General features: G+C 59.0%; 102 protein-coding genes, 1 tRNA gene, 6 pseudogenes and 1 riboswitch (2 of these 110 cut by a window edge). Of the genes and pseudogenes, 64 read left to right on the top strand and 45 right to left on the bottom strand.

The window, feature by feature from the left end; all coding sequences use genetic code 11:
- The 3 genes and pseudogenes from NANH_RS27020 to NANH_RS29475 form a co-directional block, all read left to right on the top strand.
- Positions 1-514 carry the 3' portion of a TetR/AcrR family transcriptional regulator gene (locus NANH_RS27020; protein ID WP_081710525.1) on the top strand. 137 nt of this gene lie to the left of the window's left edge, so the window shows 514 of its 651 coding nt (coding positions 138-651); its start codon lies beyond the left edge, outside the window; its stop codon occupies positions 512-514.
- Positions 515-695: 181 nt separating this feature from the next.
- Positions 696-973 (top strand): annotated as a pseudogene (locus NANH_RS29480) (transposase); the annotation flags it as partial.
- Positions 974-1,449: 476 nt separating this feature from the next.
- Positions 1,450-2,190 carry a cyclase family protein gene (locus NANH_RS29475; protein ID WP_074920675.1) on the top strand — a complete coding sequence of 247 codons (741 nt, stop codon included), beginning with the start codon at positions 1,450-1,452 and terminating at the stop codon, positions 2,188-2,190.
- A gap of 376 nt (positions 2,191-2,566) precedes the next feature.
- On the opposite strand, the gene pdxR is transcribed toward NANH_RS29475, so the two are convergent.
- Entirely contained in the window at positions 2,567-4,051 is a 1,485-nt protein-coding gene (pdxR, locus tag NANH_RS0122880) for a MocR-like pyridoxine biosynthesis transcription factor PdxR (protein ID WP_027264126.1), read from the bottom strand.
- A 158-nt stretch (positions 4,052-4,209) separates the two neighbouring features.
- Between pdxR and NANH_RS0122875 the strand changes: the two genes are divergently transcribed.
- From NANH_RS0122875 to pta, 10 genes are all read left to right on the top strand, one after another.
- Positions 4,210-5,217 (top strand): TRAP transporter substrate-binding protein, encoded by a 1,008-nt coding sequence (locus NANH_RS0122875; RefSeq protein WP_027264125.1) that lies wholly within the window; start codon positions 4,210-4,212, stop codon positions 5,215-5,217.
- Positions 5,218-5,278: 61 nt separating this feature from the next.
- Positions 5,279-5,809, top strand: a complete 531-nt coding sequence (locus tag NANH_RS0122870; protein WP_027264124.1) for a TRAP transporter small permease — start codon at positions 5,279-5,281, stop codon at positions 5,807-5,809.
- Between the two features lie 20 nt (positions 5,810-5,829).
- A complete protein-coding gene (locus tag NANH_RS0122865; protein WP_027264123.1) occupies positions 5,830-7,170 on the top strand; it encodes a TRAP transporter large permease in 1,341 nt (446 codons plus the stop codon).
- 21 nt (positions 7,171-7,191) lie between these two features.
- Positions 7,192-7,701 carry a universal stress protein gene (locus NANH_RS0122860; RefSeq protein WP_027264122.1) on the top strand — a complete coding sequence of 170 codons (510 nt, stop codon included), beginning with the start codon at positions 7,192-7,194 and terminating at the stop codon, positions 7,699-7,701.
- A 20-nt stretch (positions 7,702-7,721) separates the two neighbouring features.
- The gene (locus tag NANH_RS0122855) at positions 7,722-8,108 is read left to right on the top strand and encodes a nuclear transport factor 2 family protein (protein ID WP_027264121.1); all 387 of its coding nucleotides are present in this window, start codon (positions 7,722-7,724) and stop codon (positions 8,106-8,108) included.
- A 27-nt stretch (positions 8,109-8,135) separates the two neighbouring features.
- Positions 8,136-9,536, top strand: a complete 1,401-nt coding sequence (locus NANH_RS0122850) for an NAD(P)/FAD-dependent oxidoreductase (protein WP_027264120.1) — start codon at positions 8,136-8,138, stop codon at positions 9,534-9,536.
- 24 nt (positions 9,537-9,560) lie between these two features.
- Positions 9,561-11,342, top strand: a complete 1,782-nt coding sequence (xsc, locus tag NANH_RS0122845; protein ID WP_027264119.1) for a sulfoacetaldehyde acetyltransferase — start codon at positions 9,561-9,563, stop codon at positions 11,340-11,342.
- Between the two features lie 136 nt (positions 11,343-11,478).
- Positions 11,479-12,519 carry a YeiH family protein gene (locus NANH_RS0122840; protein WP_027264118.1) on the top strand — a complete coding sequence of 347 codons (1,041 nt, stop codon included), beginning with the start codon at positions 11,479-11,481 and terminating at the stop codon, positions 12,517-12,519.
- Between the two features lie 15 nt (positions 12,520-12,534).
- Positions 12,535-12,900 (top strand): cupin domain-containing protein, encoded by a 366-nt coding sequence (locus NANH_RS0122835; protein WP_027264117.1) that lies wholly within the window; start codon positions 12,535-12,537, stop codon positions 12,898-12,900.
- 47 nt (positions 12,901-12,947) lie between these two features.
- Positions 12,948-13,940, top strand: a complete 993-nt coding sequence (gene pta, locus NANH_RS0122830; protein WP_027264116.1) for a phosphate acetyltransferase — start codon at positions 12,948-12,950, stop codon at positions 13,938-13,940.
- Positions 13,941-14,060: 120 nt separating this feature from the next.
- On the opposite strand, the pseudogene NANH_RS27015 reads toward pta, so the two are convergent.
- Together NANH_RS27015 and NANH_RS29915 are read right to left on the bottom strand one after the other, a co-directional pair.
- Positions 14,061-14,614: pseudogene (locus tag NANH_RS27015) on the bottom strand (IS5 family transposase); the annotation flags it as partial.
- Positions 14,615-14,700: 86 nt separating this feature from the next.
- Positions 14,701-15,027, bottom strand: a pseudogene (locus NANH_RS29915) (IS481 family transposase); the annotation flags it as partial.
- A 105-nt stretch (positions 15,028-15,132) separates the two neighbouring features.
- Here NANH_RS29915 and NANH_RS28755 point away from each other — a divergent pair.
- The 7 genes from NANH_RS28755 (at position 15,133) to NANH_RS27010 (ending at position 20,949) form a co-directional block, all read left to right on the top strand.
- Positions 15,133-15,561: a hypothetical protein gene (locus NANH_RS28755; protein WP_139236508.1), complete on the top strand. Its 429-nt coding sequence runs from the start codon at positions 15,133-15,135 to the stop codon at positions 15,559-15,561.
- Between the two features lie 85 nt (positions 15,562-15,646).
- Positions 15,647-15,871, top strand: a complete 225-nt coding sequence (locus tag NANH_RS28190) for a hypothetical protein (protein WP_074920673.1) — start codon at positions 15,647-15,649, stop codon at positions 15,869-15,871.
- Positions 15,871-17,328 (top strand): TolC family protein, encoded by a 1,458-nt coding sequence (locus NANH_RS0122815; RefSeq protein WP_027264114.1) that lies wholly within the window; start codon positions 15,871-15,873, stop codon positions 17,326-17,328. The genes NANH_RS28190 and NANH_RS0122815 overlap by 1 nt, the downstream gene beginning before the upstream one ends.
- Before the next feature lie 13 nt (positions 17,329-17,341).
- Complete coding sequence (locus tag NANH_RS0122810; protein WP_027264113.1) at positions 17,342-18,700, top strand: multicopper oxidase family protein; 1,359 nt, start codon at positions 17,342-17,344, stop codon at positions 18,698-18,700.
- Between the two features lie 7 nt (positions 18,701-18,707).
- Complete coding sequence (locus tag NANH_RS29730; RefSeq protein ID WP_302847311.1) at positions 18,708-19,235, top strand: cupredoxin domain-containing protein; 528 nt, start codon at positions 18,708-18,710, stop codon at positions 19,233-19,235.
- A gap of 14 nt (positions 19,236-19,249) precedes the next feature.
- The gene (locus tag NANH_RS29725; protein WP_027264111.1) at positions 19,250-19,534 is read left to right on the top strand and encodes a copper-binding protein; all 285 of its coding nucleotides are present in this window, start codon (positions 19,250-19,252) and stop codon (positions 19,532-19,534) included.
- A 170-nt stretch (positions 19,535-19,704) separates the two neighbouring features.
- Positions 19,705-20,949, top strand: coding sequence for an ABC transporter ATP-binding protein (locus NANH_RS27010; protein WP_051372567.1), 1,245 nt, complete (start codon positions 19,705-19,707; stop codon positions 20,947-20,949).
- Between the two features lie 387 nt (positions 20,950-21,336).
- Here the strand turns inward: NANH_RS27010 and NANH_RS0122790 are convergent, their stop codons facing one another.
- Both NANH_RS0122790 and NANH_RS0122785 read right to left on the bottom strand, forming a co-directional pair.
- Positions 21,337-22,266: a sugar kinase gene (locus NANH_RS0122790; RefSeq protein ID WP_051372566.1), complete on the bottom strand. Its 930-nt coding sequence runs from the start codon at positions 22,264-22,266 to the stop codon at positions 21,337-21,339.
- A gap of 398 nt (positions 22,267-22,664) precedes the next feature.
- A complete protein-coding gene (locus NANH_RS0122785; protein ID WP_027264109.1) occupies positions 22,665-23,438 on the bottom strand; it encodes a DeoR/GlpR family DNA-binding transcription regulator in 774 nt (257 codons plus the stop codon).
- A 225-nt stretch (positions 23,439-23,663) separates the two neighbouring features.
- Between NANH_RS0122785 and glpD the strand changes: the two genes are divergently transcribed.
- The 7 genes from glpD (at position 23,664) to NANH_RS0122750 (ending at position 31,305) form a co-directional block, all read left to right on the top strand.
- Complete coding sequence (gene glpD, locus NANH_RS27005; protein ID WP_036050257.1) at positions 23,664-25,286, top strand: glycerol-3-phosphate dehydrogenase; 1,623 nt, start codon at positions 23,664-23,666, stop codon at positions 25,284-25,286.
- Positions 25,283-26,371 (top strand): ABC transporter ATP-binding protein, encoded by a 1,089-nt coding sequence (locus NANH_RS0122775; RefSeq protein ID WP_027264108.1) that lies wholly within the window; start codon positions 25,283-25,285, stop codon positions 26,369-26,371. The genes glpD and NANH_RS0122775 overlap by 4 nt, the downstream gene beginning before the upstream one ends.
- Positions 26,371-27,459 carry an ABC transporter ATP-binding protein gene (locus tag NANH_RS0122770; protein WP_027264107.1) on the top strand — a complete coding sequence of 363 codons (1,089 nt, stop codon included), beginning with the start codon at positions 26,371-26,373 and terminating at the stop codon, positions 27,457-27,459. Before NANH_RS0122775 ends, NANH_RS0122770 begins: the two co-directional genes overlap by 1 nt.
- Positions 27,456-28,328, top strand: coding sequence for a carbohydrate ABC transporter permease (locus NANH_RS0122765; protein ID WP_027264106.1), 873 nt, complete (start codon positions 27,456-27,458; stop codon positions 28,326-28,328). Before NANH_RS0122770 ends, NANH_RS0122765 begins: the two co-directional genes overlap by 4 nt.
- Positions 28,328-29,221 (top strand): carbohydrate ABC transporter permease, encoded by an 894-nt coding sequence (locus tag NANH_RS0122760; protein WP_027264105.1) that lies wholly within the window; start codon positions 28,328-28,330, stop codon positions 29,219-29,221. The genes NANH_RS0122765 and NANH_RS0122760 overlap by 1 nt, the downstream gene beginning before the upstream one ends.
- 15 nt (positions 29,222-29,236) lie before the next feature.
- Positions 29,237-29,509, top strand: a complete 273-nt coding sequence (locus NANH_RS0122755) for a DUF2160 domain-containing protein (protein WP_027264104.1) — start codon at positions 29,237-29,239, stop codon at positions 29,507-29,509.
- Positions 29,510-29,583: 74 nt separating this feature from the next.
- Positions 29,584-31,305: an ABC transporter substrate-binding protein gene (locus NANH_RS0122750; RefSeq protein ID WP_027264103.1), complete on the top strand. Its 1,722-nt coding sequence runs from the start codon at positions 29,584-29,586 to the stop codon at positions 31,303-31,305.
- A gap of 537 nt (positions 31,306-31,842) precedes the next feature.
- On the opposite strand, the gene NANH_RS0122745 is transcribed toward NANH_RS0122750, so the two are convergent.
- The 16 genes from NANH_RS0122745 to NANH_RS0122670 all read right to left on the bottom strand — a co-directional run bounded on the left by NANH_RS0122745 (position 31,843) and on the right by NANH_RS0122670 (position 55,095).
- Positions 31,843-33,630, bottom strand: a complete 1,788-nt coding sequence (locus NANH_RS0122745) for a sodium:solute symporter family protein (protein ID WP_027260894.1) — start codon at positions 33,628-33,630, stop codon at positions 31,843-31,845.
- 7 nt (positions 33,631-33,637) lie between these two features.
- Positions 33,638-33,922, bottom strand: a complete 285-nt coding sequence (locus NANH_RS0122740) for a DUF4212 domain-containing protein (RefSeq protein ID WP_027260895.1) — start codon at positions 33,920-33,922, stop codon at positions 33,638-33,640.
- 73 nt (positions 33,923-33,995) lie between these two features.
- Positions 33,996-34,664 carry an adenylate kinase gene (locus NANH_RS0122735; RefSeq protein WP_027264102.1) on the bottom strand — a complete coding sequence of 223 codons (669 nt, stop codon included), beginning with the start codon at positions 34,662-34,664 and terminating at the stop codon, positions 33,996-33,998.
- 58 nt (positions 34,665-34,722) lie between these two features.
- Positions 34,723-35,166, bottom strand: a complete 444-nt coding sequence (locus tag NANH_RS0122730) for a hypothetical protein (protein WP_027264101.1) — start codon at positions 35,164-35,166, stop codon at positions 34,723-34,725.
- 88 nt (positions 35,167-35,254) lie between these two features.
- On the bottom strand, positions 35,255-35,464 hold the full coding sequence (locus NANH_RS0122725; RefSeq protein ID WP_027264100.1) for a dodecin family protein: 210 nt from the start codon (positions 35,462-35,464) through the stop codon (positions 35,255-35,257).
- 83 nt (positions 35,465-35,547) lie between these two features.
- Positions 35,548-37,290, bottom strand: a complete 1,743-nt coding sequence (gene lpdA / locus NANH_RS0122720) for a dihydrolipoyl dehydrogenase (protein WP_027264099.1) — start codon at positions 37,288-37,290, stop codon at positions 35,548-35,550.
- A 13-nt stretch (positions 37,291-37,303) separates the two neighbouring features.
- Complete coding sequence (locus tag NANH_RS0122715) at positions 37,304-38,554, bottom strand: 2-oxo acid dehydrogenase subunit E2 (protein ID WP_027264098.1); 1,251 nt, start codon at positions 38,552-38,554, stop codon at positions 37,304-37,306.
- Between the two features lie 26 nt (positions 38,555-38,580).
- Positions 38,581-41,235: a pyruvate dehydrogenase (acetyl-transferring), homodimeric type gene (gene aceE, locus NANH_RS0122710; protein ID WP_027264097.1), complete on the bottom strand. Its 2,655-nt coding sequence runs from the start codon at positions 41,233-41,235 to the stop codon at positions 38,581-38,583.
- Positions 41,236-41,268: 33 nt separating this feature from the next.
- Entirely contained in the window at positions 41,269-41,991 is a 723-nt protein-coding gene (gene phbB / locus NANH_RS0122705; RefSeq protein WP_027263278.1) for an acetoacetyl-CoA reductase, read from the bottom strand.
- A gap of 49 nt (positions 41,992-42,040) precedes the next feature.
- Positions 42,041-43,807 (bottom strand): PHA/PHB synthase family protein, encoded by a 1,767-nt coding sequence (locus NANH_RS27000; RefSeq protein WP_081710523.1) that lies wholly within the window; start codon positions 43,805-43,807, stop codon positions 42,041-42,043.
- 91 nt (positions 43,808-43,898) lie between these two features.
- Positions 43,899-45,083 (bottom strand): acetyl-CoA C-acyltransferase family protein, encoded by a 1,185-nt coding sequence (locus NANH_RS0122695; RefSeq protein ID WP_027264096.1) that lies wholly within the window; start codon positions 45,081-45,083, stop codon positions 43,899-43,901.
- 29 nt (positions 45,084-45,112) lie between these two features.
- A complete protein-coding gene (locus NANH_RS0122690) occupies positions 45,113-47,008 on the bottom strand; it encodes a propionyl-CoA synthetase (RefSeq protein WP_027264095.1) in 1,896 nt (631 codons plus the stop codon).
- A gap of 57 nt (positions 47,009-47,065) precedes the next feature.
- Positions 47,066-49,369: an NADP-dependent malic enzyme gene (locus NANH_RS0122685; RefSeq protein WP_027264094.1), complete on the bottom strand. Its 2,304-nt coding sequence runs from the start codon at positions 49,367-49,369 to the stop codon at positions 47,066-47,068.
- Positions 49,366-51,510, bottom strand: coding sequence for a methylmalonyl-CoA mutase (gene scpA / locus NANH_RS0122680; RefSeq protein ID WP_027264093.1), 2,145 nt, complete (start codon positions 51,508-51,510; stop codon positions 49,366-49,368). The genes NANH_RS0122685 and scpA overlap by 4 nt, the downstream gene beginning before the upstream one ends.
- A 40-nt stretch (positions 51,511-51,550) precedes the next feature.
- Entirely contained in the window at positions 51,551-53,551 is a 2,001-nt protein-coding gene (locus NANH_RS0122675; protein ID WP_027264092.1) for an acetyl-CoA carboxylase biotin carboxylase subunit, read from the bottom strand.
- Between the two features lie 11 nt (positions 53,552-53,562).
- The gene (locus NANH_RS0122670; protein ID WP_027264091.1) at positions 53,563-55,095 is read right to left on the bottom strand and encodes an acyl-CoA carboxylase subunit beta; all 1,533 of its coding nucleotides are present in this window, start codon (positions 55,093-55,095) and stop codon (positions 53,563-53,565) included.
- A 293-nt stretch (positions 55,096-55,388) separates the two neighbouring features.
- On the opposite strand from NANH_RS0122670, the gene NANH_RS0122665 reads away from it, so the two are divergent.
- The 8 genes from NANH_RS0122665 (at position 55,389) to NANH_RS26990 (ending at position 65,518) form a co-directional block, all read left to right on the top strand.
- Positions 55,389-56,807: a helix-turn-helix domain-containing protein gene (locus NANH_RS0122665; RefSeq protein WP_027264090.1), complete on the top strand. Its 1,419-nt coding sequence runs from the start codon at positions 55,389-55,391 to the stop codon at positions 56,805-56,807.
- Between the two features lie 669 nt (positions 56,808-57,476).
- Positions 57,477-58,976 carry an ABC transporter substrate-binding protein gene (locus NANH_RS0122660; protein ID WP_027264089.1) on the top strand — a complete coding sequence of 500 codons (1,500 nt, stop codon included), beginning with the start codon at positions 57,477-57,479 and terminating at the stop codon, positions 58,974-58,976.
- 72 nt (positions 58,977-59,048) lie between these two features.
- Positions 59,049-59,987: an ABC transporter permease gene (locus NANH_RS0122655; RefSeq protein WP_027264088.1), complete on the top strand. Its 939-nt coding sequence runs from the start codon at positions 59,049-59,051 to the stop codon at positions 59,985-59,987.
- A complete protein-coding gene (locus NANH_RS0122650) occupies positions 59,984-60,787 on the top strand; it encodes an ABC transporter permease (protein WP_027264087.1) in 804 nt (267 codons plus the stop codon). Before NANH_RS0122655 ends, NANH_RS0122650 begins: the two co-directional genes overlap by 4 nt.
- Positions 60,784-62,388, top strand: a complete 1,605-nt coding sequence (locus NANH_RS26995) for a dipeptide ABC transporter ATP-binding protein (RefSeq protein WP_036050252.1) — start codon at positions 60,784-60,786, stop codon at positions 62,386-62,388. The genes NANH_RS0122650 and NANH_RS26995 overlap by 4 nt, the downstream gene beginning before the upstream one ends.
- A complete protein-coding gene (locus tag NANH_RS0122640; RefSeq protein ID WP_027264086.1) occupies positions 62,385-63,317 on the top strand; it encodes a MurR/RpiR family transcriptional regulator in 933 nt (310 codons plus the stop codon). Before NANH_RS26995 ends, NANH_RS0122640 begins: the two co-directional genes overlap by 4 nt.
- Complete coding sequence (locus tag NANH_RS0122635; protein WP_027264085.1) at positions 63,314-64,408, top strand: P1 family peptidase; 1,095 nt, start codon at positions 63,314-63,316, stop codon at positions 64,406-64,408. The genes NANH_RS0122640 and NANH_RS0122635 overlap by 4 nt, the downstream gene beginning before the upstream one ends.
- A gap of 15 nt (positions 64,409-64,423) precedes the next feature.
- Complete coding sequence (locus tag NANH_RS26990) at positions 64,424-65,518, top strand: C45 family autoproteolytic acyltransferase/hydolase (RefSeq protein WP_051372564.1); 1,095 nt, start codon at positions 64,424-64,426, stop codon at positions 65,516-65,518.
- Between the two features lie 86 nt (positions 65,519-65,604).
- Here NANH_RS26990 and NANH_RS0122625 read toward each other — a convergent pair whose 3' ends face one another.
- A complete protein-coding gene (locus tag NANH_RS0122625; protein WP_027264084.1) occupies positions 65,605-65,829 on the bottom strand; it encodes a hypothetical protein in 225 nt (74 codons plus the stop codon).
- Between the two features lie 545 nt (positions 65,830-66,374).
- A riboswitch (TPP riboswitch) is annotated at positions 66,375-66,463 on the top strand.
- A 43-nt stretch (positions 66,464-66,506) separates the two neighbouring features.
- Between NANH_RS0122625 and thiM the strand changes: the two genes are divergently transcribed.
- From thiM to NANH_RS0122590, 7 genes are read left to right on the top strand one after another with little or no spacing between them, the layout of a single operon-like run.
- Positions 66,507-67,280 carry a hydroxyethylthiazole kinase gene (gene thiM, locus NANH_RS0122620; RefSeq protein WP_027264083.1) on the top strand — a complete coding sequence of 258 codons (774 nt, stop codon included), beginning with the start codon at positions 66,507-66,509 and terminating at the stop codon, positions 67,278-67,280.
- On the top strand, positions 67,280-67,915 hold the full coding sequence (gene thiE, locus NANH_RS0122615) for a thiamine phosphate synthase (protein ID WP_027264082.1): 636 nt from the start codon (positions 67,280-67,282) through the stop codon (positions 67,913-67,915). The genes thiM and thiE overlap by 1 nt, the downstream gene beginning before the upstream one ends.
- Positions 67,912-68,730 (top strand): bifunctional hydroxymethylpyrimidine kinase/phosphomethylpyrimidine kinase, encoded by an 819-nt coding sequence (thiD, locus tag NANH_RS0122610; RefSeq protein ID WP_027264081.1) that lies wholly within the window; start codon positions 67,912-67,914, stop codon positions 68,728-68,730. The genes thiE and thiD overlap by 4 nt, the downstream gene beginning before the upstream one ends.
- Positions 68,727-69,665, top strand: coding sequence for an ABC transporter substrate-binding protein (locus tag NANH_RS0122605; RefSeq protein WP_027264080.1), 939 nt, complete (start codon positions 68,727-68,729; stop codon positions 69,663-69,665). Before thiD ends, NANH_RS0122605 begins: the two co-directional genes overlap by 4 nt.
- Positions 69,662-70,348 (top strand): thiaminase II, encoded by a 687-nt coding sequence (gene tenA / locus NANH_RS0122600; RefSeq protein ID WP_027264079.1) that lies wholly within the window; start codon positions 69,662-69,664, stop codon positions 70,346-70,348. Before NANH_RS0122605 ends, tenA begins: the two co-directional genes overlap by 4 nt.
- Positions 70,345-71,070: an ABC transporter ATP-binding protein gene (locus NANH_RS0122595; protein WP_027264078.1), complete on the top strand. Its 726-nt coding sequence runs from the start codon at positions 70,345-70,347 to the stop codon at positions 71,068-71,070. The genes tenA and NANH_RS0122595 overlap by 4 nt, the downstream gene beginning before the upstream one ends.
- Positions 71,067-71,798, top strand: a complete 732-nt coding sequence (locus tag NANH_RS0122590) for an ABC transporter permease (RefSeq protein WP_027264077.1) — start codon at positions 71,067-71,069, stop codon at positions 71,796-71,798. The genes NANH_RS0122595 and NANH_RS0122590 overlap by 4 nt, the downstream gene beginning before the upstream one ends.
- Before the next feature lie 769 nt (positions 71,799-72,567).
- Here the strand turns inward: NANH_RS0122590 and NANH_RS0122585 are convergent.
- Positions 72,568-73,377: a DeoR/GlpR family DNA-binding transcription regulator gene (locus NANH_RS0122585; RefSeq protein ID WP_027264076.1), complete on the bottom strand. Its 810-nt coding sequence runs from the start codon at positions 73,375-73,377 to the stop codon at positions 72,568-72,570.
- Between the two features lie 211 nt (positions 73,378-73,588).
- Here NANH_RS0122585 and NANH_RS0122580 point away from each other — a divergent pair, with 211 nt between their 5' ends.
- The 5 genes from NANH_RS0122580 (at position 73,589) to NANH_RS0122560 (ending at position 81,067) form a co-directional block, all read left to right on the top strand.
- Complete coding sequence (locus NANH_RS0122580; RefSeq protein WP_169730254.1) at positions 73,589-74,530, top strand: ABC transporter substrate-binding protein; 942 nt, start codon at positions 73,589-73,591, stop codon at positions 74,528-74,530.
- 140 nt (positions 74,531-74,670) lie between these two features.
- On the top strand, positions 74,671-75,693 hold the full coding sequence (locus NANH_RS0122575; protein ID WP_027264074.1) for a quaternary amine ABC transporter ATP-binding protein: 1,023 nt from the start codon (positions 74,671-74,673) through the stop codon (positions 75,691-75,693).
- Positions 75,690-77,741 (top strand): ABC transporter permease, encoded by a 2,052-nt coding sequence (locus tag NANH_RS0122570; protein WP_051372563.1) that lies wholly within the window; start codon positions 75,690-75,692, stop codon positions 77,739-77,741. The genes NANH_RS0122575 and NANH_RS0122570 overlap by 4 nt, the downstream gene beginning before the upstream one ends.
- Positions 77,738-78,619: a phosphotransferase gene (locus tag NANH_RS0122565; RefSeq protein WP_027264072.1), complete on the top strand. Its 882-nt coding sequence runs from the start codon at positions 77,738-77,740 to the stop codon at positions 78,617-78,619. Before NANH_RS0122570 ends, NANH_RS0122565 begins: the two co-directional genes overlap by 4 nt.
- Positions 78,620-78,628: 9 nt before the next feature.
- Positions 78,629-81,067 (top strand): GcvT family protein, encoded by a 2,439-nt coding sequence (locus NANH_RS0122560; protein ID WP_027264071.1) that lies wholly within the window; start codon positions 78,629-78,631, stop codon positions 81,065-81,067.
- Between the two features lie 7 nt (positions 81,068-81,074).
- Here NANH_RS0122560 and NANH_RS0122555 read toward each other — a convergent pair whose 3' ends face one another.
- The gene (locus NANH_RS0122555) at positions 81,075-82,001 is read right to left on the bottom strand and encodes a hydrogen peroxide-inducible genes activator (RefSeq protein WP_027264070.1); all 927 of its coding nucleotides are present in this window, start codon (positions 81,999-82,001) and stop codon (positions 81,075-81,077) included.
- Positions 82,002-82,233: 232 nt separating this feature from the next.
- Between NANH_RS0122555 and katG the strand changes: the two genes are divergently transcribed.
- A complete protein-coding gene (katG, locus tag NANH_RS0122550; protein WP_027264069.1) occupies positions 82,234-84,450 on the top strand; it encodes a catalase/peroxidase HPI in 2,217 nt (738 codons plus the stop codon).
- Positions 84,451-84,718: 268 nt separating this feature from the next.
- Here katG and NANH_RS28750 read toward each other — a convergent pair whose 3' ends face one another.
- From NANH_RS28750 to NANH_RS29120, 3 genes are all read right to left on the bottom strand, one after another.
- Positions 84,719-84,874, bottom strand: coding sequence for a hypothetical protein (locus NANH_RS28750; RefSeq protein ID WP_154665590.1), 156 nt, complete (start codon positions 84,872-84,874; stop codon positions 84,719-84,721).
- Between the two features lie 349 nt (positions 84,875-85,223).
- Positions 85,224-85,493, bottom strand: a complete 270-nt coding sequence (locus tag NANH_RS29005; protein ID WP_169730244.1) for a hypothetical protein — start codon at positions 85,491-85,493, stop codon at positions 85,224-85,226.
- A gap of 50 nt (positions 85,494-85,543) precedes the next feature.
- Entirely contained in the window at positions 85,544-85,729 is a 186-nt protein-coding gene (locus NANH_RS29120) for a hypothetical protein (RefSeq protein ID WP_027264068.1), read from the bottom strand.
- 370 nt (positions 85,730-86,099) lie between these two features.
- Here NANH_RS29120 and NANH_RS0122530 point away from each other — a divergent pair, with 370 nt between their 5' ends.
- From NANH_RS0122530 to NANH_RS29870, 5 genes and pseudogenes are all read left to right on the top strand, one after another.
- Positions 86,100-86,540, top strand: a complete 441-nt coding sequence (locus NANH_RS0122530) for an Hsp20/alpha crystallin family protein (RefSeq protein WP_027264067.1) — start codon at positions 86,100-86,102, stop codon at positions 86,538-86,540.
- Between the two features lie 27 nt (positions 86,541-86,567).
- Entirely contained in the window at positions 86,568-86,969 is a 402-nt protein-coding gene (locus NANH_RS0122525; RefSeq protein WP_027264066.1) for an Hsp20/alpha crystallin family protein, read from the top strand.
- Positions 86,970-87,006: 37 nt separating this feature from the next.
- Positions 87,007-87,492 carry an Hsp20/alpha crystallin family protein gene (locus NANH_RS0122520; protein ID WP_027264065.1) on the top strand — a complete coding sequence of 162 codons (486 nt, stop codon included), beginning with the start codon at positions 87,007-87,009 and terminating at the stop codon, positions 87,490-87,492.
- Between the two features lie 54 nt (positions 87,493-87,546).
- Entirely contained in the window at positions 87,547-87,777 is a 231-nt protein-coding gene (locus tag NANH_RS29115; RefSeq protein WP_027264064.1) for a hypothetical protein, read from the top strand.
- Between the two features lie 18 nt (positions 87,778-87,795).
- A pseudogene (locus NANH_RS29870) lies at positions 87,796-87,939 on the top strand (transposase); the annotation flags it as partial.
- A 246-nt stretch (positions 87,940-88,185) separates the two neighbouring features.
- Here NANH_RS29870 and NANH_RS0122510 read toward each other — a convergent pair.
- Genes NANH_RS0122510 through NANH_RS0122480 form a run of 7 tightly spaced genes read right to left on the bottom strand, consistent with a single transcriptional unit; the run spans position 88,186 to position 95,343 of the window.
- Positions 88,186-89,703 carry an ABC transporter substrate-binding protein gene (locus NANH_RS0122510; RefSeq protein WP_139236385.1) on the bottom strand — a complete coding sequence of 506 codons (1,518 nt, stop codon included), beginning with the start codon at positions 89,701-89,703 and terminating at the stop codon, positions 88,186-88,188.
- Positions 89,697-90,743 (bottom strand): ABC transporter ATP-binding protein, encoded by a 1,047-nt coding sequence (locus NANH_RS26980; RefSeq protein WP_081710521.1) that lies wholly within the window; start codon positions 90,741-90,743, stop codon positions 89,697-89,699. The genes NANH_RS0122510 and NANH_RS26980 overlap by 7 nt, the downstream gene beginning before the upstream one ends.
- Complete coding sequence (locus tag NANH_RS0122500; RefSeq protein ID WP_036050249.1) at positions 90,740-91,738, bottom strand: ABC transporter ATP-binding protein; 999 nt, start codon at positions 91,736-91,738, stop codon at positions 90,740-90,742. Before NANH_RS0122500 ends, NANH_RS26980 begins: the two co-directional genes overlap by 4 nt.
- On the bottom strand, positions 91,735-92,580 hold the full coding sequence (locus NANH_RS0122495) for an ABC transporter permease (protein ID WP_051372561.1): 846 nt from the start codon (positions 92,578-92,580) through the stop codon (positions 91,735-91,737). The genes NANH_RS0122500 and NANH_RS0122495 overlap by 4 nt, the downstream gene beginning before the upstream one ends.
- Entirely contained in the window at positions 92,577-93,515 is a 939-nt protein-coding gene (locus NANH_RS0122490) for an ABC transporter permease (protein ID WP_027264060.1), read from the bottom strand. Before NANH_RS0122490 ends, NANH_RS0122495 begins: the two co-directional genes overlap by 4 nt.
- Positions 93,512-94,444: a proline iminopeptidase-family hydrolase gene (locus NANH_RS0122485; RefSeq protein WP_051372663.1), complete on the bottom strand. Its 933-nt coding sequence runs from the start codon at positions 94,442-94,444 to the stop codon at positions 93,512-93,514. Before NANH_RS0122485 ends, NANH_RS0122490 begins: the two co-directional genes overlap by 4 nt.
- Before the next feature lie 8 nt (positions 94,445-94,452).
- Complete coding sequence (locus NANH_RS0122480) at positions 94,453-95,343, bottom strand: proline iminopeptidase-family hydrolase (protein WP_027264058.1); 891 nt, start codon at positions 95,341-95,343, stop codon at positions 94,453-94,455.
- Between the two features lie 135 nt (positions 95,344-95,478).
- Between NANH_RS0122480 and NANH_RS0122475 the strand changes: the two genes are divergently transcribed.
- The 3 genes from NANH_RS0122475 (at position 95,479) to NANH_RS0122465 (ending at position 98,367) form a co-directional block, all read left to right on the top strand.
- Entirely contained in the window at positions 95,479-96,246 is a 768-nt protein-coding gene (locus NANH_RS0122475) for a helix-turn-helix transcriptional regulator (RefSeq protein ID WP_027264057.1), read from the top strand.
- 586 nt (positions 96,247-96,832) lie between these two features.
- Entirely contained in the window at positions 96,833-97,078 is a 246-nt protein-coding gene (locus tag NANH_RS0122470) for a helix-turn-helix domain-containing protein (RefSeq protein ID WP_027264056.1), read from the top strand.
- Positions 97,078-98,367 (top strand): type II toxin-antitoxin system HipA family toxin, encoded by a 1,290-nt coding sequence (locus tag NANH_RS0122465; RefSeq protein WP_027264055.1) that lies wholly within the window; start codon positions 97,078-97,080, stop codon positions 98,365-98,367. The genes NANH_RS0122470 and NANH_RS0122465 overlap by 1 nt, the downstream gene beginning before the upstream one ends.
- A 328-nt stretch (positions 98,368-98,695) precedes the next feature.
- Here NANH_RS0122465 and NANH_RS0122460 read toward each other — a convergent pair whose 3' ends face one another.
- The 3 genes from NANH_RS0122460 to NANH_RS0122450 are packed head-to-tail and all read right to left on the bottom strand — an operon-like array spanning position 98,696 to position 101,383.
- Positions 98,696-100,198 carry a tripartite tricarboxylate transporter permease gene (locus NANH_RS0122460; RefSeq protein WP_027264054.1) on the bottom strand — a complete coding sequence of 501 codons (1,503 nt, stop codon included), beginning with the start codon at positions 100,196-100,198 and terminating at the stop codon, positions 98,696-98,698.
- A gap of 3 nt (positions 100,199-100,201) precedes the next feature.
- On the bottom strand, positions 100,202-100,648 hold the full coding sequence (locus NANH_RS0122455) for a tripartite tricarboxylate transporter TctB family protein (protein ID WP_027264053.1): 447 nt from the start codon (positions 100,646-100,648) through the stop codon (positions 100,202-100,204).
- A 27-nt stretch (positions 100,649-100,675) separates the two neighbouring features.
- Positions 100,676-101,383: an SDR family NAD(P)-dependent oxidoreductase gene (locus NANH_RS0122450; protein WP_027264052.1), complete on the bottom strand. Its 708-nt coding sequence runs from the start codon at positions 101,381-101,383 to the stop codon at positions 100,676-100,678.
- A 181-nt stretch (positions 101,384-101,564) separates the two neighbouring features.
- Here NANH_RS0122450 and NANH_RS0122445 point away from each other — a divergent pair, with 181 nt between their 5' ends.
- Positions 101,565-102,299 (top strand): FAD-binding protein, encoded by a 735-nt coding sequence (locus NANH_RS0122445; RefSeq protein ID WP_161631384.1) that lies wholly within the window; start codon positions 101,565-101,567, stop codon positions 102,297-102,299.
- Positions 102,296-103,249 (top strand): tripartite tricarboxylate transporter substrate binding protein, encoded by a 954-nt coding sequence (locus NANH_RS26975; RefSeq protein WP_051372560.1) that lies wholly within the window; start codon positions 102,296-102,298, stop codon positions 103,247-103,249. The genes NANH_RS0122445 and NANH_RS26975 overlap by 4 nt, the downstream gene beginning before the upstream one ends.
- Positions 103,250-103,523: 274 nt before the next feature.
- On the opposite strand, the gene NANH_RS26970 is transcribed toward NANH_RS26975, so the two are convergent.
- Both NANH_RS26970 and NANH_RS26965 read right to left on the bottom strand, forming a co-directional pair.
- Positions 103,524-104,456, bottom strand: coding sequence for an isocitrate lyase/PEP mutase family protein (locus NANH_RS26970; protein WP_036050244.1), 933 nt, complete (start codon positions 104,454-104,456; stop codon positions 103,524-103,526).
- Positions 104,453-105,130 carry a GntR family transcriptional regulator gene (locus NANH_RS26965; RefSeq protein WP_051372559.1) on the bottom strand — a complete coding sequence of 226 codons (678 nt, stop codon included), beginning with the start codon at positions 105,128-105,130 and terminating at the stop codon, positions 104,453-104,455. The genes NANH_RS26970 and NANH_RS26965 overlap by 4 nt, the downstream gene beginning before the upstream one ends.
- A 136-nt stretch (positions 105,131-105,266) precedes the next feature.
- On the opposite strand from NANH_RS26965, the gene acnA reads away from it, so the two are divergent.
- From acnA to NANH_RS0122410, 4 genes are read left to right on the top strand one after another with little or no spacing between them, the layout of a single operon-like run.
- Complete coding sequence (acnA, locus tag NANH_RS26960; protein ID WP_081710517.1) at positions 105,267-107,990, top strand: aconitate hydratase AcnA; 2,724 nt, start codon at positions 105,267-105,269, stop codon at positions 107,988-107,990.
- Positions 107,987-108,391 carry a nuclear transport factor 2 family protein gene (locus tag NANH_RS0122420; protein ID WP_027264050.1) on the top strand — a complete coding sequence of 135 codons (405 nt, stop codon included), beginning with the start codon at positions 107,987-107,989 and terminating at the stop codon, positions 108,389-108,391. Before acnA ends, NANH_RS0122420 begins: the two co-directional genes overlap by 4 nt.
- On the top strand, positions 108,388-109,752 hold the full coding sequence (locus tag NANH_RS0122415) for a dihydroorotase (protein WP_027264049.1): 1,365 nt from the start codon (positions 108,388-108,390) through the stop codon (positions 109,750-109,752). Before NANH_RS0122420 ends, NANH_RS0122415 begins: the two co-directional genes overlap by 4 nt.
- A 21-nt stretch (positions 109,753-109,773) precedes the next feature.
- The gene (locus NANH_RS0122410; protein WP_027264048.1) at positions 109,774-110,484 is read left to right on the top strand and encodes an isochorismatase family protein; all 711 of its coding nucleotides are present in this window, start codon (positions 109,774-109,776) and stop codon (positions 110,482-110,484) included.
- A 79-nt stretch (positions 110,485-110,563) separates the two neighbouring features.
- On the opposite strand, the gene NANH_RS0122405 is transcribed toward NANH_RS0122410, so the two are convergent.
- From NANH_RS0122405 to NANH_RS0122385, 4 genes are all read right to left on the bottom strand, one after another.
- Positions 110,564-111,472 (bottom strand): EamA family transporter, encoded by a 909-nt coding sequence (locus NANH_RS0122405; protein ID WP_027264047.1) that lies wholly within the window; start codon positions 111,470-111,472, stop codon positions 110,564-110,566.
- A 190-nt stretch (positions 111,473-111,662) separates the two neighbouring features.
- Complete coding sequence (locus NANH_RS0122395) at positions 111,663-112,301, bottom strand: DsbA family oxidoreductase (RefSeq protein WP_027264046.1); 639 nt, start codon at positions 112,299-112,301, stop codon at positions 111,663-111,665.
- Positions 112,301-112,924, bottom strand: a complete 624-nt coding sequence (wrbA, locus tag NANH_RS0122390; RefSeq protein ID WP_027264045.1) for an NAD(P)H:quinone oxidoreductase — start codon at positions 112,922-112,924, stop codon at positions 112,301-112,303. The genes NANH_RS0122395 and wrbA overlap by 1 nt, the downstream gene beginning before the upstream one ends.
- Positions 112,925-113,030: 106 nt before the next feature.
- A complete protein-coding gene (locus NANH_RS0122385; RefSeq protein WP_245601499.1) occupies positions 113,031-114,086 on the bottom strand; it encodes a LysR family transcriptional regulator in 1,056 nt (351 codons plus the stop codon).
- A 61-nt stretch (positions 114,087-114,147) separates the two neighbouring features.
- Between NANH_RS0122385 and NANH_RS26955 the strand changes: the two genes are divergently transcribed.
- Positions 114,148-114,768: a tyrosine-type recombinase/integrase gene (locus NANH_RS26955; protein WP_161631383.1), complete on the top strand. Its 621-nt coding sequence runs from the start codon at positions 114,148-114,150 to the stop codon at positions 114,766-114,768.
- Positions 114,769-114,999: 231 nt separating this feature from the next.
- Here NANH_RS26955 and NANH_RS0122375 read toward each other — a convergent pair.
- Positions 115,000-115,073: transfer RNA gene (locus tag NANH_RS0122375), tRNA-Cys, on the bottom strand.
- Between the two features lie 93 nt (positions 115,074-115,166).
- Positions 115,167-115,286 (bottom strand): annotated as a pseudogene (locus NANH_RS29465) (IS481 family transposase); the annotation flags it as partial.
- On the opposite strand from NANH_RS29465, the pseudogene NANH_RS29460 reads away from it, so the two are divergent.
- Positions 115,245-115,343 (top strand): annotated as a pseudogene (locus NANH_RS29460) (hypothetical protein); its annotated part runs 42 nt beyond the window's last position; the annotation flags it as partial. The pseudogenes NANH_RS29465 and NANH_RS29460 sit on opposite strands and share 42 nt — an antisense overlap.

The following is a 115,343-nucleotide window of genomic DNA, read 5'->3' as shown; positions in this document are numbered from 1 at the left end:
GCAGGAGCGTGCCGAGGTTTCGCGCGGGGCATTGATGCACCAATTCGCGACCAAAGAGGATTTGATGGCGGACACTCTGTCGCGCCTTCTTGCTCCAACGCGGACGGGCAAAAGCCAAAACGCGGCGCGCCGCAACACAGTTGCGCGCGGCGTTTCAATGGAAAACGATCTTCTAAGCTTGTGGTCCAAGGTAGTGGACCGGCCTGAGGGTCGGGCCATGGTCGAGATACTGGTGACAGCGCGGACGGACAAGAAGTTGCGCGACAAGGTCGAGCCGGTTCTCAAGAAATACAATGATGACATCAATCAAGACATTCTTCGTGTCTATCAATCGACCAATGGCACTGACGAAGATGTGGTTGAACTCTGGGCGATCTGTCGGGTATTTTTGCGCAGTTTGCACCTTCAGGAGCGGTTTACATCCGATCCCGAAGCCGCACAGAAGATGATAAGCCGCTTCGCGAAACTGGTTGCGCCTCATATGCGGCGTCGCCAGCCTGAACCTGATCAGTGATTCAGCCTGACTGTTGGCTGTATGACCCCATTGTTTGATGGTGCGACCCTTTCTCGGGCCTGGAAGGACGCACTATGGGACAGGTTCGTCATGGTTGTGCCACGACCACGCACGCCGTCAGGGCTGCAATACGGAAATCTACTGCCCGGCAGGGCATCGCGCAGCAGTGTCCCGAGAGGGTGGCCGTGCCAAGGGCGGCATGAACATCAGACTGCACGCGGTCACAGACATCTGCGGACCTCCGATCCGTTTCGTCATCACCGCAGGTCACCTGAGCGATCATACCGGCGCTGCTGCCTTGATCAACGGCCAGCCAAAGGCCGAGCGGCTCCTCGCTGACAGAGGAAATGACGTGGATTTGCTCCGAGAGACCCTTACGGACGAGGGCACAAAGCCCTGCATTCCCGGGCGCAAGTTGCGCAAGACGCCGGTAAATACGACAGGCGCCGCGGCGAACGGCACCTCTTTCGGGTCTTCTCTGAATCCGGCGTCGGTGTCGTTCCAGCTGTTGGCCACCCGCCCAAGCGGCATCAGTGCGTGCAGGCCAAACGGTTACGCAGATGAGAGAGACGTTCTTGAAGGTCTGCACCATTTTTTCTCGCGCCCTTTTCTTGCGGCGGGCTTATCTGGCAACCGATATTCTGGGCGGCGGCCAGTCCCCGTCCAGAGCGGCGTTCTCGGGCCAGTACAGCCGCATGACCATGTTGATCGGAGCATCGGGCGCAGGGGGGGCAGTTGGCCTTCGGCGATCACTGATTTCACGTCGTCGGAGAGGTCGGTGGCGGGAAAGGGCGTGTCCGGCGCATCACCGGCACTGACACTACGTCAGTGAAGGTCTGCGGGGCGGGCTGGAGATGTGTGGTGCCGTGATATCGCCAAAGATCTGCGCGCCCGCTGGCGGCGGGATCCAAAAATGCCAGCACGGGAAATGGTATTTGGGAGCGAAGGCACATGAGAAATCTCGAAAAGCTTGCGGCTGGCACCGCTTTGGGTGCTGTAAAATCTTCGATCTGACCCATACGTTGGCCCCGGATTTCCCCGTGATTATCCTGCCGCAGAAATTTGGGAAATGTGCCCGCTTTCGCATGGACGAGATCAGCTCACATGATCATCGCGGCCTTGCGTGTGAGTGGCACAACATCACTCTGTCAGAGCAAACCGGCACACATTTCGATGCGCCGTCGCACTGGATTTCCCGGCGCGATCTGCCCAATGGGTCGGTCGATGAAATTCCCGTTGAGGGCTTTGTCGGCCCGGTCGTGGTTATTGATTGCTCGGCGGGCGCGGCAACGAATGGTGATTTTGCATTCACGCCAAATTTTATCAAACTCCGGGAAACTGTGAATGGAGGAATTCCAGCGGGCGTCTGGGTCTTGATGCGGACTGCTTGGTCCGAACGCTCTGGTTCCGAGTGCTTCGACATGAGAGAAGACGGGCCAGATTCATCTGGCCCCACGCCAGAGGGGATCCGGTTCTTGACCGACGAGGGCGATATTCGTGGTTTTGGCACCGAGACAGCCGGGACGGATGCAGGGCAGGGGCGCAGTATGTTCCTCCATACCCCGCGCACACTTTCTGCATGGTGCCGGCAAGTACGGTCTTCAGTGTCTGGCCAACCTCGATCAACTCCCACCCGCTGGAACAGTCCTTGTCGCACCGTCCCCAAAAATCAATAACGGAACCGGCAGCGCGCTTAGATTTGTAAGTGCAGTCGCGACCCCGGGTTGTAGCGGCATGCTCGTGCCGCGAGGTCTTGCCCATCTCACGATGCGGAGTGGATTTCGCAATCTGCGCGACATATGCGGTTCGCAACCGCTGGATTTCGAGATCTATGCGTCAGGTCACCGGCGTTGGTCGGATGTTGCCAAGGCGCAGGCCGTGGCGAATACACTGGAGCCCGCGCGACGGTCGACGTCGTGGCGGAGCGGTCTCCGTTGCGTTCCTCTTGCCGCAGTTCGCCAGCATAGGTCCTGCGGCGCAGCCCTGGTCTGCACGGCAGTGGATGCGCCGTTTGGAGCCACCCACTGGCGTGCAATCAACAGCCACCGTTTTTCAACCGGAGGCGGATTCATCCAGAATTCTATCATAAATCAGACGAACTCCTGTCTCGATCTGCTCAATTGGAATCGATGAATAGCCGAGTCTGAAATATTCTGTCGGCACATTGCCACCACCAAAAAAGGGAGCGCCCGGCTCGATAACCACTCCGTCGTCAATAAGCTTGGTGGCGAGGTTTTCCGTATCGATGCCTGCTGGGGCCTTGACCCAAAGGCTGCTGCCACCGAATTGGGCGGCACCTGCAATCTCGAGGTTTGTCTTTCCAAGAGCGTCAACCATCACTTTGCGGCGCCGCGCAAATTGACGGCGCATGTCGCGAATGAGCAAGTCATAGTGCCCCTGCGCCAGAAAGTATGCCGCTGTTCGTTGAAGATGCCCCGGTGGATTACGCAAGATCATTGAGCGAAGTTCTTTGGCTTCGGCGATCACGTGCGCTGGTCCGACTAGATATCCCAGCCGGAGTCCAGGAAACAGCGCTTTGGAGAAACTGCCCGCGTATAGGACACGTTGGTTGGTATCTGTTGCCTTCAAGGCCGGACTTGGTGGCTCGAGGAAACTCATTTCGAATTCGTAATCGTCCTCAATGATAACCATGTCGCGGGCTTGAGCCTGCTCAAGAAGCTGCGTGCGACGCATGCGAGACATCGTTGCCCCGGTCGGCGCATGGTGACTCGGTGTCACGAAAACAGCCTGAGTTTCTTCCGGTATTTTCTCGGGTGGCAATCCCTGGTCGTCTACATCCACCATCGAGACTTGCGCACCGCACCAGCGCAGCGCCTGCAAGGTGTCCGGATAACCCGGGTTTTCACAGACCGCTTTTAGGGGCGCGCGGGTTAAGAGTTCGACAGCCAGCCAGATTGCGTTTTGGGCACCAACCGTTATCAGTATTTGTTCTGGGCGTGCCGCTATTCCTCGACGCGGCAGCATCCGGGACAGAACATAATTGACAAGCAGGGGGTCATCGGTGGCGTCGTTGCTTGCCATGGCATCGAAGTCGCGGGTCCCCATCGCTTGACGCGCGCATCCCCGCCAAGCCGTATGGTTGAAGATAGTTGCGTCCATCTCGCCGAAAACAAAGGGATAAGGCAAGCTGCGCCAGTTCTTGGGCTTAACAATTCGCCGACGGTCCTGGAGAGATTCCGAGACGACATTTCTCCAGGCTTCGCTGTTTTCACTGGGTTTGCCGACGCCATCGGCAGACAGGCGCGGAACGGCATCGGTATGGGCGACCAAATATCCGCTTCGGCTCTGCGTCTCAAGATAACCCTGGTCCACCAGCTCTTGATAGGCCAGCGACACAGTCATTCGTGCGACGCCGAGATGTTCGGCCAGCTTGCGGGAAGATGGCATCAAGGCACCGGGCAAAGCCTGCGCCGATAAGATCGACGCCACAACGATTTCTCTTATTTGCGACTGCAGCGGCCGCCCCGAGGTGCGGTCGAGAAAGAAAATTTCTGGGGCGATGCGAACTTTGGGCATTATTCGGATTGTGTTGTCCGATCTGGTCTAAGTCAATAATAGATCTGGCCCTAACGCTACGTTAACGAATCCACCTATCGAGCAGTCAGCTTGGGGGCGGACGAGGAGAATTCCCCACAGGCAGTGCGCTCAAGCGCAGGCAACAATTGGAGGACTTCATGACAATCTTTTCACGGTTCAACGCCGTCACAACAGCCGCTGCGGCATCGGTATTGCTCAGCATGTGTGCGGCCCAGGCTGACAGTTTCAATATCGCGGTCGGCGACGGTGCCGGTGGCACTCAGGAGGCATTGGGCAAGGCGTTCATCGCAGCGCTTGAGGAAACCACGGATCACACGGCATCCTTGTTTTTGAACGGACAACTCGGCGACGAGCAGGCAACTGTGAACGATCTGTCCATTGGTACTCTGGATTTTTCGATTCTGGCCATCAACAATATCACGCCATTTTCGCCGTCCGTTGGCACCCTGACGCTGCCTTACGTGATCCTGAGCCTTGAAGACGCCATTACCGTAACACAGGGTCCGATCGGTCAGGAGATGGTCGAAAATACTGTGCGTGACGCTGGCGTGCGGATCATCGGCTGGGCCTATTCCGGCTTTCGCGTCCTCACCAACTCTGCCCGTCCGGTCAAAACCGTAGCTGATCTTGAGGGCCTGGTGATCCGGGTTCCACCGAACGAAATCATGATCGCCACTTACAAGGCTTGGGGTGTCAACCCGACGCCGATGGCGTGGTCGGAAACCTTTACAGGTCTGCAGCAGAAAGTCGTGGACGGTCAGGACAACCCTTATATCACCGTATATGCGATGAAGTTCGACGAAGTTCAGACATACATCACAAACCTGCGCTATCTGTTCTCGATCGAACCGCTGGTTGTCTCTGAAGCGGTTTTCCAGGGCCTTTCGTCTGAAGATCAGGCGGCCGTCCTGGCGGCTGGCAAATCTGCGACCGATTTCTCGGTACAATTTCTGCGCAACGAGGAAGAGACCATCAAGGCAGAGTTGGTTTCACGCGGGATGGAGATCTCCGATCCAGCAGATAATGAAGCCGAATTCATCAAGCTGGCGACCGAAGCTGTTTGGCCTCAGTTTTACGAGCCCATCGGCGGTGTCGAAAAGCTGAACGATGTGCTGACCGCGCTGGGTCGCGATCCTGTCAACTGAAACACGACAGAACAGAAGCGCGCGTTCCGCGCGCTTTACCAACCTGGGAGGAGGCACTGGAATGACAAGTTTTTGGAACGCCCTGAACAATATCGAAAGCTATATCTGTCGCGCTTTGCTCGTGATGTTTGTGGCGCTTCTATTTACGCAGATCATCTCACGCGAAGTCTTTGATCACTCGTTCTCATGGATAGAAGAACTCTCTGTCTACATGTTTGTGTGGTTCGTTTTCTTCGGGGCCAGCTACGCGGCCAAGATGAGTGCCCACAATCGGGTAACCTTCCAATTCGGCATGCTGCCGCGCGGGTGGATAAAATGGATTGAAGGGTTTGCCGATCTCTTCTGGATATTTTTCAACATCTATTTTGTCTACCTCGCCTACGACTTTGTCTTCAACAAGATGAACAAGTTTTGGAAGTCTCAGACCCTCGGGATCGAGATGAAATGGATCTACATGGTGCTGCCGATTGCCTTCACGTTAATGACGATCCGCATTCTTCAGGTGAACTACCTCAAGCTGGTCAAAGACGTTGATGTGCGTGATCCAGACAAGATCGACCTTGATGACTTCAAATCCGACAAAGATGCCTGAGCGCGCTGGGGAACACTTCCATGGAAAATGAAATCGTAACAATCCTGTTCGGCAGCTTTCTGGGCCTATTGGTTCTGGGCGCACCGATCACCGTGGCGTTGGGGGTCTCATCGCTAATCTCATTCCTGTACCTGGGCGACAATCCGATCAAGTTCGTCCAGATCGCGTTTACGTCCGTCGGATCCTTTCCGCTGATGGCATTGCCTGCATTCATTCTTGCCGGGGCGCTCATGGAAGCGGCAGGCATTTCAAAACGCCTGATCAATGTCGCGGAAAGCATGGCGGGGCCATTTACAGGCGGACTTTCTGCCGCGACCGTGATGGGCTGTCTGTTCTTTGGCGCGATTTCCGGCTCGGGTCCGGCGACGACCGCAGCTGTCGGTATGTTGATGATACCGGCAATGATCAAGCGCGGCTATGACCGTGGCTATGCGTCGGCTGTCACGGCATCCGCCGGTGGTCTGGGCATCGTTATTCCACCTTCGATTCCGATGGTGATATTTGGTATCGCGGCTTTGGGCATGATGGCCCCGGCTGAGGCAGTCGAGAAATATGGCACATTTCAGACTGTCTCGATTTCCAAGCTGTTTATTGCAGGCTTCATCCCGGCCTTCGTCATTGCGGGCAGCTTGCTGATCATGAATTGGATCATGTGCAAAAGGCATGGCTACACCGGCAATTCCGATGGTTGGTCCGCTCGCAATATCCTATGCGAACTCTACCGTGGGTTTTGGTCGCTCATGGCACCGGTCGTCATTTTGGGCGGTATTTACTCGGGCTTCTTTACGCCCACAGAAGCAGCGATCGTCGCCATATTCTATACGCTTTTTGTGGGGATTTTCATCTACCGCGAACTGAACTTTGAAACGATGAACCGTGCCCTTGAAACCACAACATGGCTATCGGGGCGGGTGCTGTTGATCCTGTTTACCGCCACCGTTTTCGGCCGGCTGCTGGTGGAGAACCAGATCCCTGCAATCATTGCGGATGGAATGCTGTCGCTGACTGATAGCATCTATGTCATCTGGGCGCTGATTATCTTCTTCCTGCTGTTTGTCGGCATGTTCATGGAAACGCTGGCGGCGATCCTGATCCTGGTGCCGGTCATGCTACCGGTGGCATACAACATGGGGATCGACCCAGTTCACTTCGGTGTGGTCATGATCTGCACACTGGGAATCGGTTTCCAGACCCCGCCGCTGGGAGAGAACCTGTTCATCGCGTCTGGCATCTCGAACATCTCGATCGAGAACATCTCCGTCCGCGCTCTACCGTTTGCTGCAATCAACACCACGGCCATCTTCATCATCGCGTTCTTTCCCGAGCTGTCGCTCTGGCTTCCGCGGATGTTCGGCTACTGATCCAACAGAAGGGATGGTTTCATGAAACCGACAATCCGCAATATTCTATTTGCAACAGACCTGTCGCAGAACTCTACCTATGCGCTCAGACATGCTGCAAGCCTGGCCCAGGTCACCGGAGCCGAGATCCACGTTCTGCATGTGAGCGAACCTTTGTCTGATGACGCGCGGGTGGCTCTTGAGATGTTCGTGCTGAACGAGGAATCGCGCAAACAGGCCACCGAACGTCGCGGAGAAATGGTCCACAAATTGCTGGCTGAACGTCAGGAACGGTTCTGGGGATCCTTAACCGGGAACGACGCGAAAATTCGCGACCAGGTCACATCCATCGAAATCATCGAGGGCTACCCAGCAGAGGCAATCCTGCGGCGAGCACGTGAGCTGGACTGCGATCTGATCGTTCTGGGCGCACACGACCACGGCTTTACTCACACGTTCCTCGGCACAGTGGCAAAACGGGTGCTCCGGCGTGCCGACATCCCGACACTCATCGTTCCCTACAAGGACGACGGTTACAACACCGACAAATAGCTCAGATAAGGAGACACTACATGTCTAAGACTCTAACTCCACAAGATCTTGCAGACACCTTTGACGCGTTCAACCGTCACGACGTTGATGCGGTCATGACCCACTTTGCAGACGATTGCGTTTTTTATGCGGTCGGCGGTGACCACGCATATGGTGCCAAGATCGAAGGTGCCGAAGCAATTGCCAAAGCGTTTTCCGGCGTTTGGGCGGGTATGAAAGACGCGCATTGGGATCACCATAGTCACTTTGTGCATGGGGATCGCGCGGTTTCGGAATGGACGTTCTCCGGCACCGGAGCAGACGGAATGCGTATCGAGGCGCAGGGCGCTGACCTGTTCACTCTGCGCGATGGCAAGATCATCGTAAAGCAGGCGCTGCGCAAATCCCGGCCGCCATTCAAAGCATAGTTTTCACCCGGTTTACGGAGCATTTCGATGCCTGATTCAAAACGACCCCGCCACTGGCCCAAGGCCAGCTACGACCCGCGCTATGATCCGATCATAGACGCGGGCCCCGGTCACAACCGGGATTTTGCGCCAACTTACTGGATTGGGACTGCAGGCGCTCCGCCAGAAGATGACGGTCCTGTGTCCGGTGACATGGACGTGGATGTTGTGGTGATTGGATCGGGCTATACCGGTCTGTCGACGGCCATCCATCTGGCCAAAGAGCATGGGATCAAGGCGACCGTTCTGGAGGCCAACACGGTCGCGTGGGGCTGCTCTACGCGCAACGGCGGGCAGGCGCAGATCTCTTCCGGCCGCCTCAAGCGATCGCAGTGGATCCAACGCTGGGGCGTCGATGTCGCCAAGAAGATGCACGCCGAAGTGGCCGAGGCGTTTGAGCTTTTCAACGACCTGATCGCTTCCGATGACATTGATTGCGATCCGCAAACCGGTGGGCATTATTATCTGGCGCACCGCGAAAGGGTGATGCCGAAGCTTGAAAAAGAAAGCGCATTGCTGAACGAGGTGTTCGGCTATGGCTCTCGGATTATCGGACGCGAAGAACTGCACGAAAACCACGTCCGCGATCAAGAGGCATTCGGTGCGATGTGGGAGCCGGATGGCACCTGCATTCATGCGGCGAAGCTGGCGTTCAGCTATGTGCGCCTGGCGCGTAAACTGGGTGCAAAAATCCATACAGCCAGCCCCGTCATGGGCTGGAAGATCAAGGACGGTGTGCATCACCTCACAACACCCGGCGGCACTGTGCGCGCGCGTGCGGTGGCTTTGGCGACAGCGGGCTATACCCCTCCGGGATTGAACGAAAAGACCAAGCACCGGCTGATGCCGATCCTGTCGAACTCGATCGTGACACGTCCGTTGACCGAAGAGGAGAAGGCCGCGTGTGGGTTTCAGGTGAAATCACCGCTGACCGATACGCGCACGCTGCGGCACTATTACCGCTTTCTGCCCGACGACAGGGTTCAAATCGGGAGCCGGAGTGCGATCACCGGGCCAGATGCCGAAAACCCGAAGCACCTGGCGCTTCTGCAAAAGGGGCTCTACCGCAAGTTCCCTGCGCTGACCGGCATTGACCTTGATTATTCCTGGTGGGGATGGGTGGATGTCAGTCATGACATGATGCCGCGCATCTTCCAGCCGGACAAGAAACAAACGATCTTCTACGCCTTGGGCTATGGCGGCAACGGCGTGATGTATTCCGCCCAGGCCGGCAAGCGTCTGGCGCAGTTGGTCGCCGGCGAGGGAAAGGAACTCGACCTCCCCATCTTTACCTCGCCGCTTCCAAGCCACGGCGTCCTGACGCCCTTCCGCCGGTTGGGTCAACGGATGATGTATCCCTACTACTACCTTCGCGACGAAATTCTCTGACACTCTAACGATAGGAAAAACACCATGAAAATGACGACAGAAGAGGCCTTTGTCAAAGTTCTGCAGATGCACGGTATCGACAATGCCTTTGGCATTATCGGGTCCGCGATGATGCCGATTTCCGATCTGTTCCCGGCTGCGGGGATCAAGTTCTGGGACTGTGCACACGAAACATCCGGTGGGATGATCGCGGATGGCTACACCCGCGCGTCCGGCAAGATGTCGATGGCAATCGCTCAAAACGGCCCCGGCATCACGAACTTCGTGACTCCGATCAAAACCGCCTATTGGAACCACACGCCGATGTTGCTGGTGACGCCTCAGGCGGCCAACAAAACCATCGGTCAGGGCGGGTTCCAGGAGATCGAACAGATGAAACTGTTCGAGGACATGGTCTGCTATCAGGAAGAAGTGCGTGATCCTTCGCGCATGGTCGAGGTCCTGAACCGGGTGATTGAAAAAGCATGGCGCGGGTCCGCCCCGGCCCAGATCAACATCCCGCGCGATTACTGGACCCAGGTCATCGATATCGAGCTGCCCCAGATCATCCGCCTGGAACGTCCGGCCGGTGGCGCGAAGGCTGTTGCCGATGCCGCAAAACTGTTGTCCCAGGCCGAATTTCCCGTAATCCTGAACGGTGCCGGTGTGATCCTGGCCGGTGCCATCGATGCCAGCGCCAAGCTGGCCGAGGCGCTGGATGCGCCGGTGGCCTGTGGCTATCAGCACAATGACGCCTTTCCGGGCAGCCACCCTCTGGCCGTAGGCCCGCTGGGCTATAACGGCAGTAAGGCGGCGATGGAGCTGATCCAGAAGGCCGACGTGGTGTTGGCTCTCGGCAACCGCCTGAACCCGTTTTCGACCTTGCCTGGCTATGGCATCAACTATTGGCCGCAGAATGCCAAGATCATTCAGGTCGACATCAATTCCGATCGGATCGGTCTGACCAAAAAGGTTGATGTGGCTATTCAGGGTGATGCAAAACTGGTTGCCACGCAGTTGTTGGAACAACTGGCTGACGGTGCAGGCGACAAGGGCCGCAAGGAGCGCAAAGAGCTGATCGCCCTGACCAAATCGCGTTGGGCACAGGAACTCAGCTCGATGGATCACGAGGATGACAACGACGAGGGCATCACCTGGAACGAGCGCGCGCGTAACCGCCAGCCCGACCGCATGTCGCCCCGCCAGGCCTGGCGTGCGATCATGTCGGCGCTGCCCAAGGACGCCATCATCTCGTCCGATATCGGCAACAACTGCGCCATCGGCAATGCCTATCCGTCGTTTGAAGCGGGCCGCAAATATCTGGCACCGGGCCTGTTTGGCCCCTGTGGTTATGGTCTGCCCGCGATTCTGGGGGCCAAGATCGGCTGCCCTGATGTGCCGGTTGTCGGTTTTGCCGGCGACGGTGCCTTCGGGATCTCGATGAACGAGATGACCGCCTGTGGCCGCGGCGACTGGCCGGCGATCACCATGATCATCTTCCGCAATTATCAGTGGGGTGCGGAAAAGCGCAACACGACCCTGTGGTATGATGACAACTTTGTCGGCACCGAACTGAACCTGGACGTGAACTATGCCAAGATCGCCGAGGGCTGTGGCCTGAAAGGCGTTCAGGCCACGTCGATGGAACAGCTGACCGACGTGCTGAACACGGCCGTCAAGGAGCAGATGGAAGATGGTGTGACCACATTCATCGAAGTCGTGCTGAACCAGGAACTGGGAGAACCCTTCCGTCGCGACGCGATGAAGAAGCCGGTTCAGGTTGCCGGCATCAGCAAGGACGACATGCGTCCGCAGCAGGTCGACTGATACAGACCGCATCCGGGGCGGCAGCACCGCCGCCCCGGACTGAATTTCCCTTTGACGGACCCGTCTACCGCGATGTCGGCGAACGGGGCTGTCTCGCTTTGCCGTGCTGCACGGCCCGTGACTCGAGGTTTTCACAATGTCGACTGCACTCGCTGCCAATGAAAGCTATGTTGCCAGGACGCAAAAGTTCCTGTTCAACAACGGCTATGGATTTCTGGTTTCGGTCATTGTCGCCGTGGCCGCGCAATTCCTGTCCGACCACTACGGCGCGCCGGCGCTGCTGATGGCGTTGCTGCTGGGCATTGCCTTTCACTTTCTGGCGGAAGAGGGGCGTTGTGTTTCCGGCATCGCGTTTACCTCTCGCATCGTGCTGCGCATCGGCGTCGCCCTGCTGGGCGCGCGGATCAGCGTCGAGTTGCTGGTCGGTCTCGGCCCCAAGCTGATCGGCCTGACCATTGCGGGTGTCATCCTGACCATCCTGTTCGGCCTGCTGGGCGCGAAATTGCTGGGCCGAGGCTGGCGCTTTGCGCTGCTGACCGGCGGTTCGGTCGCGATCTGTGGCGCCTCTGCCGCCATGGCCATCGCCGCGGTACTGCCAAAGAACGAGCATTCCGAGCGCAACCTGATCTTTACCGTCCTCAGCGTCACAGTCCTTAGCACACTGGCGATGATCATCTATCCGGTGATCACCCAGACCATGCAATTGGATGATCTGCAAACCGGCGTTTTCCTGGGTGGCACCATCCACGATGTGGCGCAGGTGGTCGGTGCCGGGTTCTCAGTAAGCGATGAGACAGGCGAGACCGCAACACTGGTCAAACTGATCCGCGTGACGATGTTGGCTCCCGTCGTTTTGGTCTTCGCCCTGGTTATTCGTACTTATGCCGAGAACGACGAGGCGGTCGGCGGAAAACGTCCCCCGCTCATGCCGTTCTTTGTGATCATGTTTTTGCTTCTGGCCGCAATCAATTCAGCCGGATTGATCCCCACAGTGATGCAGACATTTCTGTCGGATGTCTCGAAATGGTCCTTGCTGATTTCCATCGCAGCGGTGGGCATGAAAACCTCGCTCAAGACCATCGTGGATGTCGGCGGTCAGGCAATCATACTGATTGTCGCTGAAACCGTATTCATCGCCGGGTTCATTCTGTTCGGCATCACTTATTTCGCCAATTGAAACATGGAGGGGCTCATGACCAAACCTGTTGTTGATTTCGCTGACACCGTCACATCTGCACACCGCCGTCTTGCTGACCTGCCCGACCGAGTTGTGCAAGGCGATCCGCATCACACGACCGAACTGCGGTTCACAAGTGCCGACGGGGCTTTGATAGCCGGAACATGGACCAGCACCCCGGGCAAATGGCGCGCGTTTGCGAACCGCGATGAATTCTGCGTCCTGCTCAGCGGGCATGTCAAACTGATCTCGGAAGACGGTACAGAACAAGAATTTCGGAAGGGTGACAGTTTTTTGATTCCAAACGGCTTTCACGGCTTCTGGCACGTTCTTGAGACGACGACCAAGCATTTTGTAATCAGGGACTACAGTGCCATCTAAAGTCATTTCTCAAGACCGGAATACCCCTCACTCAACGGAGCACGACAATGAAGCCTCTGGAAATTATTCTGGCAAATGCTGCCCGCTCGGATCGCAAGATCGTACTAAGCGAAGGTGAAGATCCGCGTGTGGTCGCCGCCGCGATAGAAGCAGCCAAACAAAACGTCGCGCGCATCGTTCTGGTTGGCAACCGAGAAACCGTCGCAAGGGAGCTTGCACTTTCGGGGGGACAGAACCTTGACCGGATCGAAGTGCATGATCCCAAAGAAACGCTGCACCATTCCGAAATGAGCGCCGCTTATCATGAACTGCGCAAACACAAGGGGGTCACACTCGAAGCTGCGTCTGCAGCCATTCTGAACCCGCATGTCTATGCCGCTCTTCTCGTCAAACTTGGGTATGCGGATGGCACGCTGGGCGGAGCCACGACCACAACTGCCGAAATCGTCCGCAATGCGATACAGGTGATCGGCACTGCCGCGGATGCCAAAATGGTGTCGAGCTTTTTCTTGATGCTGCTCTGCAAGGACCATCACGAGAAGAAGGGGGCACTCGTCTTTTCGGATGCGGGTCTGGTCATTGATCCAAGCGCGTCAGAGATGGCTGAAATCGCCCATGCATCGGCCGCCTCTCTGGTTCAACTGACGGGTGAAACGCCCAAAGTGGCGATGTTGTCCTTTTCAACACGCGGTAGCGCTGCGGGCGACAAGGTGTCGAAGGTTGTCGAAGCAACCGCAATACTGCGCAAGATGGCACCTGACATGATTGTCGACGGAGAGTTGCAATTTGATGCGGCCTTTGTGCCGGACGTGGCGACAGCCAAGGCGCCGGGCTCCACAGTTGGCGGAAGTGCGAATGTTTTCATCTTTCCAAACTTGGATACAGGCAACGTCGCCTACAAAATCGCCCAGAGAATTGGCGGGGCCGTCGCGATCGGTCCGATCCTGCAGGGTCTTGCCCAGCCTGCAAATGATCTGTCCAGAGGATGCACTGCGGAAGACATTCTTCACATGATTGCAGTGACGGCCGCGCAGTGCTGATTTTGGCGCGCCGGTTTGCGAACGTGCGGCCCACACGTTCAGCACGCAGGCCACACCATGCCCATTGTGCGCATGGTGTGGGAGGGTGTCGGGGGCGTCAAGATTAGGCCAAATGCGCTCTTAACCATGCGAGTAGCCATGGAATCCGCTCGAACTTGGATGCGCAGTTCGGTCATTTGTTGAAAATCCACGCTTTGATCCCCCCGCCATGAGGCGCTGCCCCAGCAGTTTCATGCAGCGCATCTTCGTCTCGACCCTGCTTTGTCGGTGGTACCCGCTCCAGTTTCGCCAGTGCGCGCGACCAAGGTATTTCGTAGATCGCAGAGCCTCGTTTCTGGCCATCTCACCTGCAGTAATGGCTTTGAACGGGTTGGCATTTTGCGGGCGGGATAACGGCATTCGCACCCCGGTGGGCAATTGCATCGTGGCACTTGCGTATGTCACAGGCACCGTCAGCGGTGACGGTGCGATCTCTTTGCCGGCTGGGGTCTGGCGGGGCAGATCGGCGAGAACCGGCGCGTCGCCAGTGTGGTCCCCCCTGATCTCAAAGGCCCGAACCTCCAGTGTGCGCTCGTCGGTCCCGAGATGGATTTTGCGCCAAACGCGTCGTTTGGGACCGCCATGCTTGCCTGCGGTCCACTCGTCTTCACCCCGGCTTTTATCCCTGTGCTGTCCGCTGCCCGACAGGGCCTTCATTGCCAGGCATGTATGGATTACAGGATCGCTGTAGGCCGTGCTTGCCGGATCCCGGATCATCTCTGGGTCCAGAGCTATAACCATGTCTCTGAAGGCACCGATCTAGCGCTGACCGTGTCAGGTGTGGAAGCGATGGCTGAAGGGCGTAGGGGCAATCATCCGGTGGCAGCAGCGTATGCTGTCGAACTGCAACGATAATCGTCTCATCTGATTCACTGAGAACGGTTGCTCGCGGCTCCTCCGGCCCGGTCTGCCGGTCCTCGACCGTCTTGGAGTTGATCCCGATCCCTTTGCTCAGAGCCGCGATCATAGCTCGCCCCTTTCGAACGATTCGCCTTGCAAATCGCCTGCCGGGTATCCGTGCGAGATGCCCATGACGAACTTGTTCCATAGTGCGTTCTTCCATTCCAACGAAAGGATCGCGCCATCAAGCGGGGATAAGCTTTTGCGAAAGATATGTGACTGTATGCCGCCAGGTCACACAAAAGTTTACTAAGTGGTGGTCCAAGCACTTGACCAGTATCAAAAGGGCGGGCACAAACCAGCTGTGGGAAAAGGTGCCTTCATAAAGCAACTAATGCAAACCGCCATATTGGTGGTGACCGTTTGTATGGTTGTAATTTCATTGGCGTCAGAAGTACGCGCCTCCATGGGCCATCACGATGGCAATTCAGGCGACATTGCCAACGGTGTCTCGGTTCAACACGAGGTGACAGGCGAGTTGACTGATTGTGAAACGCCTGACCGGGACGATGCCGCCCAAAATGGTGGCTTGAACTGTTGCTCGGCCATCTGTTCGTCGGTCTTTCTTGGTGATTCAATTGAGAAGGCTGGCTTTGCTCAACGGGACGAACATTTTGAGCTACCGTTGAAAGCAGTGACTTCTCGCGAAGTGCACGGGTTTTTGCGACCCCCAAGTATCTGAGACATAGGGCAGAAATGTCCTGAAGATTGATGTTGTCGGCGCTGTGGTGCTGGCATCTCTGTTATAGCTACTCAGGTAAATACCCATGAAAATTCCAGTTTTGCTGGGGGCATCCGTCCTCGCACTTGGTGCGTGCTCGCCCGAGCCGACACCGCTTCCCGATATCAGCGCGCAACAAACGGTTGCCATCCCTTCGATCACTTCCGCCAATGTCGGCTATCAGCCTCCGTTTGCAGGTTTTCAGAACCATTCACCGACCGGGCCCGTGTCGTGGCGTGGCGTGAATGACGCTCAGTCGGAGGCAAATTGATGGCGAAGATGAAATGGCCGGTGCTGCTGGTCACACCACTTGTGCTGGCGGCCTGTACACCGCAGGTGCCGACGAAATACACCGACGCCAAGGCCGGGTTTCTGGATGTGTCCACCCAGACGAGTGGCGCGATAGGTAAGCGAACGGCTTTCGCACAGACACGGGCAGAAAATGACGCGCTGACCAAAGAGGTGCGCGGCATGGTCCAAGGCAAGACGATCTCGGTGGACACCGCTGTGCAGGTGGCCTTGCTGAACAACAAGGGGCTGCAGGCGTCCTACGCGAATGTTGGGTTGTCGGCAGCGGAGGTCTGGCAACAGTCAACGCCACAGAACCCGGTCGTTTCTCTGGGGATCTATGGCGTCGGGGCGCCCGAATTGGGATTGTATCGTACGCTTGAGACGATGATTGCGTTCAACCTGCTGGATGTGAAGACTCGTAAACAGCGGATCGCTGTTGCCGACGCACAATTTCAGCAAGCTCAGTTGAATGCTGTAAGCGACACCCTGTCTCTGGCCAATCAGACCCGGCAGGCGTGGATCAATGCCGTGGGCGCTTTCGAAACCCTTGGGTATTTACGAAAGGCCAGCGAGGCCGCAGGTGCGGGTGCCGAACTGGCCGAGCAACTGGGCAAGACCGGGGCGCTGAACAAGGCAGGTCAGGCGCGCGAGTTTGCCTTTGGCGCAGAGTTGGCGGGACAGGTTGCCAAGGCAAAACTGGAGGCGACTGTGGCCAAAGAAAAGCTGACCCGGCTGATGGGCCTCTGGGGCACTGACACTAACTATTTTGTGCCTGATGCTTTGCCAAGCCTTCCGAAATCGTTGCGGCGGGTGTCTTCGATCGAGGCGACGGCACTATCCAACCGGGTAGATCTGAAGGTTGCCAAGACCGGACTGGAGGCGCAGGCCCGAGCATTCGGCCTGACCGATCAGACCCGGCTGGTGACGGATCTGGAACTGATCGCGGGGTTCGAAGCAGAGCGTGAGCGCGAAGATGGCAACACGGATACCAGCACCCGGCCACAGATCGAGCTGGAGTTCGCTATTCCAATCTTTGACACCGGTCAGGCCCGGATGCGCAAGGCTGAACTGGCCTATATGCAGGCCGCAAACACATTGGCGGAAAAGGCCGTGAATGTGCGGTCCGAGGCCCGCAGCGCAGAGGTCTCCTATCATTCCTCCTATCAGATTGCCCGCCACTATCGGGACGTGGTCGTGCCGCTGCGCACAACGATCGAGGAGGAGGGGCTGCTGAGTTATAACGGCATGATCACCAACACTTTCGAATTGCTGACGGATGTCCGCGAGAAGCTGGCCAGTTCTCTGGAAGCGGCAAATGCGAAACGCGACTTCTGGTTGGCGCAGGCAAACATGACCGCCGCGATCTATGGCGGCGGGTCAGGAGCCATGGGCGGTGATGAACGCATGGCGATTGCCGCCGGCGGCGCCGGACATTGAAAGGGCTAGGACAATGATGAACAGACGTCAAATGCTGGGGGCTGGAGCCGCAGGTGCGGCATTGGTTTCCTCCAAGGCCTGGGGGCAGACCACCAACATGGGACTGCCCGAAGCGGCGATCATGGATACTGCTGCCACACAAGTGTCGCCGCGCCCCAATAGTGGGCCGGATTACACTCCGGTGGTCACGCTCAATGGCTGGACCCTGCCGCACCGCATGAACAACGGGGTCAAGGAATTCCATCTGGTTGCCGAACCGGTCGAGCGCGAACTGGCCGAGGGGATGATCGCGCATCTCTGGGGCTATAACGGTCAGTCCATTGGCCCAACCATCGAAGCGGTGGAAGGCGACAGAGTGCGGATTTTTGTCACCAACAAGCTGCCGGAACACACCACTGTCCACTGGCATGGCATGATCCTGCCATCGGGGATGGACGGTGTAGGTGGCCTGAGCCATCCCGGCATCCCACCCGGCAAAACCTATGTTTATGAATTCGATCTGATCAAATCCGGGACTTTCATGTACCACCCGCACGCCGATGAAATGGTGCAGATGGCGATGGGGATGATGGGCATGTTCATCGTGCATCCCAAAGATCCCGCCTTCATGCCGGTGGATCGCGATTTCCTGATCATGCTGAACGCGTTTGACATCGATCCGGGCACTTATGTGCCGCGCATCATGACCATGACCGACTTCAACCTGTGGACATGGAACGGTCGGATCTTTCCGGACATCGACCCGCTGGTGGTCAACCAGGGCGATCGGGTGCGGGTGCGGGTTGGCAACCTGACGATGACAAATCACCCGATCCACATGCATGGCTATGATTTCAAGGTCACGTGTACGGATGGGGGCTGGGTGCCACCCGAGGCGCAATGGCCCGAGGTGTCGGTCGACATCCCTGTCGGCGGAATGCGGGCCTATGAATTCGATGCCGAGCATCTGGGGGACTGGGCGATTCACTGCCACAAATCGCATCACACGATGAATGCGATGGGCCATGACGTGCCCACCTTTATCGGTGTCGACAAACGCAAACTGACCAAACAGATCCGTGAATTGCAGCCCGAATATATGCCGATGGGCACCGCCGGAATGGCTGATATGGGCGTGATGGAGATGCCTCTGCCTGACAACACGGTGCCGATGATGTCCGGCTGGGGGCCCTATGGTCCGATCGAAATGGGCGGCATGTTCTCGGTGGTGAAGGTTCGCGAGGGCATTGACCCCGATGATTACTCTGACCCCGGCTGGTACAAAAACCCACCGGGAACGCAGGCCTATGAATGGACCGGAGAACTGCCCGAATTCGCGCAGGTTCACGACGCCAAAACCCGGATCACACCTAAGACCACCTCAAGAGGCTGACGGCCTCTTGAGTAAAACCCAAACCCGAAACCAACAAACAGGAAAAACCATGACTAAACTTCTCCTCACGACCACGTTGATGCTGGGACTGGCCGCGCCGGCTTTTGCAGGCGGCACCCATGCCAGCGAGCAGGGAAATGAAATGCCTATCGGCCGCCCCAGTAATGACCATCCCGTAGACCGGACAATTGAAATCTCGATGATGGAAACCGACGACGGAGAAATGCTGTTTGAACCCAGACGACTGGATTTCGAACCCGATGAAACCGTCAAGTTGGTCATCACCAACAAAGGCGAACTCGATCATGAATTCGTGATGGACACCTATGAGGAGAATGCAGAGCACAAGGCGATGATGGCCAAGTTCGATATGGAACACGATGAACCCAACTCGGCTCGCCTTGCACCCGGTCAAACCGCCGAAATCGTCTGGACCTTCTCCAACGAGGGGCGGTTCGAGTTCGCCTGCCTGATAGCGGGTCATTACGAAGCTGGCATGCACGGTGCTCTCGATGTCGGAAAACAAGGCTCATAAGGATCTGATCAGATATGAAACTCTTGGAAATCAGTGCCGCGACGGCAGCGATCCTGGCTGCAACGCTTTCGATGGCAATGGCTGGAACCTTCACCAAGGGCACAGTCAAAAAAGTCGATGACAAAGTTGGAAAGGTCACCATCATTCACGAGGAACTCGTCGATCTGGAAATGCCTGCAATGACCATGGTGTTCCGGGTTGCAGACGATGCGATGCTTGAAAACTTGTCCGCAGGGCAAGATATCGAGTTCGTCGCCGACCGGGTGAATGGCAAGCTGACGGTTGTCGAGTTGAAGTAAGCCGAGACATGGGGTCGCGCGAAGCGGCCCCATACTCCTATGGCGACCTAGCAGTTCGAAAAAAGCAGAAATCAGGCCTGCGATGTGGCTGTATGGTGCGTTGCCGTCGCAGTTTCGTGCCGTTTGGTCGGTGTGCCTCCCGTCTTTCAAACCTCGAGCAGAGTTGAAAAATGTCTTGGTATCACAATTTCGCCCATAAAGCCTCGGGCTTTCTGAGCTTCGGATTGGATGACCCGCTGCCGGGTTGGGCGCATCCCCTCCTGCACCTGATTCTTGTGCTTGCTCCAGTGCTGTTAGGCCTGACCCTTCTGTATTTGTCGATCCGGGCCGCTTTCTCGTATCGGCGGCATACTCGCGCGTTCCCTTCGGCCAAGACCACCGAAATAAGTCGGCCCTGGCTGGGTCAAAACCTCTTCAGGCTGGTTCTGACCACTTCGAAGAAACAGCAATTTTGGCTTTTCGTCCTTAGTTTGATCACCATGCCAATCCTGTATCTGGCATTGGAACTGCCAAAGCAGATCGTCAACAATGCGTTGACCTCAGAACAATCGCTCGTGACCGTTTACGGGTTCGAACTGTCCCAGACATCTTTCTTGCTGTGGTTAAGCGGTCTCTATTTGTTAGTTATATTGCTCCTTGGGCTGAACAAATATTGCCTGAATGTTTACAAGGGACGAGTTACCGAACGTTTTCTGAGACGCCTGCGGCTTTTGATCTATCGGCAGTGGAGAATGGATCGTTCCCCGAACCGCCCCAGTGAAATTATTCCAATTCTTGGACAAGAGGTCGAGCCCATTGGTGGCTATGCCGCCGACGTTTTGACCGTTCTGATCGTGCAGGGCGGCACCCTCGCGACGATCTTGTTGTTTATGTTCGTTCAGGATCCGATCCTGGGTGCGGCCGCATTGACGGTGTTGCCAATTCAATTGCTGCTATTGCCAAGGTTGCAAAGATATCTGAATCGGTTGAGCCGGAATCGCATCCGCGAAATGCGAAGCCTTGGCCGTATTGTGGGCAACCAGTTTCGCGGAGATGTCAAATCGTTGGCGGATATCAGAGACGTCTCTCAAAGTCTGAAACAGCTTGAACTGATCCGGCACCGGATCCATAGATTGAAATTCTTCATCAAGGCTCTGAACAACTTCCTGACTTCACTGACACCGTTCCTGTTCTACTCTCTTGGTGGGTATTTCGTGATCGAAGATCGGATATCCTTAGGGGCCCTGATCGCGGTTCTGGCCGCACACAAGGATTTTTCGGGACCGGTCAAGGAGTTGTTCCGTTACTATCAACAACTGGAAGATACCCGGATTCGCTATCTGGAGATTTGTCGGTTTTTCGACGAGGACAGCATGTGTTGCATCCCGTCACGCAAACCGCGCGCCCGTTGCGGTCCCGGTGAGTGTGGAAGCTAAAACAGAGATGCCGGGTCAGAAATTGCGTCTCAAACCGGTACAATAGCACCCTTGGTGCCAATCTCCTGTATCCCACCTGATCTGTCCCCCGAAACGTCCCTCGTTCTAATGTAGATTTTGGCTAGTTAAGTATATAGGTCCCCAAACGAACATAGGGGCGGGCCGTAGCCGAACCTATCTCAAACATGTCCCCTATCGGTGATTGTAGAACAATCGCCCACCGGTCAAAGGGTAGGCCGGGTTCTGCTTGAGGCGCTGACAGGGGCGTTCATAAAGTCCCGCCTGCCAGGGATCGAGAACACGGACCAGGGTAGCTCGGTTACATTGTTTGCCTAAACGGGTCGGCTGCGGCGGTCAGCCCGTCGCATCATCGGTGGGTGAAAAGGGTCACATCGCGTCAGAGGGGATGATCGCGCCCCGGTGCTGTACCACCTTTGCGGCAAGGTCGTGGCCCATACGCATGGCCATTTGCGGATCCTGCCCCTGGATGATCCCGACAAGGTATCCGGCGTTGAAACTGTCACCCGCAGAAGTGCTGTCAACGACCCGCACACTGTCTATTGGACCTGTCAGCGTCGCACCGTCAGTCAGCGAAAGCGGCCCCGCCGCCCCGCGTTTCAATGCGCCGGAGCGGACGCCGGTGTCTTGCAGGCGGGCCACAACCGCTTCCTCGTCCACGTCACCGTAAATGCGGATTTCATCATCCACCGAAGGCAAGGCGATATCGGCTCGCGCCCACATGGCTGTATTGATCTCGCGCGCGGCCTGAACGCTTTCCCACAATGCAGGCCGGTGGTTGCTGTCATAGGCAAATGTGCCCCCCGAGGCGCGGAATCGGTCGATCTGTTTGATCACCCGCTGACGCATTTCGGTTGGCAGGATCGCCATGGTAATCCCAGACAAGACCACCAAATCAAACTCAGAAAGCGTCGCAAGCGGAACGGCGCAAGGTTCGGTGAACAGCGTGCGTGCCGCCGAGGCTGACCGCCAATAGGTAAAGCTGCGCTCGCCCTCATCGTCGGTGTCGATGGCATACAGACCTGGGACGCGATTGCTGCGCCGCTCGACATGATCGGTCCCCAGATCGTGAGAGCGCATGGCTGCCAGAATCCGTTCCGAATAGGGATCGGTCCCCAGTGCCGTCACATAAGAGACGCGGACCTCGCACTGTTTCAGCAGGCGCGCCATATAGACGGCAGAATTATAGGTGTCTCCGGCAACGCCGACGGTGCTGTGCCCGTCCGGACCCGTCGCCAGCTCGATCATCACCTCGCCGATACAGGCGATCTTTTGCAACGGTCTTGCGGGTCTGCTCATTCAGAGAACTCCATTGGGGTCGTGGCTTGGGTCCGTGCAGCCGTCATACCTGCCCGCAGTTCCAGCCGGGCGGTTTTGGGTGATATAGGCCATCCGTCGGCGGACTTAAACGTGGATGTGGTTGCGGTCTGGTCCAAAGCGAAAAATGCGCAGAGCGCGCAATCTCGGCGCACATTTCATGTCTCTCCCGGCGCAACCGGCCGAGTGCGAAGTTTCTGCCCATGGTCCAATAGGCGGGGGGCTGGCCGGTTTCGGACTCTGCGCCATTGTCGGGCGCGGATTTGCGTGGGTGACGTAACATACACCCTTGATTGAGTGCACCAAAATCGACAGGAGCCCTTGGGCGGTACAGGTTTCAAATGGGCGCTCAGACGCCGGTTCCTTCCGCGTCACTCCATTCAGGGCGCTTGCTCTGAGACGGCAATAATATTGGTCTTCCAGCCCCGGCACGCAGCTAAAAGCCTCTCAGGCGGAGGTGCGTCGGTGAAAAAACTGTCGATTTCCGCCAGCGAGGCGATCCGTGCAGGGGCATTGCGTTTGAACTTGGATAGATCCGCAACCAGGAACGTCTTGCGGGCCTGCGCAATGATGGCTTGGCTGACGCCGACCTCTTGAATGTCAAAGTCGAGCAAATCGCCGTCGGTGTCCATTGCAGAACAGCCAATCACAGCGATGTCGAATTTGAACTGGCGGATGGTCGATACGGTCGGGGTTCCGATCAGGCCGCCATCAAGCCTGCGAAGCGTGCCGCCGGTCAGGATGATCTGGCAGTCCGGGTTGGCGGCAAGGATATGGGCGACGTTCATATTATTGGTGACCACCATAAGATCGTGGTGATGCAGCAGTTCCCGCGCCACGGCTTCGGTGCTGGTGCCGATGTTCAGGAAAACCGAACTGCCTTCTGGGATCTGTGCAGCACAGGCGCGGGCGATTTCCGTCTTGGCGGCCTGGTTCAGGTTGCGACGTTCTTCGTACAATATGTTTGTGGTGCCCGATGGCAGGATTGCCCCGCCGTGAACGCGTTCCAGCCTGCCGGCCTCGGCAAGATCCGTCAGATCGCGCCGGATGGTCTGAAGCGTCACGCCAAACTGCGCGGCAAGGCCTTCGACCGTGACCTTTCCCTGTCTGCGTGCGGCTTCAAGAATTTCCGGATGACGAAAGGTTTGCGACATATTTGATCCCCTTGGCCGGTATTAGGGCGCAGCGCACTTCAAAACGCAAGTCTGTCTTTTCGTTTGTGCGCGAATTGAAAATTTCATGACAGATAGCTCAAGATTACGGGCAATAAATGTATATATGCCGATAAAACGAACGAAAACGAAAATTTGTCTTGAAGAGGCCCGGACTGCAATCTATGCCTACGACTCGCAGGATCATTACGTGACTGGGAGGGTCATTTGCCGGACGCGACCGCTAGCGCAGAGACATTTGACGTGTTTGTCATTGGGGGCGGCATCAATGGATGCGGCATCGCCCGCGATGCCTCTGGGCGTGGGCTTAAGGTGGCGCTGGCCGAGATGAACGACCTGGCTTCAGCCACATCGTCGGCGTCAACCAAGCTATTTCACGGCGGGCTGCGTTATCTGGAATATCTCGAGATCAATCTTGTCCGCCATGCGCTCGCCGAGCGCGAGACATTGCTGCGCGCGATGCCGCATATCAGCTGGCCGATGCGGTTTGTCTTGCCGTACAGCCCTGACATGCGGTTCGAGGGCGAGACCTCGGTATCGCGCATTCTGAGTTTTGCCATGCCGTGGATGAAAGGCCGTCGTCCGGCCTGGATGATCCGGTTCGGCTTGTTTCTGTACGATCATCTTGGCGGGCGGGAAATCCTGCCGCCCACGAAGACCGTCGATCTGGCCGGCACGCCCGAAGGGGCCCCGCTGGAAGACCGGTTCAAGAAAGCCTATGAATACTCCGACTGCTGGATCGAAGATTCCCGGCTGGTTGTGCTGAATGCCCGTGATGCCAAGGCTCGCGGTGCCAGGATCATGGTCCGCACAAAGGTCGAGGCGGCCGTTCGCGCTGGGGATCACTGGCAGATCACATTGCGCGACGCGGACAGCGGCGAAAGCCATGTTTTGAAAGCGCGCATGCTGGTCAACGCAGGCGGACCCTGGGTCGGCGACATCATTCACCAGAGGGTCAACGTCAAGTCCAATGAGGGTGTACGCCTCGTACGTGGAAGCCATATCGTGACCCGGCGGCTCTATGATCACGACAAGTGCTATTTCTTTCAGGGCACGGACGGGCGGATCATCTTCGCCATTCCCTATGAGACCGATTTCACACTGATCGGCACCACCGACGCCGAACATCACGACCCAAACGTCAAGCCCGTGTGTACGCCGGAAGAGCAGCGTTATCTGGTGGACTTCGCGAACGGTTATTTCAAGGACAAGATCGGCGTGGACGATATCGTATGGACCTATTCCGGCGTGCGACCGCTTTATGACGACGGGGCCAGCAGCGCCACGGCGGCGACGCGCGATTATACACTGAAGGTAGATGACACCGACGGCGCACCGATCCTGAATATCTTTGGCGGCAAGATCACCACGTATCGCAAGCTGGCCGAGGATGCGATGGACAAGATCGTGACGTTCTTTCCCGGCACATCGGGACACTGGACCGCCGGGGCGCCGCTGCCGGGTGGCGACTTTGAAGTGTCCGGAGTCGAGACGTTGATCGCGCAGCTTATGAGCAACTATGAATTCCTCGACACGTTTTGGGCGCGGCGTTTGGTGCGCGCCTACGGAACGGAATGCTGGGACGTTCTGGACGGGGCGGTTACCGAAGCGGATCTGGGCGAGGCGTTCGGCGCCACCCTCACCGAGCGCGAAGTGATCTGGTTGATGACACGCGAATTTGCCCGCACCGCCGAGGATGTTGTTTGGCGGCGCAACAAACTGGGCCTGCGGTTAAGCCGCGGGGAAATAGCAAGACTTGAAGACTGGATGCGGACGCATTTGCAAGCGACCGCCGCCGAAGCGGCACAACGACAGGGATCCAACTCATGACTTTGCTTCTGAAAGGCGTTTCCAAGGCGGTCGGTGGTCAGATCCATATTCATCCGACCGATCTGGAATTGCAGAACGGCACCATGAACGTGTTGCTTGGGCCGACGCTATCGGGCAAGACCTCTCTGATGCGCCTGATGGCGGGCCTTGACGTGCCCAACACAGGCCAGATTTTCTGGCACGGTGAGGATGTGACAGGTCAGCGCGTGCAGGACCGCAAGGTTGCGATGGTCTACCAGCAGTTCATCAATTACCCGTCGATGACCGTCTATGACAACATCGCTTCGCCAATGAAACTGGTCGGCAAATCAAAAGCGGAAATCGACACGGCCGTGCGTGAAACCGCCGATCTGATGAAGCTGACGCCGATGCTGGATCGCAAACCGCTTGAACTGTCGGGCGGCCAGCAACAGCGCTGCGCACTGGCGCGGGCGCTGGTAAAGAACGCCGGATTGGTTTTGCTGGACGAGCCGCTGGCGAACCTAGACTATAAACTGCGCGAGGAACTGCGGGCGGAAATTCCGAAGATCTTCGAGAAATCCGGCTCGATCTTTGTCTATGCAACGACCGAACCCGAAGAGGCCCTGTTGTTGGGCGGCAACACCGCGACATTGTGGGAGGGCAGGGTGACGCAGTTCGGGCAGACCCCTTCGGTTTACCGCCGTCCGGTCGACGCCACCACGGCGCGGGTGTTCTCTGATCCGCCGATGAATTTCCTGACTGTCACCAAGGACGGTACAAGAATGACCTTTGGCGACGGTCGGTCGGCTCCGGTGCCCGATGCGCTGATCCAGCACGCCAATGGCATTTACACCGCCGGTTTCCGCCCCAACCACCTGGAGCTTGCGCCCAAGAGTGCCAGTTCGATTGCCTTCAGGACGAAGCTGAATGTCACCGAGATTACCGGCTCGGAGACCTTCGTGCACCTCGATCATCAGGGCCAGAGATGGGTCGGGCTGATCCACGGCGTTCACAGTCTGCAACTGGGCCAGCCGCTCGAGGTTCACCTTGATCCGGCGCATGTCTACTTTTTTGGTAAAGACGGTAAACTCGTCGCTGCAGCCCCTTATGCGGAGGCCTCCTGATGGCCAAGATCACGCTTGATAACTTGGCACATTCCTATCTGCCAAACCCGAAATCCGAGGAAGATTTCGCCCTCAAGGAGTTGAACCACGACTGGGCCGATGGCGAGGCATATGCCTTGCTGGGGGCGTCCGGCTGCGGCAAGTCAACCCTTTTGAATATTATCTCCGGCCTGCTGCACCCGTCACAGGGACGCATTCTGTTCAACGATGTCGACGTGACCCAGGACCCTACCGCCGAGCGCAACATCGCGCAGGTCTTTCAGTTTCCGGTGGTTTACGACACCATGACCGTGCGCGACAATCTTGCGTTTCCGCTGCGCAATCGCGGGGCTGATCCGGTCTATATCGCGCAACGCGTCGCCCAGATCGCGACGATGATCGGAATGGAGGCGGACCTGGACCGCAAGGCGCGTGGCCTGACTGCGGACGCCAAGCAGAAGATCTCGCTGGGCCGCGGCATGGTGCGCGAAGACGTCAACGCGCTGCTGTTTGACGAGCCGTTGACCGTCATCGACCCCCATATGAAATGGGAATTGCGCACGCAGCTGAAATCGCTGCATCAGGAATTCGGTCACACCATGATCTATGTGACCCATGATCAGACCGAGGCGTTGACCTTTGCCGATAAGGTCGTCGTCATGTATGATGGTCGCGTCGTGCAGATCGGTACGCCGCAGGAACTGTTCGAGCGCCCGGCCCATACTTTTGTGGGGTTCTTCATCGGCTCACCGGGGATGAACCTGTTTCACGCAGAGATCGATGGCACCACTGCGAATATCCACGGCAGTCAGGTGGCGTTGGGGGCTGGCTATGGCCGGATCAAGGGAAAGGTGCAGATCGGCGTGCGCCCGGAATTCGTGCGCCTGTCTACGGATGGCACCGGGATGCCGGCCAGGATCACCCGCATCGAGGATGTCGGTCGTCACAAGATCATCCGACTGGATGTCGCCGGCCAGGAGATCAGCGCGATTACCGATGAAGACGCGCATGTTTCAACCGGCGTGAACCATATCATTTTCGACACCAAGGGTATCAACGTCTATGCCGACGACTGGCGCGTGGCCGCTGAAGGGGAGGGCGCATTATGAACAAGACCGTGAACCAGAAAGCTTGGTTCCTTGTGCTGCCGGTGCTGGTGCTTGTCGCCTTTTCGGCGGTTATTCCGCTGATGACCGTGGTGAATTATTCGGTGCAGGACACCTTTGGTAACAATGTATTTTTCTGGGCCGGGCTGGAATGGTTCAAGGACATGCTCGACTCACAACGGATGTGGAATGCGCTGTGGCGGCAACTGGCGTTCTCGACGATCATCCTGGCGATCGAGATTCCGCTTGGCATCTTTGTTGCGCTCAATATGCCGAAAAAGGGCTTCTGGGCCTCGTTCTGTCTGGTGTTGATGTCGCTCCCGCTGCTGGTGCCGTGGAACGTTGTCGGTACGATCTGGCAAATCTTTGGCCGCGTCGACATCGGATTGTTAGGCTACACCCTCGCCAAGCTGGGCATCTCGTACAACTATACCCAGGACTTTTTTGCAGCCTGGGGCACCGTTATCGTGATGGATGTCTGGCACTGGACGTCGCTGGTCGCGCTGCTGGCCTATGCTGGGCTGCAATCGATTCCGGATGCGTATTATCAGGCGGCCAAGATCGACCAGGCCAGTCGCTGGAAGGTGTTCCGCTTTATTGAATTGCCCAAGATGGCGGGCGTGCTGATGATCGCGATCCTGCTGCGGTTCATGGACAGCTTCATGATCTATACAGAGCCGTTTGTCGTAACCGGCGGGGGGCCGGGAAATGCGACGACTTTCCTTTCGATCGACCTTGTCAAAATGGCGCTAGGGCAGTTTGATCTGGGGCCCGCCGCAGCTTTTTCACTGATGTACTTTTTGGTTATCCTGCTGATTTCATGGGTCTTCTACACCGTAATGACCAATCTCGACAAAAGGGACGGGGTGTAATGGCCGACGCAAATACCCAAACTCCTGGCACGGTAGGCCTTGCCGAAAATACTGCCGCCCCCAAGGTCGCAACGAACCGGCAACCAAAGTTTCGGATCAACGGTTCGGCTGTGGTCATGGGGCTTTATCTGCTGTTCCTGCTGTTGCCGATTTATTGGCTGGTGAACATGAGCCTGAAGACCAACTCGGAAATCCTTGGCGCATTCTCGCTTTGGCCCCGTGACATTACGCTGGCCAACTATGCCAAGATCCTGACCGATCCAAGCTGGTACATGGGCTATGTGAATTCGCTGACCTACGTGGTGATGAACACCGTCATCTCGCTCAGCGTCGCGCTGCCCGCAGCCTATGCCTTCAGCCGTTATACGTTCATGGGCGACAAGCATCTTTTCTTCTGGCTGCTGACCAACCGTATGGCGCCGCCTGCTGTCTTCGCGCTGCCGTTCTTTCAGCTTTATTCCTCGGTAGGGCTGTTCGATACCCATATCGCTGTGGCTTTGGCGCATTGCCTGTTCAACGTGCCGCTGGCGGTGTGGATCCTCGAGGGGTTCATGCGCGGTGTCCCCAAGGAAATCGACGAAACCGCGTATCTCGATGGGTATTCGTTTCCCCGCTTCTTCATCCGTATCTTCATCCCGCTGATCGCCAGCGGCATCGGCGTGGTGGCCTTTTTCACCTTTATGTTCTCGTGGGTGGAATTGCTGCTGTCGCGGACCCTGACCACGGTAGACGCCAAACCCATTGCCGCGATCATGACCCGGACCCAGGGGGCTGCGGGCATCGATTGGGGCGTGCTGGCCGCAGCCGGTGTGCTGACGCTGGTTCCGGGGGCCCTGGTGATTTATTTCGTACGCAATTACATCGCCAAGGGCTTTGCCCTGGGCCGCGTTTAGGAAAGGACAGACCCTATGGAATGGATGGCCTGGACACTGCCCACCGCACTGTTTTTTGGTGTGATCGCTGCGCTGCTGATCACCTTCACGGTACTTGCAATCAAATTCCCCGAGACCCCCCGCATGGGCGTCCTTCGGATCGAAACGACACGGGGTGATCGCTTGTTCATCACGTTGTTGGGCTCGGCCTTTATCAATCTGATCTGGCTGGGTCTCGAGATCGGGCCGCAGCCCTATGCGCTGCTGGCCTGTCTCGTCTATGCCGCAGCGGTATTCCGCTGGGTCTAGACCAAAACGAGTGTGCTCGGGGATGGTCCCGGGCAGCAAACAAAAACGGTTCAACAAATCCAGGGAGGATGATCATGAACTTGACCCTTAGATCGACAACCGCAATGGGTGCCATGCTGGCACTGTTTGCGGCACCGGCCTTTGCCGGAATGGACGAGGCAAAGGCGTTCCTTGACAGTGAGATCGATGGCGTTTCCGTGCTGGACCGCGCCGGGCAGGAAGCCGAGATGCAGTGGTTCATCGATGCTGCCGCACCAATGGCGGGCATGGAGATCAAGGTGGTTTCCGAAACCATCACGACGCACGAATACGAAAGCCAGGTGCTTGCTCCTGCCTTTACTGCGATCACCGGCATCAAGGTCACGCATGATTTGATCGGCGAAGGTGACGTTGTCGAGAAACTGCAAACGCAAATGCAGTCGGGCGAGAACATCTATGACGGCTATGTCAACGATTCCGACCTGATCGGCACTCACTGGCGTTATCAGCAGGTCCGCAATCTGACGGACTGGATGGAAGGCGAAGGCGCGGACGTTACCTCGCCCACGCTGGATCTGGCTGACTTCATCGGCACCCAGTTCACAACCGCCCCCGATGGCAAACTCTATCAGTTGCCCGATCAGCAATTCGCGAACCTTTACTGGTTCCGTTATGACTGGTTCAACGATGAGAAGAACAAGTCCGACTTCAAAGAAGCCTTTGGTTATGATCTTGGCGTTCCGGTCAACTGGGCGGCCTATGAAGACATCGCCGAGTTCTTTACCGGTCGCGACCTGAGCCACATGGGCGTTGATGGCGACGTCTTTGGCAACATGGACTATGGCAAGAAAGACCCGAGCCTTGGCTGGCGGTACACCGACGCGTGGATGTCGATGGCTGGAATGGGAGACGTGGGCGAGCCGAACGGCCTGCCGGTCGATGAATGGGGCATCCGGGTGAACGAAAATTCTCAGCCTGTCGGGTCCTGTGTTGCGCGTGGCGGTGCCACGAATGACGCGGCCGCAGTCTATGCCGTCACCAAGGCGATCGAATGGCTGAAAAAGTATTCGCCGCCAGCCGCTGCCGGCATGACCTTTGGCGAAGCGGGTCCGATCCCGGCGCAAGGCAACGTCGCCCAGCAGATGTTCTGGTACACCGCCTTTACCGCAGCGACGGTTCTGCCTGACCTGCCGGTGATGAACGAGGACGGTACACCCAAATGGCGCATGGCTCCCTCGCCACATGGTGTCTACTGGAAAGATGGTCAGAAGATCGGCTATCAGGACGTCGGGTCATGGACCCTGATGAAATCCACGCCTGTTGACCGGGCCAAAGCGGCCTGGCTCTATGCGCAGTTTGTTACATCCAAAACCGTGGATTTGAAGAAGGCTGACGTTGGCCTGACATTCATTCGTGAATCGACGATCAACTCGGACCACTTCTCGGCGCGCGCCAACAAGCTTGGCGGTCTGATCGAATTCTACCGCTCGCCGGCCCGTACGGCCTGGTCGCCAACCGGCACCAACGTTCCAGACTATCCGAAACTGGCGCAGCTGTGGTGGCAGAACATTGGCGATGCCATGTCCGGTGCAAAAACGCCCCAGGAAGCCCTGGATGCGCTTTGTGAAGCACAGGAAAAGGTGATGGAGCGGATCGAGCGTGCGGGTATTCAAGGCGATATCGGCCCGAAGATGAACGAGCCGCAGGATCCCGAATACTGGTATGCGCAGCCCGGTTCTCCGGTTGCCAAACTTGACAACGAAGACGAAGAACCCAAAACCGTCAGCTATGACGAGCTGATCAAATCCTGGCAATAAGTCTCTGCCAGTTGGCCGGGGGGCAGATTGCACCCCGGCCCTTTTACCGGTTGTCTTGCAGCCTTCCTGTCAGCTTCCGCCGTATCGACCTCTGATCTATGTGCGCGCATTGTGATCCTGGGGCAAAAGCAGATCTCTGTCACGCGATCCGATTGACCTACAGCCGGAAGCATCGGCAACGCAAATTCGTCAAGGTCGTCATACCGGTGCCCGGGCTGCGGATGTCTTTTTTGATGGCATAGATTTCAACGAACCGTCGCCGTCGAAGTTTTCCTTGAGCTTACAGCGCGCGGGTGCCCAGCAATGCGCAACAATGATTGGACCGCCGCCCTTTTGGATCAAAGAGTGGATATTAAAGCGTTTCGACTTTAAATCGTGTCATCGGGTATCACCTATCGCGTTGAAATCTTTGATTTCAGGCAGTGATAGGTGATACAGGTTTAAGTCGAAATACCCTAGTTGTGGCCCCGCCGGCATAGAGATGGCGGGGCCGGGGATGCGGGCGGAACCGGGGGGAGCCGCCCGCATCGTTCGATATCAGTGGTCGGCGGCTGCGGCCCCGGCGCCACGCGGCACCCGGACGCTTTCGACCAGCTCGATGATATCCTCGGGCAGAGGCTTGGTCATGCCGGTCACGACATAGGCCACTGCAAAGTTGATTGCCGCACCGACCGCGCCGAACGATGTCGACTGAATCGTACCCAGCAACGGATCTGCATCGGTAAAGCTGTTGGTGCCTGCCACGAAGAACCACCCCTTGTGCAGGAAGATGTAGATCAGCGTCGTGACCAGACCTGCCAGCATGCCCGCGACCGCACCGGTGTTGTTCACCTTCTTGGAGAAGATGCCCATCATCAGAGCCGGGAAGATCGACGCTGCCGCCAGACCGAAGGCCAGCGCCACGGTCTGCGCCGCAAAGCCCGGAGGGTTGAGACCCAGGTAGGTTGCGACAACGATCGCGATCGCCATGGCGACACGTGCAGACATCAATTCGCCTTTTTCCGAGATGTCCGGAGCGAACCGCCCCTTGATCAGGTCGTGGCTGACAGCGGAAGAGATGGCCAGCAACAGCCCCGCCGCGGTGGACAGCGCCGCTGCAAGACCACCCGCAGCCACCAGACCGATGACCCAGCTGGGCAGGTTGGCGATTTCGGGGTTGGCCAGAACCAGGATGTCGCGGTTGAAGTTGGTCAGCTCGTTGCCTTCCCAGCCCTTCTCGGCGGCCTTGGCCTGCATGCTTTCGGCCTTGTCGTTATAGTACTGGATCTTGCCGTCGCCATTTTTGTCTTCCCAGCCCAACAGACCGGTTTTCTGCCATGTGGCCATCCAGTCATAGCGAGGATCGCTGTTGATCTGCTCGACCGAAACCGCTTCGGCATCGGTGCCATTTGGCCAGAACATGTCGGTGATGTTCAGACGCGCCATGGCACCGACCGCAGGGGCGGTCAGGTACAGCAGGGCGATGAACACCAGCGCCCAGCCCGCGGACCAGCGTGCATCCGCAACCCGCGGCACGGTGAAAAAGCGCATGATGACATGCGGCAGACCGGCGGTGCCGATCATCAGCGACAGCGTGAACAGCACCATGTTGATGGTGTCGCTGTGGTGGGTGGTGTATTCATTGAACCCCAGTTCCGCCACGATCGCATCCAGTTTCATCAGCAGCGGCTCGCCCGAGGCAACATGATCGCCGAACAGGCCCAGGGCCGGAACGGGGTTACCGGTCAGTTGCAGGCTGATGAACGCGGCCGGGATCGTATAGGCCAGGATCAGCACGCAGTATTGCGCCACCTGGGTATAGGTCACCCCCTTCATGCCACCGAACACCGCATAGGCGAAGACGACGCACGCGCCGATCAGCAGGCCCGAGGTATTGCTGATTTCAAGGAACCGTCCAAAGGCCACGCCGACGCCGGTCATCTGGCCGATCACGTATGTGGTCGAGGCCACGATCAGACAAATCACGGCCACCAGACGGGCTGTCGGCGAATAGAACCGGTCGCCGATGAATTCCGACACGGTGAATTTGCCGAATTTCCGCAGATAGGGGGCCAGCAGAAGGGCGAGCAGAACATAGCCGCCTGTCCAGCCCATCAGGTAGGTCGAGTTGTCATAGCCAGTAAAGGCAATGAGACCCGCCATCGAGATAAAGCTGGCCGCCGACATCCAGTCAGCCGCGGTGGCCATGCCGTTGGTAACCGGGTGAACGCCGCGGCCGGCGGCGTAGAATTCCGATGTGGACCCGGCCCGGGCCCAGATTGCGATGCCGATGTACAGCGCAAAACTCGCGCCGACAAACAGCAGGTTGATTGTAAACTGATCCATGTCCTGTTTACTCCTCTTCGACGCCGAATTGCGCGTCGAGCTTGTTCATCCGCCACGCGTAGTTGAAGATCAGCGCCAGGAACACGAGGATCGAGCCTTGCTGGGCGAACCAGAAGCCAAGATCGGTGCCGCCGACGCGGATGCCCGACAACATCGGGCGCAGCAGAATGCCGAACCCGAACGAGACCAGCGCCCAAATTACGAGGCTGATCAGAATTATGCGCACATTCGCTGCCCAATAGCCCTTGTCGGACTCGGCAGTGTCTGAGGCGCTAGTGGTTTGGTCCGCCATGGCGGTTCCTCCTTCTTCCTCCGGAAAATGACGGGCATCGCTGAATTGAGACGACGCCCGGTCTTGTCTTGAATCAGGCCGTGGCCTGTTTCACGATCGCGCCCAATTCAGCGGCAATCGCGTCGATGTCACCCATCGCATCGATGGATTTCAGCACGCCTTTGGACGTGTAATAGGCGATCAGGGGGGCGGTCTGTTCGTGATAGGCCACCAGACGGCTTGCGACGGTTTCCGCATTATCGTCCGCGCGGCGCTTCATCCCGGTGCCGCCGCATTTGTCGCAGGTTTCAGCGATTTTAGGGGCCTTGAACGTGTCGTGATAACCCTCGCCGCAATCGCCGCAGGTAAAGCGGCCGGAAATGCGGGTGACCATCGCGGCGTCATCGACCTCGAGGCTGATGGCCGCGTTGATACCCTGGCCGGATTCTGCCAGCAGCGCATCCAGCGCCTGAGCCTGAACCGTGGTGCGGGGAAAGCCGTCGAGGATGACGCCCCTGGCGCAGTCAGGCTCGGCCAGACGGTCGCGCAGGATGTTGATCACGATGTCGTCGCTGACCAGTTCACCGGCTTCCATCACCGCCTTGGCCGCCTTGCCAGCCTCGGTGCCCGCGGCAACCGCCGCACGCAGAAGATCCCCGGTAGACAGTTGCACGAGACCGAATTCTCCCTCCAGCATCCGCGCCTGCGTCCCCTTGCCAGCCCCAGGAGGACCAAGCAAAATCAGCACAGCAGGTTTGGTCATATCGTTCACTCCTTCAGCATATTCAGAAAAGCGACCACATCGGTAGCGGTGTTTGTCCTCACCCCTTGAGTTCCTCTATCGTCTTATCCACTTCCGATTTGATCGCGTCGTAGGCCTGGTTGTTTGCATCCCTTGCGGCTTCGGACAGATCGGCCATGATTTCGAGGGCGCGGGTTACGGCCTGTTGGTAGGATGCGGCGATATCTTCGGGCGAGCCAGACGTCTGGTGGTCTGCAGCCACCGAAGTCACGTCACGGAAAATCCGCATCTGTTTTTCCATCAGATCTCGATAGGACACGGCCACAGCTTCGTTCGCCTTGGCGGCAGCGTCGAATTTATCCCTGGCCTTCTGGATTGTATCCTGCGCGTCCAACTGGCCCGGCTTGACACTGAATTGTGCCGCCATTGCCTGGGGATCAAACATTTTGGAGACATTCGCGGGACTGAAAAACCTCATGAACTCCGCGTAATTGTCGGTGGGTTCTTTTTTCGCCATCTTCATTGCCCTCGTTGAGTTTTGAATGTTGCTGCAATTTCGTGCACGGGACCGATTTCATATCGCGCAGGCGCGAGGCCCCGCGCTGTTTGAGTTAGCCTTCGAACTTGAATGAGACGCTCACTTTGGTACGAAACGCTTTGACCTTGCCATTCTCGATCACCATATCCTGAGAAATCACTTCGGCGATGCGCAAGTCACGCAAGGTTTGACTCGCACGCTCGATTGCGGCGCGTCCGGCATCGTCCCAGGATTCGGTACTCGTTCCGACCAGCTCGACGACCTTGTATACGCTGTTACTCATAGCTCTTCTCCTTGTTGTCTGGCGCGGATTGCGCCTGCCTGCCGCCTACTACCGTAGTTTGGCGTGCCGGTGTTTCTGGTGGCCTATTTCCGTTTTTTTGGTTGCATGAGGTCAGTGATGGTGCCTTCGAACATTTCGGCTGCGAAGTTGATTGTTTCGCTTAGGGTTGGGTGCGGATGGATGGTGTGTCCCAGGTCGACCGCGTCGGCGCCCATTTCGATGGCCAGTGCGGCTTCGGCGATCAGGTCGCCGGCGTTGGTGCCGACGATGGCCGCCCCGACAATCCGATCGTCCGCCGGGTCGAACAGCAGTTTGGTCATGCCTTCGCTGCGCCCGTTGGACAGCGACCGCCCTGATGCGGCCCAGGGGAATACGCCCTTTTCGACCTTGATGCCCCTGGCCCTGGCCTGGGTTTCCGTCAGCCCGACCCATGCCACCTCGGGATCGGTATAAGCGACCGACGGGATCACCTGGGCATCAAAGGCGCGCTTGTGTCCGGCGGCGACTTCTGCCGCTACCTTGCCTTCATGCACGGCCTTGTGGGCCAGCATCGGCTGTCCAACCACATCGCCAATGGCAAAGATATGCGACTGCCCTGTGCGTTGCTGACGGTCCACGGCGATAAAGCCACGTTCATCCACCGCAACGCCTGCCGCGGCTGCATTGATCAGCTTGCCATTGGGACGCCGCCCAACAGACACAAGAACCCGGTCGAACGTGTCGGTCGTGACCTCGCCCTTGGCGTCCTCGAACGTGACCTTCAGCCCCTTCTTCTGGGCCTCCATCGCCGTCACCCTGGTCTTCAGCAAGATCTTTTCGTACCGGCCCTCGACACGCTTATGCAGCGGGCGCACCATGTCCTTGTCGGCACCGGGCATCAGCTGGTCCATGAACTCGACCACAGTGATCTTCGACCCGAGCGCGTCATAGACACAGGCCATTTCCAGCCCGATGATGCCGCCCCCCAGAACCAGCATTCGCTTGGGGATGTCAGCCAGTTCCAGCGCGCCCGTGCTGTCCATAACCCGCGGGTCGTCATGCGGGATAAAGGGCAGTTCGACCGGCTCGGACCCGGCTGCGATGATGCACTGATCAAAGCTGACCGTGGTATCGCCGTCCGCACCGCTGACCGCGATCGTGTTGGTGCCGCAAAACGTGCCGGTTCCACGCACGACCTTGACCTTGCGGGCGCGCGCCAATCCATCCAGACCTCCGGTCAGCTGGCCGACCACGCCGTCCTTCCAGCTGCGCAGCGCGTCCAGATCCACCCTGGGCCTGGCAAAGGTTATCCCATGCCCGCCCATCTCTTCGGCTTCGGTGATCACCTTTGCTGCGTGCAACAGCGCCTTGGAAGGAATACAGCCCACGTTCAGGCAGACCCCGCCCAGGGTCGGGTTGCGCTCAATCAATATGACCGACTTGCCCAGATCCGCCGCCCTGAAGGCAGCCGTGTACCCCCCTGGCCCGGACCCCAGAACAACGACCTCTGCATGATGCTCGCCCGCACCCGTCGCCGTGCCGGTCGGCGCGGTTGCAACCGGTGCCGGGGCTGCGCCAGCAGCCGCGTCCGCAGGGGCCTCGACGGCCTCTTCGGACGCCGCCCCCTCCAACACCAGGATCACGCTGCCCCTGGACACCCTGTCGCCCTCGCTGACCTTGATTGCGGTGACCTTGCCCGCGGCCGGGCTGGGCACCTCCATCGTCGCCTTGTCGCTTTCCAGCTCGATCAGCGGGTCTTCGGCGGCCACCGTGTCGCCGACGCCGACCAGGATGCTGATGACGGGCACATCGGAAAAATCGCCGATATCGGGAACTGTGACGTCCATATCCGCGCCCTCCTTACAGCATCAGCCGGCGCACGTCGCCGAGCAGGAATTTCAGCGAGGCGCAGAACCGGGCGGCCAGCGCCCCGTCGATGGCGCGGTGGTCATAAGACAGGCTCAGCGGCTGCATGTTGCGCGGCACGAACTCTTCACCGTCCCAGACCGGGGACATCCTGGACCGTGTCAGGCCCAGGATCGCCACTTCGGGCGCGTTGACGATCGGGGTAAACGACGTCCCGCCTATGCCGCCAAGCGACGAAATCGTGAAGGTCGCCCCCGACATGTCATCGCCTTTCAGCTTGCCTTCACGTGCCTTGGCGGAAAGCTCGCCCAGCTCTTTGCTGATCTCTACGATCCCCTTGCGGTCCGCCCCCTTGATCACCGGCACCATCAGCCCGTTCGGTGTATCTGCCGCAAAGCCGATATTGTAGAAATCCTTTTTGATCAGTTTGTCTCCATCGGGGTGGATCGAGCTGTTCACCTCCCAATGGGATTTCAGCGCCGAGACAGAGGCCTTGATCATGAACGACAGCAGGGTGACGCGATAGCCTTCCTGCTTTGCCTGCCCGTCCAGCTCGCGCCGGTACAAATCCAGATCGGTGATGTCGGCTTCTTCGTTATGGGTGACATGCGGGATGTTCAGCCAACTGCGGTGCAGCGCCGGGCCGGACAGTTTCTTGATCCGGGGCATCTCCACATCTTCGACGGGGCCGAATTTGCTGAAGTCTACGGCAGGGATCGGTGGGATGCCCATGCCGCCCTGCACCGCGCCATCGGCGGAGGCCGGGGCAGAGGTGGATTTCAGGGCCTTGGTCACGTCTTCACGCAGGATCCGCCCCTTGCGCCCAGACCCGTTAACCTTGCTGAGATCGACATCCAGTTGCCGCGCAAAGGCACGCACCGAGGGGCTGGCGTGGACCTTGCCAAATCCGGCGTCGGTCACAGCCGGGGCGGCTGGTGCGGGGGCCACCGCCGCCGCCGGGGCCGCGGCTTTCTCGGCAGCCGGTGCAGGTGCCGCGTCAACGGCCGCATCCTCCGCCTCGACCAACATCAGCAGGTCGCCCATCGACACGGTATCGCCTTCGCTCACCTTGATCTCGACCACCTTACCGGCAGCCGGGCTTGGCACCTCCATCGTTGCCTTGTCGCTTTCCAGCTCGATCAACGGGTCTTCTTTTGCAATCACGTCACCAACGCTCACTAGGATGCTGATCACGGGAACATCATTGAAATCGCCAATATCCGGCACAGTTATTTCAATAGCCATCTGTCTTGTCTCCTCGTGTCCCGCGCTTAGACCAGCCGGGGGTTCGGCTTGGTGCCGTCAATGTTGTACTTGCTCAGGGCGGTTTCCATTTCCGCGCGGCTGACATGGCCGGCGCGATACAACCGCTGCATCGCCGCTGCCGCGATATGGTTGGCGTCCACTTCAAAGAACCGTCGCAGATTGACCCGGCTATCGGACCGTCCGAACCCATCGGTGCCCAGCACCGTAAAGTCGTTCGGCACCATCGCCCGGATTTGCTCGGCATAGTTCTTCATATAATCGGTGGCCGCGATAACCGGCCCCTTGGCCTTGGCAAGCTGCCCGGTCACAAAAGGTTGCCGCTCTTGTTCCAGAGGGTTCAACCGGTTCCAGCGCAGGCAATCCTGCCCTTCGCGCGCCAATTCGTTCAGCGAGGTTGCCGACCAGATGTCGCTGGTCACGTCAAAATCCTCTTCCAGCATCTCGGCGGCCTTGATCGCCTGCACCAGGATCGTGCCCGAGCCCATCAGGTTCACATGCCGATCGCCGGGTTTCGGCGTTTCGCGGAACCGGTACAGTCCTTTGACGATATCGTCCTCGACCCCCATCGGCATGTCCGGGTGGCGGTAATTCTCGTTCATCAGGGTCAGGTAGAAATACACATCCTCCTGATCGACATACATCCGCTGCAACCCGTGCTGCACGATCACCGCTACTTCGTATTGGAAGGTCGGGTCATAGCTGATGCAGTTGGGGATTGTACCCGCGAGGATATGCGAATGCCCGTCCTCGTGCTGCAACCCTTCGCCGTTCAGCGTGGTGCGCCCTGCGGTGCCGCCCAACATGAACCCGCGCGCCCGGCTGTCGCCCGCGGCCCAGGCCAGATCGCCGATCCGCTGGAACCCGAACATCGAGTAATAGATAAAGAACGGGATCATCGGCACGCCGTGGTTGGAATAGGCGGTTGCCGCCGCAATCCAGTCGGCCATCGCACCGGCTTCGTTGATGCCCTCCTGCAGCACCTGCCCGTCGGTGCTTTCTTTGTAGAACGACATCTGATCGGCGTCCTGCGGGGTGTATTTCTGCCCCAGCGGATTATAGATGCCGACACTGCGGAACAGGCCTTCCATACCAAAGGTGCGGCTTTCGTCCGGCACGATCGGCACCACGTTTTTGCCGATCTTCTTGTCGCGCAGCAGCGTGGTCAGAATGCGCACAAATGCCATGGTGGTGGAAATCTCGCGATCCCCGGTTCCCTTGAGCTGGACCTCGAACTTCTCCAGCGGCGGAATGTCCAGCTTGTCCGATTTGGACTGCCGTTGCGGAAACGCCCCCCCCAACGCCTTGCGCCGATCCGCAAGATAGGCCTTTTGGGCATTGTTCAGCGTCACGAACGGTGCCTTGCCCACATCTTCGTCGCCGATCGGAATATCGAACCGGTCGCGGAAGGCGCGCAGCTGCTCCTCGTTCAGCTTTTTCTGCTGGTGCGTGGTGTTTTGCCCCTCGCCCGCCGTCCCCATGCCATGCCCCTTGACCGTCTTGACCAGCAGGCAGCTGGGTTGGCCCTTGTTGTCAGACGCCCGTTTGAACGCGGTATAGACCTTTTCCGGATCATGCCCGCCGCGGCGCAAGGCCCAGATCTGATCGTCGCTCCAGTCTTCGACCAGCGCCGCCGTTTCCGGGTATTTGCCAAAGAAGTGTTCGCGGATATAAGCGCCATTCTTGGATTTGAACGTCTGATAGTCACCGTCCAGCGTTTCATCCATCAACTGTCGCAACCGACCGCTGGAGTCTTTCTCCAGCAACTCATCCCACCCCTTGCCCCAGAGCAGTTTGATCACATTCCAACCCGCGCCGCGGAAATCGCCTTCGAGTTCCTGAACGATCTTGTGGTTGCCGCGCACCGGACCGTCCAGACGCTGCAGGTTGCAGTTGATGACAAAGATCAGATTGTCCAGCCCCTCGCGCGCGGCAAGGTCAATCGCACCCCGGCTCTCCGGTTCGTCCATCTCGCCATCGCCGAGAAAACACCAGACCTTGCGGTCGCCCATATCGATATGGCCCCGGTTGTGCATGTATTTCATGAACCGCGCCTGATAGATCGCCATCAGCGGCCCCAACCCCATCGAAACCGTCGGGAACTGCCAGTAATCCGGCATCAGCCAGGGGTGCGGATAGCTCGACAGACCCTTGCCGTCGACTTCGCTGCGGAAATTTTCCAGCTCGGCCTCGCTGATGCGTCCTTCCATAAAGCTGCGCGCATAGATGCCGGGAATCACATGTCCCTGAAAAAACACCAGGTCGCCGCCGTGGATAGCGGATTTGGAGCGCCAGAAATGGTTCAGCCCAATATCGTACATCACCGCCGCACTGGCAAAGGACGCGATATGCCCGCCATATTCGCTGGACACTTTATTACGGCGCACAACCGTCGCCATCGCGTTCCAGCGGTTGATGGTGCGGATGCGCCATTCCATTTCGATATCGCCGGGAAACGCCTCCTGATCATCCGCCGGTATGGTGTTCTGATAAGGCGTCGTCGCCGAAAACGGCAGGTTCGCCCCGGCCGCACGCGCCTGTTGAACCGCCTTGTCCAACAGAAAATGTGCGCGATTGGCTCCATCGCGCTCAATCACATCCTCAATCGCTTCCTGCCACTCCTGGGATTCAACAGGATCAATATCGTCCAGCGGCTTGGTCATGGGTCTTCCTTTGAATGGATAGCGGTTGAACTGTCAGCTGAAGAACTGGGCTCCGTTTGCGCTGATGGTGGATCCGTTGATGAAATCAGAGTCGTCGGAGGCCAGGAAGACCACACAACGGGCAATCTCTTCGGGTTGGCCCAAACGTCCTGCGGGGATCTGCGCGATGATGCTTTCGCGCACCTTTTCCGGCACGGCCATGACCATATCCGTCCCAATATAACCTGGGCAAATGGCATTGGCGGTGATGCCGGCGCGCGCGCCTTCCTGGGCCAGGGATTTGACGATGCCCAGATCGCCGGCCTTGGTGGCGGCATAGTTGACCTGTGCGAACTGGCCCTTCTGGCCATTGACAGAGCTGATCACGATGACGCGGCCGAACTTGCGTTCGCGCATCCCCGGCCAGATCGGATGTACGGTGTTGAATACGCCGGTCAGGTTGGTGTCGATGACCTCTTTCCACTGCTCCGGAGACATTTTGTGGAAGGGGGCGTCGCGGGTGATGCCGGCGTTGGCAACGACAACGTCGATCGGGCCAAGATCGGCTTCGACCTGTGAGATGCCGGCCTTGCTTTCGTCGTAATCGGCAACGTTCCACTTGTAAGTCTTAATGCCGGTTTCTTCGGTGAACTTGGCAGCGGCTTCGTCATTGCCGGCATAGGTCGCGGCAACCGAGTATCCGGCGGCTTTCAGGGCGGTGGAAATGGCGGCGCCGATACCGCGGCTGCCTCCGGTTACGAGAGCTGTTCGAGCCATGTCAGTATCCTTTCAATTACAATTTCGATTATGCGTGCCCTGCTGCGGGCTATTTCGATAAAACGTAGGTACCGGGTGCGTCTTCGATTATGTCCAGCCTGCCATCACCCGGCACCCGGGCGGGGACCTGCTTGGCGCGGTCCTTGGCTTCCAGCCAATCGGCCCAGGTGGGCCACCACGAGCCCTTGGCGTGGGTTGCTTTTTCCAACCATTCCTCGGGAGATTCGGGATAATCGCGACCAATCCAGTAGCCGTATTTTTCGCGCTCGCCGGGCGGATTGATAACGCCAGCAATATGCCCGGAACCGCCGAGTACAAACTTGACGTCGCCGCCCAACAACCCGGTTGTGGGATAGACGGACCTCCAGGGCGCGATGTGGTCTTCCTTTGTGGCCAGCACGAAACATGGTGTCTTGATCTTGCCAAGGTCGATTTTCGTGCCGTTCAGGACCAATCCGCCGGGCTGGCGCAATGCATTGCGCAGATAAATCTGTTCAAGATACCACAGCAACATCGCCGCCGGCAGACGGGTGGAATCCGAGTTCCAATAGAGCAGGTCGAACGCAGGCGGTTTGTTGCCCATCAGGTAGTTCATCACATGGAACGACCAGACCAGATCATTTTCCCGGATCATCGAGAACATGTCCTGCATGTGGTAACCCTCAAGATGGCCGGTCTCGGCCATATGATCACGCAATGTTTCCAGCCGTTCATCGTCGATGAAAACACCGATTTCGCCCACATCGGTGAAATCCACCATCGTTGCCAATGTTGTTGCCGCAGCGACGCGATTGTCACCTTTGGCCGCGAGGTACGCCAGCGTTGCCGTCACCAGGATTCCGCCGATACAGAACCCGAGGATGTTGATCTTCTTTTCACCCGTGGCCAGTTCGATTGCATCGATCGCCGCCAGCGGGCCTTCATTCATGTAATGCTCAAAGCTCTTTTCCGCGTGCTCAGGACCCGGATTAACCCAGCTGATGATGAAGACTGTATGGCCGCGATCCAGCATGTAGCGCACAAGGCTGTTCTTCTCGCGCATGTCCATGATGTAGTATTTGTTGATCCAGGCAGGCACGAACAGGATCGGACGCTTGCGTTGTGTTTTTGTGCGTGGTTCGAACTGGATCAGCTGCATCATGTCGTTCTGAAACACAACTTTTCCGGGGGTCGTGCCCAGATCGCGCCCGACCACAAAAGCCTTTGGATCGTTGGTGGCAATGTCCAGCCGGCCGTCACCGCGCTCGAGATCATCCAACAGGTTGCTGAACCCGTCCAGCAGGCTTTGGCCATCGGTATCCAGCAGTTTCTTGCGGGCCTGCGGATTGAGAGTCAGAAAATTGCTCGGCGCCAGAGCGCTCAGGATCTGCCGGGTATAGAATTTGACCCTCAGATGCTCTTTGGAGTCTTCAGGAAATTGGTTGAGAATCTCCAGAGTGGCTTCTTCCAGCGCCAGATGTACATCGCGGCACACCCGCGCGATTGGATCCGTATTCCAGCTGTCATCCCTGAAACGGCGGTCCTTGATCTTGGAGGCGGTACCGGTCCAGCCGGCCATCCAGATATTGGCCATCTTACCGAAGGCCGATTGTTGGAGTGCCATCAGGTCGGCGGGTCTGGTCGCCATCGCCATGCCGACCTTGGCATAGGCCGCCGCCACCGAGGTGGAATCGACAATAGAAAAATCGCCACCCGACACCTTGGCCGCTGTTGAAGTGGCGGCTCGCGAAAACAATCCCTGAGCACGTTGCATGAGGCTCCAGTACTCCAGAAGCCGTTCGTTCAACGGATCTGATTGGAGGTCTGGGTTGGACATGGTGCGCTCCTTTGAATTGGATCGTGCGATTGGTGCGGGTGGCGACAGGTGGCCCGTTGCCGGGGAGGATTCGGCAACGGGCGGGGGAGGTTCAGCTGAGACGTTCAATGGCCAGCGCGATGCCCTGGCCACCACCAATGCACATGGTCACCAGACCGAATTTACCGTTGACGCGGTCCAGTTCGTTCAACGCCTTGATCGTGATGATCGCGCCAGTGGCTCCGATCGGGTGGCCAAGTGCGATCGCACCGCCATTGGGATTTACCTTGCTGGTGTCAAAACCCAGTTCCTTGTTCACGGCACAGGCCTGAGCGGCAAAGGCTTCGTTTGATTCAATCACGTCGAAATCACTCGCGTTCATGCCTAACTTGGTCAATAGGGCCGTGACCGCCGGAATGGGACCAATACCCATCACTTCAGGGCGCACGCCAGCATGGGCATACCCCAACAGCCGCGCGCGTGGTTTGAGCCCCTGTTTCTCGGCCGCATCCGCCGAGGCCAGCACAAGCGCCGCCGCGCCGTCATTGAGACCCGATGCGTTGCCGGCCGTGACCGATCCTTCCTTGCGGAAGGCCGGGCGCAGTTTGCCCAGACTTTCGACCGTGGTCGATGCCTTGGCGTGTTCATCAGTGTCAAAGGGCACCATGTCGCGGCGAACTTTCACATCGATTGGAAGGATTTGAGATTTGAACCGGCCTTCTGCGATGGCCACACCGGCGCGGCGCTGGCTTTCGGCGGCAAAGGCATCCTGATCGTCGCGAGAGATCTGATACTCCGATGCGACATTTTCAGCGGTCACGCCCATGTGGCCGCCCCCAAACGGGTCATTCAGGGCGGCAACCATCATGTCGGTCATACTGACATCGCCCATTTTCTGACCAAAGCGTGGGGATTGGCTGGAGTAAGGCGAACGCGACATGCATTCCGCCCCACCGGCCAGTGCAAAATCGACGTCACCCAGCATGATATGCTGTGCCGATGAGACGATTGCCTGCGCGCCCGATCCGCAAAGGCGGTTCACCGTAAGCGCGGGCGCTTCGGCGGGAACACCAGCCTCGACCGCCGCGACCCGACCAAGGTACATGTCCCGGCCTTCAGTATTGATCACATGGCCAAAAACAGAATGCCCGATTTGTTTTGGATCCACCCCGCTGCGAGCCATGGCCTCTTTGGCAACGGCGGCAGCCAAAGCCGTGGGCGCATGGCCTGCGAGCGACCCGCCAAATGTACCGATTGCGGTGCGCACACCGTCCAGAATTACTACGTCTTGTGTCATGTTCTTTTCTCTTTCAATGTCAGTTGTGGTCAGGGTGCTGGTGTGCCCAATCCGGCGATCTTGCCAGAGATTTGGTCAAGTACTTGGGGGTCGTCGATTGTGGCAGGCATTTTCCAGTCGGTGCCGTCGGCAATGGAAACCATGGTGGCCCGCAAAATTTTGCCGGAACGTGTCTTGGGCAACGCGTTGACAACCATACATTGCTTGAAGGCTGCCACCGGACCAATTTCCTGCCGGATCAGTTTCACGCATTCCTTTTCAATCTCTGACTGATTACGGTCACAGCCGGCATTGAGGCAGATCAGCCCCAGGGGCGACTGACCTTTCAGGGCGTCTCCGATGCCGATGACTGCACATTCCGCTACGTCCGGGTGGCTGGCGAGTACTTCCTCCATTCCACCCGTCGATAACCGGTGGCCCGCCACGTTAATGACGTCGTCCGTCCGTGCCATGATGTAGAGGTAGCCGTCTTCGTCCATGATCCCGGCGTCCCCAGTCTCGTAGTAGCCGGGGAAATGATCCAGATAAGATTTCTTGAACCGATCATCCGCATTCCACAGCCCGGGCAATGTGCCCGGTGGCAGCGGCAATTTGATGGCAATCGCACCCAGCGTACCGTTTGGCACCGGGTGACCGCCCTCGTCCAGAATGTCGATCTTGTATCCCGGCATCGGAACCGCCGGAGAGCCCGGCTTGATTGGCAATTGTTCGATCCCCAGCGGATTGGCGGCGATGCCAAACCCGGTTTCGGTCTGCCACCAGTGGTCAATCACCGGCTTTTTCAGATGCTTCTGGGCCCAGTTGATCGTATCCGGGTCGGCGCGTTCACCAGCCAGGAACAAGGCCTGTACGCCCGAGATGTCGTACCGATGTACATGTTTGGCTTCGGGATCTTCGCGTTTGATGGCACGTAGGGCCGTTGGCGCGGTAAAGAACACTCTGACGTCGTGTTCCTCGATCACGCGCCAGAACGTGCCGGGATCAGGTGTTCCAACGGGTTTGCCTTCGAACACAACCGTGGTGCAGCCCATCAGCAAAGGAGCATAGCAGATGTAGCTGTGGCCCACGACCCAGCCCACATCAGAGGCGGCCCAGAATACATCACCCTGTTTGACATTGTAGATATTCTTCATTGTCCACAACAGCGCCACCATGTGCCCGGCATTGTGGCGCAGAACGCCTTTGGGCTGCCCAGTTGTGCCCGACGTGTACAAAATATAAAGTGGATCATCTCCGCGCACAGGTACACATTTCGCGGGCTTGGCCTCTTCCGTTGCAGCATCCCAATCAAAATCGCGACCGTCAACCATGGATGCTTTTGCATGTGGACGTTGCAGGATAATGGTAAAGTCCGGCTTATGCGCCGAAAGGTCGATTGCGCCATCCAAGAGTGGCTTATATTCGACGATCCGCCCCGGCTCGATCCCGCAGGAGGCCGCTATGACCGCCTTCGGCTTGGCATCTTCAATCCGAACGGCCAATTCATGTGCGGCGAAACCACCGAAGACAACCGAATGCACTGCACCTAGCCGGGCACAGGCCAGCATTGCGACAAGCGCTTCTGGCACCATCGGCATATAGATGACCACGCGGTCACCCTTTGTGACGCCACGGTCGGACAGGGCACCCGCCAATTTGGCGATCTTGTTTTGTAACTCCGCATAGGTAATCTTGGTTTTGCTGTTCGTGACCGGGCTGTCGTGAATGATCGCGACCTGATCGCCATTGCCCGCCTCGACATGGCGGTCCACAGCGTTCCAGCAAGTGTTTGTGCGGGCATCCGAAAACCACCGGTAATAGGGGGCATTGCTGTCATCCAACGCCTTGGTCGGGCGGGTAAACCAATCCACGTCGTTGATAGCGTTCATCCAGAAGGCTTCGGGATCGCGCTCCCATTCAGCATATACGTCCTTGTATGAGGTCATAGCATTGCTCCTTAATTCTCTATTTCTGCGCCGGTGTTTCGGTTTGGATGGATTTTGTCAGCCATAGCTGGCGACTGGTGTGCGCGCCAAAGCGGCGATATTGACCAGGCCGCGTGGCGTGACAGAAGGGCTTACAATCTGAACGCGATTGCCCATCCCCATCAAAACCGGACCGATTTCAATTCCTCCGGCCAGTTGCTTAAGCAAATTGCGCCCGCCGGACGCAGCATCGACATTCGAAAAAATCAGACAATTGGCTGCGCCAGTCAGTCGGGAATTGCGGAACACGGATTGCCGGAGATCCGGATTCAAAGCGTGGTCCGCGTGCATTTCACCTTCGTATTCGAAATCCACGTCCATCCCGTCTAGAATGCTCAGCGCTTCGCGCATCTTGTCGCCGGATCCGGTGTGCAGCGAGCCGAACACGGAATGACTGAGCAGGGCGATCTTGGGTTCGATTCCAAACCGGCGGATATGGCGCGCGGCCGCAACGCTGGTTTCAGCCAGGTGGATCGGGTCGGGTTCGACGTGAACCTGGCTGTCGGCTATAAAGATAACACCCTGTTCAAGGATCACTGGAGACAGTGCGCCGATCGGGTGCAACTTGCCGCCCTGGCCATCGTCCAGACCGCCCAGGACCTGGACCGCATGATCCAGATGCCACCGATAATCGCCCTGTGTGCCGCAAATCATCGCATCGGCATGGTTTAGCCTTACTGCAATGGCAGCAATGGCAGTTGTGTTTGTGCGCATAATGGTCTGTGCGCTTGCCGGGGACACACCGTTGCGTTCTGTCAGATCCAGATAGGTCTCCCAGTAGGTACGATACCTGTCGTCCTGTGTCGGGTCGATCAAATCGAAATCGCTGCCTATTCGGATTGGCAAGGCGTCTCTTTCGATCCGCGACTGGATGACATCAGGGCGCCCGATCAGAATAGGGTTCTCGATGCCTTCCTCGATCATGCCCTGGGCGGCGCGCAGTACGCGGATATCCTCGCCTTCGGCAAAGATTACCTTGCGCTCGAATCGTGTCGCGGCATCGAACACCGGGCGCATCAGCAGCGCAGTTTTGAAGACGTTGCCTTCAAGTTTGCTGCGATACTCTTCGATATTGATCGGTCGTTTCGCCACGCCGGAATCGATCGCCGCCTGAGCCACGGCGCTGGCCACAGTGGCCAGAAGGCGCGGATCGAATGGCTTGGGGATCAGGTAATCGCGACCAAAAACCATGCGCTCGTCGCGATAGGCCATCGCCGCTTCGGCCGAGGACGTCTTGCGCGCCAATTCCGCAAGGGCATGGGCGCAGGCCACTTTCATGGGCTCGTTGATCTGGGTCGCGCGCACATCCAATGCACCCCGAAAGATAAAGGGAAAACACAGTACGTTATTGATCTGATTGGGGTAATCTGATCGTCCGGTGCAGATAATCGCATCTTCACGCGCAGCTTTTGCGTCTTCTGGCATGATCTCGGGGGTCGGGTTGGCCAGCGCCATGATCACCGGATCCTTGGCCATCGTCTTGATGGTTTCCTTCGTGATCACGCCGGGACCGGACACTCCGAGGAACAGATCCGCGCCCTCGATCACGTCGTCGATCTGCGGCGTGCCATCCTGGGGCGGCTGGGCGAACCTCTGCTTGGTCGCGTCCAGATCGTTGCGGCCCATGTGGCACAGACCCTTGCGGTCACACATCCAGATGTTTTCACGTTTTACGCCCAGATCCATCAATAACGTCAGACAGGCAATGCCTGCGGCCCCGCCACCAACAGCTGCAACCTTGATATCCTCGAAATTCTTTCTGGCGATACGCATGGCGTTGATCGCCCCTGCTGCCACCACGATAGCTGTCCCGTGCTGATCGTCGTGAAAGACCGGGATGTTCATCCGCTCTTTGCAGATGCGTTCAACCTCAAAACACTGCGGCGCTTTGATGTCTTCAAGGTTGACTGCACCAAAGGTTGGTTCCAGCGCGATCACGATCTCAGCCAGCTTGGCCGGGTCGTCCTCGTTCACTTCGATGTCGAATCCGTCGAGATCGGCGAATTTCTTGAACAGCGCGATTTTGCCTTCCATTACCGGTTTTGACGCCAGCGCACCGATGTTTCCCAGTCCCAACACCGCTGTGCCATTCGATATCACGGCCACCCGATTGCCCTTGCCTGTGTAGCGAAAGGCATCCGCAGGGTTTTCGTGAATGTCCATACAGGCCTCGGCCACGCCCGGCGAATAGGCCAGCGACAAATCGCGTTGCGTGGTCATGGGCGTCGTTACACGCACGCCCAGCTTTCCCGGCGTCGGGAATTCGTGATAACGCAGCGCGGCCTCTCTCAGTGCCTGCTCGGCGGCTGATCTTTTGGTCATGCTACTTCCTCGGCGGTGCGCGCGGTCCGGATCAGGGACATCACATTGCGGGCTGCATCAGGGATGTTGGTGCCCGGACCGAAGATGGCCTTGACGCCACGCGAAATCAGGAAATCATAATCCTGTTGCGGAACGACGCCGCCGCAGATCACCAGAATATCCTCGGCGCCCTTGGATTTGAGCGCTTCCACCAGTTGCGGTGCCAGCGTCTTGTGGCCTGCCGCCTGACTCGAGATGCCGACCACATGCACGTCATTGTCGAGAGCATCCTGCGCAGCCTCATCCGGGGTCTGAAAGAGTGGCCCTACATCCACATCAAAGCCGATATCGGCAAAGGCGGTGGCGATCACCTTGGCACCTCGATCATGGCCATCCTGCCCCATCTTGACGACCATCATGCGCGGGCGGCGCCCTTCTTCATTGGCAAAGGTCTCGACATCGCGCTGTATCTCGGCAAAGCCCTCGTCGCCCTCGTACGCGGCGCTGTACACGCCCGCCAAAGTCTTGATCTCCGCGCGATGGCGGCCAAATACCCTTTCCATCGCGTCTGAAATTTCTCCAACAGTCGCCCGTGCGCGAGCGGCCTCGACCGCCAATTCCAGAAGGTTGCCATTGCTTCGCGCCCCCTTTTCGAGCGCGGCCACCGCCGCATCGCAGGCCGCTCGATCCCGGGTTTCGCGAATGCGGTCCAGCCGGGCCACTTGGGCGCGTCGAACTTCTTCGTTGTCGATCATGCGAACGTCAATTTCATCTTCTTTTTCAAGACGGTACTTGTTGACGCCGACGATCACTTCTTCGCCTCGGTCAACTGCGGCCTGACGTCGGGCGGCGGATTCCTCGATCCGTAATTTGGGCATGCCACTGGCCACGGCCTTGGTCATGCCCCCCATCTCCTCGACCTCTTCAATCAGCTTCCATGCCTTCTCAGCCATGTCGGCCGTCAGTTTTTCGACGTAATAGCTGCCCGCCAGCGGATCGACGACATTGGTGATGCCCGTCTCTTCCTGCAGGATCAGTTGGGTGTTACGGGCGATCCGGGCCGAAAATTCTGTTGGCAGGGCAATCGCTTCGTCCAGCGCGTTGGTATGCAGACTTTGGGTGCCGCCAAGGGCCGCCGACATTGCCTCATACGCGGTGCGGATGACGTTGTTGTAGGGATCCTGCTCCTGCAGGCTGACGCCGCTGGTCTGACAATGGGTGCGCAGCATCCGGCTTTGCGGCTGTTGCGGGTTGAATTCATCCATGATCCGCGACCAGAGCAGCCGCGCAGCGCGCAACTTGGCCGCCTCCATGAAGAAATTCATGCCAATGGCGAAAAAGAACGAGAGCCGCCCGGCAAATTTGTCAACGTCCATACCCCGCGCAATTGCCGCGCGCACATATTCGCGGCCATCCGCCAAGGTAAAGGCAAGCTCTTGCACAAGGTTCGAGCCGGCCTCTTGCATGTGATAGCCACTGATCGAGATCGAGTTGAATCGTGGCATGTTGTCGGAAGTGTATTCGATGATGTCCGAGATGATCCGCATCGACGGTTCCGGCGGGTAGATATAGGTGTTGCGCACCATGAACTCTTTCAGGATGTCGTTCTGGATGGTGCCGGAAAGCCGCGCCTTATCAACGCCCTGTTCTTCGGCCGCGACTATGAAATTCGCGAGTATCGGGATCACCGCACCATTCATTGTCATGCTGACGGACATCTGGTCCAGCGGGATGCCGTCGAACAGTATTTTCATGTCCTCGACACTGTCGATCGCCACCCCCGCCTTGCCGACATCTCCCACCACGCGCGGGTGATCGCTGTCATATCCGCGATGCGTCGCCAGATCGAAAGCCACCGAGCAACCCTGCTGACCGGCTGCAATATTCTTGCGGTAAAAGGAGTTCGATTCTTCAGCAGTCGAAAATCCTGCATACTGTCGGATCGTCCAGGGGCGGCCTGCATACATCGTGGCGCGGGGTCCCCGCAAAAACGGAGCCTCACCCGGCATCGAGCCCAAATGGTCGAGGTCTTTGAGATCGTCTTCGGAATAGACTGGTTTCACCCTGATCTCTTCAGGCGTTACCCAAATCAGATCGTCGGGCGCACGGGTCTTCAGTTCGCGCTCGGCAAGTCTCTTCCATGTTTCCAGATTTTCCGACATTGGTCCCTCCTCCCATGTTTCCGTCAAGTGCTGGCGGTACCTATTCAAACTCCATGATGACATCGTCGACGGCCAGGCTGTCGCCTGCACGGGCGTTGATTTTCGAAACTACCCCGGCGCGTTCAGCACGCAGAACATTTTCCATTTTCATCGCCTCTACGCTTGCCAGGGCCTGACCTTCCTGCACCTCATCGCCCTCGGATACGGCGATGGACACGACCAACCCCGGCATCGGGCACAAAAGCAGTTTCGATGTGTCTGCGGCGATCTTCTCTGGCATCAGTTCGGCCAGTTCGGCGATACGCTGCGTGCGGACGGTCACATCCAGGTCAGCGCCGCGATACCGGATGCGGAAGCCTTCTGTTCGGCCATCCACCTTGAGCGGCATACGAGTGCCATCCACCTCGATCAGCGCCAGACTGCGGCCCGGCACCCAGTCGGATGTGACCCGACACGTGGTGCCATCGTCAAAATTCACGGTCGATCCCTCGCGATCAGCAGATATTTCGACCGCGAAATTCCGGTCCTGAAGGGTAACAACCCAATCGGTGCCCACAATCCGCTCGTGGTTATCCATCCGGCCCGAGACCCGGGCGCGCCTGATCTCGACAACGCGGTGCATCGCGGATGCCGCCGCCGCGATCCGGCGCAGCGCATCATCGCCCAGCGTGACACCTTCAAACCCATCGGGATATTCTTCTTCGATGAAGGCTGTAGTGATGTCGCCTGACATGAACCGCGGATGATCCATCACCGCAGCCAGGAACGGAATGTTGTGTCCGATTCCCTCAATCTCGAACTCATCCAGCGCATCGCGCATGATTGCAATGGCATCGCTACGGTTCGGTGCCCATGAACACAGCTTGGCGATCATCGGGTCGTAATACATACTGATCTCGCCGCCCTCAAAAACGCCGGTATCGTTGCGAACGGCGCGATCTTTCTCGGCCACCTCAGCAGGTGGGCGATAGCGCGATAGGCGACCAATCGACGGCAAGAAGCCGCGATAGGGGTCTTCGGCATAAAGGCGGCTTTCGATCGACCAGCCGTTGATGCCGATATCTTTTTGTTTCAGCTTCAGTTTTTCGCCGTAAGCCACGCGGATCATCTGCTCGACCAGATCGATGCCAGTGATCAACTCGGTAACGGGGTGTTCCACTTGCAGCCGCGTATTCATTTCGAGGAAATAAAAGTTGCGTTCCCCATCCACGATGAATTCCACCGTTCCGGCGGAGCAATAATCAACCGCCTGCGCCAGCGCGACGGCTTGCTCGCCCATCGACTTGCGGGTTTGCGCGTCAAGAAAAGGGGAAGGTGCCTCTTCCACAACTTTCTGATTGCGTCGCTGGATCGAGCATTCACGCTCATTCAGATAAAGGCAATTTCCGTGCTTGTCGCCCAGCACTTGAATTTCGATATGCCGAGGCTGTGTGATGAACTTTTCGATGAATATCCGATCATCGCCAAAGCTGTTGGCCGCTTCGTTTTTGGAACTTTGAAAGCCTTCGCGGGCCTCCCCGTCATTCCAGGCGACTCGCATCCCCTTGCCGCCGCCTCCGGCGCTGGCCTTGATCATCACCGGATAGCCGATTTCGTTGCTGATCTTTACCGCGTCTTCGGCATCTTCGATCAGACCCATCACGCCGGGCACGGTTGAGACACCGGCCTCCTGCGCGATTTTCTTACTGGTGATTTTGTCACCCATCGCCTCGATCGCACCGCGGGGCGGGCCGACAAAGGCAACCCCTTCGGCTTCTAGTGCCGCGGCGAACTTGCTGTTTTCACTCAGAAAGCCATAGCCCGGATGTACCGCCTCGGCGCCAGTCTTGCGGATCGCTTCCATCACATTGTCGATGACGATGTAAGATTGGTTCGCCGGCGGCGGGCCGATATTCACAGCTTCGTCCGCCATCTTTACGTGAAGCGCTTCACGGTCGGCGTCGGAGTAGATTGCCACCGACTTAATACCCATTTTCCGGGCGGTTTTGATCACACGGCAGGCTATCTCGCCCCGGTTCGCTATCAGAATCTTCTTGAACATCTATCAGCCCCCTAAAGCGGAATGTTGTCGTGCTTTTTCCATGGATTGCTAAGCTTCTTGGTCCGCAAGGCAGCAAAGGCCCGTGCCACACGAAGCCGGGTTGAATGCGGCATGATCACCTCGTCGATAAATCCGCGTTCGGCAGCAACGAATGGATTGGCAAACCGGTCCTCGTAGTCCTTCGTATGGGCCGCGATCTTGTCGGCATCGGCCAGGTCGGCGCGGTGGATGATCTCGGTCGCGCCCTTGGCCCCCATGACGGCAATCTCGGCCGTCGGCCAAGCATAGTTGACATCGCCGCGCAGGTGCTTGGACGCCATCACGTCATAGGCCCCGCCATAGGCCTTGCGGGTGATGACCGTGACCTTCGGAACGGTCGCCTCACCATAGGCAAACAGCAGCTTCGCCCCATGTTTGATGACCCCGCCGTGTTCCTGGGACGTTCCCGGCAGAAAGCCCGGTACATCGACAAAAGTCAGGATCGGGATCTCGAACGCATCACAGAACCGGACGAACCGCGCCGCCTTGCGCGAGCTGTCGATATCCAGACACCCGGCCAGTACCATTGGCTGATTGGCCACAACGCCCACTGTCTGACCTTCGAGGCGGGCAAAGCCGGTGAGAATATTCTTGGCGAAATCCGACTGGATTTCGTAGAAATCGCCTTCATCTGCTGTCTTGCGGATCAATTCGCGCATGTCGTACGGCTGGTTCTGGTTCTCGGGCACCAGGCTGTCGAGCGAATTTTCGACCCTGCCAGGTGCATCAAAGAACGGGCGAACGGGCGCTTTTTCCCGGTTGTTAAGCGGCAGGAAATCCACCAGCCGACGCACTTCGGCCAGCGCCGAGACGTCATCTTCAAACGCCGCATCGGCGACGCTGGATTTACGGGTGTGGGTACTTGCCCCGCCCAGCTCTTCGGCGGTGACCTGTTCATTGGTCACTGTCTTGACCACATCCGGTCCGGTCACGAACATGTATGACGTGTCTTTCACCATGAAGATGAAGTCTGTCATTGCCGGCGAATACACCGCACCACCCGCACAAGGGCCCATGATTACGCTGATCTGGGGCACTACACCGCTGGCCATAATGTTGCGTTGAAACACTTCGGCATAGCCCGCGAGACTCGCGACACCTTCTTGAATTCGCGCGCCGCCTGAATCGTTCAGACCGATCACTGGCGCGCCGACCTTCATTGCCATATCCATGATCTTGCAGATCTTCTGTGCATGCGTTTCGCTCAGCGATCCGCCAAAGACGGTAAAATCCTGACTGAAAACATAAACCTGCCGGCCGTTGATCGTGCCCCAGCCGGTTACTACCCCATCGCCTGGTATCTTGACCGTTCCCATGCCGAAATCAGCACAGCGATGTGCCATGAAGGTATCGAATTCTTCAAAGCTGCCTTCATCCAGCAGCACTTCGATGCGTTCGCGGGCCGTCAGCTTTCCTTTGGCATGCTGGGCATCTATCCGATGCTGGCCGCCTCCGGCATGGGCTTCGGCGCGCCGAGATTCAAGTTCCCTATTCGTATCTATCATCGCAAAATCCCTCGTCAAAAGACAGGCTTCAAGCGGTAGCCCGATGGTCGGTTTTCTAACCAGCAAACGCCAATTTTTTGCGTTGGAAGCTAGCACCCAAAATGGTGTCAGATCTTTTTGCGGCCCCCCAACATGCCGTAGCAACGCGCTCAAGCAACAGGTTGCACTTGTCCGGTTGGCAAATTCTGCTAGGCATCATGGCATGTGAACGCCGTTCATCTAAATGAAAAATGGCGTGCAAGCGAACAATTCGCAGACTAAGGTATGCAATATGCAAACTTGTGAACAAGCTCATGGCGGAACGTAAGCTCTTTGCCGGCGCGCGGCTGAGGAACCTGCGCAGAGGGAGTGACCTGACGCAGCGCGAGTTCGCAAAACGTCTTGATATATCGGCGAGCTACCTCAATCAGTTGGAAAACAATCAACGGCCACTATCGGCCTCGGTGATGCTGGCGCTTGTTGATGCGTTCGAGATTGACCTCGCAGGGTTTGCTGTGGATGAGAGTGTTCGCCTGGCCGCAGATTTGAAAGAAGCGCTCGCCGACCCGATCCTCGCCGGACGGCGGCCCTCGAAGCAGGAAATCAAACTCGCTATTTCCAGTACGCCGGACATTGCCCATGCATTGCTGACTCTTCACCGGGGATACCAAAATCTTCAGGAAAGCATGGTTGCGTTCAATGACATCCTTGTACGCGGACACGTTCAATCTTTACCGCTTCCTTATGAGGAGGTGCGGGACTTTTTCCACTACAGCGACAACTATTTTGACATCCTTGACAGGAAAGCAGAGGCGCGCGCCAAAAAAGTGGGGATTGACGGAATTCGAAACAAGACCGCTGCAATAGAATGGCTGGGGGAAAAGCACGGTGTATCGGTGTCGTTTGGGCGCGGTGAACTCTCCAACGAAACACTCAGCGATTTCCAAGTGGAAGCAAAGATTTTCCGCATAAACAGAGCGCTTCCACAACCCAGCCAGGTTTTTCAGTTGTGGCATCAGATCGTGCTTCTGGAAGATCAGGAAGAGTTTGATCAGTTGCTGGACGCGGGCACCTTTCAGACTGCCGAAGGTCGGATGATCGCGCGCATCGGGCTGGCCAATTTCAGCGCTGGAGCAACCCTGATGCCCTATGGGGATTTTCTGGCTGCAGCCTCCGACTTCCGGCATGATCTGGATTTGCTCGCAGACAGATTCAGCGCCAGCATCGAACAGGTTGCGCATCGCCTCAGCACGCTTCAGAGGGCCGGTGCCAAAGGGGTGCCGTTTTATTTCGTCAGGGTTGATCGCGCGGGGGCAATCACCAAGCGTCACAGTACAACCCGCTTGCAATTTGCCAGATATGGCGGCGCATGCCCCTTGTGGAATGTTCACCAGGCATTTGAAACCCCAGGAGAGATTGTCCGGCAATTGGCCGAAACGCCCGATGGGGAACGCTATGTCTGCATTGCAAGAACCATTACGAAAAGAGGCCAAGGTTTCCGCGCGCCGATCCGACGGTATGCCATCGCACTTGGAAGCCCCGTCGATTACGCAAAGGACATCGTTTATGGCGACGATTTGAAAGTGGAATTGCCTGATGCGTATGACAAGATCGGAATCTCGTGCCGCATTTGCAATCGAAAATCCTGCCCGCAACGGGCTGTACCGCCGATCGATCGCAACATATCGATTGATTCTAATAGGCGGGGAATTGTCCCCTTTCAGATAGAATAGCTGCCCCTCCCGAGGGCAGTATGGCTGTTTCTTGAACGGTTCTGGCTTGAATTTGCCAGTCGTTCATCGCCTGCGCGTGCGTCTTGCTGCCCAAGGCTGACTGGGGAATCTGCCGGTTGCAGAGCCATACATAGCGGTGCCGCGTCGCTTCCGGCGCCGCGCGTGCGCGGACGCGACGGGATTGCAGCACCGCCTCGACGCGGCCATTGAACCGGTCCGGCATGCCGTTGGTCCGCGGCGAGGTCGGCGCCTCAGGCGATGCTTGCTGTCAAGAGTTGCGCAGAGCGTGTCGAACTCGTGCGCGCCGGCGGCTGCGCACTTGCGCAGGCCGAACAGCGGTCCGCGATCCTTTTGCCATTGTCGGTGGGTTTGGTGCGGGCGCGAATCGGGCAGGCACACTCCAGGTCACGTAGAAAAATGCGGTCACTGCCCCCCTCGTCGGCTTCCAGGGTTTTGCGTTCTTGCGCACCAAAACGATGGCAGGCATCGCGGGCTGCAATTGCCCCGTGGCATTTAAGGGAGCATCGCACTGGTGTAATCCAATGGGCCTTTTTGGTGCGCCAGCAGGTGTCGACCGAATGGGATCGGGGGTAGAGATAAAAATAACACTTTCCATATGATATGATAGTTTGCTACCAAAATACACAGAAACCAAAGGGAGGACATGAAATGTACAACAGAAGGATCATAACAGCAGCCGCGGTGCTGGCGTTGTCGGGCACGATCCTGATGGCGCAGGAAACAATCCGGATCGCATCGCCCTACAAGGTGACCGTTCTTGATCCCATTGTGTCTGCGGGGGGCGGTAATATCGAAGCCTATGGCTTGCTCTATTCGCGGCTGATGCGCACGGACAAGAATGGCAATCTCGTTCCGGGGCTGGCCGAAAGATACGAGATTTCCGAGGACGGTTTGACCTATACGTTCCACCTGCGCGACGCGAAGTTTTCGGATGGCACGCCGATCACGGCTGACGACGCGGCCTTCAGTCTGAACCGCGCGGCAAAGGATGAGAATTCGGCATATCCCGCCGGCTTCGCGCCGATTGCAGAGATCGCCGTGCTGGACGAACGCACGCTGCAATGGACCTTGAAACATCCCAGTGCGCCGATCCTGGCCAATCTCGATATCTTCAACGCAGGTATCGTCAGCAAGGACGATGTCGAAGAACGCGGTGAGGATGCCTTTGTCACCAATCCGGTCAGCTCTGGCCCTTATATGGTCAAGGAATGGAAGCCCAACGACCGCCTGTCGCTGACGGCGAACCCGAATTTTTGGCGCGAAGGGCTGCCCAGGGTCGAGAATGCCGAATTGATCGAGGTCAGTGACGCCAATGCCCGCGCGACGATGCTGATGGCAGGCGAGATCGAGGTCGACCGAACCGTGCCTTGGCCGCAGATCGAAGAGATCAACAACACAGATGGTGTATCGGTGAAGCTGGAGCCGTCGACGGTGCTCTACCTGGTGCTGCCCAACCACACCAGGCCACCCTTTGACAATCTCACGGTGCGCCAGGCGGCCACCATGGCTCTGGACCGCGCCGCGATTACCAAGGCGGTGACGCTTGGGCATGCGGAGGTGGCGAATTCGACATTCTCGAACGCGCTGAAATTTTACGATCCGTCGATCAGCATGCCTGCTTATGACCCCGCCGCAGCCCGCAAGCTGTTGGAAGACGACGATCTTGTAGGCACCGAGATCACCATGATGATCACTCCCGCTACCGAACAGATCGCGACGTTACTGAAGGCGCAATGGGACGCGGTCGGTTTCAAGACCACGGTGGAGCGGGTCGACGCCGGACTTTGGTGGTCAAAAATGGCCAATGCCGATTATGATGTGACGTCGTCGTGGTATTTCAATGAAACCGACGATCCGGATCTGGCCATCCGCTGGGCACTCTGCGGCACTTGCGGCAGCCATTCTTACTATACCCGTTACAACAACGAAGAGGTCAACGAACTGACCGAAGAAGCGCTGCGCGAGGGTGATGAGGAGAAGCGCGCGGGGTTGTACCGACGTATTCAGGAAATCACTGTGAGCGAGATCGCGCAGATCCCGCTTTATTACACGCCATATGCGAACGGCTATTCCGACCGAGTGAAAGGTTTGAGCCTGACTCCGGCGCTGCAATGGACGTTGGAAGAGGCCGAACTGACCGACGGTTAAGCCGCGTCACTACGCGGGTGGCCCACTTCAGTCGGGCCACTCAGTCCAGCACCTTCGTTACCGAGAGTTCATGTGAAAACCTTTCGCTTTATTGCCCTGAGGCTGGCACAGGCAATCCCTGTGCTGCTGGGTGTCAGCCTCATCACCTTCGTTCTGATGGCGGCGACGCCGGGCGATCCGATCCGTCTGTTGGTCGGTGACCGCGCCTCGCCGGAAACGATTGCGATGATCCGCGACCGCTACGGATTGGACGATCCGATCCTGTTTCAGTATTTCACCTATCTCAAGAACCTGATGGTTGGCGATATTGGGGTCTCGTTGCGTTACCGGGTGCCGGTGTCGCAACTGATTGCGCAGCATTATCCGGTCACACTGTTTCTTGTGCTTTACACAATCGTGCTGACTCTACCGCCGGTGATCGTGCTGGCAGTCTGGTCTGCGAAACGGCAGAACGGCATGGCCGACCAGATCATTCGCATGATGGGCGTGCTGGGGCTTGCTGTGCCGGTGTTCTGGCTCGCACTGATTCTGACGCGTCTGTTCGGCGTCAAGCTGGGCTGGTTTCCGGTCAGCGGCTTTGGCGATACGATGCCCGGGCACTTGCTGCACCTGTTCCTTCCTGCGCTTTCAACGATGATCTGGGTGGTGCCGATCCTGGTGCGCACGCTGCGGTCTGCGTTGTTGATCGAAATGAACCGTGACTATGCCCTGACGGGTATGTCCAAAGGATTGGGCGCGCGCCAGGTCTTCCGCACGCATGTGTTTCCCAACTCGATATTGCCGACACTGAATCTTTTTGCCGTGATCGTTGCCTATTTGCTGGGGGGCTCGGTGATCGTCGAGACGGTCTATGCGGTTCCAGGCATGGGCAAGCTGATGATCGACAGTATTCTGGCACGCGATTATTTCGTGGTGCAGGGGGCTACGCTGGTCTTTGCGCTGACCACACTGCTGGTCATGCTTGCGGTCGACCTGCTGTCGGCGCTGATCGATCCGCGGGTGACGCTATGAAGCTCTCTCCGATGTTCGTGACCGGCGTGGCGCTGGTGGTGCTGTGGTGCGTGATCGCGCTGGTCGCACCGAAGCTGGCCACGCATGATCCCTATGCCATCGACTTCGCAGCAATTCTGCAACCGCCGGGCGCGGAACACTGGTTCGGTACGGACAACGTCGGGCGCGATACCTATAGCCGGGTGATCTTTGGCGCGCGGCTGGCGCTCTACATCGGGTTGCTGGGGGTGATCGCGCCGATGCTGATTGGGATGACGGTCGGGCTGGTGGCGGGATATTTCGGCGGCTGGATCGATGTGGTGGCAATGCGGCTTGTCGACATCACTGTGCCCTTTCCCTTTTTTGTGCTGGTCCTGTCCATCGTCGCCGTGCTGGGCCCGGGGATCGAGAATTACTTCATCGCGCTCGCTTTGGTCGGCTGGGTCGGCTACGCGCGGCTGGCGCGGGCAGAGGCGCTGGTGCTGCGGCGGGCCGAGTTCGTGCTGGCCGCGCGAACCATGGGGTTTTCAAGCGGCTATATCCTGCTGCGCCACGTGCTGCCGAATTCTCTTTCCTCTATCGTGGTCTATCTGATGACGGATGTGACGTTGGTCATTCTTTTCGGTGCTGCGCTGGGGTTTCTGGGTATGGGGGTCTCGCCGCCAGCGGCCGAATGGGGCGTCATGATTGCCGAAGGTCAGACCTATATCTCTTCCGCTTGGTGGATTAGTTTTTTCCCCGGCCTTGCGATGGTGCTGATCGGGGTCGGCTTTGCTCTGATCGGTGACGGGCTGGCCCGCATGTTGAGGATCGAACGATGACGCCGCTTTTGTCAGTAAAAGATCTTACCGTGCGCTTTGGCGCGACCGTGGCTGTGGACGATGTGTCTTTCGATCTGGAGCGCGGCGCGGCGCTGGGGATCGTGGGCGAAAGTGGATCGGGTAAATCGGTGACCTGCCGTGCGGTGATGCGGCTTTTGCCCCCGTCGGCGCAAATCAGCGGCAGCGCCAGCTTTGAAGGCCGCGATCTGTTGCAAATGCCCGAGACAGAACTGAACCGCGTGCGCGGCAAGCGTATCGCGATGATTTTCCAAAACCCTTCGTCGCATCTCGATCCGCTGATGCGGATTGGTGACCAGGTGGCGCAAACACTGCACAAGCACACGGATCTGAAAGGTCGCGCTATCCGCGACGAGGTTCTGCGCTTGCTGGATGTCGTGCGCATCCCCGATTCCGAGCGTTGGGCACAGGCCTTTCCGCATCAACTGTCAGGTGGCATGAAACAGCGCGCCATGATCGCCGGGGCGCTGGCCTGTCAGCCCGATCTGCTGCTGGCGGATGAGCCGACGACGGCGTTGGACGCGACAGTTCAGAAAAGCGTGCTCGACCTGCTGGCGCAGCTGCGCCGCGAACAGAATTTGACGATGATCTTTGTCAGTCACGATCTGGGTGCGGTGGCACGGGTCTGTGACGATCTGCTGGTCATGCGCTGGTCCAGGCTGGTCGAAAGCGGCCCGGTGTCCAGGGTCATCGATGCCCCCCGCCATGACTACACCAGAAAGCTGCTCGCCTCGCATCCTGACCGGCTGAAACCGCGCGCGTTTGCGCCGGTTGGCCAGGGCGCACCGCTGGTTGAGGCACGCGGCATCCAGATCCGCTATGGCAGCCGCATGCTGTCAGATTGGATCGCCGGGCGCGAAGGCGGGTTCATGGCCGTGAAACAGGTGGATTTCGCTGTTCGCCAAGGCGAAACCCTGGGGATCGTCGGCGAAAGCGGGTCGGGTAAATCCACCCTCGCGCGGTCCCTTGTGGGGCTGGTCAAACCCTATCGGGGGGCGATATTTTTTGACGGCCAGCCCGCCGATCCCGCCGGGCCGGGGCGCATTGCCTACTTGCGTGAGATGCAACTGATCTACCAGCATCCTTCCGAGGCGCTGAGCCCGCGCATGACGGTGCAGGCCGCGATTGCCGAACCCCTGCGCCGCCATCGATTGTGCCCGCGCGACGCAGTGCAGGGCCGGGTGGCCGAGCTGATGTCGCAGGTCGATCTAGACCCGGATCTGATAACCCGCTTTCCCGGGCAGCTTTCCGGGGGGCAGTGTCAGCGCGTGGCGATTGCGCGTGCCTTGGCCTTTGATCCGCGCGTGCTGATCGCGGATGAGGTGACATCGGCGCTGGACGTGACCTTGCAGGCTCAGGTCATCGACCTGCTGTTACGGTTGCAAAAGGAAAGAGGGCTGACGATGATCTTTATCAGCCATGATCTGGCCGTGATCCGGCGCTTGTGCAGTTCGGTTATTGTTATGCGCGAGGGCAGGATCGTGGAGGCCGGACCAACGGCAAAGGTCTTTGACACACCCGCAGAGGCCTATACCCGCGCGTTGATCGACGCGATCCCGCACCTGAAGGGAGATGTCGCATGACTGACACACCACACCATTCCAAAACCAGAGCGCGAGACCGGCTCAAAAACGCGCGCAATCTGTCCAAGGCCGAGAGCGAGGTCGCGCTCTGGGTGGAACGCAATTTTGACAATCTGCCGTTCGAGACGGGTGCCGATCTTGCCGCCGGCGCAGGTGTCAGCGAGATGACCGTCAGCCGCTTCGTCCGGCGTCTGGGCTACCAGAACTTCAAGGCGTTCAAGGCTGCGGTAAACAATGAGTTTCGCAAGCCCGAAGCCGACACCAAAAGCCAGCGCAGCCGTCGCATTGCAATCCCCGAAGGCACGGAACCGGAGCTGCAGGAACAATTGCAGCTGGAGGTCGAGGCGATCCGGGGGGTATACGACCTGGCTACGACCGATCAATGGCGGGCCGCTTTGGATTGCGTGCAAACGGTCGAGCATGTCAACATCGTGGGTTTTCAGGCGGTCAAGGGCATGGCGATGGATTTCGCCACACGGCTCAAATACGTGCGGCCCGGTGTGCGTTTTGCCGATGGGCGCAGCGGCAGTTGGTCCGAACTTTTTCTTGAGACACCGGAAAACTCCTGCGTGATCCTGATCGAAGCGCTGCCCTATGCCCGCGAGGCGGTCAAGATTGCGGAACTTTGCCTGCGGCGTGACATTCCGCTTATAATGGTGACCGACCGCTACAGCACCTGGCCGCGTCAATATACGCCGCATGTGCTGGCCGTAACGACCTTTACCAAGGCCTATCTGGACAGCACCGCGGGCCTGTCCGCATTGCTGGGTCTGTTTCTCAACGGTATCACCGCACGCGTCGGCAAACCTGCGGCCAAGCGGCTGCGCGAGATGCGCGATCTGGCCGATCATTTCGATCCATTCATCTACGAGCCGAGCCGCCAGATGCGGCCTGTGGCGGACAAGAAAAAGAAAGGGAACCCCGAATGACCATTGCGCCGCGCGCCCGTGATATCGGGGTGACTTTCGACGGCACCCCGGGGCCGAACAACGCTATTACAGACGTCGACGGAATCACTGTGGGCTTTGCCACCGTAATCGAAGACGCCGTTCCCGGGTCCCACAAGGGGCTGTGCACCGGCGTCACGGCGATCATCCCGCGGGGCCTCAGCGGGGCTATCGATCCCGTCTGGGCCGGCATCCATTCTTTCAATGGCAACGGAGAGTTGACCGGCGCCCATCACATCAAGGACCTGGGCTGGTTCATGGGGCCGGTGATGCTGACCAATTCGCATAGCGTGGGGATCGTCAGTCACGCGGTGGTTGGCTGGATGATCGACCGCTACCCGGAAGCGTTTGAAGACGACCATATGTGGTGTCTTCCGGTTGTGGGTGAAACCTATGACGGCACGTTGAACGACATCAACGCGCGCGGTGTGGCCGAGGTACATGCACGGGCGGCGCTTGACGCTGCGGCGCCCGGCCCTGTTGCCGAAGGCAATGTCGGTGGTGGCGCGGGTATGATCGCCTATGAGTTCAAGGGCGGCACCGGCACCGCATCGCGCCGGGTCGTGGCGGCGGGGCAGTCCTGGACACTTGGCGTTCTGGTACAGGCCAACCACGGCACCCGCGATGGGCTGACCGTTTCGGGCGTGCCGGTCGGCAAACATCTGCGGAATGATCTGGTGCACCCGCGCGAGACCGGCTCGATCATCGTGGTCATAGCAACCGACGCACCGCTTCTGCCGCATCAGCTCGATCGGATGGCCCGTCGGGGCAGCATCGGCATCGGGCGGGGCGGTACCTGTGGCGGACATTCATCGGGCGACATCTTTCTGGCGTTCAGCACCGCCAACCCCCAGAGCAACCCCTGGCATGCGCCCGACGTGATGGCGCTGCAGATGCTGAAGGACACGCATCTTGATGTGCTCTACACGGCTGCGGTTCAAGCGGTGGATGAGGCGGTAATCAATGCCATGACTGCCGCACAGGACCGCCCCACAATCAAGCCCGCGAACAAGATCGTTCGGGCCATCGACCACGACGCGTTGCGTGCGGTTCTACGCAGCCATAGCTTTTAGAAATGAGAAAAACCCATGCAGATTGTTGACTGTTACGGCACGCCATCCGAGCGCGGACAAATGCATGGCGAGACCCTTCGCACCGCCATCGCAGAGGCTTTGGCGGCATGGGAGGCGGCGACCATGCGCGCCCTCGGAGATCGGGCTCCGGCCAGTTTTGATGCCTATTGCACGGGCTTTCTTGAAAATACGACGCTGATGGAACATGCGGCAAGAGCGACGCCCGATCTTCACGCCGAAGTTCTCGGTATCGCCGGGGGGGCCGGGCAGCCGCCGGCCCGCATCGCGGCCTACAATCTGATGGATGAACAATGGTGGTATAACGCGCTGCCGACAGCGCCGCCACCGGGGTGTAGCCTGGTCGCCGCGCCCATGGCCGGTGGCTATCTGCTGGCGCAGAACATGGACCTGCCTGCGCATATGGAAGGCGCGCAGGTGGCGCTGCGGTTGGCGGGGCCGGACACTCCACAGCAGATCGTGCTGAGCGCGGCGGGTCTGATCGGATTGACCGGGATCAACGAGACCGGGCTCGCGGTGGGGGTGAACACCCTTTTGGTGCTGAACCATGCATCCGACGGTCTGCCCGTCGCATTTGTCACCCGGCACACGCTGGCCGCGCGAAGCCGGAAAGAGGCGCGTGAACGCCTGTTTGACACGCAACACGCCAGCGGCCAACACTTTGCCCTGGTTTCAAAGGACGGCATCACCTCGCTGGAAGGCGCGGCCAGCGGGACGGCAGACCTGCCGGTTTCGGATGATCTGCTGTTGCACACGAACCATCCGCTGGCCAACACCGGCATCGACAAGAGGGCCGAGGCACGGCTCACTCAGGCGGGTTTCAACCGCAGTTCGGTCACGCGGCTGGAGTGGCTGGAACAGAACCGCGCACGCATCGTCGATGCCCGCTCTGTTCAGGCAATCTTCGACGATGACACTGCACCAATTTGTATGCGGGCCCATACCAATGGCGGGTCCAGCACCTTCGCCACGGTTCTGTATGAATTGACGGAACGCCCCACGGTTCGGATGCGAAAAGGCATGGCGGGAAGCGGCGCTTGGCATCAGATACCCTTTGAGTTCTTTCGCAAATCTCGCAACGCCACGAGCTGATCGCGCTGTTGGACATAGTTGTCCAGCGCGTGCCGCGCATTGCCGGAACGCGGATTGGCCGGACGCATCGAATTTTCGCTTGTGAATCAGTGCGCGACTTCGATGCCGTCCAGTGTCGCCGAGGCTGAGCCGAAGGGTTCGAAGCCTTTCATTCGCTGCCCGGCAGGCGATTGCGAAGCAATCTGCCGAAAAGGGGGCTGCGTCAGTTTCTTGCTGAACCGGTGGTCCTGTACAATGATGTTGCTCAGATATGTGACCTGTAAAACGTAGATCGGCCAGACCCAAGCGTTCAACAGCAGTCGCCAATTCATGTTCTGTATTCCGACCCGATTTGGCCGCTCTTGTCGATCATACCCTGTCGGGCAAGCCGTTGTTTCCGATTGCGCGGGCGAAGAATGCGGTTGCTGTCGCTTCATCGCGATGTTCGGACCGGATGAAATAAGGGGCTTTCCGTGCTTGCCGAGGGGTCTGTAAACGTGGTTTCAACCTTGGTCTAACTCTCGTCCATGCACCAGGATACAGTTCTATTCCATTTCCTTTTGTGCGCTTCAATCGCGATGAATGGCGAGAACATTGTCACCCGGCAATTTCCCTTTGTCCGGCCGCTGAAACCGTCTCGAATTCCGTGAGGGATGCCTTTGCCGAATATGGAGCGGAACACCAAACGGCCAGGCCCCTGGAAATTTTGCGACAGAACCTGTTGTCCGGTATAGCCGCGCTGACGGCACATGTCCTGACACAGCCCACATCGAAAACCCTAAACAGATCGGTCTTTCGCTGACCGAAGAGAGACGCCTACTATTTAGATATCAGACCATTTTGATGTTTGACGACACCAGGCAATCCATTTAGTTACCCCAAGTACCGGGGGCGCTGCAAAGCTGAGACGTACCCTTTGAACCTGAACCAGATAATGCTGGCGGAGGGAGGTCTTGCGTTCATGCACCACTCGAACGTTGTCTTCTTTTGCTACTAGAAAGAAGATTTTATGGACCCCCGAAACCTGCTCACTGCGCTTCGCGATCAAAAACCATTGGTGCATTGCATCACAAATTACGTGGCTATGAACGTGGCGGCAAACGTTGTCCTTGCGGCGGGTGCATCGCCCGCGATGGTTCATGCCGAAGAAGAAATCGCGGAATTCACGCCGATTTGTGGCGCGTTGACGATCAATATTGGTACCTTATCGGCCGGGTGGGCCGCCAGTATGAAAACTGCCGTGCGTGTGGCGAATGATCATAACGTTCCGTGGGTTCTGGACCCCGTCGCGCATTTCATTTCGCAATACCGCAAAGGTGTAGCGCAGGATCTTCTGGCGTTACGTCCCGCCATTGTCCGGGGAAATGCGTCCGAAATTCTGGCTTTGGCTGGTGAAGCGGGGGAGGGTAAAGGTGCCGATAGTGGCGACGCTGTTGAGGCGGCGGAGAACGCAGCCCGCACACTTGCCAGCGCGTATGGGACGGTTGTCGCGGTGACCGGTCCAGTTGATTTCGTCACGGATGGGACGCAAACGGCCAAAGTCTCTGGCGGGTCTGCGATCATGCCGTCGGTCACCGCATTGGGCTGTTCGCAAACCGCGCTGATGGGGGCATATGCTGCTAGCGGCCCTGCGTTTGATGCAGCCCTTGCCACGCTGGCCCATTTTAAGGTCGCAGGAACAAAAGCCGCTGAAAAGGCCGCCGGGCCGGGCAGTTTTCAGGTGCATTTTCTAGATGCCTTGACCGCAACCCAACCCAGTCATCTGGCAAGTGCGATCGCCTGATGGATGTACTTCGCCATCAGTTGCGGCTCTGTCTGGTGACCGACCCCGGGCTTTGCCGCGCCATCGGTGTGGTCGAGACTGTCCGCCAAGCGGTGGCTGGCGGCGTCACGATGGTACAGCTGCGCGACAAGCACGCCACGACGTCTGCGCGGATCGCGACGGCTTTGGCGCTCAAAAGTGTTCTGGCGGGCACCGGCGTGCCGCTGATTATCAACGATGACATTGAGGCGGCGACTGCCGCAGACGCAGACGGCGCACATATCGGGCAGGGTGACATGCCGCCCAGCGAGGCGCGGGCGTTGCTGGGGCCGGACAAGATCCTCGGCCTGTCATGTCAAACGCCACAAACGGTCAGGGCTGCGGATGTGACGGTCGTGGATTATCTGGGCCTTGGTCCGGTGTTTGGAACGGCCACCAAGACGGATCATGAACAGCCAGTTGGCTTTGATGGGTTGACCCATCTTGTGTCGCTTGCGTCCTTGCCCACGGTGGCGATCGGCGGGTTGAAGGCCCGGCACCAAAGCGACGTTCACACAAGTGGCGCGGATGGCATGGCTGTTGTCTCTGCCATCTGCGGTCAGCCCGACGTTAAAAGCGCCGCCCAAGCTTTTGCCAACATGGGGCCTGCAACATGATTCCCAACGTATTGAGCATTGCGGGATCTGATCCGTCAGGTGGCGCAGGCATCCAGGCCGATCTCAAAACAATCTCCGCCAACGGTGCTTTTGCAATGGCCGCCGTGACCGCGCTGACGGCACAGAACACGCAAGGTGTCAGTGGCATTCACCTGGTGCCGCCTGACTTTGTGAAAAGTCAGATACGAGCGGTTTTTAGTGATATCCGTGTGGATGCCGTGAAGGTTGGCATGATCGCGAACGCTGACATCGCGCAGGCCGTTGCAACGACCCTTGCCCCGCAAAAAGTGCCAATCGTCCTCGATCCAGTGATGATCGCCAAAGGCGGCGCGGCGCTGTTGCAACCTGATGCAATCGCCGTTCTACGCGATGCATTGTTGCCCATGGCCACCGTATTGACGCCCAACTTGCCCGAAGCCGCGCATTTGCTTGGCACCGATCCTGCAACCACACGCACTCAGATGGAGACCCAGGGTCGCGCCCTTTGCGCGCTTGGGCCTACGGCGGTCTTGATGAAGGGCGGCCATCTGAATGATGCGGACAGCCCTGATTGTCTTGTCACCACACAAAGCGTTGTCTGGCTTGAAGGCCCGCGCACCCAGACCCGCAACACGCATGGAACCGGGTGTACGCTGTCATCTGCCATCGCCGCGCAACTGGCAAAGGGTCGGGACATCGCGGCAGCGGTCGCTGCCGCCAAGTCTTATGTCGCGACCGCAATTGCCCACGCTGATGATCTGGACGTCGGGTCAGGCTGCGGACCCACCCATCATTTTGCCGCCCTTTACGCAGTTTCAAAAGGATCGCTTCCATGAAATCTATTCTGTTCGCTTCTGCCCTGTCAGTCTGCGCCGCACCGCTCTATGCTCAGGACAAGATGACGCTCTTGCTGGATTGGTTCGTCAACCCAGACCACGGCCCGGTAATCATTGCGCAGCAAATGGGTTATTTCGCCGACTTCGATCTAGAGATGGAAGTCATCGCACCGGCGGACCCGTCTGATCCGCCCAAAATGGTAGCAGCGGGCCAAGCTGATCTGGCGATTTCCTATCAACCGCAATTGCACCTGCAAATCCACGAAGGCCTGCCTCTGCTGCGTGTCGGCACGCTGATCGCGACGCCGCTCAACTGTTTGCTGGCTCTAAAAGACGGTCCGATCAAAACGCCTGCCGATCTGAAAGGGCGCAAGGTCGGTTTTTCCGTTGGCGGCGTGGAAGAGGCGGTGCTGGGTCAGGTTCTGAACACCCACGGTCTGACGCTGGATGATGTGGAATTGATCAACGTGAACTGGTCATTGTCGCCGTCTCTAATGTCTGGCCGGGTCGATGCCGTAATCGGCGGGTTCCGCAATTTCGAACCGAACCAGATGGATATCGAAGGTGTGCCGGGGCGCTGCTTTTATGTCGAAGAGGAAGGCCTGCCGCCGTACGACGAACTGATCTATGTGGCCAACCCCGACACGATGGATGCAGATATGATCCGCCGATTTCTGACCGCGACCGAAAAGGCCACCCAATACATCATCAATCACCCGCAAGAGGCGTGGACGATTTTCTCCAGCACGGCACCAGAACTGCAAGATGAACTGAATAAACGCGCATGGGCTGACACATTGCCCCGCTTTGCCCTGCGGCCCGCTGCCATGGACGCAGGCCGCTATGCGACGTTTGAAGCATTTTTGCACGACGCGGGCCTGATCCCCGCGATCAATCCGGTTTCCGACATTGCAATTGATGTGACTGCGCAATGAGCGGGCACCTTTACGGAAAAACCTTTGAGCTGTGGCGGGCCGGTTGCCCTGATGTGTGGCGCGACTATACCCACCATGCCTTTGTCGAAGGGCTGCGCGACGGGACGCTGCCGAGCGCGGCGTTCCTGCACTACCTGATCCAGGACTATGTGTTCTTGGTGCATTTTGCGCGCGCATGGTCGTTGGCCGTGGTGAAAGCGGAAACACTGGATGAAATGAAGGTCTGTGCCGGAACCGTGGATGCGTTGGTCAATCATGAGATGACGTTGCATGTCAAAACCTGCGCGGCAGTGGGCATTGATGAAGCCACACTGTTCACCGCGACCGAGGAGTTCGAGAACCTCGCCTATACCCGCTACGTGATGGATTCGGGGCTGCAAGGTGACTTTCTTGATCTGATGGCCGCGCTTGCACCTTGTTGTTTCGGTTACGGGGAAATCGGACAGCGTCTGGCGGGGTGTGCGGCTCCTGACACGCCCTATCATGGGTGGATCAACACCTATGCGGATGACGACTATCAAACTGTGATGGCGGCAGTGGGCCAGATGATCGATCACGCGATTGCGCGGCGGTTGGGGGATGATCCGGTGCAATCTGTGCGTTGGCCGCACCTACAGCAGCGGTTCACGACCGCTACCAGGCTTGAGGTTGCATTCTGGGGCATGGGGTTGAGAGGAGCGTGACCGATGCCCCTTCAATCCATGTAACCGGCAGTCATGAGATAGATGGAAAACGACTGTTTGGTCCCATCGATGTGATCCTTCCTGCAGGCCAGTGGACTTGCGTGCTTGGGCGCTCTGGTGTGGGGAAATCGACGTTGCTGCGGTTGATTGCCGGGCTGGACTGTGCCGGTTTGTTCGCGGGCGAAATCACCTCCTCTGACGCGCGAACCCTTGATGGGCGGATCAGTTTTATGGCGCAGTCCGACCTGCTGTTGCCATGGCTCAGCGTGTTGGACAACATCGTGCTGGGTGCGCGCCTGCGCGATGACGTGCCTGACATGGTGCGTGCCAAAGATCTGCTGGCGCATGTTGGCCTTGACGATCACCGCGACAAAAAACCCACAGCGCTTTCGGGTGGGATGCGCCAGCGTACGGCCTTGGCCCGTACCTTGATGGAGGACCGTCCTGTCGCGCTTTTGGACGAACCATTCTCGGCGCTTGACGCGAGCACGCGGGCGGACATGCAGGAATTATCGGCCCAAATGCTTGCCGGAAAGACGGTGCTGCTGGTGACGCATGATCCGGCAGAGGCCGTGCGGCTCGGGCACCGGATCATTGTTCTGACAGCGCAGGGGGCATACCCTTGGCAACCGCCGCAAACGGCACCAATCCGCGATCAATATGCACCTGAGACAACTGCATGTCAGGCTGATCTGCTTGCGCATCTGCGGGGTCAGCGATGAGCACCTTGCGCTATGCCTTGGGCGTTGGCGTCTTTGGGTTGTTGATCTGGCAAGCCCTTGTCTGGATCACAGGTGTGCCGCATTTCATCCTGCCTTCGCCTTGGCGGGTGACTCAAGCGGCTTGGGACAACCGCATGCTGATAGCCGAAAATGCGGTTGTGACTGCGACAGAGGTCGGCCTGGGGCTTTTGATCGGTACAATTCTGGGTGCGGTGACGGCGATCCAGCTGGCCGCGTCCCAGCGGATGCACCGTTTGGTAATGCCGCTGTTGGTTTTCACCCAGGCGGTGCCCGTTTTTGCGCTCGCGCCCATCCTGACGCTTTGGTTCGGGTATGGTATCGCATCAAAGGTCACGATGGCCGTGTTGATCATCTATTTCCCCGTGACGAGTGCGTATTATGACGGGCTGACACAGGTGCCGCGCGACATTCTGGATATGGCGCGGACGATGGACAGCACCAAATGGCAGGTTATGCGCAGGATCAGGATACCGCACGCCTTGCCGTCGTTAGGCACGGGTCTGAAACTGGCCGCGGTCTATGCCCCAATCGGAGCGGTCATTGGTGAATGGGTTGGGGCGTCCAAAGGTCTTGGGTACTTGATGCTACTGGCGAATGGCCGGGCAAAGACCGACCTGATGTTTGCCAGCCTGATCACGCTGGCGCTGATGACAATTGCATTGTATGCCGCCGTCAGCAAAGCCTCTTCGGCTTTCAGCAGGGCATAGAGCTCTTGCCGCAAATTCCCCGGTTGGGCATTGACGGACAAATCTGGTGAGGTCCGGATTTCGCCTTATCGCAAATGGATTTATCCTGCGGCTTCCGTGACCTATATACCAAGAGCCGCGCAACGATTATGCGCCGTGCGATACGGATTTGGATTTCTGTAATCTGGCGGTCGACGTCCCGCACCATGAGCGACGGCCCCAGGTGTTTCCGGCGAGTCCCCGGCAATCCGCCAGGGAAGCGGTATAGCCGTCGACGTTTGCCGCTCTGCAGTGGCGGCCAAGCCATCTCCCGCTCTACGCGCGGCAGACCACGCTTTTGGCGCGACTGCGCTGTGCGCTTGCGACCATCTCCGTTGCAGAACGAATTCTGTTCAGAGCGAGATGCGCGCGCCCAGAACCGCCGGGCGAAATCCACTCCGTATCGTGAGATGGGCAAGACCTCGCGGCACGAGCATGCCGCTACAACCCGGGGTCGCGACTGCGCCTATCTAACCGTGAAACGTCGACTATGAATATACTGGCATGAACGGTTGCTCGCGGGTTCCGGGCGATCTGTAGCGCGAAGGCCAGTTCACTACCGCGATGGAACCGGGCCTGTTACGCGCCTATTTCGGGCGCGATCCAAGAGCCGCGGTGTTTGGACCGCGTCGTGATCTACACGGCCATGTGTAATTTTCTGTGGATGCTCTGGGGTTGCCCCAACACGTCGGCGGCACCTTTAGGAGGATTCCCGGGCATATTCGACCGGTGCCGGGTGCAAGGGTCACAGTCACCGGCTGGGAGCATCGGTTGGACGCGGCCCGTCGGACACGATCAGGTCGATGTCATGCCGGTCCAGCATGCGGGCAATATCCTGAGGTGGGGATTTATCGGTAAACAGCATGTCGATCTGCGCGGCCTGATCCAGCGAGACCGGCGCACGTTTTCCAAACTTTTCACTATCGGCCACAACGATGCGAACCTGCGCGTTCGCAGCCGCGACGCGGGCAACATTTGCCTCTTCCAGATCGTGCAGCATGAACCCGAGGTCGGCGTTTACTGCGCCAACCGAAAACACCGCGAACTGGACGTTCAGACGCCCAATCAGATCCAGCGCCTCGGCTCCAAAAGCGCCCCCGTCATGAGGCCGCAATTCGCCGCCGGCCAGAAAGACCTGGTTGGAGTTGCGGGTCGCAAGGGTCTGAGCGACGAAGACGGAATTGGTGACAATATGCAGGCCGCGGTGCCGACGCAGCGCCAGCGCTACGTATGCGGTGGTCGAGCCGATATCAAGAAACACCGAATCGCCATGGCCAATGGTATCCGCGACTGCGGCGGCCAACCGTTGTTTGGTGGCGGCATGTATGTCCATCCGGTTCTGAAATGGCGGCTCGTGCAGCTCATCGATGAGATGCACGCCACCATGCACCTTGCGCACAACGTTGTTTTCCTCAAGCGAGCGAATGTTGCGGCGGATGGTTTCGTTAGCAACGCTTAGCCGGTCGGCAAGATAGCTGACCCGGCACGAGCCACCGGCAAGCCGGATCTCGCGCAGGATTTCTTCCTCGCGCTGATTGCTGGTTCTGCTCTTCTGCTGCACCGGAGGCTCCCAATCTAGGAATGGCTCAAAATACCACAAAAAGGTACGTTTAGAACATTTATCCGCGTCTGAATTTGTAATCCAGCAAAAAACGAAGGCGATTATTGTTGGAAAGTGTGGTTTTTATTGACAGTCCATGTGGCGTGCCGCATGTTTGTGTCCAACGCTGGTCCGACTGGCGTAAAAACGCTTCTGGGAGGGGGAAATGGTTATGAAATCCAAAGTGCTGGGCTTGGCGGTCGCATCGTTCGTGCTGGCCGCGCCGCTGATTGCCGAGGTCGAATCAAATGATCCAATCCGTCTGACGCTGCATGACTGGTCGGGTCAGCTGATCAACACCAAGATCATGGGCGCGATCCTGCAGCAGGCGGGTTACAATGTGGAATTCGTACAGGCCGATTATATCGCCCAGTTTGCAGGGCTGAAGACTGGCGACCTGCACGTGGCGATGGAAATCTGGGAAACCACCGGACGCGAGGCGCTGGATGAAGCCACCGCAACGGGTCAGGTCGTGAACGTCGGTGAAACCGGCATGTCCGCGATCGAGGAGTGGTGGTATCCGATGTACATGAAAGAGCGCTGTCCGGGGCTGCCCGACTGGCAGGCTTTGAAAGATTGCGCTGAGGAATTCGCGACCCTGGAAACCGCGCCGATGGGGCGCTATGTCGGCGGTCCGGTAACTTGGGGCGGGTTTGACGAAGAACGTGTCGAGGCGCTGGAGCTGGATTTCGAAGTGGTGCATGCGGGCACCGATGCTGCCCTGTTTGCGGAACTGGAATCGGCCTATCAGCGACAGGACCCAATCATTCTGTGGATTTATGTCCCCCATTGGGCCCCGGCAAAATACGACGGCGAATTCGTCGAATTTCCACCTTATTCGGCCGAATGCTATTCCGATCCGTCAGTCGGGGTGAATCCGGAAATGGCGTATGATTGTGGCAAGCCGCGCGGCCCGATCTGGAAAGCCGCCTGGGCTGGCGTTCAGGAAAAGTGGCCCGGTGCCTATGACATCATCGCCAATTACACCGTCAACAATGACGAAATGAGCGCGATGGTCGCCAAGGCGGATCTGGAGGGTGTCGATATTGACGATGTCGTCGCCAGTTGGATGACCGACAACAAGGATCGCTGGTCCGGCTGGGTCGGTCAGTAGCCGTGGTCAGCGGGGCTGCCGGTTTGGCTGGCCGCCCTGACGGACTGTTTTTATTGCCCCCATGCCCGATTAACCCGGATGATCGGGTCGGGTTCTGCCGGTGGGCCGAGTCGGTATCCCTCAGACACGCAAGGGCCAGCATGACAAGACCGATCAAACTGTCCTGCCGGAATGTGTGGAAGCTGTATGGCGCGAATGCTGACCAGCTTTTGCATAAGTCGCCGTCGCCCACGGACGCCGAAATCCGTGCGGCAGGGGTCATTGGCGCAGTGCGCGATGCCAGCATCGACATTGCCGACGGCGAGATTTTTGTCATCATGGGGCTGTCGGGCTCGGGCAAGTCCACCCTGGTGCGGTGTCTGGCGCGGCTGATCGAGTCCTCCCGTGGACAGGTGCTTTTCGAAGGGTCCGATCTGCTGCAGGCCAGCGACCGCGAGATGATCGAGATCCGGCGTCACAAGATGGGTATGGTGTTTCAGCATTTTGCCCTGTTGCCGCACCTGACCGTTCTGCAGAACATCATCTTTCCGCTGACTGTGCAGGGTGTTGGCGCACAAGAGACCAACACGCGTGGACGTGAGGTGCTCGAACTGGTCGGCCTGACAGGGCGCGAGGACTACTATCCGCGTGAATTATCCGGCGGGCAGCAACAGCGCGTCGGTATCGCTCGCTCGTTGGTGACGGAACCGGACCTTTGGTTTCTGGACGAACCTTTCTCGGCGTTGGATCCGCTGATCCGCCGCGAAATGCAGGACGAATTTTTGCGCCTGCAAGCCCGGCTGCACAAGACCATCGTGTTCATCACCCACGACTTTGACGAGGCCGTACGGCTGGCGGACCGGATCGCGGTCATGAAAGACGGCGAGATCATCCAGGTCGCCACGCCACAGGAATTGCTGCTGCGCCCGGCAACTGATTATGTCGCGGAATTCACCCGCCATATCCCGCGCGACAAGGTGCTGACGGTGGGGGCGCTGGTGGATGCCAATCTGACCGGAAGCGGCGCGGCGATCATGGCGGATGCCCGGGTGGCCGATGTGGCAGAGCGGATCATCGCGGCCGACACCGCCGTGCCGGTTGCGGATGTCGATGGGCGCATCGTTGGCGCTGTCGACCGGGTTGCGGTGGCCCGCGTGCTGTTTGGGACCGGGTCCGCCACATGACGCAGCGGGTGGCAAACCGGCACGCGTTTTCCGTCAACGGCGGGGCTGTGCGCTGGCTGACGCCGCGGCGCGCGATGACCTTGGGGCTGATCGCGCTGACACTTGTGCTGGGCAAATACGGCGGCGATCTTGCCAAGGCGCTGGACATGCGCTGGCTGGTTAAATTCCCCTCGGCCTGGACCGTCCCGTTCAAGTCACAGATCACGGTGGCGATGAAATGGCTGGTCGAAGATGCGCATGTCGGGCCGCTGGCCTTTACCGATTTGACCCGCGCCATCGCCTGGCTGATCGAACAGCCTTATCAGTTCATGGTGTCCTTTCTGGCCAAGGGCTTTTGGGCCGGGCAGGGTGCCGCGGCCACTGAAATCCTGCCTGCCGCCAGTTGGATCGCAGTCATCGTCGCGGTGATCGCGCTGGGGCATTATTGCCGCGACTGGGGTTTGGCCACACTGGCCGGTGGCTGTTTTCTGTACCTTGCGGCGTTCGGTCAATGGGACAGCGCCATGGTGACGCTGGCCTCGGTTGCGATTGCCGTTCCGATTGGGGCCGGGGGCGGGCTGCTGGTTGGCATCTGGGCCTATCGCCATCCGGTTGGCGAGCGGATCCTGTCGCCGATGCTGGATCTGATGCAGACCGTTCCTGTCTTTGCCTATCTGGTGCCGATCCTGTTTATGTTCGGTTTTGGCCCGGTCTCGGCGCTGATCGCCACCATCATTTATGCCACCCCGCCGATGATCCGGGTCACCACGCTGGCGCTAAAAGGGGTCGATCCGGAGATTGTGGATTTCGGTCGCATGGCGGGGACCACGCCGCGTCAATTGATTTGGCGGGTCCTGGTGCCGTCAGCGGCCAAGAGCATTATGATTGGGGTCAACCAGGTGATCATGCTGACGCTGAACATGGTGATCATTGCCTCGATGATTGGTGCCGGCGGATTGGGGTTCGACGTGCTGGCGGCGCTGCGGCGTCTGGATATCGGCGCAGGGTTTGAGGCCGGGCTGGCCATCGTGGTGCTCGCCATCGCGGTGGACCGGATCAGCCAGGCCTTTGCCCAGCAGGCGGGGCAGGCACCAACCGTACCCGCGGGACAGGGCTGGATCAGGCGGCACCGGCGCATGGTGCTGGTCCTGGTTGTGCTGGTCGTCGCCTGGTTGCTCGGGCGTCTGGTTCCGGCGCTGAAAGACTATCCCGAGGCCCAGACCCTGACCACCGGCGCATTCTGGAGCGAGGTCGTGCGGTATCTCAACATAAATTATTTCGATAGCTTCGAGGCGATCAAGGTTGCGTTCCTGACCTGGTTCATGCTGCCGGTCAAACAGATGGCGCTGGGAATTCCCTGGCCCTGGGCCATTGCGATGCTGGTGCTGCTCGGCTGGCGCGCCGGAGGGGCGCGGTTGGCGGTGTTGTGTGGCACATTGTCGGGGCTGATCCTGCTGGCGGGACTGTGGCCCAAAGCCATGATCACGGTCTATCTGTGCGGGGCTTCGGTGATTCTGGCGACAGTGATCGGGGTGCCACTTGGGGTTGTCGCCGCGCTCAGCCGACGTGGCGGGCAGGTGATCGGGGTGGTGATCGACACGCTGCAGACCTTGCCCAGCTTTGTCTATCTGATCCCGGTGGTGATGCTGTTCCGGGTCGGCGATTTTACCGCCATGGTGGCCATCGTTCTGTACGCGCTGGCCCCGGCGGTGCGCTATGCCGCCCACGGCGTGCGTAACGTCAGCCAGGACCTGATCGAGGCCGGGACCGTATCGGGCTGTAGCAAATGGCAATTGCTGCGCCTGATCCGCCTGCCGATGGCGTTGCCCGAGATCCTGCTGGGCATCAACCAGACCATCATGCTGGCGCTGTCGATGCTGGTGATCACCGCGCTGGTCGGCACGCGCGATCTGGGTCAGGAGGTCTATATCGCACTGACCAAGGCCGATACCGGACGCGGTCTGGTGGCCGGTCTCGCCATCGCCTTTATCGCCATCATTGCCGACAGGCTGGTCAGCGCGGCGGCACGCGGTGCACGCATCCGGTTTGGACTGGAGAGCCCGTCATGACCCCCCCCGATATTGTCGCCCGCATACGGGCTCTGCCCTGCTGGAGCGGTCCGGTCACGCCCGAACCCATCGAAGGCGGGATTACCAATGTCAACTATCGGGTGCGGGATGCCTCGGGCATTTTTGTGGTGCGGGTGGGCGAGGATATTCCGGAACATCATGTGATGCGTTTCAACGAACTGTCGGCCAGCCGTGCGGCCCATGCGGCTGGCGTGGCGCCGGCGGTGGTCTATTCCGAACCGGCGCTGACGGTGCTGGAGTTCATCGAGAGCCGCACAATGACGCCCGAGGACGTGCGCCACCCCGACATGTTGCCGCGTATTCTGGATCTGGTCACGCGTTGTCATCGCGATGTGCCGGCACACCTGCACGGTCCGGCACTAATTTTCTGGGTGTTCCATGTCATTCGCGATTATGGCGCGACGCTGATCGCGCGGGACAGTTCCCACGGTGCACTGGTGCCCGAACTGGTTGGTTTCGGCAACGCTCTGGAACGGGCCTCTGGGCCGTTTGACATCGTCTTTGGCCACAACGATCTGCTGGCCGCGAACCTGCTGGACGACGGTGAACGGCTCTGGCTGATCGACTATGACTATTCCGGGTTCAATTCGCCGCTGTTCGATCTGGGCGGGCTGGCATCCAACAACGGGCTCAGCCCGGCACAAGAAGACTGGATGCTGGAAACCTATTTCGCGGCGCCGGTGACGGATGCGTTACGGCACCGCTACGCGGCGATGAAATGTGCCGCTCTGCTGCGCGAAACCATGTGGAGCATGGTCAGCGAGATCACATCGGACATCGAATTCGACTATGCCGCCTATACGGCGGAAAACCTGGCGCGGTTTCGCGCCGCCCATGACAGTTTTCTCAACGGTTGAGGCAAGACAATGACTGATCTCCCCACATCGGCCAAGGCCATCGTCATCGGCGGCGGCATCGTCGGGTGCTCGACCGCTTATCACCTGGCCAAGCTGGGCTGGCGCGATACCGTGCTGCTGGAACGCAAGAAACTGACGTCGGGCACAACGTTTCATGCCGCCGGGCTGGTCGGGCAGCTGCGCTCGAACGCCAACATCACCCAATTGCTGGGTTATTCGGTGGATCTGTACAATCGGATCGAGGCCGAAACCGGGCTGGGCACCGGTTGGAAGATGAACGGCGGGCTGCGTCTGGCCTGTAACGCCGAACGCTGGACCGAGGTCAAGCGCCAGGCCACCACGGCGCATAGCTTTGGGCTGGACATGGAACTGCTGACACCCAGGGAGGCACAGGAACTCTGGCCGCTGATGAATGCCGACGACGTGGTCGGCGCGGCCTTTATGCCGACCGACGGGCAGGCCAATCCGTCCGACATCACCCAGGCGCTGGCCAAGGGCGCACGTATGGCGGGGGCGACAATTTTCGAGGACACCAAGGTCATCGATGTCGAGATCGACAAGGGCAGGATTCGCGCCGTCGTCACCGACCGGGGCCGGATCGAATGTGAACGGGTGATCTGTTGCGCCGGGCAATGGACCCGCGATTTTGCCGCGCGGTTCGGGGTCAATGTGCCGCTGGTGCCGATGCAGCACCAGTACATGGTGACCGAGCCGTTTGAAGGGGTGCCGTCGGATCTTCCCACCCTGCGCGACCCGGACCGGCTGACCTATTACAAGGAAGAGGTCGGGGGGTTGGTGATGGGCGGTTATGAACCCAACCCGATTCCCTGGGCCGTAGATGGGATTCCCAAGGGGTTCCATTATACTCTGCTGGACAGCAATTTCGATCACTTCGAACCGATGATGGAGCTGGCGCTTGGCCGGGTTCCGGCGCTGCAAACAGCAGGGATCAAAACCCTGACCAACGGACCGGAAAGCTTTACCCCGGACGGCAATTTCATCATCGGTGAGGCCCCGGAGCTGCGGAATTTCTTTGTCGGGGCCGGGTTCAACGCTTTTGGAATTGCCGCCGGGGGCGGGGCGGGCATGGCGCTGGCGGAATGGGTCGCCAAGGGCGAGCCTCCGTTCGATCTGTGGTCTGCTGACATTCGTCGCTTTGGCCGGCCGCATTTTGACACCGATTGGGTGCGCACCCGCACCATCGAGGCCTATGGCAAGCATTACACCATGGGCTGGCCGCATGAGGAACACGCCTCGGGTCGGCCCTGTCGCAAATCGCCGCTGTATGAGATCCTCAAATCCCACGGAGCGGTCTTTGGCGAAAAACTGGGCTGGGAGCGCCCGAACTGGTTTGCCGATACTTTGGGTGCACAGGACGACTACAGCTTTGGCCGCCAGAACTGGTTCGATGCCGTGGGCCGTGAACATGCGGCGGCACGCGAGGCGGCGGTGCTGATCGACCAAAGCTCGTTCGCGAAATTCGCACTCAAGGGGCCGGACGCGCTGGCGGCGCTGAACTGGATCTGCGCCAATGATGTCGATCGTCCTGTGGGTGCGCTGACCTATACCCAGATGCTGAATGATCGTGGTGGCATAGAATGTGATCTAACCATCGGACGCGTGGCCGAGGACGAGTTTTACATTGTCACCGGCACCGGTTTCGCGACCCGTGATTTCAACTGGATCAGCCGCACCATTCCAGAAGGATTGAATTGTCAGCTGTTCGATATCACTTCGGCCAGCGCGGTGCTGTCGCTGATGGGGCCGTGTGCCCGGGATATTCTGCAAGGGGCGACACGGGCTGATGTCTCTAACGCGGGTTTCCCCTTTGGCACCCTGCGCACGATTGGCATTGCCGGTTGTCCGGTACGCGCTCTTCGGGTGACCTATGTAGGCGAATTGGGCTGGGAACTGCATCTGCCGGTGGAATATGCCGCGACCGTCTACAGTGCGTTGATGCAGGCGGGGCAGGGCCATGGGTTGGCCAACGCGGGATACCGTGCCATCGAATCCCTGCGTCTGGAAAAGGGCTATCGCGCCTGGGGGTCGGATATCGGGCCGGATCATACCCCGCATGAGGCTGGGCTGGGCTGGGCTGTCAAATTGAACAAAAATATCGATTTCAAAGGGCGCGCTGCGGCACAGGCGCAACAACAGGATGGGGTGAAAAAGAGGCTGGCCGGGTTCACTGTCGACCCCCAGATCGTCTTGCTTGGGCGCGAAACCATTTATCGTGACGGTCAGCGCGTCGGCTGGCTGTCCAGTGGCGGCTATGGCTATACGGTCGAAAAATCCATTGGCTTTGGCTATGTCCGCAACCCGGATGGGGTTACGGCGGAATTTGTAACGTCAGGTGCGTATGAACTGGATGTCGCATCACAGCGGGTGCCCTGCCAGGTGCATCTTGCGCCGCTTTATGATCCGAAGATGCAACGCATAAAAGTCTGATTGCCCGCTAGGATGTATCTTGCGCCGGGTGCTGCTGACCGTAAAGCCCGGCGGCGGATTGGCGTACAGTTTCAGCAACCTCACTCAGCTGGGCGGCCAGGGGGCTGGTCTTGCGCCAGATCATCCCGACGGTACGGGTCGGCTGCGGGCTGTCGAACCGCGTGACAGACACCGGCGTGGCACCGGTTTCGACGGGCACTGCCATCTCGGGGATCAACGTGACGCCAATGCCAGCGCCGACCATCTGCACCAGTGTGGACAAGGAACTGCCGTCCAGTCCCTCGCGCGGCTGCGCCGAAGGCGCGCTGCAGAACGACAGCGCCTGATCGCGGAAACAATGGCCCTCTTCCAGCAGCAGCAGCCGCATGCCGCGCAGGGTATTGCTGCACGGAACGGGCTGGTCCTCATCGGCCGCGGGGCGGACCAGCACAAAGGCTTCGGAGAAGATCGCGACCTCGGTAAAGGCCGGTTCCGATACCGGCAGGGCGACGATGGCGGCGTCCAGCCGGCCCTCGGCCAGCTCGTGCATCAGCTTGCTGGTCAGGGTTTCGCGCACATGCAACTCAAGGCCCGGATAGGAGGCATCCAGCGCGCGGATCAGCGTCGGCAAAAGATAGGGGGCGATGGTCGGGATCACACCCAGCCGCAGCCGCCCCGTCAGCCCGTCATGTGCTGCGCGGGACAGGTCGGTCAGCTCGTCCACAGCGCGCAGAATGTCGCGCACACGCGGTGCGACCTCTTCCCCGAAGCCCGACAGGCGCACCTGGCGTGCACCGCGTTCGAACAGTTGCACGCTCAGAATCTCTTCGAGATCACGGATCTGCACCGACAGGGCGGGCTGTGAGATGGAACAGGCATCGGCGGCCCGCCCAAAATGGCCATGACGCGCCAGCGCCTCGAAGTATCGCAGCTGTTTCAGAGTTGGATGAGCCATAGGAAAAAATTATCGATTGGATCGGAAAATGCAACTTAATTCAATGAAATTGCCATGCTAGGGTTTGCCTGGCGAAACGGGGAAAAGGCGGCTGTCACGGCCTGCGCAGGACAACAGAAACAGCAAGACGATGAACCGGACGAAGTCATGAAACACAGGCTCCCGGTTCGCTTGGGCATATACAGACCTTTGCGGTCGCAAAATTTTGCACTTATCTAGACGGGAGAATATCATGGACGGTAACGACATCAACGCAGCGGGCAAATGCCCTGTCGTGCATGGCAACACCACTTTTGGCAGCGCCACCAACCGCGACTGGTGGCCCGATCAGTTGAATCTGCGGGTGCTGCATCAGAACTCGGCCCTGTCCGATCCGATGGGTGCGTCGTTCGACTATGCAGAAGAATTCAAGAAACTGGATTTTAAGGCGCTAAAGAAAGACCTGTATGCGCTGATGACCGACAGCCAGGATTGGTGGCCTGCGGACTATGGTCACTATGGTGGGTTATTCATCCGTATGGCCTGGCACAGCGCGGGCACCTATCGCACTGCCGATGGCCGGGGCGGGGCGACGTCCGGGTCGCAACGGTTTGCGCCTCTCAACAGCTGGCCGGATAACGTCAATCTGGACAAGGCGCGCCGCCTGTTGTGGCCGATCAAGCAGAAATACGGCAACCAAATCTCCTGGGCCGACCTGATCGTGCTGGCGGGCAATTGCGCCATCGAGTCGATGGGCGGGAGGACCTTTGGCTTTGGCGGTGGCCGCGCGGATGTCTGGGAACCCGAAGAGGACATCTACTGGGGGTCCGAACAGGAATGGCTGGCCACCAGCGACAAGCCCAACAGCCGCTATTCTGGCGACCGCGAGCTGGAAAACCCGCTCGCCGCCGTGCAGATGGGTCTGATCTATGTGAACCCCGAGGGACCGGACGGAAACCCCGACCCCGTCGCGTCGGGACGTGACATCCGCGAGACCTTTGCCCGCATGGCGATGAACGACGAGGAAACCGTTGCGCTGACAGCGGGGGGGCATACGTTTGGCAAAACCCATGGTGCCGCCGATGCGGCGCATGTCGGCCCCGAACCCGAAGGCGCAAGCCTGGAAAACATGGGCCTGGGCTGGATCAGCAGCTATGGCAGCGGCCATGGTCGCGACACCATCTCCAGTGGCATCGAAGGTGCCTGGACCCCGAACCCGACGCAATGGGACAATGGCTATTTCGACGTTCTGTTCGGATATGAATGGGAGCTGACCAAGAGCCCCGCAGGGGCGCAGCAATGGACACCAAAGGACCTGCGCGAAGAGGACATGGCGCCCGATGCCGAAGATCCGTCCAAAAAGGTGCCTATCATCATGACCACCGCCGATATGGCGATGCGGATGGATCCGGCCTATGAAAAAATCTCGCGCCGGTTCCACGCCAACCCGGATGAATTTGCCGACGCCTTTGCCCGCGCCTGGTACAAGCTGACCCATCGCGACATGGGGCCAAAGATCCGGTTCCTGGGGCCGGAAGTGCCCGAAGAGGATCTGATCTGGCAGGATCCGGTTCCGGCGCTGGATCATGCGCTGATCGACGCCAGCGACATTGCCGATCTCAAGGAAAGCATTCTGAACACAGGCCTGACCATCGCTGAGTTGGTACAAGCCGCCTGGGCCTCTGCCTCGACCTATCGCGGTTCGGACATGCGGGGCGGGGCCAATGGCGCGCGCATTCGTCTGGCACCGCAAAAGGACTGGGCGGTAAACCAGCCGGAACAGTTGTCCCGTGTGCTCGCCGCTTTGGAGGGCGTGCAATCTTCGTTCAACGCCTCGGCCAAGGGCGGCAAACAGGTCTCGCTGGCCGATCTGATCGTTTTGGGGGGCTGTGCGGCCATCGAGAAGGCGGCGCACGATGCCGGACAGGACATCGAAGTTCCCTTTGCGCCAGGCCGCACCGATGCAAGCGCCGAAGATACGGACGTCGAAAGCTTTGACGTGCTAGAGCCGGTTGCAGACGGATTTCGGAACTACCTGAAGACAGAATTCACCGTCTCGGCCGAAAACCTGTTGGTCGACAGGGCGCAACTGTTGACGTTGACGGCGCCCGAAATGACCGTGCTTGTCGGGGGGCTTAGGGTTTTGGGTGCCAACCATGGCGGTACCACCCACGGCGTTTTGACCGAGCGACCGGGGCAGTTGACCAACGATTTTTTCGTCAATTTGCTGGACATGGACACCGAGTGGAAACCGATGCCTGATACCCAAGGCGTTTACGAAGGGCGTGACCGCAAAAGCGGCGAGGCAAAATGGACCGGAACCCGCGTCGATCTGGTCTTCGGTTCGAACTCGCAATTGCGCGCCTTGTCCGAGGTCTATGGCCAAGGCGATGCCGATAAAAAGTTTGTTCAGGACTTTGTTGCGGCCTGGGTCAAGGTGATGAACGCTGACCGCTTTGACCTGGACTGACAATCACGGCCGGGTGCCCGTCCTGTTGGGTATGGACGCACCCGTGCGAGACGCTCTCCGTCGGATCGCATGCCCGATCGGTCTTGTTGCAGAGCCTGGTCGCCGTGCTACCCATGGGGAGACAAGCTCGTCGGACGGCTGAAGATTGGACATGAACAGAACGGCAAACACGAGTATACGGCTGCGCATCGCGCGCGACCTCGCGCGAAGAGCGGGCCGAGGCCGTGAACGCGATGCTGGACGAGCTTGGGGTTTCGCGCACGCGGCTCTACACGGCCGATGAGCCGGCCACCATCAACTCCTCGGCGTCTTCCTTGCGAATATGCCGGGGCTTGCGGACGAAATCGGAGATGCGCTTACGGGTGGGTGGCCGCGCTATGCGGGGATCGGGGTCGAGACCGAAGAGGTCGACGGGCGCGTGCATGTGCGCGGCATCCTCCACGGTGGACGGGCAACGTCTCGAAGGTGCGGGCGTTACGCCGGACCATTCCGTGCCTGCGCCGCTCGCCTACGCCGCCGGTGCAGACCCACGGCTGGGTGCGGAGGCACGGGTGTTCAGAGGCATGCCCAGCCGAACGGACCTTCGTAGACGGCGCAGCGAAGGCCCGGATTGTCTGTCTCCTTCCAGTTTGGTCACGGCGCAGCAAGCGGCGGTGTTTTCCAAAACGGCAGTTCGTGACCAGCGCGGCGGAGGTGCAGCAAGAGCCCATTTTACTTTTACCGAATGCTGCGTGTTGCGCGAATGTCCGGCATCGCGAGAGAGCCAATAAACTTCAAAAACGGTTTCTGTTTGAATAGGTTTTTTGGCAGCGTAAATCGGGGTGGCTTGGGTATATGCCAGAACCGACCGTTTCTGCATGAACACGGGCCGGACCGGGCAGAGTGCGACCGAAAATTGCGTCGATCACCTCCTTCACCGCATGGTTTATCCGCTCGGCAGTAGCATCGCTGTAGCGGCGGTTCCGCCAGGCGCCCTGATCAGTCGTGCCAAGGAAATTTGAGCGCTCGCTGTCATAGTTCACATGACCCAATTCATCGTCCATGACGTCCTTTCCCTCCAGCCGTGCGGCCATGTCGGGCGGCACGGTTGTCGTTACGAATCCGGCTTGCCATCCTGCGGCTCTCTGAAGGTGCCGCGGATCGTACCGCTGCCGATGACGACCTCCGCTAGGGCACCGTCATCCAAGTAGGTCTCGAACTTGTTGTAGGGGATCGCCTCGATGGTCTGGCTTTGCACCCAGAGATCGCGCAGCGGGACGACGCCGAAGACAGCCAGCAAGATATACCAGAAATTGATCTGTGCTTACCCGTCCATTGGTGTCCGGTTGTCGTCATTCAGCTTCTTCATAATAAAATCAGAAAGGGACCCTTGACAAGATTTAGCTCCATTCCCAGCTAGCTGTATGCGGGATGCCGCTTTAGGGTCCCGGAGATGTTGGAGCGATTGGATGCGTGTGCATTTGCAACGCATCATCCCCGTCATCGGTCGCGAGGCGCAGCGATCTGGCCTTGCGTATCGAAACACGTGGTCGCCATGCGTCTTCGTGCCGGATCGTGTTCCGATCCCCTCCCTTCGCGACAGTCCCGCAACAGAGCGGTCCGCGCCCCGATGCGGACATCCGATGTTGTGACCAGAGAAGGAGGAAGTGATGTTGAGTTATGGACTGTCCCCCGCCCAATGGGACCCCTTTGCGGAATTGCGGCAATTGCAATCGCAGATGAACCGCATGTTCGATACCGGTGCGCGCAGCGGGCGTGACGGCAACTGGCCGCCTGTCAATATGTGGCTGGGCGATGACAGCGTGGTCGTCACCGCCGAAATGCCGGGCGTCGCGCAGGACGATATCGACCTGACGGTGCGCGAAAACACCCTGATCATTGCAGGGGAGCGCAATCCCACAACCGGTGACGAGGATGCCGTATGGCACCGCCGAGAGCGCCCCTCGGGCGAATTCTCGCGCAGTATCCGCCTGCCGCTGCGCGTCGACCCCGACAAGGTCGAGGCACGGGCGAAGAACGGAATCCTTGAGATCGAGATGGGCAGGCCCGATGCCGAGCGCCCCCGCAAGATCAAGGTCAAGGCGAGCTGACCGATTGCAACGAGAGGAGGAAAGTTCATGACAAACGAAGTCACAAAAACCGGCGGTGACGTGGCACGCACCGAAGCCGAGGATACCCGCGATACCGGACCCGTCTATCGGCCCGCCACGGATATCTTCGAAAAGGACGACGTGGTGACGGTGGTCATCGACATGCCGGGTGTCACACCCGACAGCGTCGATGTCTCGGTCGAGAACCGGTCGCTGACCGTGCGCGGCAGCATCGACGCACCCGCGCCCGAAGGCTATCGGCGCATCTATGCGGAATACGCGCCGGGCACGTTCGAGCGGGCCTTCAGCCTGCCTGATACGATCGATGCAGGCAAGATCGACGCCACACACCGCGATGGCGTGCTGACGCTTACCCTGAAGAAGAGCGAAGCCGCCAAACCGAAACAGATCAAGGTCAATGCCGCGTAAGCGGCCCATGGCCACGAGCGAAAAGGAGGAAAGAACAATGGCATTCAGTGATCTCATCCCCTGGGGTCGGGACCGCAACCGCATGGCAGAGCGTAGGGGCGACGACGACAACCCCCTGATGTCTCTCCAGCGCGATCTTAACAGCGTGTTCGAGGATTTCTGGGGACGCTTTGACAACCCGTTCGGCGGCAGTCTGACGGCGGGCGGTCCGCGCACCGACATCTCGGAAACCGACGAGGCGATGCTGGTGTCGGTAGATCTGCCGGGGCTTGATGACAAGGATATCGAGGTGAACGTCACCGACGATATGCTGACGATCCGCGGCGAGCGTGAGGATAAGATCGACAAGGACGGCTTCACCTCGCAGTCGCGCCGCAGCTTCCACCGGATGATCCCGGTGCCGCCGGGCGTCGATGCCGACAAGGCCGATGCCGAATTCAAACGCGGTGTGCTGACCGTGACCTTGCCGAAAACCGAGGAGGCCAAGGCAAGGGTGAAGCGGATCGAAGTCAAATCTGCCTGACAGGTGCCGGGCCGCGCGGCCCGGCCCATTGGCTTTGCACGGGAGAGAAACGGCATGTCCTTCGTTCGTCGATTGTTTATCGTTCTGTTGTTGGCAATACCGATGGCCGCAGGTCCGGTAGCGGCCCAGGAAAACACGGTGCCAACCAACAAGGCAGGCCTGCGGACACTTGCGCCCATCCTGGAGGACGTGACGCCCGCAGTTGCCAACATCCCCGTCACGACACGTTCGCCGATGGAGACGAACCCGCTTTACAACGATCCGTTTTTCCGACAGATTTTTTGATCTTCTGGCGATACCCCCGAGTTCATCCGCCGCTTCCTGATCCACGTTCTTCCAGACGGGTTTCACCGCATTCGGCACTACGGCCTGCTGGCCAACATCGCAAAGATCCGCGCGTTGCTTTGCGTCGAGCCCCCTGAACAGGTCGCCGCGCCAGAACCACAGGCCGTGAGGTTTTCCAACGCAGGTCGTGGTAGCGCCAATGCGCCGCGACCCGCATCAGAAAACCTTCACCAAAGCGGACCTTCCCAGTATTCCACTTTGCTGCATTGCAGCTTAACGGAAGCGGATGTCGGCCCGAGGCCGCAGCAGTTGCAGGTGGCGACAACCTCAGTGCAGAACAAAGTGGACTTTCTCTGAAAAGTCGAAGGCCGGCGCGCCTACCGCGCGCCGACACCTCTTGTACGCGCCTCAGTTCTTTATCGTGTCCTCGAGGAAGAAGCGGCCGAGCGGGTTCTGATAGAAACCCTCGATGTTGCTTTGGGTCACGTTGCGATAGGGGCTGTAGTAGAGGTCAATCCAGTTGACGTCCTCTTTCGCCATCTTCTGCAGATCGACATACATCGTCTCGCGTTTGGCCTCGTCCATCTCGACACGGGCGGCGGCCACCAGATCCTTCACCTCGGGATTGTTGTAGTTGGTCATGTAATTGTTGTTGGAATCGTGACCGAGCACGAAGGTCGTCTTCTGGTCCGGGTCGATGACATCCTTGGTCCAGTACATGACCGACAGATCGTATTCCCCCGCGACCAGCATGTCCCAGGTCTGGCTCGGATCCATCTTCTGAAGATTGACGGTGATCCCTGCCTCGCCCAACTGTTGCTGCAGCAGGACGGCGATCTGCTCGTCCACCTGATCGCCCGCGTTGACAAGGTAATCCAGCGTCAGCCCATCTGCCCCGGCTTCGGCCAGCATCTCTTTGGCCTTCTGGGGATCGTGGGGGCGCTGAAGATTGTCTTCGTAGTGATAGAGTGACCCCTTGGGGATATAGGAATAGGCAACCTCGCCGATACCGAAGGTGACGGCATCCACGATGGCTTGCTTGTCGATGGCCATGTCGATCGCCTGGCGCACCTCCTTCTTGGAGAGCTCGCCGCTGGCATGATTGATCAGCAGGTGATCCTCGCGGGTCGACTGGTCCAAATGCACCTTAAGATTGGGATCGGCCTTCAGATCCTCGATCCGTGCGAAGGGCACGAAAATGGCGGCGTCGATCTCACCTGCCTGCACCTTGAGAATGCGGGTGTTGTCATCAGGGATCGAGATCCATTCGACGCCATCGAGGCGGACCCGATCTGCTTCCCAGAAACTGGGATTCTTCTCGAGTATGACGCGATCGCCTCGCAGCCAGTCCGCAACCAAAAAAGCGCCCGAGGCGATGGGCCGTTCGGCATATGCTTCGACACCCATCTCCTCCATGCCGGCCTTCGAGATGATCGACGCGCCGGGCATCGCGAGCGATGCAAGGAAAGGCGCCGAAGGGCCAGAGAGCTTGACCACGAGGGTCTGGGGGTCGGGCGTTTCCATGTTCTCGATAATCTGGTAGCTGTCCGACCAGAGCGAACCTTCATCGTCGCGGATGCGCTCCAGCGAGAACTTGGCGTCCTCCGACGTGATCTGGCTGCCATCCGAGAATTTGGCATCGCGCATTTTGAAGGTATAAGTCGCGCCGTCCTCACTGACGTCCCAGCTTTCGGCGAGGCCCGGCTCAAGCTTGGTGCCGGATTTGTCGACGCGCACGAGCACGTCATAGACGTTGGCGAAAACCCAGAAATCGATGTTCTGCGCGGTCGCAATGGGATCAAAAGTGGTGCCGTCTTCGCGGCGACCGATCGTCAGCACGCCGGCGGCCTCCGCGATGGATGTGCCGGTCATCAGCGCAGCCACGGCGGCGGCGGAGAGATAGCGGGTAAATTTGCTCTTCAGCATGTCTCAATCCTTTCTGTTGGGGTTGCGGGTGTGGTCTCGGGCAGGTTTTCCCCCACCTCGTTCAGTCGCCCGCCAGGCGCAAGGATGCAGGCGGCGCGGTGTGCGCCTCCGACAAAAGGCGGCACGGCAGTGCGGCATTCGGAACGCGCCAGCGGGCAGCGCGGATGGAAGGCGCAGCCTTCGGGCAAGTTGACCGGGCTGGGAGGTTCGCCCGGCAAGGGTGCGGAAGGTAACATGCGCGCCGGGTCGATCTCGGGGATCGCCTCGATCAGCGAACGGGTGTAAGGGTGACGCGGAGCCTTGAAGACCTGCTCAGTCGGTCCCTCCTCGACGATGCGACCCAGATACATGACGGCGATCCGGTCGCAGAGGCGCCGCACCATGGCCAGATCATGCGCGATGAAGATCATGCCCAGATGCATCCTCTGGCCCAATTCCATGAGCAGATTGATGATCTGGCCCTGGATCGACACGTCCAGCGCCGCGACACATTCATCGGCCACGATCAGGCGCGGCTCGATCGCTAGCGCGCGGGCGATGCCGATGCGCTGGCACTGTCCGCCGCTCAGATCACCTGGGCGGCGGTCCATAAGTGTGGCATCCAGCCCGACAAGTTCGAGAAGCTCAACGATACGCGCGTCTCTGCCGGCGGCGCCCTTCTTGCCATGCACATGCAGCACCTCGCCGATGGCCTGCCGTACTGTCAGTCGCGGGTTCAGCGAGCCATAGGGATCCTGAAAGATCATCGCCGTCTCGCGCCTGAGCCGGGCCAAATCCTCGCCCCGCGCGCGGGCCATGTCCTGCCCGTCCAGCAGGACCTCGCCTCTGGTCAGTTCCCCCAGACGCAGGATTGCACGGCCGAAGGTGCTCTTGCCGCTGCCGCTTTCACCGACGAGGCCGACGGTCTCGCCCGCGGCGACACGCATCGACACGTCACTGACGGCATTGAGGCTGCGCCGGGGGCCAAGGCCCATACGGCTTCGGGCCATGGGGAATTTCACGCTGAGGTTGCGCACGTCGAGAAGGACCGGAGCGCTCATGCCTCCGCCTCCGCTTCTATGCCTACCGGGTGGTGGCAGGCGCAGGCGTGACCCTCATGCGTCTCGCGCAGAGGCGGCTGACGCGCGGCGCAGAGCGCGTCGGCCGCGCCGCAGCGGGGATGAAACCGGCAACCCGGGGGCATGTCGCCGGGGCTGGGAGGCTGGCCGGGGATCGTGTGGACCCGACCGGTGCCGCCCTCGCTGCCGGGCTGGCAAGCGACAAGACCGGCGGTGTAATGATGGCGCGGACGATGAATGACTTCGTGCATGGCGCCATATTCGCAAAGTCGGCCCGCATACATCACCGCAACCGTATCGCAGAGCTGATAGACCACGCCCAGATCATGGGTGATGAAGATGATCGACAGCCCTCGCTCGTCCCGAAGCTGTTGCAGGAGCCGCAAGATCTGCGCCTGAACGGTCACATCGAGCGCTGTTGTTGGCTCGTCAGCAATCAAGATATCCGGATCGCATGCCAGCGCCACGGCGATCATCGCGCGCTGGCGCATGCCCCCGGAAAACTCGTGCGTGTAGGCGTTTGCGCGGCTCTCGGGGTCAGGGATGCCGACCTGGCGCAGGATGTCCAGCATCCGCGCCCAAGCTTCCTTGCGGCCGATCTTGCGATGGTGGCGGATGCTCTCGGCGATCTGGCGACCGATGGACATGACCGGATCCAGATGGCTGGCCGGGTTCTGGAAGATCATGCCGATCCGCCGCCCGCGCACTTGTGTCAACTCGCCCTGGGACAGGCTCAGTACGTCGCGCCCATCTTCGAGCCAGACGGAGCCGCCCGTCACTCTCAGCCGGCTGCTGGGCAAAAGTCGCATGAGCGCGCGGCAGGTCATGCTCTTGCCCGATCCGCTTTCGCCGACGATGCCAAGAATTTCGCCCCGGCGGAGGGTGAAGGAAACCCCGTCGATTATGGTGTGCGACGTGCCCCCGCCCTCATAGGCGACGCTCAGGTTATTGACTGTCAGTATGGGTGCATCGGTCATTCGCGCACCCCCAAGGCTTCGCCGAGCCCGTCAGCCAGCAGGCTGAACCCCATTGCGAGTGTCACGATAGCTATGCCCGGAAAGGTCGTGATCCACCAGGCGGAAGTGATGAAGCCTTGCCCTTCGGCGATCATGATGCCCCATTCCGCAACAGGCGGTTGCACTCCTAGGCCCAGATAGCTGATCGCCGCACCGTTCAGCAGCACCAATACAGCGTCGGACATCGAGAAGACGACCGAACTAAGGATGGCGTTGGGCATGATGTGGCGGAACATCACGCGTGAGTTGGAGTAGCCGAGGCTGACGGCCGCCATAGCGAAATCGGAGTTTTTCAGTACGAGGAATTGCGCCCGGATCAGCCGCGCATACGAGACCCACCCCACCAGCGCCATCGCGATATAGAAACTGCCCAAGCCCGGCCCGGTGATGGTGATGATCGCCAGCATCAGCACGAGAAACGGGAAGGCCAGCACCACGTCGATCACGCGCATGAAGATCGTGTCCACCCAGCCTCCGAAAAAGCCCGAGATACTGCCGGCGACAGTGCCGATGACGAAAGGAAAGACGACGCCGAAGACCGCGATTTGCAGGTCGATCCGCGCGGCCCAGATCACACGGCTCAGGATATCGCGCCCGAAATTGTCAGTGCCGAGCGGATGCGCCCAGGACGGCGGCTGAAGCCGCACGGCCGCGTCCTGATAGATCGGATCGTAGGGCGCCAACAACGGAGCAAAAAGCGCGATCAACAGCCATGTCAGCAGGATCGCGGCGCCCAGCACCAGGGGGGTCACCGTGCCCGGCCAACGGATGCGGCGCGCACTGATGGCCCTAGTGCCGCTCATAGCTTGACCCTCGGGTCTATGGTGACGGTCAGGATGTCGGCGAGGAAGTTCACCAGCACCGTCGCGCAGGCAAAGACCATCGCAACACCCTGTACCACCATGTAATCGCGAGTAAATATGCCCCGGATCAGAAGCTGGCCCATTCCGGGGATGGCAAATACGGTCTCGATCACAACCGATCCGCTGATCAGCCAGCCGATATTAACCGCCAGCAGGTTCACCGTGGGCACGAGCGAATTCGGGACGACATGACGCCAGAAAACGACGTTTTCAGGCAGGCCGCGTGCGCGCGCCGCAGTCGCCTGATCCGACTGCAGCTCGGCCAGGATCGAAGCGCGCAGATTGCGCGTGAGCACTGCCGCCAGCGCCAGGCCCGTCGTCAGGCAAGGTAGCGTCATGTGATGCACCTTCTCCCAGAATGTGCGGCCATAGCCAGTCACGGGAAACCAGCCGAGCTGCACCGAAAAGAGGAGGATCAGCATGATCGCCAGCCAGAAAGCCGGAAATCCGAGACCCGCGGTCGAGATGATACGGATGAGGTGATCCGCCCAGCTGCCGCGCCTGCGCGCCGCTATGGCGGCCATGGGCGTTGCAATGAGAAGCGCCAGCAGGACGCTGCCGATCACCAACACCAGTGTCGGCTCGATTCGGGTCGCGATCAGCTTCAGCACGTCCACCTTGTAGAGGATCGACTTGCCCAACTCGCCCTTGAAGAGGTTCTTGACGAAATAGAAATATTGCAGCCAGAGCGGCTCATCCAGGCCGAACTGCTCGCGCACGCGGGCCAGAGCGGATTCCGTGGTTCGTGGCCCGAGCAGCACCCGCGCCGGATCGCCGGGAATCGAGCGGATGAGAACGAAGGTTATGATGCTGATGCCGATCAGCACCGGGATGAGCTGGAACGGACGGTAGAGGACGAAGCGATAGCGACTCATCCGCCCGCCCCGTCGACGTGATCTAGAAAAGCGATCAGTGCGGCGCGGTAGGCGCGTGGCTCCTCGTAGAAAGGCGAATGCGAGGATCCGGCAAAGATCTCGATCCGCGAGTCTGGCAGGGCGCCGTGCATGCGCATGCCGCAAGCCGGTGAAAGGGCATCGTGCATGCCCTGGACCACAAGACAGGGCCAGTCGAAGTCCCGCAACGCCTCGAGCCGGTTCCAGTTCTTGAGATTGCCGGTGTAGTGGTACTCGTTCGGCCCCTGCATCGTGTTGAAGATCGCAAAGTTGAAACCATCCTTCGAGCGTTGCACAGGCAGGGGGCGGTCGTCCATCCGGCGAATGTGACGATGATCCAGAAGCGTGATCGCCGCCGCATAGGCTGGGTGATCCAGCCATCCGAGCGCTTCGTATCGCTTCATCATCGCGACAGTTTCGGCGCCGAGCGCGTTCCGGTGCCGCGCGATCTGCTGTAGCAGATGGGGCATGTCGGCGCAGGTATTGGCGAGGATCATGCTTCGCAGCCGCCCCTTGTAACGCAGCGCATATTCGATGCCGCACCAGCCGCCCCAGGAATGGCCGAGGAAATGCACCGACGTCAGGCCCAACGCCTCGAGGACCGCCTCGACCTCATCGGCGTAACGCGTAATCTCCCAAAGGGCGGGATCGTCAGGCGCATCAGATGCCCCCGTGCCCAACTGATCGTAAGTGACAACGCGAAAACCTTCATCGGCCAGCGGCACATGCGGATCGCGCAGATAGTCGCAAGGCAGGCCCGGCCCGCCATTGAGGCAAAAGAGTACCCGCTCGCCGCTGCCATAGCTGTAGGCGGTGACGCGCCCATCCGGCGTTTCAATCTGCGTCACCTCATCCGCAGCGCGATCGCTCCAGACGCGAAAGCCGTCGCCAAGACATCCGGTTTCGGCCATGCAGGATGTCATGCCCGCGAGGTCCTCTCGAGGAATTTCAAAAGCGCAGGGTAATACGCCTGCGGCTCTTCGAAGAAGGGCATGTGGCTGCTGTTCGGAAAGACATGGATTTCCGAGTCCGGCAGCTGCTCATGCATGCGCCTGGCACAGGCAGGCGTCAGTTCGTCATGCTGGCCGGTCGTGATGAGGCATGGCACCTTGATCTTGTGCATGTCAGGGATGCGGTTCCACTCGGCCATGTTGCCGGTATAGAGAAACTCGTTTGGCCCCTGCATCGTGCCATACGGCCCCATGTTCCAGTCGTCGAGCGAGCGTTTTACCGGCGCGGGCCATTCATCCAGCCGACAGACATGTCGATAATTGAGAATCGTGACCGCCGCCTCGTATTCCGGGTGATCGAGCGTGCCCAGCGCCTCGTGCCGCTGCATCATCGCTACTGTCTCACTGCCCAGCGCGTCGCGCAGCCTGTTCAGCTCCGAAACGAGATGCGGAATGTCGCCAGCGGTGTTTTCAAGTATCAACGATCGCAGACTATCTGGATAGGTCAGCGCGTATTCGATGCCCAGCCAGCCGCCCCAGGATTGACCGAGTAAATGCACCTTGCCGAGACCCAGCGCCGTGCGTACGGTCTCTGTCTCCTCGACATAGCGCTGAATCGTCCAAAGCGCGGGATCGGTCGGGCGATCCGACGATCCGGTGCCAAGCTGATCCCAGGCGACGACGCGGTAACCTTCGGCGGCAAGGCAGGAATGCGAGTCGCGCAGGTAGTCGCATGGCAGGCCCGGCCCACCATTTGCGCATAGTATGACGTTGTCGCTGGAGCCAAAACTGTAGGTCTTGACGGTATATCCGTCAATCGTGACATCCTTGATTTCATCGGGTTCGATTTCTGACCACATGGCACGTCCCTCTCGTTGCACCTCGCGATGCTATCCAGCCGCAGGCCCGGGCGTCTACCTGTCAAATTTAATAGTCTCTGCGCCGATAAGGTGTAAGGTCGGAGTACTCTCAAAAGTATACGGCGCAGAAATGATATGCACACGATTATTGATCTTCTGAAGCGCGATATAGGCAAGGCGTCCTCGGTCGGGGGCATTGTGGATGCCGCACATGATGTCGCCCGGCGGGCCGGATTCGATGCCATGATTTATGATTTCAGCCCCGTGGCGACGACTCCCGAGGGCACGCTGGTCATACCCAGCCACCTCAGCCATCGTGAAGCGCCGGCCGACATGCGGCAACTGTGGTGCGAACAGAAATATCATCAGCATGACCCGGTCCAGCAGATCGCCTTGAAAACAAGCGCTCCATTCGTATGGTCCTACCGCCAAAATGGGAGGCACACCGCTCTCGCCAGTCATTTGAAGAAAGAGCACGAACCCGTCACGGCATATCTTCATGATACAAACCTTACCTGCGGCATTACCGTGCCGCTTCATCGCAGCACGGGCGGTTTTGCCACTTTTACGGTGATCCAAAAAGACGCCGGACCCTCCTTTATTCGCGACACGCGCGACGTGTTGCAAAGCGTCGGCTTGATGGGACAGATCATGCATGACGCGGCCTTGCCCCACCTCGCCACCGACCAAACTCAAGCCACGATTGCGGCATTGACCCCACGCGAGGCTGAATGCCTCCATTTATCCGCCCAAGGACATACTGCCAAAGAGATTGCAGACCAAATCGGCCGCTCAGTGCCAACGGCGACCCTGCATCTGAAATCCGCCACCGCCAAATTGCGCGCGCGTAATCGCGCCCATGCCGTAGCGCTGGCGTTGCATTACCGGCTGATCGAACTTTGAAGACCGGTCCTGCACTGCGCCCTGTGCGCCGTGGGAGAACGAGTACTATGAGAACTTCACTCTGTTAAGTCCGCTTTCATCGATCTGACCTGCTTCTGTGCCACTGTATCGAAGGCCATCCGTTCCGAGAACGCCCAAGAGATTGCGGAGGCGCGTGCCGAAGGAGAAGCAGCCCTGCAAGCCCTTTCGCAGCGGCTGGCAAGCCGGGAGGCGGCGCTGTCCGCCGAGATCGAGGCAATGGGAGCCGAATTGGCGTAGCTCGATGCCGACCGCGCCGATCTGAAACGGTTCGCAGAGCTGCGGCGGCAAATCGGGCTTGGGCTCGTGCCCTGCCGCGACCGCGTGGTCATTGTGGTGCCGGAAGGCGATACGATCACCCGCCGGAGTGCACCCGGTCTGTCGGACCTGGCCTGCTACAACGGGCGAATGTTTCGTGTGGCCCGGACGGTCTAGCGAGTGTTGAGTGACGCGATAGCCTCCAAGAGGTTCACCTAAATATGCAGTTACGCCTTAGCGTAAATATCAGAGATTTACGTTGAGGCGTAATTCTTTTTAATTTACGCTAAGGCGTAAAAGGAGCCAAGTCATGGACCTCTCCGCCAGAACGGCTGAACAGATCGGCGAAGCGATCCGGCGGACGCGGAAGGCGCGCGGCTGGACGCAAGGCGATATCAGCGCGCGCACCAATCTGCGCATCGCGACGATCTCGTCGCTGGAAAACGGCGATGCGGGCACCAAGCTGGCAACGCTCTTTGCTGTCATGGCTGCACTCGGGCTGGAGTTTCGACTGGTCGAACGTGGCGGTTCGGTCGAGATTGAGGATATCTTCTGATGGCCAGACGCGGGCGCAGCGGTACGATGCAGGTGCTTCTGAACGGGCGGCTGGTGGGGCATCTGCGCCTTGCCAGTTCCGGTGCGATCAGCTTTGCCTATGATCCAGGCTGGCTGGCATGGGAACACGCCATGCCGATCTCGCTGTCGCTGCCCCTGCGCGAAGAGGCGCATCAGGGCGCGCCGGTCATCGCCTATCTGGAAAACCTGTTGCCCGACAATCAGGCGATCCGAGAGCGCGTGGCGGCGCGGGTGCGCGCGGGCGGCATCGATGCGTGGGCTTTGCTGGAGAAGATCGGGCGCGACTGCGTGGGGGCGCTGCAATTCGTCTCGGGCGAGGTGCCCGAGGCGGGGGGGCTTGAGGGCGAGCCGGTCACGGATGCCCAGATCGCCGCCCTGCTGCGCAATCTGGCGAGTGCCCCGCTTGGCCTCGATGAAGATGACGATTTCCGCATCTCCATCGCGGGCGCGCAGGAGAAAACCGCGCTGCTGCGCCGCAATGGCGCATGGGTCCGGCCCTTTGGCCTGATGCCCACGACCCATATTCTGAAAACCCAGCTTGGCGTGTTGCCGAACGGGATCAACCTGTCGGACAGCGTCGAGAACGAGTTCTTCTGCATGAGCTTCTGTCGTGCCATGGGGGCGGATGTGGCCGAGGTCGAGATCGTGGATTTCGAGGAGGTGCGCAGCCTTGTGGTGACACGGTTTGATCGGCGCTGGACTGCAGACGGGCGGCTGATCCGTCTGCCGCAGGAGGATTTTTGTCAGGCGCTTTCGGTGCCGCCAAGTCAGAAATATCAGATGGACGGCGGGCCGGGGATCGCTGAGGGCATTGGCCTGCTAGCGGGCAGCGATGACGCGCTGGCCGATCAGCGCGCCTTCTTCCACGCGCAGGTGCTGTTCTGGCTCTTGGGCGCGACAGACGGTCATGCGAAGAATTTCAGCATCGCGCTGCGCCCCGGCGGTTTCCGCATGACGCCGCTCTACGATGTGCTGAGCGCTCAGAAGGCCGTGGATGACGGGCAGATCCGCCAGAACCGGATGCGCCTCGCAATGGCGGTGGACGGCCATTACCGGATCAACGAAGTGGTGCCGCGCCACTTCCTGCAAGCCGCCAAGACGGCGGGGTTCGGCGTGGTGCTGGCGGAGGAGGTCTTGGCGGAGGTTGCGGAGCGTGTTGAGGGTGCGCTGGAAAAAACACAGGCCTCCCTACCCGAGGGCTTCCCGACCGCACCGGCGGAGGTTGTCATGCATGGTGTTCTAGCGCGGGCTGCCAGCCTTGACCTCTGATGATCCATAATGACCTAAGGGCCGCTCGCGTCGCGCAGGCAGGTTGGGCTTATTTGTTGAAAAACTCTTCCCTGATCGGGGCCTGGCTTGATGATTCAATTCCTGTAGTTGAGGGGAGGTTTGGCGATGTTGGGACCGCAGCAAGAAGCACAAGCAGCGCTGTTCTACGAGTTCTCGCTGGAGGATCACGTCCCCCAAGCAATTGGTGGAAGCAAGTTTGGCCCACGGCATTTGTGGTCTGGTACCACCACCTTCAGCCAAAGGTCCGGCACGCGGACACAGATACAAAGATCGACTAACGTCACTGTCCAATCAGCGCTTCGAGAAATTAGTCTTCGGCCGGCAAACCTCTCCTGCGTGCGATGAGCGTCGGTATGGCGATGCTGGCAATCAGCAACAGTGTGAGAACTAAAAAGGTTGCAGAGATCGGGCGGTCTATAAAGGTCGTGATGTCTCCGCGCGAAAATAGCAATGCGCGGCGGAAATGTTGTTCGATCATCGGGCCGAGGATGAACCCCATCAGCATCGGCGCCGGAGGGTAGCCATAAGCATTCATCAGATAACCCACGATGCCAAAAACAATCACTGTCATCACGTCAAATGGGCTATTGCTGACCGAATAGACACCAATGCAAATGAAGAACAGAATTGCCGGAAACAGCAGCCTTTGAGGGACGGTCAATACTCTGACCCAAAAGCCGATAAGGGGGATGTTCAGAATGAGCAGCATAAAGTTGCCAATCCAGAAGCTGACCACGAGGCCCCAGAATAGATCGGCGTTGGTGGTGAAGAACTCGGGCCGTGGCGTAATCCCGTGGATCATCATGGCCCCGAGCAGGACCGCCATTCCGGCATCGCCGGGGATGCCGAGCGCCAGCGTTGGGATGAACGCGGCTTGTGTAGAGGCGTTGTTGGCAGCCTCCGGTGCTGAAATGCCTTCAATTGCGCCCCGGCCAAATTTCTCCGGTGTACGGGATACACGTTTTTCAAAAGCATAGGCGAGGAAAGCCGCCAATGTCGGGCCCGCACCGGGCAGGATACCGACAAAAGATCCGACCACCGACCCGCGTAGTGTGGGTTTCCAGCATTCCTTCATATCCTTTCGTGTCGGTATCAACTCCCGCATGCGAACCTTTTGCGGCGCGAGGTCGCGTGGCTTGCCAGCGTTTTTGAGCAATTCAGCCACGCCGAATAGCCCCATTGCCATGGCCACAAGATTAAGCCCATCTTGCAATTCCAACACTCCAAAGGAGTATCTCACCACGCCCGAAGTGGAATCCATTCCAACGGTCGCCAAAAGCAGACCGGCAACCACAGAGATCAGCCCTTTAATAGGGGAGCCGAGCGACATCGTGGCGGCCGCGACGAGGCCCAGCAACATGATGGAGAAATACTCGGCTGAGGAAAACTTCAGCGCCATCTGCCCCAGAGCGGGGGCAAAGCTCATCACAAGAACGATCGCAAAACAGCCCCCTACAAAGGAGGTGATTGTGGTAATAAAAAGGGCGACACCGGCGCGCCCCTGCTTAGCCATCGGGTAGCCATCAAGAGCCGTCACGGCAGTTGTCGAAGTGCCCGGCAGGTTCAGCAGGATTGACGCGGTGGAGCCGCCATACTGCGCGCCATAGAAAATGCCGGCGAGCATGATTAAAGCGCTCATCGGTTCCAGATGGTATGTAATCGGCAGTGTCATGGCCACGGCGGCAAGTGGGCCGATACCAGGCAGTACACCAATAAACATGCCGACGGAGACCCCGATCAGACAGAAAAGCAGGGCCTCGGTGGTTACGGCCACGTTGAGGCCGAGGGCGATGCCGGAGATAAGATCCATGGTTCAGCTCCCGAAAGCGGCGATCGGAATGCCAATGCCACGGATGAAAATAAGATAGCCCACGAGGGACATGCCGGCAGCCAGAAGAGCCGCTTCCGTCCACTTCATGCCGCGCTCGGATTGGGCCGAAATCAGGATCAGCGCAACGGTAGCTGGTACGAAGCCCGCCCAGTCTACGAGCAGAACCCATACGACGATCCCGACAATGATGTAGGCAAATGGGCGCAGGCGCAGATTGAGCGAGACTCCTGGGAGGGTACGCCCCTGCCACGCTGCGAAGAGCCCAAAGACGACTAATAGAATACCCAGCATGACCGGCACAAAACCGGGCCCCATCCGCGTGATTGTCCCAAAGGCATAGCCGCGCGCAACAAAGATGGCGGCAAGGCCGAGCACCACCCAAACCAGTCCTGCAATAGTCTCGTGCTTGTTCGGCTTAGATGTCTTCATTGGTCTCCCTCCCAAATCGCATCGGGTCTAAGGGCCCGCGCCCGCGATGGATGCGCCCCCGCATTGATAGATGGTTTGCCCCGTGATCGCACCAGCGTCTGCAGAGGCTAGAAAGGCAATCGTGGCAGCAACCTCTTCAGCCCGAATGGTCCGCCCGATGGGCAGCGACCGCACCGCTGCATTTTTACGGGCAGGGTCATTCAATTGGGGCGTCTGCGTTGCTGCTGGGGCAACGGCATTGACGGTGATGCCACGCGCCGCATGTTCGGCCGCCAAAGACCGGACCAACCCGTCCAGCGCCGCCTTGCTCGCGGCGTAAAGCCCACGACCAGCGCGTCCCTGTGCCGCCCGGGAAGATAACAACACGACCCTTCCGCGCCTGTTTGGCATGTTGGGTAGTAGCGTTTGCGCTAATCTTGCGGCTGCTCCGACATGCAATGTCCACAGGGCCAGGCCCGCATCGGTCATGGTTTCGTGGTCGCTGTCGTCCCGCATCAGGCCTGCGGAATGCACAAACGCGGCAGTTTCGCGGCCAAGTAGTTGCCGCTCGGCGCAAGCGATACCGGCGGAATTCGCGAGATCCGCTTCAATCATCTCATCGGCGGGCGTTTCTGACGGCGCGATGATGTCGAGGCCGATGATTTGCCATCCATCGCAGCGAAAACGATGAGCGGTCGCAAGCCCAATACCGGAAGCGATGCCGCTGATCGCAACAACAGGGCGCGTGCGCGTCATTCAGACAGTACCTTTCTCCCCAGTGGGGGTCTTCATGGCCACTGTGATCTGCGAGATGCAGTTCACCAGCTGTCTAAGGGATGGCAAGAAGTGATATAACTGTCAACACTATGGAACCGTATTTCGCCATGGGAAAGCGCTTGGTTCCAGGTTCGCCTGCTAGCCATAGCTGGCGCCATCTTTGCTTAAACATATTTATTTAAGGGATTACCAGGTTCTTGCCGCCAAATCGAATGTGGGGATTGACGGATGCGGCTCTAAATTCCATAGTGTTGACACTTTGGAGGGGTGCTCTGTGGCCAAAGATGAGCCGGCAACAGAATTCGATGCGGAATTCGATGTCCTGATTGTAGGGGCTGGAGGCTGCGGTTTGGTGGCGGCAATCGCGGCTGATGCTGCGGGCGCATCTGTTGCTGTCGTCGAAAAGCAATCTCGCCTATCGGGCAATACGGCGCTTTCAAGTGGCTCTATTCCCGGCGCCGGAACCCGCCTTCAGGCCGAGGTACGCATCAAAGATTCACCTAAACGCTTTGCCGAGGATGTCCTGAGGGTCAGCGGCCCGCATGATGCTGAACACTTGGCAGCTCGCCCTACGGCGCTTTCCGCCGAATTGGTCGAATGGTTAATCGACGAAGCGCATGTTTCCCTTACGCAGGGTGGATTAGCGGTCGACACCCACGCGCACGTCCTGCGGACAGATGGCACACCAATCATTGGGCTCTTCGCAGGCGGTGGGGCCGCCACCGGGATTTCCGGTCGGCGGGGCAGCGATGGGTATGTCTCAGGCAACGGGCTTCTGTCGGCTCTGGGTCTCGGCCTGATCGCTGGCCGGGAGGCGGCAAGCCATGCTGCGGACCAACGCGCAGCATCAAAGACGAAACTACATCACAACGTTCAACAAGGAGAAATGACATGAACACGACGTTAACAGCAATTCTGACGACGGCGGCCCTAACGCTTGGCGTTTCGGCTGCGGGTGCAGAGGAGTTCCCAACGCGCTCAGTAACAATTATCGTGCCTTACTCCCCGGGTTCGACAGATACGATGGCCCGTACGCTGGCCAAAGAGATGTCCGACGAGCTGGGGCAGCCGGTTGTCGTCGAAACGCGGCCCGGAGCAGGTGGCACAGTTGGCGGTGCCGCCGTGGCTAGCGCCGATCCTGACGGCTATACGCTCCTCTTTGCGGTGTCTTCGGTTCAGACCGTAGCGCCACATCAACGAGACTTGCCCTACGGGTTCGACGATCTCACCCCCGTTGCGCGTGTGGCTGTTGGCCCGAATATGATTGCGGCGCGAACCGGCGCGCCTTTTTCCACTGTTGAGGAGTTGGTCGCCTACGCCAAGGAGAACCCCGGCGAAGTGAGCTATGGTTCCGCTGGTACGGGTGGTGCCACTCATATCGCAGCCGAAGCCATCGCTCGAGCCGCTGGCATCGAGCTGTTTCACATCCCCTTCAACGGTGTGACGCCCGCAGTTGCTTCTGCCGTAGCTGGGGACGTAGATCTGGTGCTCGGTTTCGCTTCAGCAATCCTACCTCAGGACGAGGGTGGCAAGCTGGTTGCGCTCGCCCAGTTGAGCGAAGAGAGAACATCGGTTGCGCCAGACGTGCCGACGCTGATTGAAGGGGGGGTCGATCTGGCGCTGCCGCCGAACACAGGGCTCTGGGCGCCAGCGGGCACGCCGGACGAGGTTATTGCCACACTGTCTGCCGCTGTCGAGAACGCTGCGGCGAGTGAGTCTTTCAAGAACTTTACAAGCAGCGGGCTGACGGCTGTGGATTATGCGGACTCCGCGGCGTTTGTTGATATCCTGAAGAAAGAGGACGCCTTCTTTGCAGATCTTTTGCCAACTTTGAAGCTTGAGTAAGGCGCTGCACCTAATGCTCCGTGTCTAAGATCAAGCGGGTTGATTGAGAATAGGGCGCGCGCCGCTGGCGCGCCCCTTCTAGAGCAGTATGGTTCAAAAAGTATCGCTCGTTTTATCCCTTGAGCGGAGGACGGATCAAGGCTTGCCGAATGGATGCACTGTTACGTCGATGGCGCGTTTAATTCGCGGCCGTTACCGTATGGTTTTCTAAACAAAAAAACCGAGGCGCTTCAGGCCCCGGTTTAAATTTTAACTGTGAAACCTGTTTTGCCTTTCAGGCGCGCACTTGTGCAGCGTCGATCTCTGTCACATCGACCCCTTCAACATCGTTGAAGCGCCCTTCGAGGTCTTGATACTCTCCAAGACCCATCAGCCCCCAGATGTCTTCGATCGAGGCAAGCAGATCGGGGCGGTCAACAACTTCGCCAGTCGGGATGGCGTCGCGCAATACCGCAAGGGCGGTTTCCATCGCTTTGAGCGCTGCCGCTGGTAGCATGCGAGGAAGAGTGACACGGCGGACGCCAAGCTCCTTTAGTCGGGCGATAGGGATCAGCGGGGTTGTGGGGCGCGAGCGAATGCCAAAGCCCATATTCACCGAAACGGGAATGCCAACAGAATCCACCAGTGCCTTGATCTGCTCCTCGCCTTTAATCGCATCCGCAAATATCAGGTCGGCGCCTGCCTTTTCATATAGTTTTGCGCGGCGGATCGCCCCTTCGAGACCCTCGACGGCGATGGCATCTGTCCGGGCCAGTACGACGAAATCATCGTCTTTTCGAGCGTCACAAGCGGCTTCGATCTTGCGGGCCATTTCGCGCATGTCGATCACGTCCTTGCCGGCCATATGGCCGCAGCGCTTAGGGCTGACCTGATCTTCGATATTGATGCCAGCCACGCCCGCATCCTCGAACTGCCGTGTGGTGTGCCAGACAGTTGCGGGATTGCCATAGCCTGTGTCGGCATCAGCCATCACCGGGATTGAAACGCAACCTGCGATCATCCGGCAGGCATCAAGGTTATCTGTCAGGCCCATCAGGCCAACATCCTCATATCCCATCCGCGCATTCGCGAGACCTGCACCCGTGGTGCAGGCGGTCTTGAACCCCATCTTTTCGACAAGACGGCTGCTGTAGCCGTCGTAAACGCCAGGCGACACAAGGATGTCCTCACTCGCCAGAAGCTCTCGGAGACGTTTGGTGGTTTTCACGCTCTTTGTTCCTTTCTGTTCCGCCGTGGCTGCGCTGTATCGCTGACAGGCGCTGGTTCCGCATCGAGAAGTCGTTGCAAGGCCTCGGTGGCGCGGGCGATATGGGCCCGCATTAAAGACTCCGCTAATTCCGCATCCCGTGCCCGCATTGCACGCAGGATTTGCCAGTGTTCGGCCGATGCATTTTCACGACGGCCAGCGGCAGAGCCGGATCTGGCACGGTAGAGTCGCAACAGATAATAAAGCTCGTCGCAAAGCAGCGATTGGATGCGCCTGTTGCCAGAGCCCTCGGCGATGCGGGCGTGAACGTCGAGAACGCGCCCGTCTGACCCTGCTTGCTCAAAGTCCTCAAGCAGTTGTTGTAGCCCTTCATCCGACATATTCTGGGTGGCCAGTTTGACGCTCATACCCTCAACGCATTCGCGCAGCTGGAAGATCTCGATCATATCCTGTACATTGAGGTCCACGGCGCGGGCTTTGAAATAGGCCGCCTTGGTAATCAAGCCTCGGCCCTGCAGTGCTTTTACCGCTTCGCGCACCGGGCCGCGGCTGACATTAAACCGTTCAGCCAGTGTTGCCTCGTTAACCACGCCGCCAAGGGGAATTTCTCCAGTCAGTAGCATTTCGAAGATCCCATCGAATACGGTATCTACGAGGGTTCGTTGCGGATCCATAAGCGCACTCTATTTCTGTCAACACTTTCGGAGACTTTACGGAGTTTGCCCTGGCAAGTAAACCTTATTGGTGAGGATGTGGTGACAAATTCCATATAGTGTTGACACTTTTCTGTAGGAGACGTATTTCAGGGCTATGGATAATGTTAGCCGTAGAGATACCGAGATAGCTATTCAAAGTGCCGTCGTTGAAAGCGGGGCTGGGCAAGTGATTGATCTGTTCGGCATGCTGTCTTCACGTGTGGCACCATTGCCGCGCAGTCTGCGCGTGGTGCTTGAGAATCTCGTCGTTCAGGCCCGCAACGGGGCAAAGGTGAACCGCCAAATCGAGGCGGTGGTAAATTGGCATGCAGGGTCTGACGAGATTACAGTGCCGCTGGCCGTCTCTCGCGTCATGTTGCCTGACTCCAGCGGCTTGCCGGCCCTGATGGACCTCGCCGCCGCCCGCGATGTGTTGGTGGAGCGGGGCGAAGACCCCGGCGTGATTGAACCTGCGGTACCCGTCACGTTGGTGGTAGATCATTCCCTGATTGTCGATGTCGCTGGCCACCCCAACGCCCGCAACTACAACATCGAAGAAGAATACCGTCGAAATTCCGAGCGCTATGCGTTTTTTAAATGGGCCGAACAGGCTTTTGACAAATTGAAGGTGGTGCCGCCCGGCTCGGGCATTATCCATCAGGTTCATTTGGAACGCATTGCCTCTGTCGTTACCCCTACGAACGTGCAGGGTGACCCCGTACTGACCACCGAGTTCGTTCTCGGCTGCGACAGCCATACCTCGATGGCGGGCGGTCTTGGCATGTTGGCCTGGGGCGTTGGCGGCATCGACGGGGAAGCAGCGGCCCTTGGGCTGCCTTACGAGGTGCGCATCCCACGGGTCGTTGGAGTCAAGCTGACCGGCGCGCTACGGTCAGAGACAACCACCACTGATCTCGTTCTAACGATCACTGAGCAACTTCGCGAAGTGGGAGTCGTGGGCGCCTTTGTCGAGTTCTGTGGGGAGGGGGCTGACAGCCTTACGGTCCCGGACCGGGCGACGATTGCTAACATGGCCCCGGAATACGGTGCAACCTGTGCGTTTTTTCCAATTGACGCCCAAACCATTGACTATCTGACCGCCACTGGCCGCAACGAAGAACATGTAGCGATGGTTGAGACCTACTCTCGCGCTACTGGGCTCTGGTATACGCCGGGCGATCCACAGCCAGAATTTAGCGAGGTGGTCGAAGTTGACCTATCGCGTATCGTCCCCAGCGTGGCCGGGCCAAAACGCCCTCAAGATCGGGTGCCACTGGACCGTATCGCAAGCGCCTTCCGCGAGGCGCTCACCGCCTCGGTCGGGCCACATGGTTTCGGGATCGACCCCTCTTCACAGGACGCTACAGCAGAGGTCAGTATCGACGGAGAGGTGGCCCAGTTGCATCACGGCAGCCTCACCATTGCCGCGATTACATCTTGCACCAATACGTCCAACCCGTCGGTCATGCTCGCAGCTGGGCTCTTGGCCCGCAACGCCGTCGCACGCGGCCTGCGCCCACCGGTTCATGTCAAAACCTCCATGGCACCAGGATCGCGGCTGGTCGAAGATTACCTCGCTGACGCGGGTCTGATGGCCCCATTGGAAGCGCTCGGGTTCCATGTCGTTGGCATCGGCTGCACAACATGCTCCGGTAAATCCGGCCCATTGGCTCCCGGTGTTTCTGAAGCAATTGCCGAGAACGATCTGGTCTGCGCTGCGATCCTCTCCGGCAACCGCAATTTCGAAGGCCGCATTCATAAATCGGTGCGGGCCGCCTATCTCGCCTCGCCACCGCTGGTGGTTGCTTTTGCGTTGACGGGGCGTATTGACGTGGATTTCGCCAATGAACCAGTCGGCACCGGGGCTGATGGAAAGCCGGTCATGTTGGCTGAGATCTGGCCCGACAGATCAGAGATCGCCGCACTCGAAGGCGATAGCCAGCGCCCGGAAAATTTCCGCAAGAGCTATGCCACCCTATTTGACGGCTCCGAGTCATGGGATCGGCTTGAGATCCCCAGCGGCCCGGTGTTTGAATGGGATGAGGCCTCAACCTATATCAAGCGGCCGCCTTTTGTGGACCTTGCGGCTGCTGATATCCCTAACAGGATAGAGAATGCCCGCGCCTTGGTCATGGCTAAGGACAGTCTGACCACAGATTTCATCACGCCGTCTGGGGAAATTCTGCCCGAAAGTCAGGCAGGCCAATACCTGATCGAGACAGGCGTGGAGCCAAAGAATTTCAACGCCGTCACCCAACGCCGAGGCAACCACGAATTCATGGCCCGCGTAACCTTTGCCAATCAGCGCATGAAGAATGCGCTGGCGGGCGGCACCGAGGGTGGTTTCACCAAGCTGTCCCCCGAGGGCGATCTTATCACGATCTACGATGCCGCCGAGACGCTGAGGCGGGAAGGCGCGCCGGCCATCGTACTGGCTGGCAAAGATTACGGCATGGGCTCAAGTCGCGATTGGGCCGCAAAGGGGCCAAAGCTCTTGGGCGTGGTCGCCGTGCTTGCTGAAAGCTTTGAGCGTATCCATCGGGCAAACCTTATCGGTATGGGGATCGTGCCACTTGTTTTCTCCTCCGGCGCGACGCTGCAGACACTTGGGCTGTCCGGCTTCGAGACATTCTGCTTCGATGGTTTGGATGCTGCAATTGGGGGGGGCGCGCCCGTTTCCGTGACGGCAGAAGGGGCGGATGGCTCAGCAGTCCGTTTTGAAGCCTCGGTGGATGTGACCAGCGCTCATGAGCGCGACTTGTTGCGGGCGGGAGGTGTTTTCTCTGCGATTATGCGGACGTCTGGCAGGGACGCTAAAGATACGGATCCAGGACGATGACCGAGTTTAAGCGCGCGATCGATTTGGTTCTCGCTTATCTTGATGCTGTAGAACGTCGCGATATCCCGACAGCGCGGCAATATGTCTGCGAGGGCGAATTGGAGCTGATGTTCCCCGGCGGGCGGCGGTTTGCGAACCTCGACGACGCCCTGGCGCGGTCTTCGGGCAGATATGCCTGGATATCAAAACAGATAACTGGCCGTGACGCATGGGAAAGTGAAGGCAGCTTGCGGGTTCTTATCATGGGTTTCTTGTCGGGGGAGTGGCGCGAAGGTGGCGCTTTTTCGAACGTGCGCTTTGTTGACTGGTTCGAACTGCGGGATGGCAAAATCGTACGACAGCATGTGTGGAATGACACCGGCGAAGAATTGATTTCGTCTATGAAAGGGGCGCAGCCATGACCTATGATCTCTTGCTTCGCAATGGTGAGATCGTTCTGCCGGGCGAAGGGCGGGTGGCCGGATCGGTCGCCGTGAAGGATGGTCGCATCGCTGCGATCCTCGCCGCATCTGAAACGGCACATGCCACACGGGTGATTGATTGCACCGGAAAATGGATTCTCCCCGGCGCTATCGACCCGCACACCCATATTGGATTTGGCGCGAATGAGGCCGATTGGACCACCGAGAGCCGCACGGCGGCGCTTCAGGGTGTCACTGGGCTGATGACCTTTTGGCGCTCGGATGACCTGGATATCAGCACCCCCGGTTGGCGACTGGAAGGTGAAGCCCGATCAGTGGTTGATTTCGGATTTCATTTTGGTGTCACTTCCCGCGCACATGTCGAACAGTTCCCGGCGCTGGCGGCGAAATACGGTGTGACCTCATTGAAGGTCTATCTGATGTACAAGGGGGCCACGGGGGCTGCCAAGGGCATCACCGAAGTGGACGATGCTCTGCTGTTTCGCGCCCTCCGGACAGCCGCAACGGTAAAGGGTGCTGTGGTCGGTGTCCATTGCGAGAACACCGAAGTGATCCCCGTCTTCCGCGAACCGCTTAAAGACGCCGGGCGGATGGACCTCGCCGCTTGGGACGAACAGAGCCCCGGATTTTTGGAGACCGAAAACGTCTTCCGCGTGGCCTACTTCGGCGAAAAGGCAGGCTGCGCGGTGAACATCGTGCATATGTCCTCTGCAGAGAGCCTAGAGTTGGTGCGACGTCTGCGCGCCCCGAACCGCCCCGCCATCAACGTCGAGACGTGCATCCACTATCTGAGCCTGACACGGGACGTCGATATCGGTAATCTTGGCAAGGTCAATCCGCCCCTGCGCAGCCAAAGTGACGTCGATGCTCTGTGGGAAGGCGTGCGCGATGGGGCGATTCAGACGATTGGTTCTGATCACGTGGCCCGCAAACGCGCGACTAAGGGGCCGGACATTTGGCGGGCTTCTGCAGGGTTTCCAGGCATCGCTCAGATATGGCCGGTTATGATCGAGGAGGGCTACTACAAGCGTGACATCCCGATTGAGACACTCGCCGCCACGGTCAGCCGCAACGTTGCCGCCCTTTACTATCTGCCCTGCAAGGGGCGCATCGCTCCGGGCTATGAAGCGGATTTTGCGGTTCTGGACCCCGATGGAGCGACCACGGTCTCCCATGGAAACTTTCCCTCGCATTCTGATTACTCACCCTACGAAGGGCGGCGGTTTCGCGGGGCCGTCACCCATACGATTTTGCGCGGCACGGTTCTGTCGGAAAACGGCGTCCTGACGCCGGGCTTCGAAACGGCCCCCTACGGGCAATACCTGTTTCGCACCCCTTAAGCCCAACAGAGAGAGACCAACATGAGCGAACGCATCTGGGATAAATTTCTGACCGAGAAAGATAAACGGGTCTTTCAATTGGCGGGATACGGCAAGCGTGGGGGCTTCGGCAGCCGCCCCGCGCTCTTTATCATTGACGTGCAGTATAATTTTACTGGAGACGAACCAGGGGAAGCGCACGAGGAGGGGCTGAAAAAATACCGTACGCACTGCGGCGAAGCGGGTTGGAAAGCCGTGCCCTACATCGAAAGGCTGTTGAAGCTCGCCCGCGAGAAGAACCTGCCGGTGTTCTATACTGTTTCCGAACGGCGCCCTGACATGATCGACAGCGGCGTGCAGGTTGGCAAGAGCCACCGTGGCAGCGAGAAAACCTCGACTGAAGGCTCGCACGCCACCCAAACAGTCGCCCCTCTGGCACCCAAGCCGCAGGATATTCTGATAGGCAAGCGCAAGCCGTCAGCATTTTTCGGCACGATCTTTATGAGCCATTTAAACTACTTGAATATCGACACGCTCATCATGACCGGCTGTACCAGCTCCGGCTGCCTGCGTGCCACAACGGTTGATGCGTATTCGTTTAACTTCAAGGTGGTGATCCCTGAAGAAACTGCATTCGATCGGTTCGAGTCTAGCCATGCCATCAGTCTCTTCGACCTCAATTGCAAATACGCTGACGTGATCCCGACCAAAGAAGTTGAGGCCTATATTGAAGGCCTGCCCGTACGGACGTAGTGACATCCATGGTGCGGGGATTATGAGTGTTCGCTTTTTGTTTAGTTGAGTTGCTGAGCAATTACTCTGCCCTATAGGTTTATTCGCCGACGGACAGCCGACTTGTGCGCCTTGGCCGAAGCGAATCGTCGGGACGCCGAAAGCTGCGGTCGGCGCGCTGACCGGCCCAGACCGATACGAGGACGACGGCCGCGCCGAGAAACTGCAGCGGCGACAGGGACTGGCCGAGCAAGAGCCAGCCAAGCGTCACCGCTGTAACCGGGCTCATCATGCCAAGCATGGAGACGGCCCCAGGCTCGAGCCTGGCAACGCCCCTGAACCAGATGGCGTAGGTCGCGGCGGCACCGACAAGACCGAGCCAGACGAGGCCAGCAAGGTTCGCTGCCGACAGGGTCGGCAGCGGCGGCTCGACGATCAGGGCGAGCGGCAAGAGGATCAGTCCGCCCGCCGTCAACTGCCATGCGGCGAAGCTGAGCGCCGAGACTGGTGGCTGCCATTTCCGGCTGAGCACGGTGCCTGCCGCCATGGAGGCAGCGCCCCCCAGACCTGCCGCGACCCCAACGGGATCGAGTTGGGCTTCCGGACTGATGAGCAGGAGTGCCACGCCCAGAACGCCTGCCGTGGCTGCGGCGATTGCCCCCGCACGGATCGGCGTACCGAGCCAGCCGCGCGCCATGACGATGACCATCATGGCCTGGAGCGCCCCAAGCGTCGCAGCAACCCCGCCTGGCAGACGGTAGGCAGCTACGAAGAGCAACACCCAGAAGAGTGCGAAGTTCAAGCTTCCAAGCACGAAGGTCCGGCCGAGCCACACGCGCGGTGGCAAGCATCTTGTCAATGCGAGTAGCAGCAGACCTGCCGGCAAAGCGCGCAGTGCCGCGAGCGTCACAGGATATCCAGACGGCAGCGCTTCAGTTGTGACGAGATAGGTGCTGCCCCAGATCGCAGGGGCGAGCGCAGTGAGAAGGATGTCGGTGGTACGGGACATGGGATGACGTCTTCTGTTCAGGGGCTCACCAGAGCGAATGAAAGGGCAAGCGCGGGCGTTCGGGGCAAGGTTCAAGACCGATGTCGCGCATCAGGTAGGGTGGGAGTTCGCGTGGAATGCCTCGCCGGGACAGTTGGAGTCCTTGCCGGTCGTCACGACGAAAGAGCGGGAATATCATGTCTAATTCCTTTCAGGCGATGTTGCGAACAGCGGCGCGAAGTTGCGCGGCCAGATCCTCGCGCGGTCCGTTGACAAGGCGGGCGCCAGTCTCGCGAACGATGAGCGTGGGGATTGAGCGCACCTGGCGCGTGCGGGCGTATTGTCGGTCGGCCTCGACTGCGCGCGCTGTGGCCGGTTTGTCGAAAGCCTCTGCGAAGGTTGCTGCCTCGAAGCCGAGGTCACGAGCAATTTGCACGGCGGTCTCGGGGTCGGCGATGTTCTGGGCCTCGGTGAGATGCGCTTTCTGGAGTCGGTCGAACATGTCCCAGTGGGCGGACTGCCCGCCAACGAATTCCGCCGCCTTGCAGGCGAGTGCCGCGGTCATCCCGTGGGGATAATCGAACCGGGCTGCCCGCATTGCGTCGATGTTGACGAGGTCCGGCCGGTCGCTGACCTGCCGACAGACCGACCAGTGGCCAAGAATGGTCTCGCGGGCCTGTTCGGGCCTACCCCAGCGCGCCGCCATCTCGGCGCGGCTCGCTTGCAGTACGAAGGTGCGGTGCCGGATATCGAGATCGAACTCGGCGGCGAGGTCACGCATCCGGGACGAGATGTTGAAGCACCAGCAGCAGACAACATCGTGAAAGAAGTCGATGGTGAGAGAAGACATCACGCGGCCTCCTCGTGCAGGTTGGCACCGGCAAGCCGCTTGGCGATCCGCGCGACATGGGTGCCCTGGAATCGCGCTCCGGCAAGATCGACCTCAGAAGGTGCCCGTGCGCCATCGGCCCCGGCGATAGTGCCCGCGCCATAGGGGGCGCCGCCAACAATGCCCTCTGCCGTCGTCTGACCGGCGAAACTGTAAGGCATGCCCGCGATCAGCATCCCGAAATGCTGCAGCGGAATCTGGGTGGACAGCAGCGTCGCCTCGTGACCGCCATGCTGCGAGCCGGTGGAGGCGAAGACGGCCGCGACCTTGCCGACAAGCGCATTTCGCGCCCACAGGCCGCCGGCCTGATCGAGGAAGGATTTCATCTGCCCGGCCATCATGCCGAAGAGCGTCGGCGTGCCGAAGATGATCGCGTCGTAGGATTCGAGATCGGCAGGTGCCGCAACCGGCGTGTCATCCTCTGCAAACCCGGCTTTCTGCCGGATGTGGTCCGGGACGGTTTCAGGGACGCGGCGGATGTCGACATGGCTGCCGGGCACGGAACGCGCGCCCTCGGCTTCGGCGTGGGCCAGCGCACGAACATGGCCGTAGCTGGAGTAGTAAAGAACAAGAATGCGGGTCATGGGATCCTCTCAGGCTTTAAGTTTCGATGCCTGCAAAGATCGGTGATGCGGCGCGCCGGAATAACCGTCGCGGTGTCACTTCATTCTTTACGCTGGTTGAAGAATGTCAGGAACGGAGTGCCGTCCAGAGATGATCAAGAAAGGCGGTCACCTTTGTGTCCATGCCGAGCCGGGATGCGGTCACGGCGAAGATCTCCGGTGCGGGCAGTTCCCAACCCGGAAGAACGCGTACCAGGTCGCCGCGCGCCTCGGGACCGTCAGAGACGAAATCCGGGAGGGTGCCGATTCCTTGCCCGGCAATCAGCAGATCGCGCAGCACAAGGCTGTTGCCGGCGCGCACCTTTGGGTCGAGGTCGAGCGCTCGCGTGTCTGACGGTCCGGTGAGAGTCCAGGTCATCAGGTGATCGGCCAAAAGGAAGCCGACCACCCGATGCTTGCGAATATCCTCTGGGTCTTGCGGCACGCCTGCCTGTTCCAGATAGGCGGGGGACGCAAAGATCCGTTGCCGCATCGTACCGATCTTGCGCGCGACCAGCGCCGAATCCGGCATCGCGGCCCGGATACGGATCGAGACGTCGAACCCGCCCTCGACCATATCTACCACGCGGTCATCAAGCGAAAGCGTCAGCCGGAGATCGGGATAGGCCTCCAGAAACCCCGGTAGAAACGGCGCGATGACCGTCTGCCCGAAGGAGCTGGACGCATTGACCTTCAGATGACCGCGTACCGCGCCTGCACCATCCCTGATGCGGTTCTCAATTGTTGTGACGGCGTCGAGAATGCTGATCGCTTCGTCGAAATAAAGCCGCCCCGCATCGGTGAGTGACATGGAACGCGTCGTACGGGTCAGCAGCGTACTGCCGAGGCTTTCTTCAAGCAGTTTGACCTCGCGGCTCAGCAGTGCTGGCGAGACACCGAGATCCTCCGCCGCGCGCGCAAAACTGCCGCGTTCGACGATGCGGCGGAAGGCGTGCATGACAGAAAGCTTGTCCACTTGGCTGAAACCCGGTTGGTTGACGAGCGACTTATATAAGACCGCATGCTCGAACCAATAGCATAAATCGCCCTGCGTTGTTAATGACTTGGCTGTATCGCGTTCCGCCTGAACAAAAGAACCAGCAAGATTTGCATCAGGTCTCGGGCACCGCATCAAGAGCGCCATCGTGGACCACGAGATTGAAGCCTTCATCCAACGTCGGCGCGGCGAAGTGACTTGAGAATTGGTGAAACTGAGCTTCCGTCAGCCGAAGCTCTACAAGTCAAATCGGGCCGAACTGATCTGGAGCCCCGAAGAGGTGCAGGCGCTGCTTGACGCGGCCCGCCCCAAGGAAGCCCGGGTCATCATCGCCGCCTCGGAAGGCGGGCTGTCGCCGCAGGACATCGGCATTTTAAAACTCAGACACGTGCAGGCCACGCCGCGCGGGCGGCGGTTGTTCCTGCGGCGCACGAAAACCGGCAATCCCATCAGTCTCCCGGTAACGCCGGCATTGGGCGCGTTGATTGACACGGTCCCATCGGGGCAGGAATGGATCGTGACCTCGCGCACTGGCAAACGGCTGACATCGCTTCGGGCCAGCCAGATCATTCGTGAGGTCAAGCTGCGGCATAATGCACGGGCGCGCTTGGATGCGGACATGATGCCCATCCGGGATGAATTGCACCCCTATGACCTGCGCGGCACGGCGGCGACTGCGCTGCTGCGGGCCGGGTGCTCGCTCAAGGAGATTGCGGTAACCATGGGCTGGGGCCTGCGCCATGCCGGTCCGGTGATCGAGCGCTACGTTGCCCTCGTGCCCGAGGTTCTGGTCAAGCTCATGGCAGTACGGTCGCGGCAGGATCCTTGACCGTCGGCGGCACGGCAATTCATCACTTCAACGGCATGTTAGGCCCCCGGGGGGCAGGGGGTTGCGCTGTGAAGGCCGCGCATGAGGTGTCCGGCGCTGGCATCACGCAAGCATCCACGAAAGGATCGGAGGCAGGTCTCAAATGCCCTGCCAGCGTTCCCATTTGTAAACTGCCCTGTAAACCGCGCGATATCTGAGGGCGCGGATAGGCGCTAAGTGCTTGAAAATAAATGGAGGCGAGTAGGAGAATCGAACTCCTGTACACGGATTTGCAATCCGCTGCGTAACCACTCCGCCAACTCGCCTATCGCCTTGCGGTGCCGCGCTTTTATCTCGGGCGGTGAGAATGCGCAAGATGTTCTCTCGACATAGCTCACGGCATTCGCGTTTCGCTGTCTGTCTATTCCCAGTCCTCTCGTCTTGCGCAACGCAACCGCGATGGACTCCTGGGCGGGCGTCAAAGTAGCCTGAAGCCGGTGCGGCGTGTGGCTGCGATCCTCAACGCCATCGCGCTTCTTTATGCCGTTGAAAAGGCGGCGCGTGGAAACCCCCCGGACGGGCGTGTCGCCCTGCGC

Origin of the sequence: Sedimentitalea nanhaiensis DSM 24252, from assembly GCF_000473225.1 — a bacterium.
GTDB classification, from domain to species: Bacteria; Pseudomonadota; Alphaproteobacteria; order Rhodobacterales; family Rhodobacteraceae; genus Sedimentitalea; species Sedimentitalea nanhaiensis.
The sequence above is the reverse complement of the archived record's forward strand: the minus strand, read 5'-3'. Positions and strand labels throughout refer to the sequence as shown.

Coding starts and splice junctions, on each gene's coding strand:
- pdxR (WP_027264126.1), bottom strand. CDS start 4,051: ATGCCCAAAGTTCGCATCGCCCCAGAAATTTTCTTTCTCGACCGCACC.
- NANH_RS0122875 (WP_027264125.1), top strand. CDS start 4,210: ATGACAATCTTTTCACGGTTCAACGCCGTCACAACAGCCGCTGCGGCA.
- NANH_RS0122870 (WP_027264124.1), top strand. CDS start 5,279: ATGACAAGTTTTTGGAACGCCCTGAACAATATCGAAAGCTATATCTGT.
- NANH_RS0122865 (WP_027264123.1), top strand. CDS start 5,830: ATGGAAAATGAAATCGTAACAATCCTGTTCGGCAGCTTTCTGGGCCTA.
- NANH_RS0122860 (WP_027264122.1), top strand. CDS start 7,192: ATGAAACCGACAATCCGCAATATTCTATTTGCAACAGACCTGTCGCAG.
- NANH_RS0122855 (WP_027264121.1), top strand. CDS start 7,722: ATGTCTAAGACTCTAACTCCACAAGATCTTGCAGACACCTTTGACGCG.
- NANH_RS0122850 (WP_027264120.1), top strand. CDS start 8,136: ATGCCTGATTCAAAACGACCCCGCCACTGGCCCAAGGCCAGCTACGAC.
- xsc (WP_027264119.1), top strand. CDS start 9,561: ATGAAAATGACGACAGAAGAGGCCTTTGTCAAAGTTCTGCAGATGCAC.
- NANH_RS0122840 (WP_027264118.1), top strand. CDS start 11,479: ATGTCGACTGCACTCGCTGCCAATGAAAGCTATGTTGCCAGGACGCAA.
- NANH_RS0122835 (WP_027264117.1), top strand. CDS start 12,535: ATGACCAAACCTGTTGTTGATTTCGCTGACACCGTCACATCTGCACAC.
- pta (WP_027264116.1), top strand. CDS start 12,948: ATGAAGCCTCTGGAAATTATTCTGGCAAATGCTGCCCGCTCGGATCGC.
- NANH_RS28190 (WP_074920673.1), top strand. CDS start 15,647: ATGAAAATTCCAGTTTTGCTGGGGGCATCCGTCCTCGCACTTGGTGCG.
- NANH_RS0122815 (WP_027264114.1), top strand. CDS start 15,871: ATGGCGAAGATGAAATGGCCGGTGCTGCTGGTCACACCACTTGTGCTG.
- NANH_RS0122810 (WP_027264113.1), top strand. CDS start 17,342: ATGATGAACAGACGTCAAATGCTGGGGGCTGGAGCCGCAGGTGCGGCA.
- NANH_RS29725 (WP_027264111.1), top strand. CDS start 19,250: ATGAAACTCTTGGAAATCAGTGCCGCGACGGCAGCGATCCTGGCTGCA.
- NANH_RS27010 (WP_051372567.1), top strand. CDS start 19,705: ATGTCTTGGTATCACAATTTCGCCCATAAAGCCTCGGGCTTTCTGAGC.
- NANH_RS0122790 (WP_051372566.1), bottom strand. CDS start 22,266: ATGAGCAGACCCGCAAGACCGTTGCAAAAGATCGCCTGTATCGGCGAG.
- NANH_RS0122785 (WP_027264109.1), bottom strand. CDS start 23,438: ATGTCGCAAACCTTTCGTCATCCGGAAATTCTTGAAGCCGCACGCAGA.
- NANH_RS0122775 (WP_027264108.1), top strand. CDS start 25,283: ATGACTTTGCTTCTGAAAGGCGTTTCCAAGGCGGTCGGTGGTCAGATC.
- NANH_RS0122770 (WP_027264107.1), top strand. CDS start 26,371: ATGGCCAAGATCACGCTTGATAACTTGGCACATTCCTATCTGCCAAAC.
- NANH_RS0122765 (WP_027264106.1), top strand. CDS start 27,456: ATGAACAAGACCGTGAACCAGAAAGCTTGGTTCCTTGTGCTGCCGGTG.
- NANH_RS0122760 (WP_027264105.1), top strand. CDS start 28,328: ATGGCCGACGCAAATACCCAAACTCCTGGCACGGTAGGCCTTGCCGAA.
- NANH_RS0122755 (WP_027264104.1), top strand. CDS start 29,237: ATGGAATGGATGGCCTGGACACTGCCCACCGCACTGTTTTTTGGTGTG.
- NANH_RS0122750 (WP_027264103.1), top strand. CDS start 29,584: ATGAACTTGACCCTTAGATCGACAACCGCAATGGGTGCCATGCTGGCA.
- NANH_RS0122745 (WP_027260894.1), bottom strand. CDS start 33,630: ATGGATCAGTTTACAATCAACCTGCTGTTTGTCGGCGCGAGTTTTGCG.
- NANH_RS0122740 (WP_027260895.1), bottom strand. CDS start 33,922: ATGGCGGACCAAACCACTAGCGCCTCAGACACTGCCGAGTCCGACAAG.
- NANH_RS0122735 (WP_027264102.1), bottom strand. CDS start 34,664: ATGACCAAACCTGCTGTGCTGATTTTGCTTGGTCCTCCTGGGGCTGGC.
- NANH_RS0122730 (WP_027264101.1), bottom strand. CDS start 35,166: ATGAAGATGGCGAAAAAAGAACCCACCGACAATTACGCGGAGTTCATG.
- NANH_RS0122725 (WP_027264100.1), bottom strand. CDS start 35,464: ATGAGTAACAGCGTATACAAGGTCGTCGAGCTGGTCGGAACGAGTACC.
- lpdA (WP_027264099.1), bottom strand. CDS start 37,290: ATGGACGTCACAGTTCCCGATATCGGCGATTTTTCCGATGTGCCCGTC.
- NANH_RS0122715 (WP_027264098.1), bottom strand. CDS start 38,554: ATGGCTATTGAAATAACTGTGCCGGATATTGGCGATTTCAATGATGTT.
- aceE (WP_027264097.1), bottom strand. CDS start 41,235: ATGACCAAGCCGCTGGACGATATTGATCCTGTTGAATCCCAGGAGTGG.
- phbB (WP_027263278.1), bottom strand. CDS start 41,991: ATGGCTCGAACAGCTCTCGTAACCGGAGGCAGCCGCGGTATCGGCGCC.
- NANH_RS27000 (WP_081710523.1), bottom strand. CDS start 43,807: ATGTCCAACCCAGACCTCCAATCAGATCCGTTGAACGAACGGCTTCTG.
- NANH_RS0122695 (WP_027264096.1), bottom strand. CDS start 45,083: ATGACACAAGACGTAGTAATTCTGGACGGTGTGCGCACCGCAATCGGT.
- NANH_RS0122690 (WP_027264095.1), bottom strand. CDS start 47,008: ATGACCTCATACAAGGACGTATATGCTGAATGGGAGCGCGATCCCGAA.
- NANH_RS0122685 (WP_027264094.1), bottom strand. CDS start 49,369: ATGACCAAAAGATCAGCCGCCGAGCAGGCACTGAGAGAGGCCGCGCTG.
- scpA (WP_027264093.1), bottom strand. CDS start 51,510: ATGTCGGAAAATCTGGAAACATGGAAGAGACTTGCCGAGCGCGAACTG.
- NANH_RS0122675 (WP_027264092.1), bottom strand. CDS start 53,551: ATGTTCAAGAAGATTCTGATAGCGAACCGGGGCGAGATAGCCTGCCGT.
- NANH_RS0122670 (WP_027264091.1), bottom strand. CDS start 55,095: ATGATAGATACGAATAGGGAACTTGAATCTCGGCGCGCCGAAGCCCAT.
- NANH_RS0122665 (WP_027264090.1), top strand. CDS start 55,389: ATGGCGGAACGTAAGCTCTTTGCCGGCGCGCGGCTGAGGAACCTGCGC.
- NANH_RS0122660 (WP_027264089.1), top strand. CDS start 57,477: ATGTACAACAGAAGGATCATAACAGCAGCCGCGGTGCTGGCGTTGTCG.
- NANH_RS0122650 (WP_027264087.1), top strand. CDS start 59,984: ATGAAGCTCTCTCCGATGTTCGTGACCGGCGTGGCGCTGGTGGTGCTG.
- NANH_RS26995 (WP_036050252.1), top strand. CDS start 60,784: ATGACGCCGCTTTTGTCAGTAAAAGATCTTACCGTGCGCTTTGGCGCG.
- NANH_RS0122640 (WP_027264086.1), top strand. CDS start 62,385: ATGACTGACACACCACACCATTCCAAAACCAGAGCGCGAGACCGGCTC.
- NANH_RS0122635 (WP_027264085.1), top strand. CDS start 63,314: ATGACCATTGCGCCGCGCGCCCGTGATATCGGGGTGACTTTCGACGGC.
- NANH_RS26990 (WP_051372564.1), top strand. CDS start 64,424: ATGCAGATTGTTGACTGTTACGGCACGCCATCCGAGCGCGGACAAATG.
- NANH_RS0122625 (WP_027264084.1), bottom strand. CDS start 65,829: ATGAATTGGCGACTGCTGTTGAACGCTTGGGTCTGGCCGATCTACGTT.
- thiM (WP_027264083.1), top strand. CDS start 66,507: ATGGACCCCCGAAACCTGCTCACTGCGCTTCGCGATCAAAAACCATTG.
- thiE (WP_027264082.1), top strand. CDS start 67,280: ATGGATGTACTTCGCCATCAGTTGCGGCTCTGTCTGGTGACCGACCCC.
- thiD (WP_027264081.1), top strand. CDS start 67,912: ATGATTCCCAACGTATTGAGCATTGCGGGATCTGATCCGTCAGGTGGC.
- NANH_RS0122605 (WP_027264080.1), top strand. CDS start 68,727: ATGAAATCTATTCTGTTCGCTTCTGCCCTGTCAGTCTGCGCCGCACCG.
- tenA (WP_027264079.1), top strand. CDS start 69,662: ATGAGCGGGCACCTTTACGGAAAAACCTTTGAGCTGTGGCGGGCCGGT.
- NANH_RS0122590 (WP_027264077.1), top strand. CDS start 71,067: ATGAGCACCTTGCGCTATGCCTTGGGCGTTGGCGTCTTTGGGTTGTTG.
- NANH_RS0122580 (WP_169730254.1), top strand. CDS start 73,589: ATGAAATCCAAAGTGCTGGGCTTGGCGGTCGCATCGTTCGTGCTGGCC.
- NANH_RS0122575 (WP_027264074.1), top strand. CDS start 74,671: ATGACAAGACCGATCAAACTGTCCTGCCGGAATGTGTGGAAGCTGTAT.
- NANH_RS0122570 (WP_051372563.1), top strand. CDS start 75,690: ATGACGCAGCGGGTGGCAAACCGGCACGCGTTTTCCGTCAACGGCGGG.
- NANH_RS0122565 (WP_027264072.1), top strand. CDS start 77,738: ATGACCCCCCCCGATATTGTCGCCCGCATACGGGCTCTGCCCTGCTGG.
- NANH_RS0122560 (WP_027264071.1), top strand. CDS start 78,629: ATGACTGATCTCCCCACATCGGCCAAGGCCATCGTCATCGGCGGCGGC.
- NANH_RS0122555 (WP_027264070.1), bottom strand. CDS start 82,001: ATGGCTCATCCAACTCTGAAACAGCTGCGATACTTCGAGGCGCTGGCG.
- katG (WP_027264069.1), top strand. CDS start 82,234: ATGGACGGTAACGACATCAACGCAGCGGGCAAATGCCCTGTCGTGCAT.
- NANH_RS28750 (WP_154665590.1), bottom strand. CDS start 84,874: ATGCACGCGCCCGTCGACCTCTTCGGTCTCGACCCCGATCCCCGCATA.
- NANH_RS29005 (WP_169730244.1), bottom strand. CDS start 85,493: ATGGACGATGAATTGGGTCATGTGAACTATGACAGCGAGCGCTCAAAT.
- NANH_RS0122530 (WP_027264067.1), top strand. CDS start 86,100: ATGTTGAGTTATGGACTGTCCCCCGCCCAATGGGACCCCTTTGCGGAA.
- NANH_RS0122525 (WP_027264066.1), top strand. CDS start 86,568: ATGACAAACGAAGTCACAAAAACCGGCGGTGACGTGGCACGCACCGAA.
- NANH_RS0122520 (WP_027264065.1), top strand. CDS start 87,007: ATGGCATTCAGTGATCTCATCCCCTGGGGTCGGGACCGCAACCGCATG.
- NANH_RS29115 (WP_027264064.1), top strand. CDS start 87,547: ATGTCCTTCGTTCGTCGATTGTTTATCGTTCTGTTGTTGGCAATACCG.
- NANH_RS0122510 (WP_139236385.1), bottom strand. CDS start 89,703: ATGCTGAAGAGCAAATTTACCCGCTATCTCTCCGCCGCCGCCGTGGCT.
- NANH_RS26980 (WP_081710521.1), bottom strand. CDS start 90,743: ATGAGCGCTCCGGTCCTTCTCGACGTGCGCAACCTCAGCGTGAAATTC.
- NANH_RS0122500 (WP_036050249.1), bottom strand. CDS start 91,738: ATGACCGATGCACCCATACTGACAGTCAATAACCTGAGCGTCGCCTAT.
- NANH_RS0122495 (WP_051372561.1), bottom strand. CDS start 92,580: ATGAGCGGCACTAGGGCCATCAGTGCGCGCCGCATCCGTTGGCCGGGC.
- NANH_RS0122490 (WP_027264060.1), bottom strand. CDS start 93,515: ATGAGTCGCTATCGCTTCGTCCTCTACCGTCCGTTCCAGCTCATCCCG.
- NANH_RS0122485 (WP_051372663.1), bottom strand. CDS start 94,444: ATGGCCGAAACCGGATGTCTTGGCGACGGCTTTCGCGTCTGGAGCGAT.
- NANH_RS0122480 (WP_027264058.1), bottom strand. CDS start 95,343: ATGTGGTCAGAAATCGAACCCGATGAAATCAAGGATGTCACGATTGAC.
- NANH_RS0122475 (WP_027264057.1), top strand. CDS start 95,479: ATGCACACGATTATTGATCTTCTGAAGCGCGATATAGGCAAGGCGTCC.
- NANH_RS0122470 (WP_027264056.1), top strand. CDS start 96,833: ATGGACCTCTCCGCCAGAACGGCTGAACAGATCGGCGAAGCGATCCGG.
- NANH_RS0122465 (WP_027264055.1), top strand. CDS start 97,078: ATGGCCAGACGCGGGCGCAGCGGTACGATGCAGGTGCTTCTGAACGGG.
- NANH_RS0122460 (WP_027264054.1), bottom strand. CDS start 100,198: ATGGATCTTATCTCCGGCATCGCCCTCGGCCTCAACGTGGCCGTAACC.
- NANH_RS0122455 (WP_027264053.1), bottom strand. CDS start 100,648: ATGAAGACATCTAAGCCGAACAAGCACGAGACTATTGCAGGACTGGTT.
- NANH_RS0122450 (WP_027264052.1), bottom strand. CDS start 101,383: ATGACGCGCACGCGCCCTGTTGTTGCGATCAGCGGCATCGCTTCCGGT.
- NANH_RS26975 (WP_051372560.1), top strand. CDS start 102,296: ATGAACACGACGTTAACAGCAATTCTGACGACGGCGGCCCTAACGCTT.
- NANH_RS26965 (WP_051372559.1), bottom strand. CDS start 105,130: ATGGATCCGCAACGAACCCTCGTAGATACCGTATTCGATGGGATCTTC.
- acnA (WP_081710517.1), top strand. CDS start 105,267: ATGGATAATGTTAGCCGTAGAGATACCGAGATAGCTATTCAAAGTGCC.
- NANH_RS0122420 (WP_027264050.1), top strand. CDS start 107,987: ATGACCGAGTTTAAGCGCGCGATCGATTTGGTTCTCGCTTATCTTGAT.
- NANH_RS0122415 (WP_027264049.1), top strand. CDS start 108,388: ATGACCTATGATCTCTTGCTTCGCAATGGTGAGATCGTTCTGCCGGGC.
- NANH_RS0122410 (WP_027264048.1), top strand. CDS start 109,774: ATGAGCGAACGCATCTGGGATAAATTTCTGACCGAGAAAGATAAACGG.
- NANH_RS0122405 (WP_027264047.1), bottom strand. CDS start 111,472: ATGTCCCGTACCACCGACATCCTTCTCACTGCGCTCGCCCCTGCGATC.
- NANH_RS0122395 (WP_027264046.1), bottom strand. CDS start 112,301: ATGTCTTCTCTCACCATCGACTTCTTTCACGATGTTGTCTGCTGCTGG.
- wrbA (WP_027264045.1), bottom strand. CDS start 112,924: ATGACCCGCATTCTTGTTCTTTACTACTCCAGCTACGGCCATGTTCGT.
- NANH_RS0122385 (WP_245601499.1), bottom strand. CDS start 114,086: ATGGCGCTCTTGATGCGGTGCCCGAGACCTGATGCAAATCTTGCTGGT.